Origin of the sequence: Bradyrhizobium nivariense, assembly GCF_029846695.2 — a bacterium.
Taxonomy (GTDB): domain Bacteria; phylum Pseudomonadota; class Alphaproteobacteria; order Rhizobiales; family Xanthobacteraceae; genus Bradyrhizobium.
The window spans coordinates 228,238-343,580 of record NZ_JARWCR020000002.1 but is presented as its reverse complement, the minus strand read 5'-3'; the positions used below and the strand labels follow the sequence as shown (position 1 = coordinate 343,580).

Sequence of the window (115,343 nt, the reverse complement as noted above, 5' to 3'; positions counted from 1 at the left end):
CCTGTGATCCGACGGGAACGCAAAACGGGAAGTCGTGGGCCGGCCCGGAGGAGAAGCAATTGCCTCGTTCATCGCCGCCCCAGAACAGCAGGATCTCCTCCAGTTTGACGCCACGCCAAAGCAGCGCGCCGTTGTCGCGATAGGAGGGCAGCAGTACGTCTTCATCTCGCATCGCACTGGCTATTCCGACCGATACCGCCTCCTGGCCGAGCGAAACCGCATAGGTTCCGAGGCGCCCGGTGCGCTGCAGTGCAACAGCCTTCCGATCGAACAGGCGCAGGAGCACCATCGACCGGTAAAGCGCCGCAAGCAGGTTGGCATCGGAGGCGAAGGCAGGGAGCGGGCGGTTGATGGAGCCGTCTGGCGCGAGGTAATTGCGGTGGCATACCTCGAAGCGGGCAATCACCGGGAGACCTTGGGTTGGCATTTTTTTGCTGGCCACGTTCTCGCTCCTCGAGCGATTGTGCCTCCCATGACTATGCCATTTGGTGGTGACGTCAGGACGATGCAAGACCATGGCGCGTTTGCCTTGGCGTGCGCCATTGCCGCCCTGCGGGGTTACGCGATCATGGAAGCGGCACTGCGGCGGTGGTATATCGAAGCATGGCAAATGGTCAGGTTGTCCTGGTAACAACTCAGCCGTTAGGCGGCGGTCCACCCGTTCGCTCGGTCTATTTCGTGGCGGAAAGGGATCCGGAAACCGCCGCGGCGATTATCGCTGCGATGATGGCCCCGAACGAAAAGGTGGAGGCGTGGGGACCGCTTCCGGAGGCCGCTGTGAGAGCGCTCGGATTGAAGCCTGGCGACTTTACGCGCGGGTGAACGGCAATCTAACGCCCGCTTGATTGCCGGTTCATGTCTTCCAACACGCCGCGCATCGCATCCATGTGCTTGCCGAAGCCTGCCCAATCCCCGGCTTTCAACTGCTCCATGGCGCGGTTGTAGCGGTCGAGCGCCTCCTGTGCTTGCCGTGGTGCCGGGACCCGGGGTTTCTGCGCGGGTCGAACACCAACAGATTGCTGCGTCAGTATCTTCCGCGTGGCACCGATCTGTCCCTGTACAGCCAGGCCAAGCTCAGCGCGATCGCAAGACAGCTCAATGAAAGGCCGCGAAAGACCTTGCTTTATCAGACCCCAGCTGAGAAGTTCGCAGAATGTGTTGCGGCGATCAGTTGAACCCGCCGCGCAAACCGGACATTCGGCTGGCCCCGAACGTCTCAGAGGGGCCACGAGCGGATTAACTCTAACCTGGCTGCCGTGGGAACGAATGCTCAAGCAAGAAGCGCAGCATTTCACTTGTGGCGTCCGGTCCTTGCGGATCAGGGTCAGAGCTGGCAGAGCTGCCTCCCGAGGATCAGGCAACGGATAGAACTGCGATTGCACGATTGAGTTGAGGATCACCTAGACCCATGGAGGCCGGGTCAGCTTGGACCTCGATCGAGGGTGCGACGCCAACGCCTTCCAGCCGCTCGCCGTCGACCTGCACGTCCCCGACCGCGAGCAACAGCAAGCCGCCGTCAATGAGAAATGCCGTCGCAGCGAGGACAGCTCCCTCGGTCCGGCTACCGATGACCTCGCCAAGCCGATATTTCTTGAAGCCATAGGCAAGGATCTCTTTGCCGCTGCGGGTGCCACCGTTGACAAGCATGGCGACAGGCTTGCGCCACTTCACGTTCTCGAGTTCGCTGGCGCCATTGCGATCAGTGACCTGGATCGTCGGCGCTCGCGTGTTGAACAAATCAAGATACCCGGGGATCGCGCCGCCCCAGCCATCGCGCAAGTCCCAGATCAGCGCGTCGGCGCCGTTCAAGGGACTCTGCGATAGAAGATGCTCGAGCGTCCGCTGATACACCGAGCCAGCGTAGCACCAGACATGAACATAACCGATGCTTCGGCCGTTGGCCGGTATTATATGGGCGCTGGCCTTCAAGCCGTCCAAGAACGTCTTGTTGGGCTCAATTTCGACCGGGGTAACCGATATTTGCATAAACGCGTCGGCACGACGCAGCCCCAGCACAACTTCCTTGCCGACCTTCCCACGAAATGACTGTACCGGCTGAAACGGTGCACCGTCGGCGAAGACAATCACATCGCCAGCGAGCAGGCCGGTTTGTTGGGCCGGCGTGCCTTCTATAACACCGGTAATCACGCTGTGGCCCTGCATGTCGAGACGCGAGAGGACGCCAATGCCGGGACAGGAGATTCGGCCACTCGGAAAAGCGCGCTCCAGTCCGCGCCGCCTTAACGCACCAGCAAAGATATCGGAAAGCTGGTAGTACTCTGGTTCGTACGGTGTGTAGTAGCGGGTGTGCGAAGCATGCAGCTCAGAGAGCATGCTATTAATGACGCCGGCCAGCGTCTCTTCGGAACTCGCCCGCGTGGCGTCCGGCAAGTAATGGTCCCGGACCGCCGACCAATCGAGCCCGTGTAGGTGCGGATCGTAGAACCGGTCTCGCACGGTCCGCCATACCTCCTCGAACGTGGCGATGCGTGCGGGCACGACCTGGGATGTGGCCGAATCCGCTGCTTCTTGCTGCTCGGCCGACAACACCGTTGGAGTCAGAGCTGATGCCGTGGCCATTGACGTGAGCCGCAGAAAGTGGCGGCGCGACAGTGCTGAGTTGATTACCTTCTTCATCGTGCAACCTTGCGATGGAGCTCGTCGCTGTCCCGAGCCAGAGGGGATATCTCAAACGGGCCGGAAGCGGCCATCGAACCGGATTTGAGGCTGGCGAACGCCAAGCCGCGCTTTCGTTGGTGACGAACGTAATCCACCACGCCGCTGCAGTTCGGAGCGTTACCTCAACGCGCGCTGAAGGTGAGGCCGGCGCGCTCCTTTAGACGCTTACGCAACGCCGGACCCATCATCGCGCCCGGTGTCCAGGCGCCGCCCTCGCCCTGCACGTCGCGCACGAGGCAGAGAGCGCTTTCGGCGATCATCTTGCTGGTCGAGCCATAGCCCGGATCGCGGTCGCCCGTGACTACCGCCTCGACCCGTCCGCCATCCGGCAGCTCGCCCAGGAAGAGAATGTCGTAGAAGCCCTTCTCGCGCTCTTCCCGAGGCGGGCCTGCACCGGGTTTGAGACCGCCGGTCCCGAGCAGGGAAAATATGGTGGCAAAGGTCTCCGTCGTCACGCGACCGATTTCCCCAAATCCCGGCGCCACCATCATCTCGTCGTAAACGAAGTCCCTGCCGTAAGGATGACCCAACAGGAAATTCGTGCGGTGCACGTTCTTAGTGTTGACCGGCGCCATGGGGAACGGCACCAGCCACACGTTCATGCTCGGGTCGTATTCGGGGATAAGGCCCGACGGCTGAGACGGCCCGGTGAATCCCGGCGTCAACGCGAAGGGATCGGTCAGCAGCCGGATCAGGGCCGGGTCGCGCGCTGCGGCCGCCAACGTCGCCTGGGCGCTCGCCGCGGTGCCGCCCGACATGCCGCCTTTCACCTTGCGCAGGCGGGCTTTGACCCGCCGCGCCGGGCGTCCGAATTTCTCGCGCGCCTTCTCCTGCAACGTGAGCACACCGAGATCGAACGGGATGGAATCGAAGCCGCAGGAGAAGACAATGCGCGCGCCCCTCCGTTTCGCCTCTTCGTGATGGGCGTCGATCATGCGCCGCATCCAAGCCGGCTCGCCGCACAGATCGACATAGCCAGTGCCCGTGGCCGCGCAGGCCGCCACAAGCTCGGGGCCGTAGAGCTGATAGGGCCCGACTGTCGTGATAATCACGGCCGCACGCTCGCACATCGAACGCAGGCTGGCCGGCTCGGCGGCATCCGCCTTGACCAAAGGCAAATCGTCTGATGCGCCGATGTCGGCACGCACCTTCTGGAGCTTGTCGGTCGCGCGCCCGGCGATCGCCCAGGACGGAGCATCGTCGCCGCGATAGGACGTCGCCAGATATTCGGCGATGAGACGGCCGGTGTAACCCGTCGCGCCATAGACGATGAGGTCGAAGTCCCGCTTCACGACGCTGGTCCTCCTCGAGAACCGGGAGAGCGCTACCCCTTACTCGGACCGGTCTTCCGCCGGCTGGATCGCACAAGCTTGCCTGGCGCACTCATTCGATCAAGCTCGTCGGCGCGGGCCGAGTAGCGCCTAAGAGGTGGGGATGCCAGGCCATTTTGTGCTGTCCCGGAGCCCGGCGAGGACACGAGGACGCGCAGCAAGTGCCATTCGAGGGGGCAGCCGCTTCATTGAACCGTCCCATCGCGTTTGACGGAGGATACCACAGTTCCTGTCTTTGGGGTCGCGCAACGTTCGATCGGAGGCAATATGCCATTTTGACCGCGGCGAGACGTTTTTCGGGCCGGTTGGCATGTCCCAAACGGGTCCAACACTGGACATGCCGCGCCGCATCGTCGGCCGTGTCGAGCCCCGAAGACCTTATTCCCCTTCGGAGCGCCGGGCGAAGATCCCCGCGCATACGGCACCGTCCGTTGGGCATCGCCAGCGATTGACACGGGGCTCCCGCTTCTGGTTTTCGCCCCATAGCGTGTGCTGAAGTACATGGGCAATCGCGTGGGGTTGATCCTTCGGGGCGGTCCAATCGCGTACCGCCCAATTTTCCTGTGTGCTACTTAGTTGGGTAGCAAATGGTAGCAGGAAATCAGATCATGACTGACGATCAGGTCAATCTCGTCGTTCAGCACCTTTGCGAGCAATTGCACTTGGCGCTCCGATTGAAGGGCAGCGAGGCACATCCACCAAACGCCAAGGATATTGGATTTGATCCTGCCTCTGTAAGAACTGTATTGCTGACCGGGTTGCGTTCGGCGGGTGTCACGATCCACCACGAAGCAGCCGGGGCGAGCGAAGAGCCGCCGTGGTCCTAAGCACAAAACGCGGGATGGAAGCCCCGCGCCAATGTCTCAGTTGGGTCATTTTCGACCGACTTAGCCGGTTATCTCACCGGTTGATGTCCGTTTTGCCCGGGAAGCAGACCTGAAGGAGGAGGGGCGAATGCGCCCCCGGCAGCAGTCGCAGGGCCCCCGTGATGCCGCTAGTCAAATCGCACATGTGCAGCAAATGCTGCCGCACGGGGCGGTCTCAGATACGGTCGTTGCCGGCCAGACCGTGACCCTGACGGATAACGGCACCGTGCTGGGCACGGGAACCGTGCAGGCGAACGGGTCCTTCAGCCCTCGGCTGAATCTTCGTCTCTGCATGACCCACGTCCGGCCGTATGAAACACCCAGTCTCGGTGTCCATCAAACCGGCAGCAGCTCAATCTGGTCTCGACCGCGACGAGGTCAATGTCAACGGTGGGTCGATCGCACTTGGTTATCCCATCGGCGCGACCGGCCACTCAGTTTTCATCTGGCCGCAGTTCTGTCGGTCAAGTTCTTTGAACAAATCTAACAATGTCGCGCGCGAAATCGTCAGCCGTTGAAGCGGATTAACCGAGGAGCCTCGTTCATCCGCAATTCGATAACATCCTCTGGAGTATTGCCTCGACCGAGTGCGGCGAAATCCCAAGTTCAGCAAATCCAGGCACCTCCGGCGATGAGACGGTGTCGATTTGCATCAGTTCCACCTGATTATGAGTGAGTGGTGGACCCGGGAGTATTTCGGGGGTCCATGCCAGCGCCCGCCAAACGGCAAACGGAATTGGAATCAGCCGGGGCGCGAGGCCAGCTTGATGTGCAACGGCTCTGAGAAATTTCTCGTAAGAGTAGACGCGCGGGCCGCCGAACTCGAAGAACTTCGAATGCGTCTCGGCTCGCAGCATGACTCGAGCAACCGCTTCCGCAACATCTTCCACATAGGCCGGTTGCAATCCGGTCCGGCCGCGGCCGAACATCGGATAGATTGGAAGTTGGCGAAGGAGGTTGAGGATGATGGTGAGAAACGCGTCGTCCGGTCCGAACATCACAGCCGGACGGACGAAAAGAGCATCGGCGAACGCGGCCCGAACCGCCAGTTCGCCTTCGCCGCGCTTTCGGATGTAACGGGATGGAGAGGCGGCATCTGATTCCTGAGAAGTGAACGAGCCGTTCGACCCCAGCCCGGTGCGCGTGGGCTGCTACCCGTTGAGCCGCCTCGACGTGAACGGAGTGAAAAGTCTCCTGTCCGCGCTCGAGGTAAAGGCTGACCGCATTTACAACGCCGTAAGCGCTGGCCAACGCATCCGCGACCGATCGCTCGTCGCGAATGTCAGCCTCGACCGATTGCAGTTGCGGATCGGGATCAAACAGCCTGTACCCTCGATCCGGATGCCTTGACGCGATCCGGACGGGGAATTCGCAATAGCGCAGATGCCGAACGATACGGCGGCCGAGAAAGCCGGTCCCGCCGAACACGCTGACGGTGCGACCGTTCGTTGCCACCATGACTTCACCAGTTTGGATGCGGTTGGCCGCCAGCTATTGCTTTTTTACTGGTGCGCCCGGAAGCACGGCTGCTACACCTTCCGGATTGATGTTGAAGGCCAAGAATATCAACGGCTCGTTGCCTGGGTTTCCCCATTGGTGCACGAGGGCATGCGGTTCATAGATCAGCGAACCTGGTCCCCTTGCTTCCGTCTTACCGTCGACTGTGTTCGCTCCGGTGCCGGAAATAATATAGTACAGAGCCGCTCCTGACCGATGGTGTGGCGGGTTGGAAGGCATCTGTGCCGGAAATGTGACTCGTGTGAGATTGAGATCATAACCGCCAGGCTTCAGGTCGGGGATTGGAGTTGCAGTGCGATATAGCTCTCTCACGGCGGCAGGCGCCATCTCGACAGGCCGACCCAAGTCCGCAGCGGAGACAAGGAAGAAGTAGAGAAAAGTTGATGGCTCTCCGCTGCCCGCCGTTAGCGCTGCCGTCTTTCCGCCGGCGATGAACAGCCCCTCTCCAGCGCTGAGCGTTTTGGCCTCGCCACCGAGCGAGACCTCGGTCGATCCTGACACCTGGTAGAGGATGCCGTCGGCTGCCGAGACGGCGCTCTTCTCGTCTGGCTGAAGGGTGATGCTCACCACTTTGAAATGGAGCGGTACGTCTATGACGGTCGGCAGCTTGGTGGCGGCGACCACCGCTCGCGCAATTGCCGGTCCAGCGGGGGTGGTCTGTGCGGCCCCGGAGGCGGGAAGCGCCATCGCGCCGAGCAACAATAGTCCAGTTGTCCTGAACTGCATGATTGCCTCCCAGGTTCGGCGGATAATCGGAGCACTATACGCGCTCCCAACGCCTCCTGGAATGACAGATCGCTTCGAGCTGCTATTGGACAGACACGGGGAGCAAGGGTCGAGCGAAACTGAGTTCGTGACCGTCGGGATCAACTAGGTGGAAGAAGCGCTCACCCCATTCGGAATCGCGGGGCGCGGTAGCTGGCTGGCTCCCCGCCGCAAGTGCACGGTCGTAGAGTGCATCAACATCAGCAACGTAGAAAATGACACGTCCCCACCAGGACCAGCGCCGCTCGGCAGGCTGGGCGATGAGGTTAAGATAGCTCGTCCCTGCTCGAAGGCTGGTGAATAACGACTCTTCGCCGCCATGCAGGAGCTCAAACCCCAGCGCGCGGTAGAATCGGACAGCTCGCTGCATTTCGTGGGTGCCGAGTGTGACTGCGCTGATTCCCTCGATCATGGACAAACTCTCCTTTCATTTCGCCGTGAAGCGGACTCAACCGCGACACCTCGCCACCGTTGAGTTTCAGGACGGGCCAGCTTCTGCCCGGCAAACCGCAGACGATGCAGCTACGCTATTTCGCGGCCCTTCACGACATTGCGAGGGAGCGGTTGTCTTTCCGTTGCCGACGGATCTGCTCACTCATCTTGCTTCACGAGCGGACCGGCGAAGCGACTTTGATCAGCAAGGAGTTCGACTATCATGGCGCATCGCTCAGGCCAAGAATGCCAGCACTTATGCTATTGAAATATCTATATAATTTCTAGACCCTCTGCGGGATGACGGGCCACCAATGACGATATGCATCCCTCGGCAAGATTGCGACGCGGTACAGACCCGGAGCCGGCGAGATAATTAGGCGCGGCTGCCGCAGCTCAAGGACGCGTGCGACCAGCGGGGCTGATTTCGTCAGCGACAAATTCCGGTGCCATCCGGCGAAAGGAGTTCTCATTGGATCAGAACCCCGTTGCTGCGTTGTCAACATTAGCCAATCGTGGGATAATTATTGTCAGCTAATGTCAGCGGGAGCTCGTCTCTGCTGTTGACCGGCACACAACCTCCCGCTGAACGATCAAGCAATGGGAGGGAAACATGTCATCCCGTGCATCTCGTCGCTGCGGCGTGTCGCGCCGCGACGTCATCAAGACCGCTGTGGGTGCAGCCGCGGCTGTTGGACCTTTTTTCCACGTTACGCCGGCGCGCGCAGCCAAGACACTGAAGATCCTGCAATGGAGCCACTTCGTCCCCGCCTACGACAAGTGGTTCAACTACGTCTACACTAAGGAGTGGGGTGCCAAAAATGGCACCGAGGTCATCGTCGACAACATCAACCTCGGCTTGATCCCTTCGCGCGCAGCGGCGGAAGTATCGGCGCAGAAGGGCCACGACCTGGTGATGTTTCTCGCGCCACCTTCGGTCTACGAAGACCAGGTCGTCGACATGACGGATGTCTATGCCGCGTGCGAGAAAAAGCACGGCAAGCCGATCGATCTGGCGGTCAAGAGCACCTATAATCCCAAGACCCAAAAATACTTCGCTTTCTCCGACAGCTTCGTTCCCGATCCGGTCAACTACCGCTCGGATCTGTGGGGCGACATCGGCATGAAGCCCGACACCTGGGACAACGTCCGCATCGGCGGCAAGAAGATCAAGGACAAGACTGGCATTCCGGTCGGCATCGGCCTCTCCGCCGAACTCGACACCGCAATGGCCATGCGCGCGATATGCTGACGTCCATGGTAAAATATTGCGTTTCGGAGATGGCCGAGCGCGTCACCAGCGAAGCGCTGCAGATCCTTGGCGGGGTAGGCTATACAACGCTCCATCCTCGCATCAGTTGCGTACACCAACCTCAACTGCTCTTATCGCTTTCGTCCTTGCCAATCACTGCCGATCGCCGTCACGTCCGGGAAATTACCACTCGTGCGAGTGGTGGAGTTTCACTGATCCTCCAAGAAGGCAGCCGACCGATCTGTCGCCGGCAAAGCCGAGTCGGATCCCTATTTCGGATAAGGAGTTCATGGCCCGCCCTTGCAGGACGGTGATGCGCTCACTGTCGGCTTTGACGAGGCCATTCTTGAGTAACCCAAATGCCAGCGCCGCAGCAGCGATTCCCGTCGCTGCGTCCTCCGGATAGCCCGACGACTTCGGGAACTGTCTGGCTTCGAAACGACGACCGCCCTGATGATCGACTGCATAAGGGTAGAGTCCGGTCGATCCAATGCTCTCACAACACTGCTCGGTCGTTAGCATGTTCGAGGTCAGATTGTTCAAGAGATCGGCGCTCTTCATGGGAATAAGCGTCTTCACGCGCGACGTGATGGCGTTTTGAATCGGCAGGTCGAGCAAGTCGGAGCGTGAAATTTGAAGCGCCGCCAACACCACCCCTTCTTCTTCATGTGAGAGATCGACCACCCTCCCGGCCGGCTGAGTGATCTCCACGTAGGGATCGTCGGATCGGCCCAGATCGACGAAACCGGTCACCGGTCCGCTGCGAGTGTCGATGCGCACTTGCTCGGTTCGCAGATGTCCGGCCGTTGCCAAGGCCCAAAGCGCGCCGATCGTGGCGTGTCCACACATTTCCATCTCATGGCGGGGGACCCAGAACCGGAAGATGTAGTCAGCGTCATCGCTGGCGGTCGGCAAAACGAACCCGGACTCGTGCCCGAAATGTCTGGCGATCCCCGGCATATCATCGCTCGGGAGCGCCGAAGCGTCGGTGACGATCGGACAAGGATTGCCACCAGCGCCCATGTGCGTGAAGACATGGACAAATTTGATCTCAGTCATCTCGGTAGCCAGCTTCAATTCATCGATGGGGCGACGGCATCGACGATGGCGTTCGTGTAGGAGTCCGCAATCGGCACGGTAACGGGCTTCTGCTCACCGTCCTCGAGAAACTTGTAGTCCTTCAGCATGCCACTCTCTTCGATCCTCGGATTGTCACGGAAAGACGGAAGGGTTAGCTTCCAGGCCAGATCGAACTCGGCGTTCGGAACCTGAGTGAAGAATGCTCGTACCGCTTCCCGGGCTTCGTCCGGATTGGACTTCATGTAGCGAAGACCCTTCCAAAGACCGCGGACCAGTTTCTGCGCGAGCTCGGACTTTCCCACGATCCAGTCGTTGCGGGCGATAAGAGTATAGAAGAGAATATCGGCGAACGGGGGATACTCACCCTTGGCGAAGTCGAACAGCATGGCACCGCCGAACCGCGCTATTCCGGTGGTCGATGTCGGCGCCGACAATGCGTATCCATCGATCCGTTTCTGTCCGAATGCGGCCAGCATGCTGCTTCCGCCCCCGATCGGCGTGATGGTCATATCACGGTCCGGATTCAGGCCACCGAACACGGCGATGTGCCGTACCATCAGGTCCGTAAGACTTCCGGGACCCGCCACCGCGATGGTAAGGCCCTTCAAGGCGGCCGCCTTCGTCTTCGGGTCCTTCAAATTCGCAAGATCAATCTTTTTCGCCGCGTCGGCTGAAAGCACCAGGTCCGATCCAAATTGCGTCTGAACCGCCGCGAAGGATTGAACCGGCTGCCGCTTTTCCTGAGCCCGCAGCTGAACGCTCGGGCTACCGACGTAGATATCCGATTGACCGCCCAGTACGGCCGCCAACGCCTCCGCACCGCCTTTCGAGAATGTGATCACCTCCGCGTCCAAGCCTTCCTGTTCGAAGAAGCCCTTCGTTCGCGCCACGTAGATCGGAAGGTAGATGAATCCCTCGCTGGGTTGTCCCATCACGACCTTCCGCCTGGATTGAGCGATCGCCGGAGCGCTAATGAGGCCGGCAGCTCCAAGGCCTGCAATGGCAATCGCCTGTCTTCTCGAAACTTGCATGAGTATCTCCCGATGCGAAAAAGAAAGTGGAACGAACTGCGGATCGGCTAAACGGTTACTTCGCGGTGTTCTTCGGCCTCTTTCCAGGGCATGAGTACGCGTTCCAGTGTCTTAACTGCGAGGTTCAACAGCATGGTGAGGCCGACGATCGCGATCAGGGCGGCAAACACGCCGGGAGTGTCGAACTTCGACGCGGCATTGGAGATCAGATAGCCGAGGCCTCTATTAGAGGCGATGATTTCCCCGACAATCGCTCCGATAAGCGCGTAAGGTACGGATAACCGCAGGCCGGCAAAGACCCAGGTGATCGCCGACGGAAGCACCAGCTTCGACACCAATTGCCACTCGGACGCTCCCATCAATCGAAGGACGGTGAGCTGTTCCCTGCTTACACTTCGTACGCCGGTATAGGTGTTCAGAAAGACGAGAAAGAACACCGTGACAGCAGCCAACACGATCTTCATCTCGATGCCAATGCCGAGCCAAAGCACGAACAGCGACGCCAACGCCACCTTCGGAAGGCTGTAGATCGCCGTCAGGAATGGATCGAGGATGTCGGCGAGGATTCGCGACCGTCCGAGGATCAGCCCAACGAAAACTCCCGCACTTCCGCCGATCAGAAAGCCGGCAAGCGCTTCCACCGTCGTGATCGAGGCGTGAAACAACAACTCCCCGCTCCGCAGAATGGCCCAGAAGCTCGCCGCGATGGCCGACGGCGTCGAGATGTAGAACTCGCTTCCGGACCAGACCGAGCCCAACTGCCAGGTGATGACGAGGGTGGCGAGCAACCCCAGTCGTGCAAGGATGATTGAGCGAAATGCGAGATTCTTTTCCATTGTGGCTCTCCCTAGACCGAGGCCGCCATCGCAGACGGCGAGGGCATCGCCGCCAGATCCGGCGTCAGCATCGCCCAGAGTTCGTTGGTAAAATCGTGATGATGGGGGTCGAACCTCAACCTCGCCAGGTCACGGTCCTTGTGCAGTGGATTGTCGAAGACTTTCGCGATCGTGCCGGGGCGACCTTGAAACACGGCGCACTTATCGCCCAACGCCGCTGCCTCCTCGATGTCGTGCGTCACGAACATCACGGTCAAGTTGAGTTTGCGGCAGATCCTGAGCAGTTCGGCCTGAAGTGTGAGCCTGAGCTGCGCATCGAGCGCGCCAAACGGTTCGTCGAGCAGAAGCGTTTCTCGGTCGGCCGCGAGTAGCCGCGCAAGTGCGCAGCGCTTGCGCATTCCGCCCGAAATTTGGTTGGGGTAGGATTTGGCGAAGTCTCCGAGCCCTACGAGGGAGAGCAGTTCCTCCAGGCGGGCTTCTCGATCGGGTTTCGCGAGGCCTGCGACCTCCAGCGGGATCGAAACGTTGCCTGAAACCGTCCTCCATGGCAGCAGGTGATCCTGCTGCGTCATGTAGGCGACCCGATGGTTCAACCCGCCGACCGGTGCTCCGTCGTAGGTTACGACACCCTTGCTCGGCCCGATAAGTCCTGCCGTCAGATTTAGCAGCGTGGACTTGCCGCATCCGGATGGCCCGAGCAGCATGGTGACATCGCCGCGTCTTACCGAAAGAGTTGACGTCCCGGATCGCGGTGTAGCTCTGTGAGCCTGATTGGAATGTCTTCGTGACATCGGAGAAAACGATAAAGCCGTCCGGAAGAACCTTCATCCCGCTATCGTCCCCTCTTGCCAATCGCAGGGAGGATAGGGGCGACACTGGCCTAACGCGCGACCGAGCGGGCCTTACTGCTTGTCAAATCGGGCCATGCCTGCGGGCGGCAGTAGGGGTGATGCCGGCTACGCGCCGCATCATCCTGGCGAGCGCCGAGCCGGATTCCAGTCCAACCCTCCATGCGACCTCGCCGACAGGCAGATCCGTCACGGCAAGCAGCTGGCGTGCCCGGACGATCCGTTCCTGGTCGTGGAATTCGCTAATCGTCATGCCGGTCTTGTCGCGGAACAGCCGGGTGGCATGGCGTCGGGAAAGGCCGAAAGTGGTGGCGATCAGGTCGAGGGGAAGGTCGTTGGCGGCGTTGTTTCTGATGTAGTATTTCATTTCCGAAACCAGCGCGTCACCATGGCTGCCGGGGTTCGAAGTGGCAAGCTGATCGCTGCGCTCGATCCGGCTCAGACAATTGATGAATAGTGCGGAGGTGAGATGGCTACGTGCAGACCTTGTCGCCAAGTCATCGAAACAACCGGATTGACACAGATCGAGCAGGGACCGCATCTCACGTGATGTCGCGAAAAACGTAGGAGCGTTGAGCTTGGCCCGGACGCGGCTCAGTGATCCAAGTCGCGCTTCCATTTTGGCCAATTGGTCGTCTGTCACATAAATAGCCAAGTGATCATGACCGTTACGCGCAGTTGTCTGATGAAGGAGCTTTTTGGGAACGGCAACGAAGCGGTCTTGGCTCAGCCAGACACCCGTCTTTCTTGTCTCGTCCCAGAAATCGACGGAGCCCGCTCGTGGCAGGAGGACCATCAGGCAATCATGCCAATGCCACGGCATGTGGTAATTGTCTCCGCCCCCAGCCAACGCAAGCTGGCCGTCATCGGCCGCGAGTATCCGGGCATCGGATGACGTGTCGCGAAGTGTTTGAATGGATCGCAGCATTTTTTAAGCTAACATTTGCTGGCTCAATGGCAAGCCATCGAATGCTCCGGACAAGCTGGTCTTCGGGTCGTACAGCTTGAGCTTGTACCGTGCGGATGCGCGCGAATCGTGGACGGGCTCTTCGGGCTGCCCAGCATATCGATACGCGACTTGGTTGGGTCATGGCGCGCCTGTTAGTCATTCAGCAAAAGGACACGCGTGGGGCCGCAATCGCCGTTCCGACAAGGAGAAATTCCGTCGTGATCTCAATCGTTCAAAAAGCTGCCATTTTGTCGGAACGGCTATTGAAATCATTGGGGAAATTGTCCGACTTCCAAGCTGAATACACCACGGCTGTTATCTCAAATGGCTCCCATCAGCCGGTATCGGTGGTTGCAGTCCCCGATTTGAACCCATCGCCCCGGATCGCGTCACCGGCTTCATCTCACTTTTGCTCTTCCACGACGAACCGCTTTCATACGACCTGCGGTTGGCGTCCGTTCAACAGCGCTAAGAGTGGTCTCGCCAGCGCTCGCGAGCTGTCTCATTCGAAAGATCGGATAAGATAACGTAGGTTTGGCTGGTGTGGGGAAAGGCGGTAGCGGTCTCCTGACTCGAACCCCCGACGCTGAGCCTCCGTGGAGGCTCGCCATTCCGACAAAGGTAAAATCCTGCATCCATTCAATGCAGAACAGACAGCAAGCTTGTTGGAACCAGCATTGATAATCCTCTGAAAATACACGCCTCTTAATCAGCTGCTCTGTCGGAACCGCTCGCTGGCGAGGCGACGGCGCGACGCTGGTGGCGCAGCGCATCGTTCGATGGCTTTCAGGACCAGGTGGTGAGACTAGCCATACCGACCCGCTAAGGCGGAGGGAGGTCGCAGCGGTCTTCACCGTTCTCGCTCCAGAACGCCGCAATGAAATCGCAACGAATTAGCTGAAACAAGCGTGAACAAAACGGGACGGAAGTACCCGTCACAGCAAGAAAAATCAACAGCTTAGAAGATGCTCACTGCGTTCGGGACGCAGGGGACTGTCCGCTTCAGACGGCCACGATCAGCGAATGTCGGTATCGGTGGTTGCGAATCCCCGAATTGACCCTAGTCGCCAGCTTTTCACGCCGCTCCAACTTGCGCCGCAGTTAGACTTCCTTCGACGACCCTTCCTCAAGTTAGCTCAAACTTCCCCATGATGGATTGGACCGAGAGTTCAAGTGTTTCAACCAGTTAGACGGCGGCGTGTGCACGATGTGTGCACCGGGAGATCAAGAAAAATCCATCAAACGCAAGTTTGAGCGTTTGAGCCGGCGATTGTCGAAGCGGGCCTAGGAAGCGACGTGCTTCGTCGCCGTTAATGCGGCCCATCGACCACGGCGCTGCAGCGACTGTGCCGAGCCTACATTCTTGGCTATGGATTTGAGCCTCTCGGTCGCACCGACACCACGATGAATTCTCCAGTTCAGTGTAGCCGGCGCTTTTGCGGAGCGCGCGGCCGCATGCCCGTCTACGACGGGTACAGTGTCGGTGCTCCGAGAGTCGACCTGCTCGATCTTGCCCGCCTCTCGGTGCTGCCGCAGCTTCGAGCATCTCGCCGCGCTGCAGGATATCGAGGAGCCCGCGGGCGCGTCCGAGGTCGAGATCGCCCGCGCCCGCTCGGCCACGCTCGCGTAGGTCGCCGAGCAGCAGGCGAAGCTCGCCTCCGTCGCCCAGCAGATCGACCAGAGGCGCACCGAGGCGCAATCGGTCACGCCGGCGATCGCCAAGATCGACGCGACGCTGCCGCTGCTTGAGGAGACCCTGATCATTCGCAAGAAATGCGATGGAGACGGAGTACGGAAACCGCATCGCCTGGCTCGACGCGCAGACTTGGCTGGTCGATCAGCAGAACGAGCGCATCCTTCAGGAGCGCAAGCAGGTCCAGATCGAGGCTGCGCGCCGGGTTCCCGAGCAGCTATTCGCCCAGACCAAATCCGGCTTCGAGCGTCAAGTGCTGAGCGACCTCGCCGACGCCCAGAAAAAGGTCGACGAGTTCCGGCAGGATCTCATTGAGGCGCAGCAGCCGCGCGCGTGTCGCTCGATGGAACGAAGAGCCAGGTCGAGAACAAGACGGTTAGTCTCGCGCCGGGCATGGCGGTGACGGTCGAGATCAAGACGGGCACGCGCCGGATCATCGAATACGTGCTGTCGCCGCCACTGCGCTACAGACATGAGAGCTTGCGGGAGAGGTGAGCCGTCGCTCTCGGAAGCGTTGAGCGATTGTGGAAGCGGCCACGATGCGGCGACCAAGATGAGCCGATCGTCCGTCTCGTTCCTCGTTAGTGGCACTGACTGATCTTGCAAACGTGCTCAACGCGCGTGTTGCCATGTGGGAGTTTCGCTTAATCTGATTGGCTGCCGCGCATGAATGTCCGCAGCAAATACAGACAGAGGTCCGATGCGCTTGCTCTGTCTTCGCGTCGCATCGCGAGTGGATTCGATTGATGTAGATCGCAAATCAATTATGCGCTGTCGGCACACTAACTGTTGCTGATCGCTAACAATAAGGACGCGACGACAAGCTTCGCCGCTACGATACCGGCACGGACGGCGGCCTCCGCATTGTTCTCCTCCTTTGCAGATGCTGAGGCCGCTGTGCGGCTCGTCAACCTTCCTCCGAAGGATAGTCCGCCATGAGCGCTCAGGCATTTCCGGAACGTCATCAGGATTGCCCAGCTCCGTCCGGCTGCGGACTAGACAAGCTTACTAGGCCCCACAGGGGCAGGCTCGCCGGCGCAGGAATGGGCGGTCTGGGTGCGCAGCGCAGACATAAGGGGTGTTATCGCGGCGCGCGCAGCACCACCCTGAGATTGGGGGATCCGGGGAGTATGCCCCTCGTTTCCCGGTGCTCGCGATTGGGAGGACTCGCGCAAGGGGAGCTGCCCATTAGGCTCGATGAAATTCGACCGCTCGCCGTGTAAGTGACACCCTTGCTTCAAAGCCGGCGAGAAGCCACGCCCTCGATTGGGTGTGACCAGCTTTGCGCGAGCTCTCATTTCCCCACCATGCACTGAACTTGTGGGCAGAGGCAGGTAACGGCCTTCCAAGAATGTCTTCAACTTCTGAAAATGTGAGCCGAACAGATCTCCCCCGCTCACTCTCCAACTTTCTCCGCAGCGGATCGTAGACTGACATAACTCGGCTCGTCACGTTGGTTTGTCGACGCGGCTGGTCGAGATGAAGTCGCGCGCGGCGAGCTCCAGTTCGAGATCGGTAATCCGTTCGAAAATACGAGCAGCAATTTGCTCTGACTCTTCGGCGGTCAACGACCGAATGCCTCGCAAGGTAAGCTCGTCTCTGAGAACCCTCGCCACAATGAATTTGATGGCCATCTGGATCTATAAGTCCTAAAACCATGATACAGCCGCAACCAGAGGGCGAACGCAAGTGGTCCAGCGGTTTCCTGCGAGCGCCGGCTAGCCGTCTCGGCACGGAATGGCCGAAGCTGTCGCAGGTACTCGCGAAGGCCTCTTTTGCCTTCGCATCGTCAAAGCAAAAGCGCGTGCCGACGTCTGCACGATCGATCCACCAGTCGATCTTGCCCCCTTTCGCAATGCGGGAGGCTTCGCCGCGCAGCAGGTCCAACTGTTTCCCGGCTGCGTGAACGATCAAGCAATTATCCTTTGTCATGAATGCTGTCCTCAAAATGAAATAGGCCGATCAATTTGATTCCGACGAAAAATGAAAATCATGTGGCAACGTCAACGGGAACAGATGGCAAGGTCGGCGCTTCATGCCCGGGCTGGACTTCACTCACCACTCGGAATGGCCCGCCGGTTCACGCTGACGGGCCTATGTCTCGCACGCTTTCGACGGTTTCAGGCGACCCAGCCCAGGCGGCTACCCGGGCCACGTGATCGGTCGCGGTGCACTTTCGTTTGAGAACGAGCTGACCAATATCTCCAGCTTCGATTGCTCTTCGTTCAAACGCCTTTCGACAAACTGGCGCTCAAACTCTGTCAGGCTTGTTTGCAATAAGTGGCGATAGCGTTGAATATTGTTGCGATGCGCACGCGCCAACTGGTCGTCAATCATCGTCGTCTTCCTTGGACGAATAGTAATTCATTCCTTTTTTGCTTCACGGAGTGAGGTGGCCCCGAGGCAACATTCCAAGACGTCCCTGGAACGGAGTATCTTCGCTCCCGGACGCCGGCATTCCCCTGACCGGGGCATTACATCCCGGCCATCTAATTCTGACGGACTTAGATGACAGATACAAGAAATACCCAAAGGGGACCGTGCGCGTAGCGCTGTCCTTCAAACTAATTGGCTTTCCTGTTGCAATCTGTGAACTACTTCACAAGCGCAACGGACATCGTCTGTTATTCGGCCGAAAAGCGGTCGGGCCTAGGCAGACAGTGGTGCACGGCATTGTAATGTAGCGGAGCCGCGGTGGTCTCTCATGAAGCGAGAACAAGGCTGGCCATCATGAGACCGATGGCCGCGATCTAACCTCCGAGCGCGCGAACGGTGATCGTTCGCCAAGATGCCGAGCCGTCCGATGCGGCCCGTCTGAACACGACGGTTAGAGCCATCGTGAGTGTAATCATGGTGTAGCCGACGCAGGCCGATCCTGCCGCGAATAGCAGTCGGTCGATGTCGGGTCCGAGGGCTGGGCCGTTCGCAGCGCCGCGCATTGCGGCCGATCCGAATGCAATTGCGCACAACGCGGATGTGGGAATTCGCGCTGCTGTCGCGAGCATCAAACCGATCACACCAGCATCATCGTGGCGTCCGCAAGTCCCGCCGAAGCCGCGCCGAAAATGCGTCCCGAGACAAGTCCAGCCAGCAGCCCAAGCAGAAACACCAGGATAAGCCAGCGACCCTTTGAAACTCCAAGCGAGCCAGCCAGCACGCCCCTCGCAATCCAGAGAGTGACGTCCTGAAGATCGGTAAAGGGATGCAAGGCCCCCCATATAGAAGTCGCCGAGCCGGTGGGAATTGGAGCAGCTACTCTGACCTTTCGCGATGTCTAAGAGTCCGAATTGCAAGATCGAAAAACTGCGCTAGGATCGGGCTTTCGCTGGGGCATCTCATGTTCGATACTGCCACCACCGCGCTTTTGCGCGCGGTCCTCAACGAAGTCTGTGAAAGCGTTTTGCACCGCGAGATCGGCGCGCGCACGCACGTCGCCTCGAAAATTCTGGAAGCCGCGACACGCGGAGAGGTGTCGCCCGACGGTCTCAAGCATGCCGGGCGCCAAGCTCTCTCGCAAGTGCAAACCATGTGGCGCTGACCGGTCGAGGGGGCGTGGTGGATTTTCAGGTCACGGTGTTGAAGATCCTGGTGAGCTACCCGGATGGATTTGCCGGGATGGCCGACCTCAAGCGCGATATGGCGATCCTGGCGACGAGCGGCTGCGATTGGGCCGACCGCACAAAACGGCTGGCTGCGCGCGTGCCCGACCTCGACATTTTTTCGCAACACCTCGTCGAGCGCGAAAACGGCGGCTGGAAGATTACGGCCAAGGGGCGCGGAGTCCTCGAATTCATAGAGGCCCGTCCCGGCGCCGAGCAGGCAATAGAAACGGTGCCGGCAGTGAAGATAGATACGCCGGTGCCGCCGCTGCCGCAACCCGCCGAGTGGGCGAGGCGGCGACGTCGACGCGAGGGGCGTGAACGAGCGTGGGCGAACGCTTCCTAGACTGCGTACGGCGCCTTCAAAAGGCGGCGAGATCCAGGCCGTAGCTGATGGCTGCGAGCACGGAGATCCGCAGTCCCAGACCACAGAAGATCGCGATCGTCTTGAACTCTTCGACATCGCCAGTCGAGCGGACGGCGGGGACTAGCTGATCCGCTTCCTGCCGCACGGTCCCGACATTGTTCTCACGATCAGGCGTCGTAATCAGCGACGTTTGTGATCTGAAGGCGCGGCGGACGTACCCGCCCCGACGATCTCGAATGGCCCGACGCGCAACATCGTCGGGCCATGTTATCGTGCGTGCGGGATCAACGGCCGCTCTTTAGGCGCTCCTTCACCACTTCGACCAATCGGTCATTTGCTGCGTTGTCTCGCGCGAGATAGCCTCTCTGCACGTTCACGACGGGCGCAAACAGGGTGCCGCGCTATTTTCTGCCTGTTTCCAATCCCCACGAAGTCGCGGCGCGCATGCAAACGACAACAACATCGCCGCTCTCGGCTCTCGGAAACAATATGGTTTGCGCCCAATTCAATGACACGCGACTTGACGGCAAGGACATAAGGGCGCGCCAATCTTTCTCTCGCGGAGAATGGTATGCACCGATGTTAAGCACTGCAATCTTTTGACGAATGTCGTCGTACTCGCCAAAGCGCTTGACGACGCTCTTGAGCCATTTGCTTCCATCGCCCTCGTGGCGAAAAGGCTCTCGCCCTTTCCACCGACGCATGTAGTAGTCCTGACCTTCATTCGTCTGGGCGTCCGCGAGGTCCAATTGGCTGCTCAACCCCGGTGACGCAAACAGCAACACTACCTTTGCTACCTTCATTGGTCCGCCGAACGCAGCAGGTAGGCACCTTAAATCAAGCCCACCCCCGACGATTCACGATCCGCTTTCCTGTGCTTTGGTCACCCAAGATTCGTCATCCCGATAAAGAGAAAATCCATTGAGGGTTCAATGGAGGTCTGGCGGTTTAGTTATCGGAAGGCGCGTTGAGTTCCCTAGTAATCATGCGCCCCTTAATCAGCCGCTCGATCGGAAGTCCGCGTGCTGAAGCTCCTTGTAGCTGGCACGTGCCGGCTCGTTTCCTCATGTCTTTGGAGCGGATCCATCGTACGAGGTAACCCGCTTCATTTGGAAAACGACCGCGAAGCTATTGAAACTGGATGCCCACAATGAGGAACCAACGCCCCTCTCCTTGAGGGCCCGTCAGGTATCGATGACGGGTGCCTCGACGGTCAGGCCCGCTTTAGGGGATGCGCATTCTGATGCCAAGCCCATGCCGTCCGGATGATGGTCGGCAGGTCGGAATGACGAGGGACGAAGTTCAGCACATGGCGCGCTGCCGAGGGATTGGCGACCAGGAAGGTCGGATCGCCCGGCCGTCGCAGCTTGACAACATGAGGCACCTCGCGCCCGGTCTCCTGCTTAATCGCGGATAGAATTTCGCGCACGGAGAAGCCCGAACCGGTGCCGAGATTGAAACTGCCGCCCGCATGTCCTTCGAGCAGCAGCTTGAGCGCGGCAATATGAGCTGCGGCAAGATCAGTGACGTGGATGTAGTCGCGGATCGCGGTGCCATCCGGCGTATCGTAGTCGTCGCCGAACACGGCGAAATCGCCGACATGCCCCTGTAACGCCATCATGGCGCGCGGAATGAGATGCGTCTCGTTGTCGCGCAACTCGCCGATGCCGCCGGCCGGATCGGCGCCGGCCGCGTTGAAATAGCGCAGGCAGAAGACACCGAAGCCGTAAGCCGAGCGATAGTCGGAGAGCATGCGCTCGATCATCCATTTCGATGCGCCGTAGGGGTTGATGGGCGTGCAGGGAAAGTCCTCCGGCAGTGCCTTGGAGTCGGCGTTGCCATAGACCGCGCCGGTCGAGGAGAACACAATGCGATTGCACCCGGCACCGCGCATGGCCTTGAGCAGCGACAGCGTGCCTTGCACGTTGTTGATGTAGTATTTCTGCGGGTCCGCGACCGACTCTCCGACCAGGCTGGCCGCCGCGAAATGCATCACAGCCGCAACCTTGTGCTCGGCAAAGGTGTGCGCCAGTGCTGCCTCGTCCAGCAGATCACCGGTGACGAGCGCACCCGTGGCGAAGCTGCGATGTCCGGTGGAGAGGTTGTCATAGACGATGGGCTGAAAACCCGCCGCGGCTAGCGCCCTGCAGCAATGCGAGCCGATATAGCCGGCGCCTCCGGTGACGAGGACAATCGGTTGGTCGGTCATGTCGTCACCGTTTGCTTCACTTGGGGGCCTTGAGAGATGGTTCCAGTTGATTGATCAATAAGAGGGCGAAGGTCGTGGTCAAACGGTGCGTGCTAGAGCAGGCAGGGGTGAGCGTTCGACGGCGTGCTTGACCCACTACCCACGTGATGCCGAATGGGACTGTTGCGCCGCAGATCTGCATCGACTTGGTTCGCGTCTCCTCGCTTGTCGTAGAGCTCACGGCTGAATATGTCGGCGCGCACAATATGGACGGGCGCGACGGCCAACTGGTTGCATTTCCGAAAATGGCCTTCAGCAGCGTGGCGGCGCACGCTGGCGGGCTGCTCAACTGACGCGGGCTTTAGACGCGCCGCTGCACAATCCATTCTGAGCCCACGAATCGAGGCGAGGGGAAAGGGAAAGTCGCTGGAGTGAGCCGCCGGAGATGGCCGCTGTCCAGTTCGATAACAACGGCAGAGGGTGATGAGGCAACCACAGTGCCGTATATGATCGTGGCATCCCCCAAAAGGATAGGCAAATCGATGCCCACTGGCGGAACGCCTTGCGGCCTGGTGCTGCTCGTCAACCAGACCGAGGCGCCAGTTTGAAGGGTCCAATAGAGAGTGTATGCCGCCCAACTCAATTTCCAGCGCCGCGGTTAGTTGCCGGCCGTTCGTACGAAGTTTGGACCTCCTAAATTTGATGGATGTCAAAACCGACTCGGTGACAAATTGTCGCCCGCGAGGTGCGCGTCTTCTTATCAGCCGGGACTATCACCTCATCACGAAGGGATACCTTCCGACCTATCAATTGACTTCGGTTCCCCACCGGTGAACCGCGGGGGGTACGTCTAGTCCTCGATCTCGGCCGCAATATCCATCGCTTTGAGGTTCCAGCTCCACGAGAGGATCAAAAGCAAAATGACCGGGCAGGCGGTCAAAACTATTGCTTTCAAATGCAGCTCCCGCATGGACTGAAAGAAAAATGGCGCGAACATCATCGTTATCGCAACGATCGCAGTCCCGGCACTCAGATTGCTAAAGAACCTTGCTCGGATCTTCCGAATCTCGTTGTCGGCCGCCTTCCCCATGATCCGCCTCTGCAATCCTCTTTAAGCTATCTGCGCGCTCTTACTTCCCTAAGCTGGCGGCGCCATAACATTCGCCGGGATCCGCTCACGAGCCAAATAAATGTCGTGGCCCCGCCTTTAGGCTTGGCAAAAGCCGAACATGGCATGCGCGCCACTAGCGCGCATCTCGCCTAGAGTCATCCTTATCCGAGGGCCATGGGCGCGCAAGCCGAGCCCTCGTCGAGATAGTTACAACCCACGCTTCTAAAATGAGCTTGATGCTGCCGTTGCGGGTTGATTGTCCTTCACTGCCACGGTTCAGAAGCGAAAGCTTCTTCTACCCGCCAGCGCAACGCCATCGCGAAATGAACACCTGTGGAATCGCGATCTCAATGAGCATCCAGGCTCGAAAGCACGATCGCGGTACGCATTAAAATGCGAAGATCCAGCCAGATGCTCCAATTGGTGACATACCAGACGTCGTATTCGACGCGCTTTTTCATCAAGTCGATGGTCGGTGTCTCACCACGGAAGCCGTTGACTTGGGCCCAGCCAGTTAGGCCAGGCTTCACGTGGTGGCGATAAGCGTAGTTACTGATCATCTGATTGTAGTAGTTGTCGTGCGCAAGCGCGTGCGGGCGCGGGCCAACCAGCGACATTTCTCCGCGCAAGACATTCCAGAGTTGAGGCAATTCGTCGATGCTCGTCCTGCGCAGGATACGCCCGATCCTGGTAACTCTCGCATCCCGTTTGCTTGCCTGCCTAATCTCGGGGCCATTATCCGAAACCGTCATGCTGCGAAATTTCCAGATATCGAACGGCGTGCCGTTGAAACCGCGGCGTGTTTGACGAAAAATGACGCTGCCCGACGAGTCCAGCTTGATCAGAATCGCTATTATGATCAGCATCGGGCCCATGCACAACAACCCTAGAGAGGCCAAGCTGACATCGAGGCCGCGTTTCAGGGCTCGTTCGGCGATTGAAAGAGGAGGTCGCTGGATTTCGATCGCCATCGTGCCGCTGAAGGGCACGAAAGGCCGTGACACGAGGTCCGCGATCGCAAAATCAGGCAGCAAGCGAATGGCATTTGGTACCTGGCGCAACCGTTGGCTCAGCTTTTGTAATGTTGGAAGTTCGTTCCAGTCGAAAGCGAGGAGAAATTCATCTGCTTCCGCCGCACGAGACTCTCGAACGATCTGGAGAACATCCCGGTCCCACGCCGCATCGTCGTGCTGCAACGTCAAATTCAGCACTACGTGATGCACGACCTCAAAACCGTTCCTGCGTAAATCCTTGTAACGGCTGGAGGTGAAATCGAGTGGTCTTGGGCTGAGCAACACGACCCGCCGCTTGAAGGAGTGGTCCCTGGCAAAGGATGAAGTCAAGACGAGGCGCCAGACCGCGCGGTGTGCGCCCAGACTAATGAGGCCCATTGCCGCGAACAAAATGATGGTGGCGCGGGACAGAACGGCTGTCGATTTCAACAGGAAAGCAGCGACCGCAAGAATTGTCAGTGACAAGACCCAAACAAGGAGGACCTTGCGCGATTGCCAGCTCGCATTTAGCAGATTGTGACGGTCGTAGCCGCCTTGAACGAAAGCAATCGTGACAAACAGCATGGCCACGATCAAGCCGGCGCCCACTGAAAGCTCCTGATCGGCCGGAATTCCGATGAGTTCACGATGAGCGAGGGTAGCGCAGATGTAGCTGAGCAGAACCAGCAGGAAATCGCCGGCCATGATGACGATTTGAAACGGTCTTTGCAGCGAAGGGCTGCGACCGGTGACTGTAGAAGATAGATGCTCGGAACCGTATGTGGCTGAGGACATCGAGAGCCTCTTTCGAAAAGACTAGCCGCAGCAATGCATTGTCTCATGAACTTGACGAATCTCAACCGTGAGATCCAGCGCTTCACGATGAGACAGCAGAAAGAAGGTTCGTGAGCGCAGAGATATGTCATGAGGACGCGACGTCGACGGCCATCCCCCGATCCATATTCAGCGCGGCTTAATTCGTAAGCTCACCGACATCGGGTGCTTCACACAAGGTGTTATCGAGGCGCCAGAACGCGCAGGCACGGCGATGAGGATTTTGGGGCGCGCCGCATGCTAGCGGGTAGTGTCGGAAGTGGCGACTCGGTCAACGGTGGAGGGGGGTCCGCAGTAAATTGCGAGGTGCTCCCGGAAAAGAAATAGAGGGTAGACCAGTCTGCTGACAGTTCGACCCAGTTGCTGTTGCCGGCTCCTCGATTGTTAACGCCACTATGCGGCGAATCCGGGGCTCGCCACCAGTCGGCTCCAATGTTGGCGACAACCTTCATGTTCGGATCCGACGTCTTCATGTCCATCTGCACGTACACCGCATCCACGCTTCCGGCAGCGAAGCTGCCTCGTCTCACCATCCACATCAGGTCGTTACGGCCAGGCGGAGGACCGCCGACAAGGGTGCCTCCATCGGCTTGCACCTCGACCTTCATTTGGATGGCCAAATTCTTGGGAGCCATAGCGTCAAAATGGGCTCCAACGATCTCGTTTTCATTCTGGTCTTGCACAAGGGCCCATTCCTTTGTGGCGCGGAGGCGTACATACGTCTTTCCATTTGCCACGAGGATCTTTCCGTCCGAATTGGCGGGTTGGGGCGCGCCAAATTCTGGAAAGACCGAAGCTAGTCCTGTGACGGCCGTGAAGTCCGAAGGGGGGCCACCGTCATCAGGTTTGGAGGTGCCGTTGCACCATGATGACGTTTTGGGAGCACCGGCGGGAAATGCCTCGCTGTAACCGGGAGTATTCTGCTCGATGACGTTCAACGAGAGTCCGGCCGCGGCGGCTCCGCTTGACGAAACGGCGCCCTGTGGAGTGGCGACAAAAAACGCAGCCAATCCGATTAGCAAGAGCCAAGTCTGGAGCCGCCGAAGGGTGCGGACCGCACATCCAGGTGTTGTGAGCAGCAAGTGCAGAGCGGAAAAATGATGAGCGTCAGACATAGGACCGACCCATAATCAGTTAAGCTTCTCCGACTATACCGTAGGCATCGAATACGTGGCCGACTTGACGAACGTCAATTGGCTGAACAATTTGAACTGATGTCAGTGACGACGCACGGCCGTTAATCGGAGCTGCAAGGCCGGGACGTCGTGGGTTCAGTTATTTGGCAGGGCCACGTGGCAACGTATTACAAGCCATGACGGTCAAGCGTTGCTCACTGTTCGCACGCACTGGCGCGAGCGTTCTGGCACCCAGCAACTACAGCTTATTGCTCAGGCGCGTGTCGTTACGCTCGGCTTGTCCGATATTTAGACCGTTTGTAACTGAATACCAAGACGCCGACGGCGTCGTGCGCGCCCGTTTCGAGCCAAGATTGTCGATATAGCGCCGTGCTGGAGTCTCGATAAAAAAGTACGAGAGATACGCAATTGCGAAGATGATCGCGTAGCACATCACGCAGAATGCGGACATCAAGGTGGTCGAAGCGTGAACCAGTTTGTCGGCAACCGCATTCATGACAATCAAAACGATGAGTGAATGCCACATGTAAAGTGAGTAGGTGAGTTGCCCAAGAGGAGCGAGGCGGTTCACAAATGTTGGCACGATCCGCTGGGTGTCGGCTGCGACCGCCGCGATCGCTACGACATAGACGAGCCCGAGTGCAATGAGGTGGTGAACATACGCAATCATCGAGGCCAGCAGCAGCACGAAGGACAATAGCAACAAGCGCCCGGGCGCAGGAATCACGCAGATTTTGTCTCGAAAGTGGAATAGGGAGACTCCAATCATGAAGGAGGGGAGGGCCCTGAGGGGCGGCCACACATCTACCCACGAGCGATCGACTGCGTTCTGGACCAAGTCGACGACAATAGCAGCAACAAGGGTGAGGACAGCTGCCGCGAGAAGTCCCAGCCTTGATCTAAGGCCCGCCCAGGCGAAAAGCGGGAACATCAGATACATCACCATCTCGGCGCCTATCGACCAAGACACGCTGCTAAACGAAATTCCATTGCCGCAGATCGCCATTGCGTTCAGGAGAAGTGCAGTCTCTGCGATGCAGCGAAGCTCGAAAGCCGGTTCGTGAGTCCCCGCCTTGCCGAGCGCGACAAATCCGGACCAGACAACGATAGAAATTAGTAGCGTCAACCAGTGGAGCGGCATGAGCCGTCCGACTCGTCTCTGAAGAAATGAACCATACCCGGAGAGGGTATCGACCTTTCCTTGATACACGTGCGCGATCACGAATCCGGAGATCACGAAAAACAGGTCGACGAACAAAGCGAGGCCGCTCGGCAGCGTGGGCCGGACGGCCGCTGGAAACAAGAACTCAAAAGAATGGCGAACGACGATGCCGACGGAGGCGACGAATCTTAGCAGATCCAGGTGCAGCATCTCGTTGGATGCGGCGCGAAGAGCTGGCAGTCTCCACGATTTTGCAGTCATGGCACGTTGCTCCAGCGCCTTCTTGCTCGGCCCGGCGAGCCGCCCCGATGGATTTTGACCAAAGCTCCCAAGGCCAGGGCGAGCACCAGAAGGGAGTCGTTCGACAAGGCATCGGTCGTTTTGATCGTGCCGGCGAAGGCGAGGCGCGAACCGGCCTCCATGAACTGGTGATGGCTCTGCGGGGCCTGATGAGAACCGTCATTGACGTTGGCAATCTTTCGCTGGCCCGAACCAACCGTCGGCTCAAACGACCCGCTGTCCATGAGTTTATCGCCGCCCCGCGTCGGCATCGGGGAGGGCGGGGGCGCTACCGCGGGTGGCATTTCGATCGCTGATCCCTGGAGCGGCGGGGCTGGACCTGCGCGAAACTCCTCAGCGCTCATGGAATAGAAGCCGATCGTCTTCCATTGGGTCGAGAGCTCAATCCAGTTGCTGCCGCCGATGCCTGGATTGTTACTGTGATCATCAAGATAGGGGGCCTTCGTGTGTCGCCACCAGTCTGCGCCCACCATGGCCACGAGATGCAAGTCCGGATCGGTGGTCCTCATGTCCATTTGAACATAGACGGCATCCACGGTTCCGGCTGGGTAGGTCCCTCGCGCTTTGTACCAGAAATGGTTGTTATAGCCGGCTGGAGGAGCGTCGAAGGAAATGGTCGCGCCGGCCAGAGGGATAGCTTTCATAGGAATGGCCACATTCCCGACGAAGTCCGGGACGAAATGCCCTCCGGTCAGCTGGGTCTTGGACTGGTCCTGTACCAACGCCCATTCACCCGATTGCTTGATACGAACATAGGTCTTCGCGTTTGCGACCTCGATCGCCGCATTTGGATTCGAATAGGGCGCTCCGACCTTGGGGTATACTTGCCCCCAACCCTCAACCGCGCTGAAATCTGCGGGCGGCGACCATAGCCCCCCGTCGTTCCAGCCTTGGTACCAGTTGTAGCTCGGAGGCACGCCTGCGGGAAATCCTTCGCTATTTCCAGGAGTGTTCTGTCTGATGAGATCGGACATTGAGAAGTCCATCGGCCGTTCCCTGTTTGCGCTGTGGGAGAGTTGCGCGTCACTCGGCTGGAGACCATTTCGGTGAGGTAAATCGGCCCGCATAGGAGAAGAACAGCGTCATCGACGTAAAATTATCGATCAGGTTCTCGGACAAAAAATAGATGACCAGCACGGTGTACATGGTTTTCGCCGCCCGCTCCTTCAGCGAAAACATTATGCTGAATACGAAGACGACAAAGATCACGCAGTTCAACAGTCCGTATTCTGCCAGCACGCGCAGGTAATCGTTGTGCGGCGGCAGCGGCAACACGGTCAAGACGCCGGTCTGACTTGCGCCGTAACCGAACAATATTCCGCCGAGCCCTAGCGACGAGTAGATCTGCCATATGTTCGTCCAATGGGTGATGCGGAAAAACGCGGACATGTCCGTCGTACCCGTCAAATCGATCAACTGCTTGGTTGACATTCGCGCGACGGTGCTCGGATCCAGGCTCCAGATGAGCGCTATCGCGTTCAGACCCGTTATCAGTCGATCCAGCGCGCCAAACGCGTAGGCGCCGAGGCTGGCTATTGCCAACAAGAGGAGCGCGGCGAATACCTGTGGTCTCAACGGGAAGAAAGACCAGAGACCAACGGCGACGATGGTTGCCAATGCGGGACCAACCCGGTTCATGATCGCAGCATTTGCGAACTGCGCTATCAGGACCTTGTTTCCGAACCAGGGCGATAAGGCAAAGAATAGAGCCGAAAAGTATAGCGCTGCCGTGTTCGTGTTCGGAAAATAGGAGAACACGTCAGGATATTCGATGCCGGTATAGACTTTGGTCTGGCCGACCACCTTGAAAATTAGTGGCAGAGCCGCGAGTGCGTAGATGCATCGCTTCTCGGATTGGTGCAACCGCTCCGGCGTAGTGCGGCCTGCGACGTAGAATGAATAGATGGATAGGAGCTTCAAACCATCCGATAGCTCGAAAGCGCCAAAATTCACCAGATAGCTCATACCTGTGAATGCACAGGCGAGAATCAGCAAGATCTTGTAAAAGCCGCTACTCTCTCTCCCTACCAGCACGTGGTAGGCGGACCATGAAATAAGCAGCAGGCTTATCGAGTTGCTCAGGACGTTGAACACACTCGATCCGGTAAAGTGGTAGATAAAGGTCAGGCAGTTCAGGAACACGAGGCCGAAGCAGGTCACCACGAAGAATCGGCTGTGGGCGACCATCGACGCGGAAACGCGGTGTGGTGTCTCCTCGCTTCCTAGAGCTAGATCGTTCACGACAAACTTACTCCACTTCCCTGGCCGGCAGGTTCCGGCGTGACCCCTTCAAACAGCCTCAGCCTGCTCGAACTGGGCAGGAGTCTCAGCGGTTAAAACATGTGGGTGATCGCCAAATCCGAGTTGACGGTCGTCAATACCGCTCTGCGCGCTTCGGTGGAGGCTGCGGCAAATCAGAGGAGTGGAGTTGACGGTGGAACGTGGGAGAAGAGCTTTACCCGCCGGCGCTTTCGGCCTGCTATGGCGGCGACAGTGGATCATTTACCTGTGCCTGTTGCTTACGTCCGGCGTAGCATTGCTCTATTACGCGACGGTCGGGGACCGGTACGAGGCGTATGTGCTGCTGCGCGCCGGGCAGGGGATCAAGGAACGATCCGGCAACGCGACCTCGCCTTTCGGAGAGGGTGTTGACCTTCAAAGCCGGATGGAATCACTGTCGCGCATCGCCAAGATCGACCAGGTTATTTTGGAAGCCGCGAAAAACGTTGGCTACGACAGGCTATCATCCGATTCAAATCCGACCCTCCTGGCCAGGTTTATGGCATGGGGAAAGGAAATCGATCTTCGGGACGTGTTCGCCCGCGAGCCGGCCGAGCCAAAACCGCAGTCACACGCGCAGGTGGAAGCAGAGGAAGACATAGAGCGTAACCAGTCTGGAATTCTCAGTCTGCGAGACCGCATCAATGCCAAGCAGGAGGGCAGATCCGACCTGTTGAGGATAACGTTCCGTCACAAGGATCCATCGATCGCCGCGAGCTATCTGAACGAACTCGCGAACGCACTGGTAACCGTTCAAAGTCTCGATGTTCAAATGCCGGGGGCGCAGGAGTTCTTCCAGCAGCAAACCAAGCGTCTCGAGGAAGAGGCGGAGGTCGCGGCTGCCAATCTGAAGCGATTCTCCGTTGAGGCATCGATTTATGCCGTCGATGAGCAGCGGCAACTCCTGCTCAAGCGCGCCAGTGATCTGGCCGCGCTGATCTCCACGACGCGGGGCGCAATCGAGGACAAGAAAGGGCAGAAACTTGCGATCGCGGATCAATTGGCCGTCCTGCGGCCGGTCACGCAATCCAGGACCGTGAGCCGAATGGTGAGCACGCTGGCAGGACCGGACGCTCGAAAGCCCCTCGATGCTTCGGCCAAGCCGCCAGACCAGTTTGAGGAGCAGCCTCCCATACTGCTGATCAAGGTCTACCAGGACAACATGTCGACGCTGATGAAGATAAATGCCGACCTCAACGGGCAGACAGAGCTTCTGAATCAATTGGGGGCCGAGCTCGAGAAAGTGAGTAAGGAACTTGCATCGCTCTCTGCAAAGGAAGCCGAGTACGGAAGATTGAAGCGCGTTCTCACGACCGCGTCGTCGGCTGCGGCGCAGTATGCAGCCCGCATTCAGGAAGAGCAGATAAGCACCGAGGTCGCCAAAAAGAGCCAGCTTTCCAGCCTCAGAGTGGTGCAGAAAGCGATAACCCCAACGGCGCCTGTATTTCCTCAAGTCTCGCAGCTCGTAGCCTTGGCGCTTGCCGGCGGCATTCTGCTCGGTCTTGGAGGCATCCTCGGGCCGGAACTCGCGAGAAGCACAATGCATGTCCACCCAGGTCCCGGAGAGGCCGTCGGGGATGACGATCCGGTAAGGAATCTGCTGTTGGTGCCCCGGCAAAGAACAGAAGGATTAATGGACCTTCATTCTACCGGACGGGCAGACCTCAAAGAAGAAGCGGTTGTCGGCCCCGTTGCTCGATCGACCAGAATGCCTCCGCTCTAGGGATTAACATGCAAGCGAATCGCTGCAATTTTCGCGTGGTGCGTCGGCGGTTCCTAACCGACGCCAAGTGAGTAGACCTTCAGCATGAAGATTTTCAGCATTTGTTGCGTTCGAGACGAGAACGACATTGTCGGCGAGACTCTGGAGGCCGCTCTAAGCTGGAGCGACAGGATATTCGTTTTTGACAATGGCAGTGACGATGGAACGTGGGAAACGGTACAGGCCATCGCGAGCCGTAATTCGAAGATCGAAATCGTTGGTCATGATAATCGCATCTTCACTGACGAGCTCCGCGGAGAAATATTCGAAACGCGTCGCGGTGTAGCGTCTCCGGGAGATTGGTGGTGCAGGCTGGACTCCGACGAAATCTACATTGATGATCCGGCCGGCTTCCTCGCTCAGGCGTCGCATAGCTACGGCTTCGTCCTCTCTGCTACGTTCAATTTCTACTTCACCGACGTCGATCTTCGAAATTACGAACAGAGTCCTGCGGACTGGCTGGATCGACCGGTGCAAGACAGGCTCAGGTTTTATCAGAACAACTGGAGCGAACCTCGATTTGTCCGCCACCGCAACGATCTCCGCTGGGGCGGGTTGGTCTGGCCCCATAACAGGGGCCGGACATTTCCGTCGCGGATTCGCTTGAAGCACTTTCCGTACCGCTCGCCCGCGCAGATATCGAGCCGGCTGGAAATACGTCAAAGGCAACCGGCGCTATTCAAGCACGAAGCCAACCGAACGCTTGCAACGGGCTTGCAGCCCGATTGGACAGACGAAGGCCTGGCGCCGATGCACGAGACAGCCTCCTGGCGGGATCGCGTGCGAAAGGCTGTCGAATGCGACGTTGATCGGGGAGATGGAATTTTCACCACGCGAAACGACCTGATGCCTCCGCTTCCATCGCCGGCCGTGGACCTAGTCAAAGTTGGCTTGCGGCGCAGTCACGTGGGACGGGCAATTGTGTCACCAATTCTCAGGTGGCGCCAGTTCGGTTGGCGGTGAACATTTCGTCTCCATGACACGCGCAAGCATCGACGGCTTCGTCAGTGGACTAGAAATCAGGGGAGCAGCGACATGATGGTCAAGGACCGACTGAAATCGATCGTCAGATCGGCGGGTTATGAAATTCGGCGTCATCACCCGGATTTGGTGGAGTTTCTCCACTCACGTTCTGTGAACCTTGTTCTGGACGTCGGGGCCAACGAAGGCCAGTTTGCGCAAGAACTCAGGTTGCGAGGTTACACGGGCAGGGTTGTCTCCTTCGAGCCTGTCGTCGACGTGTTTGAACGGCTCAAGGCGAACTGCGCAGCCGACGAGAAGTGGGATTGCCGAAACCTGTCTCTCGGCGAGACCATGGGCACCATCGAGATCAACGTCAGCAGGAATACGGCGATGAGCTCGATTGTCAGCCAAACGGAGGTCGGCCGCAACAGCATCTATGAGGCTGATGTGGTCCGCGTGGACAAGGTGCCGATCACGACGCTCGACTCGATGTATTCGGAGTTCGCCGACGATCGTGTGTTCCTGAAGGTCGACACGCAGGGGTTCGAGCAGAATGTATTGCGAGGTGGCAAGAGTTCGCTTCATCGTCTTCTTGGCGTCCAGCTGGAACTGCCCCTCGTCCACCTCTATGAAGGCACCTGGAAGTTTGATGAGGCGCTCCGCTTCATGCGGGAGGCCGGCTTCACGTTGAGCCAGATGCGCCCTGTGACTTACTATTCTCAGGATCCTGCGTCCCTGCTCGAGGTGGATTGCATATTCAGACGGGCTGACTACACCGACGGTGTCAGCTACCACTGACATCTGGGACATACGGTCCTTCAGCGTGTAGCTTGGGGGCGCATCTGGTCGGGGTTAGGCTCCCACCCGGCCGGAGTCGACATTCGTGAGTGAGAAACCGAACAGGAGCCGGTAGCGCCAAAACGCAATGACGAGAGACGTGAACAGGATTGCTGCGCCAGCCCCGTGGAGTCCGGCGAACGGCAGGAGTGACACCTGCGCAATCACCGAGACACATACCGATGCCACGTTTGTGACCGTCGTCATCCGATCGCGATGTGCCGTAAACAGGCTGAGGGCTCCGAAATCCGCCATGTAGCGTACGGCGAGCCCCGCAACGATCAGCCAGAAGGCCGACCACTGGGCAGCAAGAGCGGGCTGATCCAGCCACGGCAAAAGGATCTGGAAAGCAAGCCCGACCGCAGTGCTAAGCGCCGCGGTGGCGAGCGCTGTCGTCTGCATGAAGCGCCAGGCCAGCTGGCTGTGCGCGGACGAGCCTCCGGTCCGATATGCGCTGATCAGCAGAGGGCGCTGCTTTTGCTGGAGGACCAATGCGAGAAAGGTGGTTGCGGAACTCCCGACGGTCCAGAAGAGGAAGTAGATGCCGGCAACCTTCAAGCCCAGGAATAATGTGATGAGATAGCGGTCGATGTACTGGCTCGCAACAAAGCCGAGATCGCTTACCAGCATGAGGAAGGACTTTCGGATCGCTCCGGTAATCACCGAAGGTCTAAACGGACGGGAAAAGGATGCTCGCCATGGCCAGGACCAGCTCAGGAAAACGAAAAGCCCTATCGAGACGACGCTTCCCGCCAGCCAAAAACCGAACAGGCACGGAAGTGCCCTAAAGCCCGGATCCCAAATAGCGAGCGGAACATAGACGAGAATCCAGGCCGCGCCGCGAATGAAGCCGATGGCGTTTGCCGAGAGGTGGTGCTGTAGGCTTGAAAGAAGATAGAAGATGTCGTTACCGACGTGTTCGAACAGGATCACGGCAGCGATCAGGACCCATAAAGCGGAAGCTCCAAGGACGATGGTAACCAGAATGGCGATCGTCAAAAGAACCATGTAGGCCGAGATCACGAAAGACCAGTAATGGCGCATGCTGTCGATCATTTCGCCTGCGGGAGCGGTGACCGCGTCGCGCATCAGCAGATGGTTCATTCCAAGATTGACGACGATCGGAACGGCGGCAATGGCGCCGGCGGCAAGTCCATACAAACCCAGTGACGACAGATCGAGATAACGGGCAATAAACAGGGCGAGGCCGAATTTGCAGCCCATGACGCTGGCCCGCATGGCCATGACTCCAAGATCGACGAGGAGCCGGTTGAGTGAAGCGGGCACGGCTGCGGCGCTCATAGTGTAGACGGTGAATAAGGCACAGCGAACCGCCAGTATGTTCTGTACCCGACCTGCCGCGACGTCTCCGGACGCCGCCCGTTGGATCGAATGGATAGTGGCTCGCTATGTGAACTGATGACCATGAACTCGCTTCCGCAAGGAATCCTACATATGTCGAGTCCGTCCGGATTTGAGGGGCATCAATAACCGCATGGCCGAGAAGATGTGCGTGACTGCGCGATTGCCGAGCGAGGCGGCGCATGTTGAGTAGCGCGACGACGCCGTGGTGGGCGCCGTCAGGCTAGTTGCTCCGGTGTGCTGTGCCTCAGCCGACGCAGCCGGGCGGCAAGCCGTTGTGGACAAAAGGTCACAGCAACGAAGCGAAGGACGGCCTTCAGGCTGATACCGTAAAGGTCGTGGCGAAATTGCCAGGCGACGTTTAAGGTCTCCTGAATGCTGCCGCCGCTCTTGCGGTAATCGGATAGCGTGATCAGCCCGCGGCGCGCGAAGCAGCGCCTGGCCTGGATTTGGATGGTCTTGCGCATCTGCGGGTCCTGGACATGAACCTCCGCGGTCTGTGCGATCAGATCGGCTACCTTGCGCCCGTCCTGCAGAAGCTTCTCGACGCCCAATCGAGCCGTCTCGGAGTCGTCGTGATAGGTGTAGGTCGCGCAGGCCTCGTTGATCAACCCAGCTTTGCCCAGCAGCAGGAGTGGCGCCCAAGCAGCGACGTCGGCGGTGTGCGGCAGATCAAGCGGGATGCCTCCTTGTTCGCGCAGGAGTTCGGTCCGCATCACCACGCCGCACATATTTACGGTGATCTGATCGGTCAAGAAGGCCCCCAGAATCGCGGCGCCGTCCCGAATGCCCGTATCGCAGAGACGACTGGTACGCGGGGGCCTCGTCCGTCCGAGCGATGCAGCATGAAGGTTGCTTAGCGTAATCACGCTCGAAAGCTGCGGCTGTTGCTTGATGAGGGCCGCTGACCGCTCGAGCAGCCACGGCATGACCCTATCATCATCGGAAACGAAGACTATGTAATCGCCCTTGGCATTCTCGAGACACGCATTCCAGTTTGGGAGCAGGCCGATATTCGTTTCCTGGCTGATGACTCGCAATCTTGTGTCGCTAAAGCTTCCCAGAACGCGGACGGTATCGTCCGGCGAGGCGTTATTCGAGACGAGGACCTCGAAATGGGGGTAGGTCTGTGACAGCGCTGACGCAATGCATCCCTTTAGGAGCGCGGCCCGATTATATGTAGGAATCGCGATCGTCACGAACGGGTAGTCCCGGCCGGCCCGAAAGTTGTGGTTCGCGACCGTTTGCACGGAATCTAAGGATGCGCCCTTCGTGATGTTTACAGAAGGTACCATGGATCAGGATTGCCGAACGTAGCGCATCAGCAATGCTCGCGGGTGCCATGTGTCCGACAAAATCTGCGTCGGTTTCTGGTCAGAAGTGAACCTGGTGGCGTGCACGACCGTCTCCCATCCTCGATCATACAAAGTGCGCATGGACGGCGAACGGCATCATTCAGGGCACGCCCAGTGTCAACTAGTGCAGAGTGGGCTGCCCCGAGTTGACGACTATCAATTCCGCCTCGTTGCTCTCGAACTGCGGCGGCGTACCTCAGGCGTGCTCATTCCGCGTTGCCCCGGCCTGCGTTGCGTACTCGATCGGGATTTGCCTCGCGTGGGCTACAAGTCCACGTGGGCGACGTCCCAAAAGGTGCCGTTGCGCGACACCCTTTGGGCTGCCTTCGCTCAATCGCCAGCGAACTAGTGCTGCCAGGGAAGGGAAAGTGTCTGCGTGGGAGAGGCGTTGGCTTCACTGGTTAAGACCCTGCTGGTCTCGGCGCCGGAGCTGGTGACGGCGGTCGCCGCATATTGATTCATCAGCGCTATTGCATGATTTGCATCACTCAGCAGGGACGACGAAGCGGCGCTCGGCGGCTTGGCAACCAACGAAACATTGTCATAGAGCGCACCTAATCCGTCACCAGACTGGCCTGCCAGCTCGCGGAATGTCAGGCGGTCCTGTCCGCCGGTGCCGGTCACCGTGAAATCATAGCTTTGCCAGGTGCTACCGGGCGGAACCACGTCAATGACTGAGCCGTTCCACAACACCGCAATTGAGCAGGTAGAGCTTGTGAACCCCGGCCGAGAGCGCGCGTCGAAGGAAAGAGCGTACTCTTGTCCGGCGACGGTCTTTACATCCTGGTACAAGCCATCAAGAGCTCCGGCAAAGTCCAACTCGCCGTAATTGCCTCCGTTGCTGGCCTTCACGCCGTTGAGATTGTTCCAGAGCTCGATGGTGCCGCCACTGGTGGCGTGCCAGCCCTGAACGGAATCGAAGGCTCCCCACCGACCGTCCTGCAAGGGCGCCAGCGATGACGACTCGAAGGATCCGTTCACAAGGAGATTCGTACCCGCTGCCGGCGATGACGTGACTGGCTGGGACGTGGCAACGGTTAGTTCAATATTGTCATAGAGCGCACCGAGTCCGTCACTGCCTTGGCCCGCCACTTCGCGGAAAGTGAGGCGATCCTTGACACCGGTCCCTACCACCTTGAAGTCGTAGGTTTGCCAGTCGGTGCCGGGAGGGACAGTGGCAATGAGTGAGCCATTCCACAGCACCTCGATCGAGCAGGTCGAACCGGTGAAGCCAAGTCGTGAGCGCGCGTCGAAGGACAAGTTGTAGGCCTGCCCGGCAACGGTCTTGACGTCCTGGTAGAAGCCATCTCGAGCGCCGGCATAGTCGAGTTCGCCGAAATTGCCTCCGTCGCTGGCCTTGACCCTGTCGAGATTGTTCCAGAGCTCGATCGTGCCACCGGCGATCGCGGTCCAGCCGGAAACGGACTGGTAGGCTCCCCAACGGCCGCCGGCGAAGGGTGCCAAGGTCGTTGCCTCGAACGATCCATTGACCAGCAGGTTCTGGCCAGCTGCCGGCGGCGAGGTGACGGGAGGAGTCGCACTCACTATCACATTCAGGGCCGCGGATTTCGAACTGATATTGCCCGCAGCGTCCGTGGCGTTCGCGATGAACGTGTGGGTCCCGTCTGGCAATTGCGCCGTGGTGAGACTCCAGGCGCCGCTCGCATTGGCTTTCGTCGTGCCAATGACGGTCGTCCCTTCAAACACCTTTACAGTGCTGCCGGCTTCCGCCGTACCACTCAGCGTCAATTGCTTGGCGTCCGTGGTCTTGTCTCCGACTGTACCCGTATCGGGCGTAAACGCCGCGATCTTGGGTGCTGCCGGTGCCAGCGTGTCCGGCGGCACCACCGGAGGCGTTTGTGAAGATCCGAGCAGCGGCGGAGGCAGGTCTGCCTGGAATGCCGCAGTGCTCATGGAATAGTAGCCAACCGTCCTCCATTGGGTCGACAGCTCAACCCAGTTGCTGCCACCAACGCCCGGATTGTTGCTGTGGTCGGAAAGAAACGGAGCCGTCGCGTTGCGCCACCAATCGACGCCTACCATGGCCACCAGTTTCGCGTTCGCATCGGTCGTCCTCATATCCATTTGGACATAGACGCCGTCGACCGTTCCAGCCGCGTATGTCCCTCGCGATCCATACCAGAAATGATCATTGTAGCCGGCCACAGGGGCATCAAAGCTCGCGGCGCCATTTGGCAGGCGAGTCACCTGCATCGGATAGGCTGAGTTGCCGGCGAAATCGGCGACGAAATGCCCCCCTCCCAGACCAAGCTTTGACTGGTCCTGCACCAGCACCCATTGGCCGGTTTCCTTGATATGCACATAGGTTTTCGCGTTCGCGACTTCGACATCTGCGTTCGCGGAGGCGGCGGCTCCTTCCTCGGTATAAACTTGCCCCCAACCCTCGACGGCGGAAAAGCCTGGAGGCGGGGTCAGCTGACCACCAGGGTTCCAGCCCTTGTACCAGCTGTAGCTGTGCGGCACGCCGCTAGGAAACCCCTCGCTCCGACCAAGCGTGTTCTGTTCGATCAGCTCCGATAACGAAATCGCCATTTCAATGTCCCGGTCGTTTGGAGGTGTCGGTATTATGAGAGCAGCAATCAGCGTTGACCGGGCGAGCACCGCCTGCGGCCCTAAAGCATATTCGCCTCGCGCCGCTCACGCTATCCGAACGCAATTTCTGCTAAGACGCGATAGTCACAAGGAACGGCCGCACGGCCCAACTTTCAAGCGTCACTGAAATCGGCCTTGCCGAATCACATTGAGTCCTTCCCCAAAAGATGAACCAAGCCACAGCAAAGTTCAATCGACGCGCATATCGAACTCGTTGCAGCCCGCCTGAGACTTGCACGGATTTTATGCATCGGCCGCCAAATTGGGCGGTCGACGCAATGCAAAACCGACTCCATTTTCAATTTTGACGCTCGCAACAGAATTTGTCGCCAATGTGATTGAGCTGTTTCCGAATGGGGTGTTAGTGCGGCGTTCTTCGATCAAAGAGAGACGATGAGGGTGGTGTTTGTCTCTTCGAGGAGCGCAAGACGCGTGAGCGCTCATCGTGCTACAGTAAAGAGTTATAAGCTGTCTTTCGCCTTCACCCGTTGTGCAGTAAACGCGCCTTCAGCGGACTTGCGTCGAATTGTCTCGCGTCAGTTGGGCGCGTGCACGGCTTCTCGAACTCGGGCGTCCTGGGCATCGCGTTGACTCGATTCGCGCATTGTTCGGCAACTAGGCAGAGGCCAGTCGCTGATCGTTCCGCGCCGCGCATTATTGAGAAGCGTCAATTCGACCCCGGAAAATCGCGGCTAAGCACTCGGAAAGCTTGCATCGCTTCCCTGATTTCCGGGTTGCTCGAGACGGAAGGCATGACGTGATCGGTTTTCGCGCGGAGACCGGAGTGTCTCCTGTTCTGTCGGACTGGCTCGACCTCGCCCGCGGACTTGCTGCCGTCGAGGTCGTGGCATTCCATTCCTATCAGTTGATGTTCATGGAGAAGCTGCCGAGTGAGAGCCATGACCCGGCGATCAGATTGGTCTATTCCGTTCTCTGGACCCTGAGCGCACATGGCCCTGCTGCCGTTCTGGTGTTCTTTGTCTTAAGCGGCTACCTGGTGGGTGGGCCTGCGCTGGTCAGAAGTCTGCGCGGACGATTGCATGTAGTCGACTATTTCTCCGCGCGCTTGGCACGGCTCTATGTCGTACTTCTGCCTGCGCTGACCATCTCCTTCTGCGTCTATCTTTCAGCGCAGCAATACGCGGGCTGGCAGACCTATGTTTCCTCTCATCAAGACGTCTACAACAGTGCGGCAATCTTCCACGCGCCTGTCGGTGTCGCGACCGCAATCTGCAATGGCTTGTTTCTCCAGACGATAGCTTGTTCGGAATTCGCCGGAAACGCGGCCCTGTGGAGCTTGTCGAACGAGTTTTGGTATTACGTGCTGTTTTTTGCGCTGATTTCGGTCCGCAGGACACCGGCCTACGGTCTACTCATCATCGCGGTTTTCGGATTGTTCGTGGTGGCGGAGCGCGTCGACAGCCATGGCACGCATATTGGCCTTAAACTCATCTTCTTCTTCTCCATTTGGTGCCTCGGTGTGATTGCCTATGCCGTGACAGCACCGATCTGGGCGTGGTGTTGCGGCTTCCTCGTGAGTATGGGTGGCTTGTACCTTCTCACATCCAAAGGCCTTTTCCCGCAATGGGCCGCATTCAGCCTAGCCGTGGGGTTGGGCGCAGCCGCATTCATTATCGGCCTCGGCTATCTAAAGATACCACTACCCTCATTGCTGCGACGCGGCAGAGAACTCGCAAAATTCAGCTTTTCATTGTACGCGATTCACTACCCGATCCTCTTGCTGCTGAACGTCACGGTTGCAAATAGTCGTCAGGATTTCACTCTCGCATCAGTCGGGCTTGACGCGAGCTTCATCCTGACTTGCCTGCTTGCCGCAGGCATCGTCTATTTCATGTTCGAAAGTCGCACGCCTGCGATCCGAGACTGGTTAAAGGGCATTATGCTTCACGGCGTAGCGGGCCGTGGTCGTATATTCCGTCCGACAGCGATCGCTGACACCGTTAGTTCGCCGAGCGCGCTCGCAGCAGATCGTGCGATGATGATACCTAGTGCGGTGGCAAAGCCGCCCCTGCAATCATTCGGCACAGACGCTTCGCTGGAGCAGATCGCCTCCCCGCAATCGCGATATGGGGCGCCCGCGGCGAACGTTCCGATGGTGCTGCTGAATGACGGCCATGCACTGCCTCAACTCGGCTTCGGTGTCTGGCAGATCGACAATGCGCGCGCACCTGAGGTCATCGCCACCGCGATGAATGCCGGCTATCGCTTGATCGACACTGCGGCGAACTACGGAAACGAAGCCAGTGTCGGCGTGGCCTTGAGGCGGATGAATCTGCCGAGAAGCCAGTTGTATGTCACGACGAAGCTCCGTAACGAAGATCAGGGATACGATCGGACAATGCGCGGCTTCGACGCCAGCGCTGCGAGGTTGCAACTCGACGTGATCGATCTGTACTTGATTCATTGGCCATGTCCTCAACGCGCGGCCTACGTCGAAACCTGGCGTGCGCTCATTGAACTCCAGAAGCAGGGACGTGTTCGGTCGATCGGGGTGTCCAACTTCACGGCCGATCATTTGGAGCGCATCATCCATGAGACCGGCGTCACACCGGCGGTGAATCAGATCGAATTGCATCCCGCGTTTCAGCAGCAAATGCTGCGGAATATCCATGAACGCTACGGCATCGTGACCCAGGCCTGGAGCCCGCTCGGCCAGGGCAGGGCTCTTGACGATCCGAGGATCCGGGCCATCGCCGAGCGCAGCAGCCGTACCGTCGCGCAGGTCATTCTTCGCTGGCACCTCGAGACCGGCTCTATCGCGATTCCGAAATCGGCAAACGCGGCCCGCATGGCTGAAAACATCGATCTATTCGGCTTTGAGCTGACCAGCAACGACCATGCGGTAATTGCGGGGCTGGACCGGCCCGATGGACGGATCGGCCCCGATCCAGCAGCCTATGGCCAAATGCGCATCCTGCGCCGGCTGACCCGACGCTTCTTGACGACCTGATTGGCGCGCTTCCGCGGCGGTGGATGCGAAGTCGGTCTTGCGCAGCTGATGAACGCTGAACAAACGTCCACTCTACCGGCTCAGATCATCATCCCAGCTCGTGTGGACCGTTTGCCTGGGAGACGTCACGTGTGCGGGTTCCGCGGAGCGACGAACCAGAAAGCCCCAACCGAATACAAGGCGATTTCGTGCACGGTCTACGAGAGTCGAGACGAACGCGAGAATGATCTTCTTCCTCGCCATCACCTTGGATTCAAGCAGATGCCACGATGCTATCGCAAAGAGGAGCGTCGCGGCGAGGCTGAGCCCGAAATTGACGTACCACACGCGGTGATCGGGCCACAGCTGAGCCACTGTCTGCTGCACCGGAAATCCATAGAGATACACGCCGTACGAATAATCGGCGACCTTGACAATCGGTCCGGTGCTGAAATTGAGCAGTCCAAGATAGATCGTGAGGTAGGCAATGAAGATGGCGGCGAGATCCTCGCCGGCTCGGGTCGAGGCGAGCACGGAAACAACGAAACCGGCGGCGCTGGCCAGAAAGAGCCAGGGGGAATACGCGATCCTGCTTCGGTTCAGGAATAGCGCGACCCCGCACAGAAAAGCGAGGACCAGCATTCGGCCTGGGGGCGCGGCCGGCGAACCCGGCTTGCCGCCAAGCACGTCGCGCAGCGCCAATGCGATAATGATGAACAGCACGGCGAAGAGGAACAGCCGGTGGCGCTTGGTTAGGCCGATCAATGCCGCCGCGCTGATCGCCAGATAGCATTCGAGCTCGTGTGGGATGGTCCAGAGCTGGCTGTTCACCATGTTCGGTACGGGCAAGTCAGAAAAAACGCCCGGCAGGTAGAAGTGAATATCGCCGATCGTATTAAGGAAGTAGCGGAAGAAGTCCGGATCGGTGAAATACTGCGACAGTGGGAGAGTCGTAAAGATTGAACCGATCAATATCGCCGAGATCATGACTTCCGCGGTCAGAGCGGGAAATATTCGGATAATCCGCAATACGACGAATGACGGAAGATTGTTGCGCTCGAGGCTTCCTGCGACGAGGAAGCCGCTCAGCGCAAAGAAGGCCGGAATGACAAGCCAGACAAGTGGTTTGAGGGGACCGCCATAGAACCACTGCTCGGCGGCCAGACCGTAGCAAACTGCGACGGTATGCCAGAGGATTACTGCGATCGCCAATGTGATGCGTAGGACGTCGAAGCCCGCGGGCCTCCCCTTCGTCGCTTCCCATTTGTCTTCAATCGATGCCATCGCTCGGTCCTGCCGAGTGTAATGCGAGGTCGCTCTGATCCTTGATTATGAGCGGTTGGGATCGGGAAGTTGACAAGCGTCAAATCGTCGACGTGAGCGTTGTGACGTCGCGGTAGGCTTATTCGCAGCGCGTGCTGCGGGCAAACTTCTCAAGCGTTGGTGCGCGACCGGCAACGAAATGGAAGTTGGTCCCTCATCGTGCAGACGACCAAGGGCTGCGCTCTGCCACTCAGTTCAATGCGACTTAGTCGAGTTGACGGTTATCAACTTGGTCTTGCGACTGCGACCTAGGGTCCGATCTCGTCGCCCCATCCGCGATTGTTCGTCCGGATGAGTCGGGCGGTGTCCCTGAGACAGGAGATCCCGATGAAGGTTGTCATTCTCGCCGGCGGCTATGGTACGAGATTGAGCGAGCATACCTCGGTGGTTCCAAAGCCATTGGTTGAGATCGGTGGTCGTCCGATCCTGTGGCACATCATGAAGCTCTATTCTCATCACGGCCTGAATGAATTCGTCATCTGCTGTGGTTACAAGGGCACGGTGATCAAAGACTATTTCATGAGCTACCTGTCTCATCAGGGAGATTTCACGCTCGACCTCCAGTCCAATCGCATTGAAATGCATCGAAATGGCTGCGAACCCTGGAAGGTGACGCTGGTCGATACCGGCGAGAAGACGATGACCGGTGGCCGGCTTAAGCGGGTGCGCGATCATGTCGGGGATTCGACGTTTTGCATGACGTATGGCGATGGTGTCTGCGACGTCAACATACGCGAATTGATTAAGTTTCATCATCAGCAAGGCGCGCTGGCGACGGTCACTGCGGTACAGTTGCCTGGTCGCTTCGGCGCGATCAATCTCTCCTCGGACCGCCCGCGCGCGGCGCAGTTCCGCGAAAAGGACGCGGGCGACGGCCAGGTCATCAACGGAGGCTTCTTCGTCGTGGAGCCGCAGGCTCTCGATCTTGTCGACGGTGATAGCACTAGCTGGGAGAGTGAACCGCTGACGCGGTTGATCGAACAGGACCAACTCGCGGTCTATAGCCACCGTGGTTACTGGCAGAACATGGACACCCTGCGCGACAAGACTGTGCTGCAAGAGTTATGGGATGCAGGCAATCCGCCTTGGTGCGTGTGGGGCAAGGGTGGCGTCGCGGCGAGTGCGAACGCGACGACGCCGACGCCGAAGCCGGCCATTGCCCATCAAGCCACGCTCTGAGGAGATGATCACATGCGCATTCTCTTCACGGGAGCCGACGGATATATCGGTGCGGTGCTCGGTCCAAAACTTCTTGAACGCGGTCACCACGCGACCGGTATTGACACGGGTCTGTACCGTCGTGGTTGGCTATTCGATGACGGCAGGACACGGCCGATGGTGATGTCACGTGATACGCGGCAATTGTCGCGGTCCGATTTGGTAAACTTCGACGCTGTGGTTCACTTGGCGGAACTGTCCAATGATCCGCTCGGGGAGAACAATCCCGCTATAACGATGGAGATCAACCACCGTGGATCGGTGGAGTTTGCACTCAAATGCAAGGAAGCGGGCATCGAACGATTCGTCTATGCGTCGTCTTGCAGTATCTATGGTGCGGCAGGCGGCGACCTGAAATCCGAGACGTCAACCTGCGATCCTCAAACGGCCTACGCGCGATGCAAGGTACTGGTTGAACGTGATCTCGTCGCGTTGACAGATTCCCGCTTTACGCCGGTGTTTCTGCGCAACGCGACAGCGTTTGGAGCATCCCCCCGACAGCGCTTCGACCTGGTCTTGAACAATCTTTCCGGTTGGGCGTTCACGGCAGGAAAGATACGCGTCATGAGCGACGGCACGCCTTGCCGTCCTCTGGTCCATATCGAGGACATCTGCCAGGCAATCCTGTGTGCCCTCGAAGCGCCACGCGGGGCAGTCTGCGCCGAGGCATTCAATGTTGGCGACGAAACCCAGAACTATACGGTGCGCGAGATTGCAGAGATCGTGAACGAGACTTTTCTCGGTTGCGAGCTATCATTCGGTCCGAGCGGCCCAGACAACCGCAGCTATCGTGTATCTTTTGCAAAGATTAAGGCTCACATGCCAAGCTTCCGCTGCGGATGGAATGCGCAGCGCGGTGCGCGGCAATTGAGAAGCGTGTTCGAACATATTCAGTTGGACGAAGCCATGTTCAACGCGTCGCCCTTTACTCGCCTTTCCGAGCTTCGCCACTTGCAACACACGGAGCAGTTGGATTCCCATTTGCGGTGGACGCCGATTCCCGAATTCGTTCCAGGGGCGAACGCGTTATCATTGGTCGGCGGCTGAGCGCCGGTGGAGGGGCCGCAGGTGCGATCGCTCTCGGCCGTCGACGCACGTGTCGCGGCAAAAAGCGGAGCCTTACAATCTGTTGACTTTCACTTAAGCTATTATATTGTTTTTGCAGTGCCGCATTTTGGTCACGGTCCGGTTGCCAAGAGCGGCTAGGATGCAAGTCGATATTTAGACGGGGCGATTTTTGCTCGCGCTTTTGTCAGTCGAGCTGCCAACGATGTAAGCATTCCGGGTAAGAGTACGGGATTGCTCGAGGATTGAGCAGTGTCTGTTATATTAGTAGTCGATGCGCACAGTGTTTATCGTAGCGGCCTCCGGGACGTGATTGGGACCCGGTTCAAGAAATCTCGCGTTGTTGATACCTCGGGGCTCGAAGGCTTCGATCTGGAGACCAGTTTCGATCTGATTTTGATCGACCTCGGCTGCCTCACCCCGCGTTCGCTCGGTGTTCTTGCTGAAGTATTCGACATAAGGCCCGCGACGCGTATTGCCGTGATGTCGACGTCGACCACGCGTGAGGATGTGTTGAGGTGTCTTTCGGCCGGCTTCCACGGTTTCGTGCCCAAGCTGCAGTCGGATGAGGAATTGCTGTCCGCGATCGATGATTTGTTGTCGGGGCGCATCTATGTACCCCGGTGGCTGGCTGATGATGACGTTCGCCGGCCAGAAACTGCTCAGACGGTCAACTTCGATCTAGAGGCCCTGCGATTGACCCGCCGGCAGAACGAAATTCTTCCGCTCCTGGCTCAGGGAATGTCGAACAAGGAGATTGCGCGCGAACTGAGTATTGCGGAAGGGACCAGCAAGATTCATACAGCGGCTCTGCTGCGCGCGCTTGGCGCTCGCAATCGCACGGAGGCCGCGTTTATGGCCGCGAAGCTGGTCGGGCCCAGAGACCGGTTAACCACGAAAATGAAGAGCAAGAGGTTCGTGATCAACAGGAGCGATGGCTCAGGTTCCGATCAGATCTCCGGCCCCCGGTGGATTGGCCGTTCTTTCGAAGACCGGCGGAGCGATCGTCGCCTTTTCAAATGAGCGGCGTCATCATCTTGTCACGTGTCCGGGCGGGATCCGGCGCGCTGACCGCATCCAGGAGTTAGCGAACGAAGCGGTCGACGCGGCGCGCCGACGAGCCTTGGTTCGCCGCACCTCTCGGCAAGCGCCAGAGCCTCCAGGAAGGCAAGTGTATCGTCGCCGCTGAATTGCGCTGCCCCGGTCTTCAGGTTGTGTCTTCTCCGTCTTCCTCTGGGGCATTTTCAATATGCCGGCATCGCACTCGGAGTTCCACCAAAGTGAATAATCCCGGGACGCCTCTGGAAACTCAGACCGTTAAGAGTTACTGGGAGCGTGCCTTGTGCATGCTTCGCGTCTGTTGCTCCGCTGTCGCAAATCGGTGCGAACGAAGGTAGGCGCGGAAATCGGCACGACTGCCGCAGCGACGCGCATCTTGCCAATCGTTTGCACGAATTTTTCGCTTGGTTGGGTCCTGCGCGAGCAGCGAATAGTTTTCTCGCCCTGACGGACTAGATCGACCGGCTTATTCGGAACCGGCAAAAAGCTAACGCATTAGCCTGAGTATCCTTCGGATCAAGAGGGCCTACACTTCAATGCGCCGGATTGGGTGCTGAGGTGATAGACATGCTTACGGAATCGGCTTCGCTCGACGACGGAAAACTATCTACGCCAATCTTCAGATCGACCCGTAACGACGCTCCTGAGTTCCGACGGCCCTCCACATCCTTCATACCCCGTGGCCGGGCACTATTCTGGGAGGGAGAAGAAGAGGCTCACAAGATCGAAATTGTTGAGGGCGTCGTCCGGGCGGTCCGGCTACTTGAGAACGGAAACCGCCAAATCCTCGCCTTCTATTGGCCCGGCGATGTGGTCATGCCAACTCATTCAACCAACCAGCAGTATACCGCAGAGGCCGTGACAGATTGTCGCGTAGTTCGATCGAAAGTCTCTGGAGTGTGTCGGAGCGATGAGCCCTGTGGTGCACACCAGGTCTTGGCGGATACGCTCTCGTTGGTGCTGACCATGAGCCAAAAAAATTGCGTGGCGCGCATCGCGTGGCTGTTGTTGCGCATTCGGCCGCACTTGCCTGCCGATCTCAAACGCCCGGAAGCACTCCGGCTTCAGTTGCCCCGGGCCGATCTTGCCGACCACGTCGGAACATCGCTTGAAACGGTTTGCCGCACGCTCGCAGAGTTCAAAGCGAAAAAACTAATTGACCTGCCCAACCGTAAGACCATCAGGTTCATCAATCTGGAAGGTTTGGCGAGGATCTCCAACGGGCCGGCCTTCGATTGATTTGATTTGATTTGATTTGATTTCGATTTGCGAATGAGAAAGTTCATTTGATTCCTTCCACGCGGCGGCGGCAGGTTCGGACTGGGCTGAGCGTTCGCACTTTGGCCGTGACTGTTTCCCTTGTTTACGGCGGGCCACCGGTTGGAATGGCCCGCCGTCTGCTGAAGTATGTTGCCGACCTACGGAGCGTCAGGCCTTGAGCGATTCATTTGCTTTTGCGTCGCTCAACATTTGGCATGTCGGCTGCAGAACTGGATTGGCTCGCCGACGGAATACGGGTTGAACCGGTCGACCGATCAGATGGGCTTCCGGTCCGTCTTCCAGCGCCTTCCGGTACACGTCGAGTGCTCCATCGATGGCCTCGATGGTCTGGTCGATATCATCATCAGAGTGCGAATAGCTCACGACCAGTGACGGGGCTAGCAAGCCGCGGCGGATTGTCTCCTGCAAAAACAGCGCGCGAAAGATCTGTGATGGCGCTCCGTCGCCATCGAGGCAGGTATAGATCAAGTTGGACGTCCGGCCGGCGAGCTTGAAATGGTTGGCTAGTCCGCGACGGCGCGCAGAAGCTTCGACCCCGGCTTTCAGGCGGTCTCCCTGGCGGTGGAGCGTCTCGATGACTGGCCGGTCGCGATAGGTGTCCATGACGGCCAATGCCGCGGCCAACGCGTGGGTTTCGGCACCGTGCGTGGTTGACAGCAAGAAGACACGGTCTCGATCATGATCGGGGCCGCCGAGTTTCATGATGTCGCTCTTGCCAACCAGCGCGGAGATCGCAATGCCGTTGCCCAGCGCCTTGCCGAACGTCGATAGATCGGCCTCGACCTCGTGATACCTCTGAGCGGAGCATTTCGGCCACCGAAAGCCCGTGATCATCTCGTCGAAAATCAAGAGGGCGCCGTTCCGATCACAGAGTTCGCGCAACCCGGTCAGATATCCGGCGGCAGGCGGCACCTCCTTTTCGGCTTCGAGGATCAGCGCTGCGATCTGGCCCGGGTACTGAGCAAAAAGCGCTTCCGCCGAGGACAGGTCATTGTACCGGAATCCGAGCGTCAGCCGTGTCACATCGAGGGGGATGCCGGCGTCCATCGCCGTCGTGCAGATCGCCCAATCGTCGTAGGAGAAGAAGGGGTGGTCGGAGCACATGGCGACCATATCCCGGCCGGTGTAGGCTCGGGCAAGTCGGATCGCGGCAGTCGTGGCCGTCGACCCGTCTTTCGTGAACTTTGCCATTTCGGCGCCGGGGACCAGCTCGATCAGACGCTCCGCGCACTCGACCTCCAGCGTCGATGGCCGCGTAAAATTTGTTCCTTGCGACAGCTGCTCTGTGGCGGCCCTGACTACAGCGGCAAAGCCATGGCCGAGTGACACGGCGCGCAGCCCCATTCCGTATTCGATGAACTCGTTGCCGTCAGCGTCCCAGACGTGGCAGCCGAAGCCCTTCAAGATGAAGCCCGGCGCCAGCAGCGGATATTGATCATCGCCTTTCGCGTAGGTGTGTGCTCCACCAGGGATCGCTGCGCGGGCTCGAAGTCGTAGTTCGCCAGACGCCGTGAACCTGCCGAGATTTTCCCTCGTCGCCGTTCCTGACCAGCAGGAAGAATTCATCTTCATTACCGACCCCGCTGCCGCGCGTAATTTTCGAAGGACCAACTTTCTCTCGCCAATCCCCCTTGCCTGTCGACCCATTCGATATGGCCAAAATGCCGCATACTTGAGAGTTCTCAATTCGGCACCGTTCGTGGCAAAATTTTCAGCAGTCATTTCGAGTTGGTCGCTCTCTGCAACGAGATGGAAGCAGAGAGCTCCCAGACCGCAGGCCCTGCCCCTGCGCCGTTCCTCAACTGAAGACATCGCCTCCCATCCCATCGTTATTGAGCTTCGTCAGATTGATGAATGCGGCGTCAGCTAGGCTGAAGGCCGTTGTGTTTCAGGGTTGGGTGCCAAGCATGTCTGAAGCTGAGCAACTCAGAACTGCAAGATACGTATCCGAAATCAGCGTCGCGAAAACGGCGAGGCGAGGCATCGACTGGCCTGTTCTCGGTGTCGCTTTGGCGCTGGTTTGCGTCGTCGCATGGGACCTCGCTCTGCTGTGGCTTGCCTTTCAACTTTGCCGAATTGTGTTCCTTTAGAAATCAGTAACCTAACGGTCTCTCCTGCAGCATGATATTCTCAGAAACGATCCTCACCGGAGCCTACACGGTGGACGTCGACAGGCACCAGGATAACCGCGGGTACTTTGCCCGGATATTCTGCGCCGATACGTTTCTGGCGCACGGTCTCAAACCCGTCGTCGCGCAGGGGAGTATCAGCTACAACGCGAAACGCGGCACGTTGCGCGGGATGCATTTTCAATATCCGCCGGCAGCGGAGGCCAAGTATGTGCGATGCTCCAAGGGTGCGGTGGCCGACGTGATCGTCGACTTAAGGCCGGAATCGCCGACCTATTTGCGCTCTGTCACGGTCAACCTGTCTGCGGACAACGGCCGCGGCCTCTACATACCCGAGCGCTTCGCACACGGCTTCATCACGCTCACCGACGACGCCGAGCTGATCTACCTCATCAGCAACTACCACGTACCGGGCGCCGAAGGCGGGCTGTCGCATGATGATCCGGCGCTTGCAGTCGCCTGGCCGACAGACGTACGCGTGATCTCGGAACGCGACAGGGCATGGAAGCCCTACAGCGAGATCGGTGCCGAATTGAAGGCGCGGATGAGGTCCGCTGCGCGGGCAGGCACTTAGATCAAGCGGCGGCGCGACCTCGTCAACACGTAGTCTCGCCATATGCATCCCGAGAACGGCTCCAGAAACCCACGCGTGACTTGACGACCGTCAATAGCTCCACGCCGACGAGAGCTAGCGTGTCGGAAGCTATCGTCGCTTGCTCGGCAGGAGCCACAGAATGTTGGAAGAAGAAGTCACTCGCCCCCACAACGCCATGGCGCCATCTGTACGGGCAGCGGAGCCGAGTTGCTGCCGCTTCTGCAATACGCCCCTCGAACGCGTGTTCATCGATCTCGGACTGTCGCCGCTGGCCAATTCCTATCTGCGAGATGAAAAAGCCAAGCGGGACGAGCGCTTCTTTCCGTTGCGCGCGTACGTTTGCGGAGAATGCTTCCTTGTTCAACTGGAGGAATGGGAAGCGCCGGAGAACATCTTCGGGGACTACGCCTACTTTTCGTCCTATAGCGAGTCATGGCTGCAACACGCCAAGTCCTACGTCGCGCGGGCTATGGAAAGGTTCGGAATCGGTCCTCAGAGCAAGGTCGTGGAGATTGCAAGCAACGATGGATACTTGTTGCAATACTTTGTCGAGAAGGACGTTCCGGTTCTAGGAATCGAGCCAGCTCAAAACGTCGCCGCTGTGGCGCGCGCGAGGGGGATTCCGACCCGCGTGGAGTTCTTTGGCGAACGCACCGCCCGCACCCTGAGGCGTGAGGGGTTGCGCGCCAATCTGTTGATTGGAAACAACGTCCTCGCCCACGTGCCGAACCTGAACGACTTCGTCAAAGGCATGAGCATCCTCCTCGAGGATCGAGGCGTCATTACAATGGAATTCCCGCATTTGATGCGGTTGTTCGATGAATGTCAGATCGACACGATTTATCACGAGCACTTTTCCTACTTTTCCTTCATCTCCGTCGAGAAGATTTTTGCGGCGCATGGGCTGACGTTGTTTGACGTGGAGGAACTGCCTACGCATGGCGGATCGCTGCGGATCTATGCCCAGCACAGCAAAGGATGGCATCCAATCTCGCACCGGGTCGACGATCTCCGGACGCGCGAGATCAACGCCGGATACGCCGATCTTGATCACTACGATGCGTTTGAAGAACGCGCTATGCAAACCAAACGCAAGCTGCTCGCGTTTCTCGAGGAGGCGAAGCGCCAGGGCAAGCGGGTGGTCGGGTACGGGGCCCCGGCGAAGGGAAACACCCTCCTGAACTATTGCGGTATTACCACCGATCATATCGAATATACGGTTGATCGAAGTCCACACAAGCAGGGCTGTCTGTTGCCGGGCACCCATATTCCGATCTTCGAGCCTGAGCGGATCAGCGTGACAAAGCCGGATTACATACTCATCCTGCCCTGGAACTTGAAACGAGAGATCGTCAACCAGCTGTCGTTTGCCCGCAGCTGGGGAGCGCAATTCGTGGTGCCGATCCCGGAGCCTAGACTCGTAGATTGATCCGGGTTGAGTTCGTTAGCGAGGCGAGGGATGGACGACATTGCGCGGCATGTAGATCTTGCGAACCTCAGGGAAAGCGAGATGGCGGTCGATCTGTCGGCTGATGAAAGCGGGCAGGCGATTTACGACTTTATCGCAGACATGTATCCGATCTGCCGTAGCATCACGGGAGACGGGGTTCGAAGAACGATTGACTTGATCCGAAACTACATCCCGCTCACAACTTGTGAGGTACCTTCAGGCCTGCAGGTGTTCGATTGGACTGTGCCCCCGGAGTGGAACGTTCGGGACGCATACATAAAGAACAGCGCCGGCGAACGTGTGGTCGATTTTAAGAAGTCGAACCTGCATCTCCTCAGCTACAGCACGCCGGTGCGGGCGCGCATGACACTCGACGAGCTCAAGCCCCATCTTTACTCGGATCCGGAAAGACCTGATTGGACGCCCTATCGCACGAGCTATTACCAGACGACCTGGGGCTTCTGTTTGCCGCACAATCAACTGCTGGCAATGCCGGAGGACGACTATGAGGTCTGTGTCGACTCCAGGCTCGAACCGGGCCATTTGACATACGGCGATTTGAGGTTGCTTGGCCGTACTTCGGACGAGGTGTTGATCTCCTGCCATATTTGTCATCCGTCACTGTGCAATGACAATTTGTCGGGAATCGGGGTTGCTACGGCACTTGCCCAGTACCTTCGGAAGATGGACCATAGATATACCTATCGTTTCGTTTTTGCCCCGGGCACGATCGGCTCGATCACGTGGTTGGCGCTGAACGAGGCACATGTCGGGCGAGTTAAGCATGGATTCGTCGTAACCTGTGCGGGAGATCCGGGACCAGTGACTTACAAAAAAAGCCGCCGCGGCAACGCCGAGATCGACAGGGCTTGGTCCTACGTCCTCGAGCAGAGTGGCGATCCGTACGAGATCGAGGAGTTTTCTCCCTATGGCTACGACGAACGGCAGTACTGTTCGCCTGGTTTCAATCTTCCGATTGGAACCGTGATGCGAACACCCTACGGCAAGTTCGCGGAGTACCACAGCTCAGCCGACAATTTGGACCTTGTTCGTCCAGCTGCGCTGCGTGACACGCTTTCGAAAGCAATTTCGACCATCGACATCATCGAGAACAATGCTTGCTACCGGAGCGAGAAGCCGTTCTGCGAGCCAAAGCTTGGCAATTACGGCCTCTACAGCGAGCTGGGCGGTCTTGCGGCCGGAGACTACCAGATGGGTCTGCTATGGATTTTGAACATGTCCGACGGAGAAAACTCACTTCTTGATATCGCCGAACGGGCTCGACTGCCTTGGGAAACGATCAAACAGGCAGCGGCGGCGCTGAGCGGAGCAGGGCTCATAAAATCGATTGTCCCGGATCCGGCGAAGTAGCGCGATGGAGCTGGCTCGGCGTCGCACCGCGGCGGGCCAGAGAACGCGAATGCAACTCTCTGTGGCATGATGGGTTGCCATCTCCAGGTAGCGGCCAGCCGCGGCAAGCCGCTCGAGAAGCGGGTGGGCCGAACGTCAGATTGAAGAGAATGTGGGTTGGCACGACGTCATGATCCAACGGCTGTCGTTAGTGACTGGCTGGGTGGCACTAGCTTTCATCGCCTTTGCAACCCTTTCTCCGATCCGGGACCGCCCGACGATGGCAGGGCTGCAACTTGAGCACTTCGCTGCCTTTGCCGTCATGGGGATCGCCTTTGCCTTGGGCGCGCCGCGCCGCACGTTGCTCATCGCTACCATGATGATCGCCAGTGCCGTTGCTCTCGAAAGTTTGCAATTGCTGACACCGGACCGGCATGGTCGAGTACTAGATGCATTCGTAAAGGCGGCAGGGGGAGTCTGCGGCGTCGGCGTCGGCCGCGTGGGAACGCAGATCTGGTGGGCGTGGGTCGATCGGATCAAGAACACCCTGAAGTCCCAACGACCCGGTACATCGGCATAACGAACCAATTCGCGACACAGATCGAACAGGAGTTGCGGCGGTCGTGACGCCTAACGTTCCGCGGCGGGCCGACTATCTCTCGCGTAGACTCTCCTGCTTGTACCTCATGATCGGTGAGAGGACGTAGCTGATGATGCTACGTGAGCCGGATTTGACTTCAACCGTTGCAGCCATGCCTGGAGAAAGGCTGACACGTCTGTTGTCAATGTCCATGTGGTTGCGGTCGAGCGATACCCGCGCGGCGTACACAAGCTCCTGACCCTTCGGTTCGCTGCTGGTTGTCTCCGCACCCGACGACCTCGTGTTGCCGCTCTCTGGCGGTTTGTTGCGGGGAATGGCGTCCTGGGAGATGCTGACAATCGTGCCATGCAGCAGTCCGTAGCGGGTGAAATTGAAAGTGTCGATCTTGATGGCGGCTTCCTGGCCTGCTTCGATGAAGCCGATGTCCTGGTTCGATATCATGGCTTCGACCTCGAGATTACTGTCGGTCGGAACAATCAGCATAAGCTGTTGCGCCGGCGTGACGACGCCGCCGACTGTATGGACAGCGAGCTGCTGCACGACACCGCCGATGGGAGCTGTCAGACTCTGCAAACCCGCGTGTCGCTCCGCCTTGATGACGTCCTGGGTTAACCCGGCAGCCTTCTGTTCCGCTTTGGCGAGTTCCTCGAACAAGGTACGCTCATACTCGGCGATTGCCTTGTTTCGGGTCTCCATGAGAACGCCAATGGCGCCGTCCGCCTCGCCGAAACGGCTTTGCTGAACAAGTATCTCCTGGCGTTGGCCGACCAGTTCCTGGAGCTCAGTCAAGTACAACAGCTTCGAGCCCAGTTCTTTCTGATACAGCTGCTCGCGTATTTCAACACGCTGCTGAAGTGGACCGATGGTTGCCTTCAGCTTCTCAATTGACGCTTTGGAGGTTGCTCGCTCTGCTTCTTTCTGCGCGATTTGACGATCAATTGTGGCGAGCTTCGCATTCTGCTCGGTGGTCTGGCTGATAAGAAAGCGACGGTGCATCTCGGCCAGCGCAGGTGACGCGCCGGGCGGGGCTTCGAATGTTGAGGCGGGATCGGTCTTGTTTGAGAGCAAGGACTTCAAACGCGCGACGTCGAGCTGTGCGCTCATCAGATCGCCCTTCAAGTGGCTCAGTTCGGCCGCGGAAACAGTAGCATCCAGATCGATCAGTCGTTCGCCGGCTGCGACAACTTGCCCGTCGCGGACGTAGATCGCGCGGACAACGCTGGTTTCGAAGGGTTGAATGGTCTTGGTCCGGCCGCTTGGAATGATCTTGCCCGGAGCGATGGCAACAATGTCGACCGTTCCAATGCAGGCCCAGGCCAATGCGACAGCGAGCCCGGCCATAATGCTGACGACGATGGCACGTCCCACCGGAGACGGAGGCGTCTCGATGATCTCTAGTGCTGCGGGCAGAAAGGCGAGCTCGTGGCTCGGGTGCGCCTCATGGGTGGGCCCGAGCCTTGCGACCGCGCGGCCGAGCTTGCGGGCGTGATCTGCGAAGACAATGACGGCATTCCCCGAGCCGCTCTGCGCCGGCCCCGCGGGCCGCCGCTCCGCCGTTAAAGGCGCTCGGCCGGCAAAGCCGGAAAACAGGTCGGTCAGTCGAGACGTCATTGCCAGTGAACGCGCCTTCAAATCCTGCACTAGGCCCAGGCAATTTTGAGAGAGGCGCAGGAGCCAAGCGGTGATGGCGCGGCGTCGGATAATCAAAACCAGCCGCCCATCCCAGATAGCTTCGAGTTCAGATCTGGAGATGATAGCCGGCCTTTCGGCGCCGGGAGCAAGGATCACCGCTTCGTTGCCGTGCAGTTTTCCAAGCAATAGGAAGCTTTGGCTGCGAAGCGGAACAATTCCCGGCAGAGGATGCTTTGACAGCTCATCCCAATCGGTCAGTGCACAACGTGCAGAAAGGTTGACCTCTCTTGCATAAGCGAGCATTTCCGGAACGCCGATCGGAGCGTAGCCTGACCGTCGGCGAATGTGATCGAGATTGCTCTCAATACCGCGCAGGCGTAGGAGGACGTCCAGGACAAAAAGCCCGGGGTCTTCGATAGCCTGTGTCACAGTCCGCTCCATCGGCCCTCAGCGATTCCAATACGGAGTGTGAGACGGATAGGCCGGGCCGCATCGTCTCCTTGCGCGGTCGTGAGAGAGGAACGTGCTATGGAAGCTCATGGAAACCTGTCTGCAGGCGATAGAGCTTGGAATACCGCCCGCCGCGATTGATCAGTTCTTGATGGGTGCCGTCCTCGATCAGGCGGCCATCTTCAATCGTGATGATGCGGTCGGCCATTCGCAGGGCCGACAATCGATGCGCAATGATCAGTACAGTCCGGCCCTGTGAAATCTTCGCCATATTCTGTTGAACAATGTGCTCGCTCTCATAGTCGAGTGCGCTGGTGGCCTCGTCAAGAATCAGGATCCGAGGATCGGTTACAAGCGCGCGCGCAATTGCAATGCGCTGACGCTGTCCACCTGACAGACTATTCCCCCGTTCCCCTACGGTGGTGTCATAGCCCTGCGGTAGCTTCAGAATAAAGTTATGTGCACCAGCCATTGTGGCCGCCTCGATCACGCGTTCCGTCGATGTCGCGGGATCGGCGAACGCAATATTATCCCTGATCGAGCAGTTGAAAAGCATGTTGTCCTGAAGAACCACGCCAATCTGGCGACGCAACCAGGCGGGGTCCACCTGCGCAACGTCGATGCCGTCGACCAGGACTCGACCGCGCTCAGGTATGTAGAGTCGTTGCACCAGCTTGGCCAACGTGCTCTTTCCCGACCCCGAGGCGCCTACTATTCCAATGACCTGGCTCGCGGGAACATGGAAGTGCATATCCCGCAGGATCTCGGGTCCGTCAATGCGGTAGCGAAAGGTCACGTGCTCGAAAGTGATATGGCCTCGGATCGCAGCCAGTGCCATCTTGCCGGGATTGTAGACCGGCTCGGTCTCCGTATTCAGAATATCGCCAAGGCGTGCGATCGAAAGCCTGGCCTGATGAAAGTCTTGCCAAGTCTGAGCCAATCGAAGCACTGGAGCGCTTGCGCGGCCGGCGAGCAAATTGAAAGCTACAAGTTCGCCAACGGTAAGATCGCCACCTATGACAAGTCTCGCGCCGAAATAGAGGATAGCCGCGCTGACCAGTTTGCTGACAAATTGAACCAATTGACTTGCTACGTTGGCAAGACTGATGACTCGAAAACTAGCGGCGACATATCCGGCGAGTTGCTGCTCCCAACGGCGCTGCATCTGGGGCTCGACGGCCATTGCCTTGAGTGTCTCTATTCCAGTCACACTCTCCACAAGGAAGGCCTGATTTTCTGCGCCACGCTGAAACTTCTCATCAAGCCGTCGCTGAAACAGCGGCGTGGCGGCGGCGGAAATTCCGACATAGATTGGAAGCGAGAAGAGAACGATCCATGTCAGCGCCGGTGAGTAGAAGAACAGCATCGCGATGAAGATGGTCGCAAAGAACAAATCGATGATCAGCGTCAAGGCCGAACTGGTCAGGAAATTGCGGATATTCTCCAGTTCCCGCACCCTCGCAACGGAGTCGCCAACGCGCCGTGCCTGAAAATAGCCAATTGGCAGAGCCAATAGGTGACGAAACAGCCGGGCGCCCAGTTCCACGTCGATCCGATTTGTGGTGTGGGAAAACAGATAGGTGCGAAGGATGCCAAGTATCGTTTCAAACAACGCGATTGCGACAAGGCCAATAGCGAGCACGTCCAGAGTGCGCATGCTCTGGTGAACCAGGACCTTGTCGATCACGACCTGAAAGATGAGGGGCGATACAAGCGCAAAAAGCTGCAGGCAGAATGATGCAGCCAGAACTTCGGTCAGCAGCCGCCGGTACTTGTGAATCGCGCCGAGAAACCAGGTGATGTCGAAACGGCGGGCGAGATCGGAGAGAGACGCGCGGCGCGTCATCAGGATCACCGATCCGTCCCAGGCGGCCTCGATCTCCATTCGCGACATTATGACCGGCTGAGGGCGACCAGGCTCGAGAGCGATGACCTTGTCCTCACTGGCCTTTCCGAAGATCAAGAATTTGTCCTCGCGCAGGATGGCGAGTGCCGGCATGGGTAGACCGGAAAGCCTAGACCAATTCGTTCTGACGACGCGTGCCCTCAGCCCCAGATCTTTGGCGCAGCGGAGCATCTCGGCGATCCTGACAACTCCTCCGAACTGATGACGGATCCGTTCAGGATCAACTGCGACCCCGTGAAATCGGAGCATCATGACCAACGCGATCAATCCTTGATCAGGGATTGCGCCAGTTGGCTCAAGTTGCTCGTGCATTGGCACTCCGCGCCGCATCACACAGTTTGGCCGGGTAATGCCTGTGGCAGTGAATATCGACCATGATGGTATTCGCCCGACGCTGCGCGTGGCTCAGGACGCAACCCGATATCGGCCGATTAGGGAAGCAATCCGGCGAGGCAGCAGGCCATCAACCCATTTTAGGAGCCGCCCCGAAAGCGAGTTGACGGCTGTCAATATCGGGGGGAGGTGGTCGCATATCATCCCTCGGATGGTTGGAATTGTAACGAGAACATCCGCGCACCGCCTGGCCGAACGCCAGGCAACAGGAATTGGTGTTGGCGTCGGATCTCGGCTTGTTCCGACCTCTCGGTCAGGAATGCGAAATGACTGAATCTTCGTTCGAGTTCGGTGAGGAACCAGTAGCGACGTTTCCGATCGAGCGTTCGAGAGCGCGTCCTGAACAAGATGTTCAACACACCAGACGGGATCAGCTCGACGATCCGGATCGGCCCAACCTAAAAGTCCTGTTCGCGAACAAATTCTTCTTCCGCAACGGCGGCTCCGAGGTCGTCATGTTCGACGAGATGGAGCTGATGCGGAGTCGAAACGCCGATGTCATTGAATTCTCAATGAATGATGACCGAAATGCCCCATCGCGCTTTCAGCCATACTTCGTATCGCAAAAATCATATCGGGCTCCATCGCGGCGCGAAAAGCTGAAGTCTGCACTTTCCCTTATTCACTCCCCGGAAGCCGTTTCGAAGATTACTGATCTCATTCGGAACGAGAGACCGAATATCCTCCATTGCCACAACATTTACCATCAGCTCACCCCATCCATCATCTCCGCCGCGGCAAGATTGGGAGTTCCTGTCGTTCTCACGCTTCATGACTACAAGACGGTCTGTCCTGTCTACACGCAGCTCAGCAACGGACAGGTGTGCACGAGATGCGCAGACGGTGGCTTCGAGGCCCTTCTCGCGCGACGCTGCGCGAATGGGTCATTGGGCCGCAGCGCCTTACTCTGGGCGGAGGCGCGCTATCACGCGTTGGCGGGAAGCTATCATCGGGTCGGCAAATTCATTGCGCCGAGCAAATTTATGTACGAGGCCGTCGTCCGTCGGTTTGGTGCGGAGAAGGTGATTCATATTCCGAACGGAATAGACGCGTCGCGTATCGAGGTGTCTACCGACGACGAGGGCTACGTGTTGTACTCTGGGCGCTTGTCGCCTGAAAAGGGCGTTGAGACCCTTCTCCTAGCTCATGCAGCAGATCAAGGAGCCTGGCGGTTGGTGATCGCCGGCACCGGTCCGCTGCTGGAGGAGCTTCAACGGAAGTATCCGATGGCGGAGTTCAAAGGATACCTCACGGGCATAGACCTGGAACGAACGATCAAGCGAGCGGCGTTGATAGCTGTCCCCTCCGGATGGCACGAGAACAGCCCTCTCTCAATTCTTGAAGCGATGGCACACGGGAAGCCGATCGTCGCGTCGCGCATCGGCGGCATTCCCGAGCTCGTGAGAGACGGATCGACGGGTCTGTTGTTTGAGCCCGGCGACGTTTCTCAGCTGTCGGAAAGTATCAGAAAGCTTCTTGCCGATCGGCATAGTCGAGAGGCACTCGGCCGCAATGCGCGAAGGATCGTCGAGATTGAATATTCACTTCAGGCGCATGGAGCCGCGTTGTTCTCGCTGTATGAGAGCCTGATTGGAGCGGCGGGCTTACACAAGAAAGTTGGATCATAAAATGGACCTCACTGTCATTTCAACGTTCCGCTGCAATTCGAAGTGCCAGATGTGTTACATCTGGCAAAACCCGACCGAGCCGAAGGAAGAGGTGTCGCTTGACACGCTGTCAAAACTTCCTGCCGGATTTGACAACCTGAATGTGTCAGGCGGAGAACCGACGCTTCGCAAAGACCTCTCGGAAGTGATCGACCTTCTCTATCCCAAGGCAAGGGTGACGGAGATATCGTCGAACGGCCTGCACCCTGAGCGCCTGGTTCCTATCATCAAGAAGTACCCGAATATCAAGGTGCGGTTTTCGCTGGAGGGCGATGAGGAAACCAACGACAGGATTCGCGGCGAGAAGGACGGCTATAGCACCAAGATCGCCGGACTTCGTATGCTTCGTGAGGCGGGTGGCACCGACCTCGGTTTTGCGATGGTCATTCAGGATGAGAACGTCGATCAGCTCGTCAATGTCTACGAATTCGCCCGGACGGAAGGCTTCGAACTGGCGACCTCCACGCTCCACAATGCGTGGCAGTTCTACAAGAACGACAACTACTTCTATGACCGGATGGCGGTCGCGCGAAAGGTCGAAGGACTGATTTCGGCGATGCTGCGCAGTCCGAAGCCAAAGAACTGGTTTCGGGCTTACCTGAATCTCGGTCTGATCGAGAAGATCCTTGGTCACGATCGGCTGATACCCTGCAGCGCAGGCAAGGATTTCGCGTTCATCGATCCTTGGTCGGACGTATGGGCTTGCAACGTCCGGTCCGATCTTCCCATGGGCAATCTTGCGCGCCAGTCATGGGACGAGATCATGAACAGCGAGGTCGCGCAGCAGACGCGGAAGAAGGTCGCTGGCTGCGACCAGAATTGCTGGATGGTGACGACCGCGCGGACCGCCATGCGGTCCAACCTGGTCCCTCAGTTGCCGAAATCCGAACCTCTGCTCTGGGTCCTCAAGAACAAGCTGAAGGTATCGATCGGCAAGAGCATCTGCTTTGACAGCTACATCAATTATTCCGACGTGAGGCCGTCCCCGCACGTCGAACGAACGTCCTTCCTGAACAAGAACGTCAAGGCCCGGTTGGTCAAAGGGCGCGTTACCCCCGACGAACATTACCCGTTGCGAACTTTCATGAACAATTGAAAATTAGCGGAGGAAATCTCGATGAGCAGGCGTGAGATCTACATGTTCGGTTTCCGTGGTTTCCCGCAGGTCCAGGGTGGCATCGAAACGCACGCAGAGAATCTTGCGCCACGGGTGGTCGAACTCGGCCGACGAGTCACCGTGTGCATGCGATCCCCCTATGTCGAGCCCAGCGTCGCCAAAGTTTGGAAAGGCGTCCGCATATTGCGGCTGTGGACTGTGCCAAACAAGTACTTCGAAACGCTGCTGCATTCCGTGATTTGTGCGATTGTTGCTGCGGTTCGGAGGCCGGGTCTGGTGCATATTCACGGCATCGGACCCGCAATCGTAACGCCGTTGCTGCGGGCCATCGGTCTGCGGGTCGTCGTCACCCATCACGGCGAGGACTACAACCGGGAGAAATGGGGCTGGGCGGCGCGGACGGTGCTGCGGACCGGTGAAGCGATGGGGATGCGCTACGCCAACAAGCGCATCGCTGTCAGCCGTAGTATCGGCGACCTCATTGCGTCCAAATATGGCCGGCCTTGCGAAGTGATACCGAATGGGGTCGTGTTCTCGGAGATGCCGCAACAGAGCGACAAGGTCGTCGAATTGGGATTGGAGCCAGGACGATACGTACTCACGGTCGGTCGGCTGGTGCCCGAGAAACGCCAGCTCGATCTCCTGCGTGCGTTTTCGGCCGCGGCACTGCCTGGATGGAAGTTGGCGATCGTTGGCAAGATCGATCATCAGAACGAATACGCAGATCAACTGGTCAGAGAGGCGGCCGGCCGGCAAAACGTCGTCATGGCGGGCTTTCAGACCGGCGATGCGTTGCGACAACTCTATGCGCACGCCGCGCTGTTCGTGTTGCCCTCGTCACATGAGGGCCTACCCATTGTGTTGCTCGAAGCGCTTAGCTATGGATTGCCGGTGCTGGTGAGTGATATTGCTCCCAACCTCGAAGTCGTGGACGATCCCACCCGCATTTTCCATGTCGGAGATTGCGAGGAGATGCGCGCGAAGCTTTCGGCGCTGACGCTCGCGAGCTTGAATGCGGAGGAGCGCGAAGCCGTCCGCCGCGAGAGTGCTCAGCGATACGATTGGTCCGACATCGCGCACAGGACGCTGGAAGTATACGACGAACTGCTTGGCCGGAGACGGCCACAAGGCAACATCGCGCGTTCGAGCGGGGCCGGAAATAAAGTGCAACAATTGGAATTGGGCAGGCCGGTGGCTGCCCGCTACGGCCTCGCTCGCAGCGTCAACGACAATTTGACGAAACCGCTCACGGGTGTGCCGTCGGCAAAAGTCAAATTGAAATAGTCGCGGCGCCAATCGGAAGCCGAGGACGCGTACGCCGAGCCCTTCTGGGGTTGAGCTCTTCCGCGGGCGGCCGACATCGTTCGTTGGCACGGGGTCCATAGTGCTCCTTTCGGTGCGGTCTTTGCGGTCGCCCGCGCCTTAAAGGCCGGTTACCTCAGCCCGCGGCCTTGAGGCCGGACATCCTCAACACATCGACGTAAGCCTCTGCAACAGCGGGCTTTTCGCGGTCGGCTTCTGCACATCGCCCCGGCTGCCGGCGAGCGTAGGCTTGATATCGCACCGCCGGCTTGATTCTGAGCACAAATTGGGCTTCCGAAAGCGACTGAACCCTGAGAGGCTCAGGACAGGGGATTCGCGAGCCAACGAAGCATCGGGTCAGACGCTGAAACGGCTAAGCGTTGCTGGATGTTGTGAGAGTGACCAGGGTGGACAAGGCAACGGTAAGCGAGATTGACCGGCTGATCGCACCGATCGTCGAGTTGGCCGGCGAAAACCTGATGTGCCTGTCCGACCCCTCATTTGAGTTCGTACCGGATAGAACGAGAGGGGGGATCTCGGCCATTCATCAGCGCTTGAAAGCGGAGCTGAGGGCGCTTCTGCAACTGCGCACGGTGTATGGCGACATGATCGCCTGCCGGGTTGTCGCCGGTGAATATCCGTGGGCGCGAGGCGAATTGTCGCACTACCAGCATTTGAGACTTGCGTGGTCGCAGTTCGCGCGGCTGAGCGACATGTTCAATGAATCCATGAAGGAGATTGATTGCCTTCATGGCGAGACGCTGGAGCTGCTTTCTGTCGATGTCGAGCGAGCGGGTGGTTGGTCGGCTGGCGGCGGGGCCCTGCCAACCGAGGCTATCGATCGGGGTGCGCTCGTGGATCGCTGGTACGACGTTGCGCCAAAGTCGGAACTGACAATCTTTGATACCATGAGGATGGCAAGCGAATGGTCCGATGTCGCTCATCCTTTCGCGGATCACTACGGTGCAGCCCGAAGCGAGCTATTGGGGCAGATTGACGCAAAGATGCAGGCAGTCGCTTCGGGCATTGCCGGTTTTCTGTCGAATCATGGCGACGAACTCATAGACCTGATTGGACGGTACAACGACATGGTCAGGAACTTCCGAATGCTGCATGACAGAGACAAGATATGAAGGGTCCGCGCGGTGAGGACCAACGATGTCCGCGCGCGGGAGCAGGTCAGCAATTAGATGCACCGGCGAACTGAGCTTATCCCTCGGTTGGAGGAGTGCCAATTCGCAGTTGACTGACGGTCATCTTGCCAGAGACTGACACAAGCTCGTAGCTTACCCGTTGCCCCTCGAGCAACGTGGAAAGGCCGGCTTGTTCGACCGCCGACATATGAACGAATATGTCCGAGCCTCCGCCGTCGGGTCTAATGAACCCGTAACCCTTAAACTTGTTAAACCAAACTACAAATCCAGTCGGCACAGTACCTCCAGGCAATTTCTTGGTCCTTTTCGGAGCGAACGCCGTGATGAGGAGCTGAAATCGGGCGCAGATACGGGGTTGTTGAACTTGAGAACCCGGTCTCTTGCAGTTAATCCGCATCGCTCTATCTAGTTTCCTTCTCCTCTCCCTGAGCCGTTGCGCAGACAATCCAGCTTGATTGCCGACAGCATCTGTGGCCGGAAGCGCTGCACGAGTACAAAATCAGCGCTGGATGTTGCTTAAACGAGCAACGTGCCTCGCAAGCAGGCATTCCATCTGGTGGAGATCGGATCTCAAGATGAGTTTCTCGCACCTAGCGTCGGCCGGATCGTCTCGTTGTTTGCGGGTGCAAATCTTGGCTCGCCGTACCAGATGCTCCACGGCCAGCAATACGGTAGTATGTTCAACACGGTAATACGTTCACCGACACCCTCCACATGGCGTGCAGGACATGGCGTGCAGGGTATCAAAAGGTCGTGTTGGACATTGCTTATCAGACTGAGTGCCCACGACGCTCGGGAAGTGGGGAGCTGTCAAAGCTCTAACCGGCGATGTTTGCGGCGTCCAACGTATGAACGGGCAGGCGAGTTGTTCGCCGAACGGATCAGAAAGGCGGGCGGTTGGTTGGTCTCGTTGGCGGACGCCGATTTGCCTTGTATCTCAGATACTCCGCACGGCGTCTGCGGGAGATAACCTCACGCGTCCCATACCCAGCTGCGAACGAGATCGAAACTATTGCGAGAAGTAGCAGGAGATCATCGAGCACATCTTATCTCCAACCGAGTGTTTGTTAGGGGCGCCGTCAAAAGCCGATCTTCGGGCGCAAAACCGCGCTAGCATCGTGCCGACCGGCGATGGCGGCGCCGATGTGGCTTGGAATAAGAGAACGGCACATAGTGGCAGTTGGTTGAGCATACGGGTTGTTCGGAGGAGCCAGGTCCTGAGCCGACAGTGCCGATCGGAAGACCATTAGGCGCGTGACCAGTTCAACATTGCGAAGAGCTTGATCCTGCACGCTGCTCCGCTCCCATCGTCTCCGAACGCAGGGAGAGGCCCACTGACGCTACGCTGACAACCTGAATAGCGTGAGTTTTCACGCCCACATCAATGAAATTTACGCAAGCCTAGCGATGGCCAATTTGACGAAGGTCAAGTTAAAGAGAGCGACTTGCTCTCTCGGCGCGGGCGCTCCCTTCAGGAGGTTAGACAATCCGGAGCGGGAGTTTTAATCTGCTGGCGATCTTCCTTACGGCCTGTGGTGTTCTGCCGAGGTGTCTTGAGACGGCGTGCACGCTCTTGCCTTCCAGGATGAGAGACCGTAGCTGGTCGATTTCCTCATTGCTCCATGGTGGAGCAGTGGGACGCTTTGGAGTTGGCAGTGTTAGCAATGTCAATGTCGCACTCCCTCTGACGCGGTCAACCAAGTTGAAAATATCGCCGAGGCTAAGGAAGCGGCGTGAGCTGGTAAGTCGTAACGATCGGTCGCTCTTCCCCCGCATCATAGTTCTGGCTGGCTATGGCTTGGATAGTTTCGCGGTGCCTGTGATAGGTCGCGCGAACGTCTTTCTGATCGGCGCCGTCCACCGTTGCACGATCGGCCAGCGCCCCCCATTCGATTTCGCAGAGCACTGGTCTGCTGCCGTCAAACATGGCGAACAGAATGCCCGAATGTTGGTCAACTACAATTTCTCCAGAAGGATCTGGCTGAAGCGGCATGGCAATCGATCCCCATTGAGCAATGCGCTACGCGCTGCTCCGCTCCCATCGGCTCTGATCGCAGGCAGAGGGTTGACCAGCGTTATGCCGAAAGATGTGAATAGCGTTGGTTCTCCAAGGATCTCCAAGCCCACATAAGGGTAGTTTACGTGGATGGGGCGGTGGTGAATCTGACCACGGTCAAGTTGTAGAGAACGACCGACTTAGGGGACTGGACCGCCGAAATACCTCCCCGCGCGCCACCAGCCCGAGCGCATATGCCAAAGTCCAATGCTCGCGTCGTCAATCCGCCGGCGAGCCACCCATTGCGCCGACGGAAGCCAGTCGCGGCTGCGCGTCACCGAAACTAACAGTGCACGGCATCGAAGCGCGGCGTCCTCGCCACCGCAAGGCTGTGAAGTTCAGCGACCTGCCCGATCGGCAGGAGCGCAATCGGCGATTGGCAGGAAGCCGGCCGAAGTGCGACCTATTCGACCCGTCCTGCTTCGCCTCGCGGACCGCATCGCAACGCGGCTCCGGACGAAGTGCAGGCCCGGCTCGTAGTGGACAGCAAAATTTCAGATGCCGCGCGTGAGTGACTGCGGTCGGCGCGGACATGCATCGAGCGCAGCAAGCTCGGATGACCAGCCGATTTTCTGCTCAGGCAAGACAACGATGAATGATTGTTTTGTTTGAGAAAGTGGAAGGCTAGATGCCAAGGATCCCCGGGGATAGATGCTCCGACCGCTCTGACAACAGCAATGCAACGAAGCACCATGATCGTGCGACGAATACCCATTTTCAGCCGGAGAAGCCCTGAGGTGCGACCTGCAAGTCATTGATTGTTCTTAGCCCGTCGCTATCTCTTAATCAGCGGGTCTCAGGTTCGAGCCTTGGTGCGCCCACCCTCCTCAGTAGATTGGCGTTTGTGGTCGTACGTCGCACACCGTGCGACGAGTTGTGATGTTCTGGGAGCCTTCTTAGCCGGATCCGACACACAGCGATTGTCCATGACCGAGACGGACGTCGGGACCGTCCGCGTCCGGTTTGAAGCGAAGTGCCGGCGCGGTCGAATCTGCTTGGTGTTAGGTCTGATAGCCGGCTGTGAGAATTGCACTCAGAGGGCCCGACCCGTTATCGGGCTGCGCTCTGCGACCGCACGGACGTTACCCGGCGTTCGCCTTCAATCCTGCGGCTTGGATACCTGCCACCGCACAAGCTTCATCGTTGTCGGATGTATCTCCGCTGACGCCGACGGCGCCGAGCAGCGTCGTGCCGTCCATGATCAGAACGCCGCCGGGGACCGGCACCAGCGCGCCCTTTGCGATGGTGTTCACGGCGTCGACGAAAAAGGCCTGCTCCTGCGCGCGCTGGTACAAGGCACGCGAGCCCATGCCCAGTGCGAGCGCGCCATAGGCCTTGCCGTGTGCGATCTCGGCGCGCATCAGGCTGGTGCCGTCCTGCGCCGCGGCGATCTTGAGCACCCCGCGGGCGTCGAGGATGGTGACGACCAGCGGCTTCAGCTTCAGCTCGGTGGATTTCGCGAAGGCAGCGTCGAGGATCTTGCGGGCGGTGTCGAGGGTGAGGTCAGCCATGGCTGGTTTCCTTTTCAACGGGAGAAGTGGAATTGGTCTCGGCACGATCAAGGCTCATCGCCAGCACGCGCGCGACGTGAAGCGCCTCGCGCTGGGCGCCGTCGTGGATCTGGTGCCGGCAAGAGGTGCCGTCGGCAACCACCAGCGTCGCCTGATCCGCGCGTCGCACGGCGGGCAGTAGCGACAGCTCGGCCATCTCGATCGAGGCGTCGTAGGTGTCCGCGCCATAGCCGAAGGCGCCGGCCATGCCGCAGCAGCTCGACTCGATGGTCTCGACCTTCAGACCGGGGACGAGGCGCAGCACTTGCTCGACAGGCTTGAAGGCGCCGAAGGATTTTTGATGGCAATGGCCGTGCACCACGGCCTTGTCGGCGATCGAGCCGAGCGGCAGCTGCAGCCGGCCGGCCTCGGCTTCGCGCACCAGGAATTCTTCGAAGGTCAGCGCGTGGGCACCGACGGCCTTGGCGTCGTTGTCATTGCGCAGCGAGGCGAGCTCGTCGCGCAGCGTCAAGAGGCAGCTTGGCTCGAGGCCGACGATCGGCACCCCGCGCGCGGCGAAGGGTGCGAAGGCGGCGACGAGCCGGTCGAGCTCGGACCTGGCTTCGTCGACGAGGCCCGCTGACAGGAAGGTGCGGCCGCAGCACAGCGGCCGGCTGCCGCTTGCAGGTTTCGGCAGGTGCACGCGATAGCCGCCCGCCGCAAGCACGCGCAACGCGGCCTCAAGGTTTTCGCGCTCATAGATGCGGTTGAAGGTGTCGGCGAACAGCACGACCTCGCGGCCGGTTTCCGGCCCGACGCTGTCCGCTGGCGGTGCAAACACGTCGCTGCGGAAGGCGGGCATAGCGCGGCGCGCGCTGATGCCGACAAAGCGCTCGAACAGCTTTCGCAGCAGCGGGCTGCGGTTGCGCAAATTGGCGAGCGGCGCGAAGCGCGACGCGAGGCCCGCATAGCGCGGCAGATAACCGACCAGCCGGTCACGCAGCGTCAGGCCATGCGAGGCCGCGCGCGCGGCGAGCACCTCGATCTTCATCTTGGCCATGTCGACGCCAACAGGGCATTCGTGGCGGCAGGCCTTGCAGGACACGCAGAGCTTTAACGTCTCCATCATCTCGTCGGAGGAGAGTGCGCCCGCGCCAAGCTGGCCGGAGATCGCGAGCCGCAGCGTGTTGGCGCGGCCTCGCGTCACGTCCTTCTCGTTGCGCGTCGCGCGGTAGGACGGGCACATCACGCCGCCTTCGAGCTTGCGGCAGGCGCCGTTGTTGTTGCACATCTCGACCGCGCCCTGAAACCCGCCGCCGGCCCCGGGATAAGCCGACCAGTCGAGTTTTGTCTTGAGCTCAGCGACGCGATAGTCGGGTTTGAAGCGGAACAGCGAGCGGTCGTCCATCCTGGGCGCATCGACGATCTTGCCGGGATTGAGCACGCCATCGGGGTCGAAGCGCTGCTTCACCTCGCGGAAGTCGGCGACGAGGCGCTCGCCGAACATCGTCGTGTGGAATTCGGAGCGCACCAGGCCGTCGCCGTGCTCGCCGGAATGCGAGCCCTTGTATTCGCGCACCAGTTCGAAGGCTTCCTCGGCGATGGCCCGCATCGCCTTGACGTCCTTCTCCAGCTTCAAATTCAGCACGGGCCGCACATGCAGGCAGCCCTCGGAGGCATGGGCGTACATCGTGCCGCTGGTGCCGTGCTTGGCGAACACCTCACTCAAGCGCGCGGTGTAGTCGGCGAGATGCGGCAGCGGTACGGCGCAGTCCTCGACAAAGGAGACCGGCTTGCCCTCCTGCTTCATCGACATCATGACGTTGAGGCCGGCGGCGCGGAAATCGGCGATCCCGCTCTGGAGCGCGGGCTCGGTGATTTCCACCACGCCGCCCCATTTGCGCTTGTCGTTGGTCCAGCCGAAGCCGAGATCGCCCATCAGCTCTCCGAGCTGCTTCAGACGTACGAGGTTGTCCGCCTGGTCCTCCTCGGCGAATTCGACCACCAGCACCGCATCCGGATCGCCCTTGACGGCAGCAGAGATGATCGGCTGGAACATCGCGATGTCGCGGCCGAGCGCCAGCATGGTGCGATCAACCAGCTCGACCGCGATCGGCTTGAGCTTGACCAGATGCTGGGCGGCGTCCATCGCCTCGTAAAAACTGCCGAAATGGCAGATGCCGAGCGCCTTGTTGCGGATCACGGGCCACAGCTTCAGCTCGACCTTGGTGGTGAAGGCAAGCGTGCCCTCGGAGCCGACGAGAAGGTGCGCCATGTTGTTGCGCGCATTGCGCGGCACCAGCGCATCGATATTGTAGCCGCCGACACGGCGCTGCACCTTTGGGAAGCGCGCCGCGATCTCCTCGGCCTCGCGGGCGCCGAGATCGAACATGTCGCGGAACAGGGCGCGCGCGCTGTCGTTCGCATCGAGATCAGAGAGATCGCGCGACACCTCGCCGTAACGGTTCAGTGTGCCGTCCGCGAGCGCAGCCTCCATCGAGAGCGTGTTGTCGCGCATGGTGCCGTAGCGCAAGCTGCGGCCGCCGCAGGAATTGTTGCCGGCCATGCCGCCGATGGTGGCGCGCGACGCGGTGGAGACGTCGACCGGAAACCAGAGGCCGTGCTTTCGGAGCTGGCGGTTGAGGTCGTCGAGCACGATGCCGGGCTCGACCACGCAGGTGCGCCCTTCGACGTCGAGCGACAGGATCCGGTTCAAATGTTTTGAGAGATCGACAACGAGGCCGTCATTGACGGTCTGGCCGCATTGCGAGGTGCCGCCGCCGCGCGGCGTGACCTTCCGTCCGTCGTCCCGGGCGATCGCCAGCGCCCGCAAGGCCTCGTCCATGGTCTTGGGCACGACCACGCCCGCGGGCATGATCTGATAGAACGAGGCGTCGGTGGCGTAGCGGCCGCGGCTGAAACCGTCGAACAGGACGTCGCCGGTCATTTCCGCGCGCAGGCGCCGTTCGAGCGAGGAGGCGTTGGTCATCCCTGGTCCCGGACTGATCCAGCGAGGCGGGTGGCCGGGCTGGAGTATTCATTCTTGTTCCGACCGATTATATTATGAATTCAAAATGAGCAAGCCGATTGCCCTCAGGGCGAGGTCGGAGCGTCCTCTTGGGCCTCGGTCAGGTGCTCGATCGCGGCCGTCCGCTTGTTGCGCAGGTGCTGGAACAGGATGTCGCTGAGCTCGCTCGCGGCACGGCGGCGCAGCGCATCGAGGATGGCCTCGTGCTCGCGCATCGCTTCCGCCCAGCGCTGCCGCTTGCGGGCGAAATTGGCGGAGTAGCGGACGCGCCGGATCCGCCCCGCAAAGTTGGCGTAGGCGGTCTTCAGCGTCTCGTTGCGCGCGGCCGCGACGATGCTCTCGTGGATGCGTTGGTTGATCTGGAAATAGCCGTGCATGTCGCGATGCAGATAGTGGCCGTACATCTCGTAATGCAGCTGCTCGATCGCGGTGATTTCCGCATCCGTAATGGCTTCGCAGGCAAGCCGCCCGGCCAGGCTTTCCAGCCCCGCCATCACGTCGAACAACTCCTCGAGGTCGCGCTGGCTGAGCTGGCGGACCCGCGCGCCGCGGTTGGGCAGGAGCTCGATCAGCCCCTCGGCGGCGAGCACCTTTAAGGCTTCGCGCAGCGGTGTGCGGGAGATGCCGAACATCTCGCAGAGCTGCCGCTCGGGAACGCGGGCGCCATCGGGAATGTTGCCCTCGACCACGTAGTCGCGCAGCCGCAGCAGGATCTCGCCATGAAGCGAGGCCTCCTGGCGGTCACTGCCATTGCCGGCGGGCGGGGCAATCGGAACCCCGGTGTCGGGAATCGTGGATTTCATTTGCAGCACAGTAGTTTGCCTGTTTGGTCGCGTCGATCTCCACAATCGAATACCAAAAATCGGTTGAAAGTACAAAAAATGAATGCAAAATAGGCCGTGGAGCCGGCCAGAATCCGCCGATAGGGAGGTTTTCATGCATCAGGGACGCCATTTCCTTCAGATTCCGGGCCCCAGCCCGGTCCCCGAGCGCGTCCTGCGCGCCATGGACATGCCTGTCATCGACCACCGGAGCGCGGAATTCGGCGAGCTCGGTCGGGCTGTGCTCGAGGGCAGCCAGAAAATCTTCCAGACCGCCGGCCCGGTGGTGATCTTCCCCTCGTCGGGGACTGGCGCCTGGGAGGCCGCGATCGTCAACACGCTGTCGCCGGGCGACAAGGTGCTGATGGTCGAGACCGGCCATTTCGCCACCCTGTGGCGTCAGATGGCGGGGCGGTTCGGCATCGAGGTCGATTTCGTTCCTGGCGACTGGCGCCGCGGCGCCGATCCGGCCGTGATCGAGGCAAGACTGACTGATGACACAGCGCGCGCGATCAAGGCCGTGATGGTCGTGCACAACGAGACCTCGACCGGGGCGACCAGCCGCATCGCCGAGATCCGCGCTGCGATCGACCGCACCGGCCATCCGGCGCTGCTGATGGTCGACACCATCTCCTCGCTCGGCTCGGTCGACTACCGCCACGACGAGTGGAAGGTCGACGTCAGCGTGAGCTGCTCGCAGAAGGGGTTCATGCTGCCGCCCGGCCTTGGCTTCAACGCGATCTCCGAGAAGGCGCGCACTGCTGCGAAGACCAACAGGATGCCGCGCTCCTATTTCGACTGGGAGGAGATGCTCAAGCCCAACGCAAACGGCTTCTTCCCCTACACGCCGGCGACCAATCTGCTCTACGGTCTGCGCGAGGCGATCGCGATGCTGCTCGAAGAGGGGCTCGACAACGTCTTCGCGCGGCATCAGCGGCTGGCGGCTGCGACCCGTGCCGCCGTCAATCATTGGGGCCTCGAGATCCTCTGTCAGGAGCCTGCCGAGTTCTCGCCCGTGCTCACGGCAGTGCTGATGCCGCCCGGCCATGACGCCGACCAGTTCCGCAAGATCGCGCTCGACAATTACAACATGTCGCTCGGCTCGGGCCTGTCGAAGGTCGCCGGAAAAGTCTTCCGCATCGGCCATCTCGGCGAATGCAACGCGCTGACGCTGCTCGGTGCGCTCACCGGCGTGGAGATGGGCCTATCGGTCGCGGGCGTACCGCACCGCTCCGGCGGCGTCGATGCGGCGATGAAGCTGCTGGAGCAGCGCCCGCAGGGCAATGCGTCGCCGCATCTGAAAGTGGTCGGCACTTAAACCGCGCGGGACACGCGGACGGCAACCACAAAAGATAATCACGGAGGGGTGGAGATGAAAATTCGGTTCAAGGCCACGCATGTCGTGCTGGCGATGCTCTGTGCGATGTATTTCATCACCTATGTCGACCGGGTGAACATCGGCACTGCGGCGAGCGAGATCCAGAAGGAGCTGGGTCTGTCGAACACCCAGCTTGGCCTCGTGTTCTCCGCCTTCGCCTATCCCTATCTGCTGTTCCAGGTGATCGGGGGCTGGGTTGGCGATCGTTTCGGGCCGCGCAAGACGCTGTTCTGGTGCGGCATGATCTGGGCGGTGGCCACCATCTCGACCGGCTTCGTGCATGGCCTTGCCGCGCTGTTCGTCGCGCGTTTCGCGCTCGGCTTCGGTGAGGGCGCGACCTTTCCGACCGCGACGCGTGCCATGCAATACTGGACGCCGGCGAACCGCCGCGGATTTGCGCAAGGGCTGACCCATTCCTTCGCCCGGCTCGGCAATGCCGTGACGCCGCCGGTGGTGGCGCTGCTGATCCTCTGGCTGACCTGGCGCGGCGCGTTCGTCGTGCTCGGCTTCGTCAGCCTGATCTGGGGCGTCATCTGGGTCTGGTATTTCCGCAACGAGCCGAAGGAGCACGCCTCCATTACCGAGGCCGAGCTCGCCGCACTGCCGCCGCGCCCGACCGGCGAGCGGCCGCAGGTGCCATGGGGCCCGCTATTGGGGCGGATGTGGCCGGTGACGCTGACCTATTTCTGCTACGGCTGGTGCCTGTGGCTCTATCTCAACTGGCTGCCGCTGTTCTTCAAGAACAACTACAATCTCGACATCAAGAATTCGGCGCTGTTCGCTTCCGGCGTGTTCTTTGCCGGCGTGATCGGCGACAGCGTCGGCGGCGTGCTCTCGGATAAGATCCTCGACCGCACCGGCAATGTCCGCCTGGCGCGGCTGAGCGTCACCGTTACGGGATTTGCGGGGGCGCTGCTCTCGCTGTTTCCGATCCTGTTCGTCCACGACATCACGATCGTCGCGTTGTGCCTGTCGGCCGGCTTCTTCTGCGCCGAGCTGGTGATCGGCCCGATGTGGTCGATCCCGATGGACATCGCCCCGAAACATTCCGGCACCGCCTCGGGACTCATGAACACCGGCTCGGCCTTTGCCGCCATCGTATCCCCGCTGGTCGCGGGCTTCGTGATCGACGCGACCGGCAATTGGTACCTGCCGTTCCTGATGTCGATGGGGCTGTTGCTGCTCGGCGGCTTTTCCGCCTTCCTGATGCATCCGGAGCGTCCGTTCACGGAGGCCGAGGGGGCCTGCCGTCCGGCAAGGTGGTGGCTGCGGAGTAGGGCGGCCGCCAGCCGGTTATGCATGGGAGGCGCCTTTAGGAGAGGGGACAAGCCGGTCAAATGGTGCTATTCGGCGGCCATCAAAATCAAGGCAAGACCGGGAAGGACGCCGATGACCGTGCATACTGGAAGGCATTTCCTACAGATTCCAGGACCGACCAACGTGCCCGACCGGGTGCTGCGGGCGATGGACATGCCGACGCTGGACCATCGCGGTCCGGAGTTCGCCGAGCTCGGTTTCGCCGTGCTCGCGGGAATGCAGCGGGTGTTCCGCACCAAGCAGCCCGTGATCATCTTCCCCTCGTCCGGCACCGGCGCCTGGGAAGCTGCGATGGTCAACGTGCTCGCGCCCGGCGACAAGGTGCTGATGTGCGAGACCGGCCAGTTCGCCGTGCTGTGGCGCGGCATCGCCGACAAGTTCAAGCTCGACGTCGACTTCATCCCGAGCGACTGGCGCCATGGCGCCGACCTCGGCGAGATCGAGCAGCGCCTTGTCGCCGACAAGCAGCACGCGATCAAGGCGGTCTGCGTCGTGCACAACGAGACTTCGACCGGCTGCGTGACGCCGCCGCTGGAGGTGCGCAAGCTGCTCGACCGCGTCAAGCATCCGGCGCTGCTGATGGTCGACACCATCTCCGGCCTCGGCTCGATGGAGTATGAGCACGATTCCTGGGGCATCGACGTCTCTGTCGCCGGCTCGCAGAAGGGCCTGATGCTGCCGCCGGGCCTCGGCTTCAACGCCGTCTCGGAGAAGGCGCTCGCCGTGGCGAAGGCCAACCCCGGCATGCGTTCCTATTGGGACTGGCAGGAGGTCATCGGCTTCAACAAGCTCGGCACCTTCCCCTATACGCCCGCGACCAATTTGCTCTATGGCCTGCGCGAAGCGGTCAAGATGCTGGAAGAAGAAGGGCTCGAGAACGCCTGGACCCGCCACAAGCGCCACAGCGCGGCGACGCGTGCCGCGGTCAAGGTCTGGGGTCTGGAGACGCAGTGCGCCGACCCTGCCGCGCATTCGCCGGCGCTGACCGGCGTGCGCGTGCCGGACGGACATGACGCCGATGCCTTCCGCAAGGTGGTGCTTGAAAACTTCGACATGTCGCTCGGCACCGGCCTGAACAAGGTCAAGGGCAAGGTGTTCCGCATCGGCCATATCGGCCATTTCAACGATCTGATGCTGATGGGCACGCTCGCCGGCGTCGAGATGGGCCTCGATCTTGCAAAGATTCCGCACCGGAGCGGCGGCGTATTGGCGGCCATGGACGTCCTGAAGGGACGCGACGTGGTGCCGATGGCCAAGGCTCAGGTCGCCTGAACTAACTTAGAGAAAAGAGAGCGCGCGATGAACGCACCGACGACTGCCAATGAAGACCTGCTCTACTCCGTCACGGACGGCATCGCGCGGATCACCTTCAACCGCCCGCAGGCGCGCAACGCACTGACCTTCGCCATGTACGAGCGCATGGCGGAGATCTGCCTGGAGATCAATGCCGACCGTTCGATCAAGGCGCTGATCCTGACCGGCGCCGGCGACAAGGCGTTCGCCTCCGGCACCGACATTTCTCAATTTCGTGCGTTCAAAACCGCGCAGGATGCGCTCGACTACGAGGCGAGGATCGACCGCGTGCTCGGCACGCTCGAGCAGTGCCGCGTGCCCGTGATCGCGGCGATCGCCGGGGCTTGCACCGGCGGCGGCGCCGGAATTGCGGCCTGCTGCGACCTCCGCATCGGGACTGAAGCGACGCGCATCGGCTTTCCGATCGCGCGCACGCTCGGCAACTGCCTGTCGATGTCCAATATCAGCCGCGTCGTCTCGCTGGTCGGCCCCGCCCGCACCAAGGATCTGATCTTCAAGGCGCGCCTCGTCGAGGCGCCGGAAGCGCTGGCGCTCGGCCTGCTCAACGAAATCGTGCCCGACGTCGAGACGCTGCAGCGCCGCGCCGACGAGACCGCCAAGCTCGTGGCAAGCCACGCCCCGCTCACGCTGGAAGCGACCAAGGAGGCGGTGCGCCGCATCCGCCGCACGCTGTCGCGCGAAGAGGGCGAGGATCTGATCCTCAAGGCCTATATGAGCGAAGATTTCCGCGAGGGAATGGACGCCTTCCTCAACAAGCGCACGCCGAACTGGAAGGGCAAGTAGCGCGGGAACCTTGCTTTTTTGCGCCGCTCCAGATGCGGCGCGAAAGTCGGAAGCGATTGCTGACGTCAATCGTCAGCCGTTCGGCGCGTCCACCATTGTCACAGATCTTTCAAACGGTTCCGCCTCCCGGAACTGCAATTGCGTGCGTGCGCGCCTGCGCGTTCACGTTGACGGCACGACAAGCTCGGGCTTAAGATCGTGGAGGTTGCATGATGCCGTATCGCATTTTTCGGGCCGGCAGGCCGGCCAGCAGGTGATTTTGAGTCCCGTCGAATTGAGTGACGTGAGTTGTGTGCGTTCTGACCGACCGTGCTGCCAACCTGATGTCATTGAACTGAAATTGAACTGAAAAAGTAGTGAACTAGGTTTCAACGACGCGAGCCGCGCCAGAATTTCCATTGCTGCTGACCATCCCGACGCCAGGCGCGGCCTTGCGAACACGCCAAAGCTCTTAAGCCCATAGCCATAATCCAAGACCCCTTAAGCCAGACTCCTAAGTCAAGACCGTTTGAGTCTCGTCTGATTTCTCAGACCGATTAGTCACGTCGCCGCACCCTCTGCGGCGGCGCCTTCATGGTAACGCAGGCAGGGATTTTTCATGACCAATCACACGCCGGTTTTCACCTCGTCATCCGCGACGGGCAGCTTCACCGAATTTGCCAATCTGGACGATTCAACCACGCTGCACACGCTGTCCGGGACGATGAGCTTCAAGGACAGCGACAAGACCGACACCCATACGACGGCCGCGACGCTGCATTCCGCGGTGCTGTCCAGCGGAACGATCATCCCGGCGGCCTCGCTTGCGCATTTTCAGACTGCGATGCAATCGCAGATTCTGAGCGATTCAAACGGTAACGGCCAGCTCAAATGGAGTTTCAGCGACCAGGACCAGGATTTCGATTTCTTGTCCAAGAACCAGACGCTGGTCCTGACTTACGACGTCAAGGTCTCCGACAATCACGGCGGCTTCGCCATCCAGACCGTCAAGATCACCGTGACAGGCACCGACGACAAGCCGGTGATCAACATGACGACGGCCGCGACCGTCACCGAGCAGACCAACCAGACGCTGTCGCTTTCACCCGACACGGTTCACGTCGCGCTCAACTTCACCGACGACGATCTCACCAACACCGGGCATACCGCGACCGTGATCGGCGTATCCGCCTCCGGCGCCACCGCAGGCCTCTTGCCCGGTTCGCTCGGCGACGCCGAGTTGATGGCGTTCTACCACGTCGACAACGTCCTCAAGACTTCCGGCTCCTCGACCGGCACCATCAACACCACCTTCTCGGCGCCCGATCTCGCCTTCGACTATCTCGCGGCGGGCCAGCATCTCGACATCACCTACACGGTGCAGCTCGACGACCACGCCGGCGGAATCTCGACGCAGACGGTCACGGTGACCGTGGTCGGCAGCAACGACAAGCCGATCTTCCTGTCGTGCCCGGAATCGGCCGCGCTCGTCGAGGATCACAATGTCGATCCGACCGGCAATCTCACCGCGCATGACAGCCTGTTCTTCACCGACATCGATCTCGCCGACACGCATTCCGTCTCGACGACCGTTACGGCGACCCGTTCGGGCGGCGGTTCGATACCCCTGACGAATGCGCAATTGCTGGCCGCGTTCGCCACCGGGCTTCATGATTCGACAGGTCATCTGATCGGTGAGGTCGACTGGAATTTCGCGCTGGCCAATTCCTCGACCAATTTCCTCAACGGCGGCGAGACGCTCAAGCTCGTCTATCACGTTGCGGTCGACGACGGTCACGGCGGCTCCACCACGCAGGACGTCACCATCACGGTCCTCGGGGTCAATCATCCCGTCGTGATCACCAGCGGTCCGGAATCATCCACCGTGGCCGAGCAGGACGCCACCACGGGCTCTTCTGTGCCCGATACGACGCCGACGATACCGGCGGGCACGCTCGCCTTCACCGACCAGGACACCAGCGACACGCATGCCGTGACGGTGACGCTCGGCTCGACTTCGGGGCCGACGCCGCCGGCCGCGACGCAGGCCGATCTCGCCGCCGCGCTGACGACGACGCTGCACGATTCCACGGGCAGCGGCACCGGCAGCATCGACTGGAATTTCGCGCTTGCCGACAAGGATCTCGACTATCTCGCGTTCAACGAGACGCTGACGGTGAACTACAACATCAAAATTGCCGACGGCTCGACCAGCTCGACGCAGACCGTATCCGTCGTCATCACCGGCGCCAACGACGCGCCGGTCATCACCAGCGGGCCGGGATCCGCTTCGCTGTCCGAGCAGGCGGGCGTGACCGGATCGCAATCGCCGGACACCACGAGCCCGGTGCCGACGGGAACGCTCGCTTTCAACGACGCCGATCTGTCGGATGCGCATTCGGTCAGCGTGGTGATGGATTCGGCGGTGTGGTCGGCCAATACTTTTGCCGTCCCCGGGCAGACGCTGGTCGATCTCCAGTCGGCGCTCTCCACGGTGCTGCATGATTCCACGGGGACCGGAATCGGCAACGTTGACTGGACCTTCAGTATCGCCGATGCCGATCTCGACTTCCTCAGCGTCGGCGAGACGCTGACGGTGCAATATGACGTCAACGTCTGGGACGGCTTCACCAATTCGACCCAGACCGTCACCGTCACGATCGATGGCGCGGCCGATCCGCTGGTCCTGGCACCACTCACCATTGCGGCGTCCGATACGGCAGGCCCGGATGCAGGCACGGGAATCGCAACCGGCGCCATCTTCGACATCACCCAGCCGGTCGATTTGAGCACGCCGCGGACCATCACCGAGGTCAACGGCAGCACCGCCAATGTCGGCCATTCGGTGGCCGGCGCGCATGGAACGCTGGTGCTCAACGCCGACGGCTCCTATGGCTATGTCGCGGATTCGTCGGTCGACGCGCTGCACGCCGGCGACAACGTCACCGACCAGTTTACCTTCACGGTCGATGACGGCCAGGGCCATCAGGCCTCGACCACGCTGTCCTTCGACATCACCGGCGCCAACGACAATCCGCTGGTCACGGCGGCGAATGTCAGCGGATCGGTCACCGAGGACGCCGGCCCGCCGGTGATCCTCAATGGCGATTTCGAGACCGGCAATTTCGCCAATTGGACGGTGAGCGGCAGCCACATCCACGTCGCCCAGCTCGAGTTCGGCGGCAGCTTCGGCCACTATTCGGTCGAGCTCCTGCCGACGAGCGGCCCGGAATCGTTGTCGCAGAACGTCACGACGGCGCCCGGCCAGCATTATTTCGTCAGCTTCGACGTCGTCGGCGATCCCGAGGGCGTCAACACGCCGTTCTCGGTCTCGTGGGACGGCGCGACGATCCTGTCGCTCGGTCACGTGCCGGCCGGCGTCAATCATTATTCGTTCGATCTCCTCGGCGACGCCTCGCTGTCGTCGACGCAGCTGCTGTTCTCCTATGAGGACGATGCCACCGGCATGATCCTGGATTCCGTCAACGTCAGTCCGGCGACGGGACCCGCGACCGAATCCACGGCGGGGGCGCTGTCGTTCTCCGACGCCGAGACGGCGGATACGCACAGTGCGAGCTTCCTGCCGAACGGCAGCGGTTATGTCGGCACGTTCTCGCTCGATCCGGTCAGCGAGGCCGGGGGTACCGGATCCGTGGCCTGGCACTACACGGTGAACAATGCCGACATCCAGTTCCTGGCGCAGGGGCAGACGCTGACGCAGGATTATTTCGTGACGATTGCCGACAACAATGGCGGGTCGACCACGCAGGACGTCACCGTCACCATCAACGGCACCAACGACGCGCCGACCGCGGTGAGCGAGAGCGTGATCACCGATGTCGGCACCAGTGCATCGGTGCAGATCCCCAATTGGGCGCTCGCCTTGAACGACACCGACCCCGACACCATCGACCATCTTTCGCTCGGCAATATCACGGCGAGCTCCGGCGGCAGTGCCGTCAAGTTCGGGGATGCCTTCTTCAGCGATGACGCGACGCTCGGCGGTTCGTTCAGCTACACGACCTTCGACGGGACGACGACCTCGTCCAACACCGCAACCGCCACGGTTATCAACAACGCGGCCAACGCAACCGCGCTGACCGGCACCGGCGCCGACGACATCCTGATTGCCACCAACGGGACCGAGACGATGAGCGGCGGCGGCGGCAGCGATGTCCTGATCGCCACGATTAGCGGCAATGCCATGAGCGGCGGCGGTGGCAACGACACCTTCGCCTTCCTGCAGCAGCCGACCGGCCTGAGCGTGGTCGGCGATTTCAACAACACCACCGAGCACGACCATATTGCCGTCTCCGCGAGCGGTTTCGGTGGCGGGTTGGCGGCAGGGATGGACGTGACGTTCGAGACCTCCGGCGACAATGCGTTCTCGGGCTTCTCCCAATTCCATTTCGATACGGGAAACCAGACGCTCTACTACAGCGCCGACGGGACCCAAGGCGCGGCGGTCGCCGTGGTCAGCGTCCAGAGCGGCGTGCTGCTCAACCAGCACGACATACTGGTGGTGTAAACCGCAGCCGACGGGCTCGAAAGCCGAGGCGCGGGCCCCGAAAGGGGCCCGCTTTTTTGCGTCCTGCCAATCTCAGTCCAAAGTCATAAGGGGGATGACATCGGATGGCTTGAACTCGGCCGCATTCGCCAGCACAATGGGCGCTGAATTCACTTCTGAATTTCCAATCCGAACAAGAACATAGGCTATAACTTGGGGAGGACGCGCGTGGGACATGGAATGAAGGCCGCGGTCGTGCTGGCGGCTACGCTTTGCAGCGCGCCGGCCTTTGCCGGCTGGGAACCGACCAAGCCGGTCGAGATCGTGGTGGCGGCGGGCGCGGGCGGCGCCTCCGACCAGATGGCCCGGATGATGCAGGCTGCGATCCAGAAGAACAATCTGATGAAGCAGCCGATCGTGGTCTCGCTCAAGGGCGGCGCGTCGGGTGCGGAAGCGCTGATGTACATGAAGTCCAGCGAGGGCGATCCCAACAAGGTGCTGATCGCCTATTCGCTGATCTACATGCTGCCGCTGTCGGCGAAGATTCCGTTCAACTGGCGTGAGCTGACCCCGGTTTCGGTGATCGCGCTCGACCAGTTCGTGCTGTGGGACAACAGCGCGGGTCCCAAGACGGTGAAGGAATTCGTCGCCGCCGCGAAGGCTGCGAGCGCGCCGTTCAAGATGGGCGGCACCGGCTCCAAGCGCGAGGACCACGTTCTGACCGTGTTCCTCGAGCAGAAGACCGGTGCGAAGTTCTCCTATCTGCCCTACAAGTCCGGCGGCGAGGCCGCGACCCAGCTCGTCGGCAACCACACCGAATCCAACGTCAACAATCCATCCGAAAATCTCGAAGTCTGGCGCGCGGGCCAGGTGCGTCCGCTCTGCGTGTTCGACAAGGAGCGAATCTCCTACACCAGCAAGGTGACGGACACGCAGTCCTGGGCCGACATCCCGACCTGCAAGGAGGAGGGCGTCGACGTGCAGTATCTGATGCTGCGCGCGACGTTCCTGCCCGGCAAGGTCACGGCCGAGCAGCAGGCGTTCTTTGTCGAGCTGTTCCACAAGGTGACACAGACCGCGGAATACAAGGACTACATGGAAAAGCAGGCGTTGAAGCCGATCTTCCTCACCGGCAAGGACATGGTGCAATTCCTCGAGGAGGACGATGCAGTCAACAAGTCGCTGATGACGGAAGCGGGTTTCGTCGCGAAGTAATCACATCCTCCACGTCATGCCCCGCGAAGGCGGGGCATCCAGTATTGCACAGAGCTCGACGAAAGACGGCTCTGCACGGCGTACTGGATCATCCGCTCGCGTACGCAATTGCGCGTTAGGCGGACGGTGACAGCGCAACCTGACCTGGCAACTCATGTCCCAAATCGATCTTGAAATCGTCGTCGACGATCCGACCGCGCCCGAAGACGACTCGCCTTCCGTCGTCTCCTCCGGCACGATCGAGATATTCGTCTGCCTCCTGTTGCTCGCGCTGGCCGCCACGCTCGGCTACGACAATTGGCGCACCGGCGCCTCCTGGGATTCGACCGGGCCGGAGCCCGGCTATTTCCCGTTCTATCTCTCCGCCATTCTCGGCGGCGGCAGCCTCTACGGCCTGATCGCGGCGCTGGTCGCGCACCGCGCGGCACCCGAAACCTTCGTCACGCGCGCGCAAACCCGCCGCGTGATGGCGGTGTTCGTGCCGACGCTGCTGTTCTGCCTGGCGACGCAGTTTCTCGGCCTCTACGTCGCGAGCTTCCTGCTGATCGCAGGATTCATGCGCCTCGTCGGCAAGATCGCGCTGTGGAAGTCGCTGCTCACCGCTGTTGTGTTCACGGCGATCATGTTCGTCACCTTCGACGTCGCCTTCGACGTCATCATGCCGAAAGGGCCGCTCGAAGCGGCCTTCGGTTACTAGGCGGACCCGCGATGGAAGCTTTCGGCCTCTTGCTTCACGGCTTCGCCGTCCTGCTGACGTGGAAGACGCTCGCGCTGATGATGGTCGGGCTGGTGCTCGGCATCTTCGTCGGCGTGCTGCCCGGGCTCGGCGGCCCCAACGGCGTTGCGATCCTGCTGCCGCTCACCTTCACGATGGATCCGACCTCGGCGATCGTGATGCTGTCCTGCATCTACTGGGGCGCGCTGTTCGGCGGCGCGATCACCTCGATCCTGTTCAACATTCCGGGCGAAGCCTGGTCGGTCGCGACCACTTTCGACGGCTATCCGATGGCCCAGCAGGGCAGGGCGGCGGAGGCGCTGACCGCGGCGTTCACGTCCTCCTTCATCGGCTCGCTGGTCGCGGTGCTCCTGATCACCTTCCTCGCCCCGATGATCTCGTCCTTTGCGTTGAAGTTCGGCCCGCCGGAATTCTTTGCGGTTTATCTGCTGACGTTCTGCTCCTTCGTCGGCCTGGGCCGCGAGGCCAAGCACAAGACTGTCATCTCGATGTCGCTGGGGCTCCTGCTTGCGGGCGTCGGCATGGATACCGTGTCGGGGCAGTTGCGCATGACCTTCGGCTCGGCCGAACTCTTGCGCGGCATCAACTTCCTCGTCGCCGTCATCGGCCTGTTCGGCATCAGCGAGATCCTGCTGACGATGGAGGAGCGGCTGGCGCTACGCGGACATGCGGCAAGCATTTCGCTGCGCGTCGTGCTGAGCGTGTGGAAGGACCTGCCGAAATACTGGGTGACGCTGCTGCGCTCCTCCTTCATCGGCTGCTGGCTCGGCATCACACCGGGCGGCGCGATCGCGGCGTCCTTCATGGGCTACAATCTCGCCAAGCGTTTTTCCAAGGATCCGGAGAGTTTTGGCAAGGGCCGGATCGAAGGCGTGTTCGCGCCGGAAACGGCGGCACATGCCTCCGGCACCGCGGCGCTGCTGCCGATGCTGGCGCTCGGCATTCCCGGCTCCGGCACCGCTGCGATCCTGCTCGGCGGCTTGATGGTGTGGGGGCTCAATCCGGGGCCGCTGCTGTTCGTCGAGCACAAGGACTTCGTCTGGGGCCTGATCGCGTCGATGTATCTCGGCAATGTCGTCGGCCTCGTGCTGGTGCTGACGACGGTGCCGATCTTCGCCTCGATCCTGCGCGTGCCGTTCGCCGCGGTGGCGCCGATGATCGTGGTGTCCTGCGCGATCGGCGCCTACGCGATCCAGAACGCCATGTTCGACATCTGGCTGATGCTCGGCTTCGGCGTCGTCGGCTACGTCTTCAAGAAGATCGGCATTCCCTTGGCGCCGTTCACCCTCGCGCTTGTCCTCGGCAACCGCGCCGAGGATGCCTTCCGCCTGTCGATGATCGGCTCCGGCGGTGACCTCAAGGTGTTCTGGTCGAACGGCCTGGTCGGCTCGATCACGACGCTGGCGATCACGCTGCTGTTTTGGCCTGTGATCGACGGCTTGCTTGCTCGTGTCGGATTGACGCAGGCGGGCAAGCCGGTGCCGCGCTAGGCGTAATCGCCCCTGGGATTGAAATACATAGGGGTGATGTCGTCCTTTCGAGAACGCCCGGATGGTGCGCGCACGCCTTCCGCGCGCGACCGTGCGCTTGCATCCCGCAAACGACTGATCTTCGTTCGCACGACGCGGAGCGATGCGCTCTTCCCTGGTGTCGCGGCACCTGAGCGACTGCTTCGCGAACAGCTTCTGCGAGTCGAAAGCCCGGCGGTCACGCCGGGCTTTTGCGTTCTTGGCGTGAGAACAGTCAGGCCCCGTGACGCTTTCTCGCTCTTGTCAGCAAAGTTAATCGGGATCACTATGCAAGCATAGATAGAAGTTTATTGATCTATTTTTTTGGAGGACGTCATGGCTATTGAACACTATCGAGCCCGGAAAGGCGCCGAGATTTCACACGCGGTCGCGGCCGCAGCCGCCGGAGGCTACACCATCGAAGTTCAGTTTCTGGGCGGACTGACAGATAAACAAAAGGCCGCTTTCAAGCTTGCGGCAAATCGTTGGACGCACGCCATCGTCGGAGATTTGCCTGACGTCACGGTCGGTGGCGAAAGGATCAACAATCTTCGTATCACGGCGCAAGGCACTGACATCGACGGTCCCGGCAATGTTCTCGGCCAGGCGGGGCCGAACCGCTTGCGGCCAAAGAATGCGGGGGCCGCTGCGTTCCTGCCGGCGACAGGCGACATGCAATTCGACACGGCCGATCTCGCTGCCATGGAGGCCGACGGCACCCTGAACGACGTCATCACACACGAGATGGGGCATGTGATCGGTATCGGCACGATCTGGACGAACAAGAAATTGTTGAAAGGCGCCCACACCAACAATCCGACATTCAACGGTGCCAACGCCATGCGCGAATACGGCAAGCTTCGCGGTTCCGCGACGCCGCTGCCTGTGCCCGTCGAAAACACCGGTGGTGAAGGGACGGTGGACTCGCATTGGCGCGACACTGTGTTCGGCGCAGAGTTGATGACCGGTTTCGTCAATGAAGGCGGCAATCCGATGAGCCGGTTGACGATCGCCAGCTTGCAGGATCTCGGCTATCAGGTGAATATGGAGGTTGCCCAAGCGTATCACCTGCCTGATCATCTCCATATGGCCGAGGCGGGACTTGCTGCCGCGCATGCCGAAAAGGCAAGAGGCATCGTGCTCCGGCGGATTCCAATCACGTTGCCCGAGGAAAGCCTCGGCGCTTAGGCCAAGGCTTTGCGGCCAAGGCTTTGCCGAGCAAGGCTCCTGGCGAAGTTCAGGGGGGATCATGGAGGGCATGAAGCGACCGGAAGCGATTGTGCTTCCAGATTCGTCACTGATCCCGTCGGACTGCCTGATCTCGCCGCCGCCCAACCAGTTCACCCACGAGGTGGCGAGATCGCAGCCATTCTATGCCTCGCGTGACCTGCCGAGCGGACCACCGGCCGGACAATTCGAGGCGGGAGCCAAGGTCGTTCTGCTCTATCATGATGGCGGAGAGCTTTGTCGGGTTGTCGACGCGGCCGGCCACTATGTCGACACGCGCTTCGACGGGTTGCGCAAGATCTAGACGACTGCGCAAGCAGTTGATGCCAGGCCGATCGTGATGTCCACGACGACGCGGATTCGAAAGGCCGGCCGCCGAGACGCGGCCGTTCTTTCACACCACCTTGGCGTCCCGGAGCTTGGCGATCTCGTCGGCGCCGAAGCCGAACTCCTTCAGCACCTCGTCGGTCTGCTCGCCGAACTCCGGTGGCCGCGCCACCATCCTGCTCGGTGTGCGCGACAGCGTCACGGGCTGGCCGACCAGGCGGATGTCGCGATCCTCGTCGTTCGGCACCTCCTGCGCGATGCCGAGATGCTTGACCTGCGCGTCCTCGAACATCTGGTCGATGGCGTAGATCGGCCCGCAGGGCACGCCGGCCTCGTTGAGTTCACTGACCCAGGTCTCGGTCGACTTCGTCAAGGTACGCTTCTCGATCTCGGCGTTGAGCGCGTCGCGGTTCTTGGAGCGCGCCGGCGCAGTCGTATAATCAGGATGGCTGTAGAGTTCCGGCGCGCCGATCGCCTGCGCGCAGCGCTCCCAGATCCGGCCGCCTGTCGTGGCGATGTTGATGTAGCCGTCCGAGGTCCTGAACACGCCGGTCGGGATGCTGGTCGGGTGGTTGTTGCCGGCCTGCTTTGCCACTTCCTTCTCCATCAGCCAGCGTGCGGCCTGGAAGTCGAGCATGAAGATCTGGGCCTGGAGCAGCGAGGTCTGCACCCACTGGCCCTTGCCCGAAACCTCGCGCTCCAGCAGTGCGGTGAGGATGCCCATGGCACAGAACAGGCCCGCCGTGAGGTCGGCGACGGGAATGCCGACCCGCATCGGGCCCTCGCCCGGCGCGCCGGTGATCGACATCAGCCCGCCCATGCCTTGCGCGATCTGATCGAAGCCCGGCCGCTTGTGATAGGGCCCGTCCTGGCCGAAGCCGGAGATGCTGCCATAGACGATGCGCGGATTGATCTTGGCAAGGCTCTCATAGTCGATACCGAGCTTCTTCTTCACGTCGGGCCGGAAATTCTCCACCACCACGTCGGCCTTGGCGGCGAGGCGCTTGAACACGGCAAGCCCGCGCTCGTCCTTCAGGTTCAGCGTCATCGCCCGCTTGTTGCGATGCAAATTCTGGAAATCGGACCCCCTTCGCGGCCCGCCCGGCTGCTCGCCGCCGGAATCCTCGGTCAGCGCGTCGATCTTGATCACGGTGGCGCCCCAGTCCGCGAGCTGCCGCACGCAGGTGGGCCCGGACCGGACGCGGGTCAGATCGAGCACGGTGAAGCGCGACAGGGCTTCGGAGGCATGCGGGATGGGCATTTTCGGACAAACTCCGGGCCAGTGTGGGTGGGCATCTTCTGATCGGGCAAATCCAGCAGAAGTTCAATGGCATGGCTGTTATACAGCCGTAATTATCATTATCCGGTGTTGCAACATCGGATGTATCGCCCTCCATTGGCTCGCGCTTGATTCGCATGCGGTGCAAGGGGGGAATTCGAAACGAAAGATTAACGCTCGGCCGCAAACCTTGAGGTTGTAAGCAAGTGTGGCATTTGCTTGATTCGCAGCGGTCGAATTGCTGGACGTTCGACAAAAACATTGATTGAAGCGGATTTCGTTCTGGGATCAAGGATTGACGGATGGTGGACCCCGAGTCGGACGACCTGATCTATACCGTTGTGGGTAACGAGATTCAGGGTAGCTATGTTCCGGCGGACTCGGGCGCCACGGTCAGTAACGCGTCCACGCCGGGCGCCGTGATCTCGGCCACCTCGGGCGGCATCCAGATCAATCTGATCCTCGATGCCGCGGCACAGGCCGCGCCGACAAGCTTCAAGAACGGCCTGCAGCAGGCTGCCGCGATCCTGGCTGCCAACATCACCGACCAGATTACCGTCAACATCAACATCGACTACAGCGGCACCGGCCGCGGCGCGGCGGCCGGTCCCGACCTCGGCTATTCCGAAAGCTATTCGTGGGTTCGATCGACCCTGATCAGCAATGCGAGCGCGGGCGACACCACGTTCAGCAGCCTGCCCAACGCCACCACCATCCAGGGCCAGTCCCAGGTTGTCGTTTGGAACGCGCAGTTGAAGCTGTGGGGCGTGCTGGCTGCCAACGACGCGACCACCGACGACGCCAGTGCCTATTTTAACACTGACATCAGTCCGAGCCTTCTGGTTGGCGTCGCCCTTCACGAGTTGACGCATGCCTGGGGGCGCATACCCTACGGCCCCCCTTACAGTTCGTCGCCCGATATCTTCGATTTATTCCGCTTCACGAGCCCCGGCGTGCGGCTCATCAACGGCGCATCGACGGCTCCGGCCGCCTATTTCTCGCTGGATGGCGGCTACACCAAGCTCGCAGATTACGGCCAGAATTCCGATCCGAGCGATTTCCTCAACAGCGGCGTGCAAGGGCCGAACGATCCCTTCAACGAATATTACAACGGCAGCACCATTCAGGGCCTGACGTCGATCGACCTGAAGCAGCTCGACGCGCTCGGATTTCATCTTGCGATCAACAACCCGGTCGCGATCGAGCAAGCCGGCGCCACGAGTCTGGTCCGGGTCGGCACCAGCTACTTTCTCGATAGCATCAGCACGGGGACGGGGCCCATGCTGAAGAATGCGGGCGCGGCGGTGGTCGCGGGCAGTTATGGGGCCTGGTCGCCCGTTGCGGCCGAGCAGGTCTCGGGCGGCGGCTACGATGTTGCGTGGAAGAATTCTTCGACCGCGTATTTTTCGATCTGGAGTACGGACAGCAACGGCAACTTTCAGTCAACTCTCACGTCCGAACTGCCCGGGAGCAGCGCGACCATCGAGTCGATTGAGACCACCTTCCTCCAGGATCTCAACGGCGATGGTGTGATCGGTATTCCCTCGCTCACGATCGAGGCGGCCGGTTCGACCAGCTTGGTCCAGGTTGGATCGAATTACTACCTGGACAGTATCAGCACCGGCACCGGTCCCATCCTGAAGAATGCGGGCGCGGCCGTGGTCGCGGGCAATTATGGGGCGTGGTCGCCCGTTGCGGCCGAGCAGGTGGCGGGCGGCGGCTACGATGTGGCCTGGAAGAATGCATCCACCGGATATTTTTCGGTCTGGAGCACCGACAGCGGCGGCAATTATCTATCCGCGTTGACGCCCGAAGTGCCGGGAACCGACGCCAGCCTGAGGGCGCTGGAGACGTTCTTCCACCAGGATCTCAATGGCGACGGTACGATCGGCATCGCGAGCGTGACGATCGAGTCCGCCGGATCGACCAGCCTGGTGCTGTCCGGCAATAACTATTATCTGGACAGCATCAGCACCGGCACCGGACCCATTCTGAAGAATGCGGGCGCGGCCGTGGTCGCGGGCAATTACGGCGCCTGGTCGCCCGTTGCGGCCGAGCAGGTCTCAGGCGGCGGCTATGATGTTGCCTGGAAGAATGCATCCACCGGATATTTTTCGGTCTGGAGCACCGACAGCAACGGCAATTATCTATCCGCGCTGACGCCCGAGGTTCCCGGGACCCATGCGAGCCTTGAGTCTCTTGAGACGGTGTTCTACCAGGATCTTAATGGAGACGGTACGATCGGCATCCCGAGCGTGACGATCGAGTCAGCCGGATCGACCAGCCTGGTCCAGATCGTATCGAATTATTACCTGAACAGCATCAGCACGGGCACCGGACCCGTCCTGAAGAATGGCGGCGCGGCGGTCGTCGCGGGCAACTACGGCGCCTGGTCACCGGTTGCCGCCGAGCAGGTTTCGGGCGGCGGCTACGACGTCGCCTGGAAGAACTCATCGACCGGCTATTTCTCGGTCTGGAGCACCGACAGCAACGGTAATTTCCTGTCGATGCTTACACCCGAAGTGGCGGGAAGCGATTCCCGCCTGAAGGCGCTCGAGCCGGTGTTCCACCAGGACCTCAATGGTGACGGCGCCGTGGGCGCAGCGCCGCCAGCGACTGCGGAGCTCGCGACCGCCGGTAGCAGCTTCGTTTTCAATTTCAGCCAGGGTGCAACCACACTGTCCAATTCTTCTGAGCTGCCGGATTCTATGCCGCTGCCAGCCAATCTACAGGCCGCCTCAGAGCAGGGGACTCTCGCCGCGCCGGTGGAGAGCCACGCCCCGGTTGTGATCGACGCTCTGGCTGACTTTCTTCACAACCTGCACAGCGCCGGTTTCATGCTCGGCTGACGATTAAAATTATAGAGTCAACCGAAAAATTCAAATTGACAATGAGTTTCAACCAATGAAGAAATAAACGTCAGATTGAACCTTTGCGCGATCCTGAGCGACCATTGAGAGACCTGTGGCGAGTGACACGACTCACGACTGTCAAGTCGCAAAACTAGGGCGAGCATAACTCGAAGACGCTGCTCTCGGGATTGAGGAATATCAAATGACTCTCTTCCGCATGCTAGTTTGCTTCATTCTGCTCTTCTTCGCTATTCCTCTTGTTTTTGTGATATTGTCTCCAGAGGCCTCCATTTTTTCTTTCGGCAGTCGGCCCTCCCTTCAATTGAATCCATCGGGTAACAACTCGCGATAATTGACGCTGGGATGCAGGTGCCGTGGAGTAACTTAGTGAAGCACGAGACGCCAAAGGAGGCGGAGGACACTCGTCTCCACTGAGTCGCCGTTGCGTAAAATGCCAAGAATAGTCTTTTGACTACCAGTCGCCTTGCGTATTCGAAAATTGAAACCGTAAAGCCTATTGCGACCGCCAGAAACGGCGGGGAATTCCAGCAAAACCTAACATTGGTTCCGTAGGCCACAGTTCCGTGGTCACGGGATAATCGTGCATGGCAACAGCTGACTATGTTAGCTAATTTTGGAGGATGAAATGCGCCGAATTGCCCTCTTGGCCCTTGCAGTTGGATTGTTAATACCCTTGATTACAGCGCAGCCTGCTCAAGCCCAGGCCACCAGAACCTGGGTTTCTGGTGTGGGCGACGACGCCAATCCGTGCAGTCGCACCGCGCCCTGTAAGACCTTTGCCGGTGCGATCTCCAAGACGGCGGCTGGCGGTGAGATCAATTGTCTCGACCCTGCTGGCTTTGGCACTCTGACGATCACCAAGGCGATCTCGATCTATTGCGAAGGTGTCATTGGTGGCGTGCTGGCGGCCGGCACTAACGGAATCAATGTGAACGCGGCAGCGACCGATCACGTGGTCTTGCGAGGCCTTGATATCGAGGGCGTCGGCACAGGGCTCAAAGGCGTTAATATCACACAGGCTGCATCCGTAGTGATCGAACACTGTTTCATCAGAGACTTCAACTCCGGGAGCGCGCAGGGAGTTTCGTTCGTGCCTACGAATTTCAACTCGATGCTGCTGATCCGCGATAGCGTCATCTCACATAATGGCACGGCTGCCACCGGGGGTGGCGTCTTCGTGGACTCCTCGGCAGGAAGCGCCAGGGGGTTGATCACCAACACGGCCATTCACAATAACTTTGTCGGTCTCACCGTCCAAAACCAATCCAATATTCAGGTCAATGGAAGCAATATTTCCGAGAACCTCGGCACGGGCATTGCTCAGAGCGGGGCGGCGGGCGTGCGTGTTGGCCGCTCGATGATCGTCAATAATCTAGGATCTGCCACCACGGGCACTGTCCTGTCGTACCTGGACAACCAGATCAACGGGAATAATCCCGACACCACGCCAGGAACCGCGGGCGGCTATCACTAGCGCTCGATCGTTACAATGAACTCCGGGCGCGTGCGCCCGGAGTTTTTTCATGCCCGAACTCGCGCGGAATCGATTTTGCGCTGCCCGCCTGGATGACACCGGACAGATCGCAGAAGTTCGATTTCGGGCTCTGAAATGGGCGCCGAGGCGGGCATTAGGTTAGGCAACAAGGCATTGAAGTTCCAGCGTGCAGTCTGCTAGATGGCGCCAACTCTTTTCTTTTAGGTCAGTCAAAGGCGCCGAAACTCCCGGGGCCGAGGCGCTACTAACCGGGTGTGGATATGTCGGCTCCACTGGGCAATGAAACTGACGTCACGTCGCCGTCGCTAAAAACCCTGCTCACGTATTGGCTCGTGCCAAGCGTCTTGGTTGTGCTGTGGCATTATGGTGAGTTCCCCGCGCGGGTAGTGCATGCGGTCACCGGTCTGCCTTGGAGGCCGATGAAGGTAATCCTCTCGGCCCCCGTAGCTCTCTTCCCGTTCTTGGCATTATTCTACTTTCGAAAGTACTTCGCCAAGCCGACGAGCATAGGTCTACTCGTCTGTTGCGGTCTGGCTTTATCGGTGGCTTCGATCGAGGCGAACTATCTCCGGGCGAGCATGCAATACAGCTTAGATAACGAAATCGCATATGTTACGAAATTGAACTTGGTAGAAGGTGTCATTCGACCACTCGTTTCACGAATCGTTCAGGGTTACGTGTGGGTTCTCGGCGACGACAACTCTGGGCGCTCGACCTACATCACTCATCTTTCTCTCAACTATATGTTCGATTCCGCATCGTTCATCGCAGCCTTTGCGCTAGCCACTGTCCTCGTTCGCCCAGCCGCGTTGCCGATACAAATTCTTTTTGTTCTCTTTGTTGCATTTTACGCCCAAACCGCCATCGTTCCGGGCCGCATGGGGTCTGTCTTTCTGGCAGGCGGATTTTTTTGGCAGCTGTTTCTACTAGGTTCGAAAAGATACGCTCTGATGCTTCTAAGCGGGCTTGTGATGAGTTTTATGCGGACGGACCTCGTGTTCGCTACTGCTTTTGCTATCCCGGGAATTGCTTGGTTTGAGCGACGTTGGCCGAATGCTGTGGAGTGGCTAACGTTTGCCGGACTAATCGTTATTTCGCTGGCCGTTCCGAAAATCCTTATCGCGCTTTATCCGGTCCAGCCAGATTTCTCCTCCTTCCTCCTCACACACGGAGATTACTTTACCAAGCCTTTGGGTAATCTTTCCGCCTCTAGATTAGCCGTTGGTGTCGCAGCCCCGATATTCGTTTTACTCGTACTCACTTGGACTCCTGGTGTATCCCGAACAACCGCAATAGTGCTTCCGCCAGCGGTGGTCTATTTGGCTATGGTTTTTGTGATAGCTGACTTCACTGAACCAAATAAGCTCGTCCCGATACTCGGCGCATTGGCGCTGGTTTGCTGCGAAAGACTCGCCGTCCGTTTCCAGCCAAAAACCTGCGAACCAAAGCTGGAATCTTAAGTGACGCTGACTGCACGAGGAAACTCCTGAGTTATGTTTAGCCTAGATCCAGCAAAAAACGACACATCAGTCACTTTGGATTTCCTGAGGGCCGTTGCAGCACAAATGGTTTGCATTGGTCATGCTATCAACTTTGGGGGGTTTGGAACGACATACATTCCCACCGATGGCGTGTTGTTGTTTTTCGTTCTGTCTGGTTTTCTGATTGCATATACGCTCGACACTAAGTCGGCATCGCCGGATTATGGCATTGTCGAATTCAGCATTGAACGGTTTGCAAGAATCTACACGGCGTATCTACCGGCCATTCTGCTCATCGGGCTCGTCACCATTTTTCTTCGATGGTACGGCATCGAAATTAAAGCTGACCCAACCAATCTGAAGACGTTCATCGGCAATCTCTTCATGCAGCAGAACGTGCCGTGTTGTCTGAGTGTGCCAACGTTCGGGACGGCTGGGCAGCTTACTTCGGTTGCCCTCGAATTTCACATCTACTTTTTTGTTGGTGCTATGTACTTTCTACTACGGGGTAGAAATGTGCTGCTTTGCTGCTTGGTTGCCGCGCTATTTGCTTTTATGCCGCTCACCTATTTTTCAAATGGGCCTGCACCTGATCGGGCGCTATTCGTGCTTTGGCTCTTGGCGTTTGCCTCCTACTTCGTGGTGAAAGCTGTGAGCGAGCATAGTTCAAATGTCCCTTTCTGGTGCTTGGCCTTGATGGTCACCCTCGTCACTTGGTTGATCCAACGTACTCCGGGCGATGACGCCAACTTGGGGCAATATCCCATGTTAGTCCTCTCCTTCGTTAGCTTGGTGCAGATATCTCAGGCCATCCGAATCGTGCCTCAGTGGTTTGCCTCTTTCGTCAGAATGGCCGCAGACTTTTCTTTCTCGCTTTTTCTGATTCACCTCACGACAGAGCGTGTAATATTCAGCTTTTGGGCGGATGTGACTATTGGGCGAGTACTGTTCGCAGTCGTTATCGCGAACAGCTTCGCATTTGTTTTCGCGCTTCTTTTTGAGCGGCACTATCATCGAGTCGCGAGTGTCATAAAGGCCGCTCTCGGTCGACCAGCGCGCAACTTGCGTGGCGAGGCGATTAAGAACGCACCGATTGTGGCCTCCTAAGGGGTTACGGATTACCCTAAAGGCCGGGCCGCGACCTGACGAGTCAAGTTCTCGCTTAAGCAACCGACCTGAGATGCTGGACAACCAGATCAACGGCAACGCCCCCGACACGACGCCGGGCACCGCCGGCGGATATCACTAGGCCTGGTCCAATCGACGAGCTCCGGGCGCGATGCGCCCGGAGCTTTTTTGTGCCCGTCACCCGCTATGGATTTCGGGATACCCACCGACTAATCTGGCAGCACATGCAAGGAGAGCCGGTGGGATGGAGACCCTCGACAGCCAGGATCCGGGGTATTGCCGCGCGGTGCCGCAGGGATCGATGCGCGGCTTTTCGCGACGGGCGGGATGGGGGTGCACCGTCATTCTCGTGCTGCTCGTGACGCTGACGCCCGCAATCCCGGCACATGCCCAGTCGTTCCGCCAGGGCGTCTCTGCCGTCCAGCGCCAGGACTATGTGACGGCTTCGCGCATCTTCATCCCGCTCGCCGAGCGGGGCAATGCGGCTGCGCAGTCCTATCTCGGCTTCCTGTTCGAGACCGGCCGCGGCGTGCCGCAGAACTACACGGAAGCCGCGATGTGGTACCGGCGGGCGGCTGAGCAGGGCGACAGCCGCGCCCAATATTCCCTGGGCCTGCTCTATGACCGCGGCTTCGGCGTACCTCGGGACATCGTGGAGGCCTCGAAATGGCTGAACCTGTCGACGGCCGCAGCGCCGCGGCCGGCGCGCGAGGCGCGGGCCCGGATCCGCGATGCCGTCACCACCAAGATGACGCGCGGAGAGGTCGCCCAGGCCCGCCTGCGTGCGCTGGAATGGGCGCCGAGCCGCGAGCACTGATCCCCGGCACCTGACGAATGGCACGCTATCGGCCGCGCTCGGTACGAGGGCGGTGGCGCTATCGCCAGGATGACATCATGCCGGTGTTTTGCCCGACGAGTCAAAGGGCTTTGTAAAATCCGAAAGCGTTTGTTTGCCGGCACTCAAGTCATTGATATCGTTGACCCCGTCTACTGTGCATGGGGTTGTTTTCGCGTTTTTTTTGCAGAGTGCGCCTCGGGATGACGCTTGACCGGATCATCCTAGCCCGGCCAGCCGCCGAGCCAGTGGGTGTACCAGCTCTCGCCCAACCAGCCGATCCAGATCGCCGGCGCCAGGAATAGCCCGAACGGCAGGAATGCCGTGGCGCGGAGCCGCTCTCTTCGCAGCGCAGCACTGGCGACATAGGCGCCGATCGCGAGCAGCGCCGCAAGTTCGATCACCGCGGCCACGGTCGCGAGATCGAGCCAGGCGCCGCAGACCGCGGCGAGCTTGACGTCGCCGAGCCCGAGCCCGTCGCGGCCGCGCCAGCGCCGGTAGAGCAGCATCAGCAGCAGCAGCGGGAGTGCGACAGCCCCGGCGCGGACAACCGCCCAGAGCAGCGCCTCGGCGCCCGTCTCCAGCGCGAAGGCGCCGGCGCGCAGCAAAGCGAGCGCGAAGGCCGCGCCCGTCAGCTCGTTCGGAATGAGATAATGGCGGGCATCGTTCGTCGCGACTGCGAGCATCAGGGCGGCGAGGAACGCACCGTACAGGCCCTCCGCCCCCGGCGCGGCAACGAGGCTTGCGAACACGCCCAGCAGCAGCGCGAGGCTGAGCGCGAGCGGAGGGCCCGCCCCGTCATCCGCGGCCTGATCCGTCACGCCGTCAGCGCGCCGCCTTGGGCGGGCTCACGGTGACCACGGGATTGCTGGTGCCGACCAGGCGGCTGTTCATCTTGCTGCGCATTTCCTCGGCGATGACATGCGCATCGACGCCGTCCTTGATGACGGTCGGGCGAATGAACAGGATCAGCTCGGTACGGGCGCGCGCGGTGGTCTGATGCGAGAAGGCATCGCCCACGCCGGGAATGGAATCCAGGATCGGCAGGCCCTGGCGCTGCCTGTTCTCGGTCTCGCTGATCAGGCCGGCGAGCAGCACGGTCTGCCCGCTGGTCACCGCGATCGAGCTCTTCACCCGGCGCTGCGAAATCGTCGGCGTCAGCGAGTTGGCGCTGCCGGCGGCCACGCTCGAGATTTCCTGCTCGATGTCGAGCACGACATTGCCGTTGGCGTTGGCGCGCGGCAGCACGCGCAGGATGATGCCGGTGTTCTTGTAGTCGATGGTGTTGACCACGGTGTTGTTGGCAGTCAGCACGGTCGCGGTGCCGGTCGAGAACGGCACCTGGTCGCCGACCTGAAGGGTCGCCGCCTGGTTGTCCAGCACCACGAGCGACGGGTTCGACAGCACCTTGACGTTGGTGACGCCGTGCAGCGCATCGAGCACGACACGCGGCGAGTTTTCGGCGCCGATCAGGAAGTTGAAGCCCGGCAGCGCGCGGCCGAGCAGGGCCCCGGCCGCGGCGTTGACGGCGTTGCTCGTCCCCTCGATGTTGCTGCCGATGGTGCTCGAATTGCTGATGCCCGAGATGGTGTTGGAGATCGAGCCCTGCTTGCTGGCAAGGAAGAACTGCACGCCGTAGTTCAACTGGTCGTTCAGCGTCACCTCGGCGATCGTCGCTTCGATCGCGATCTGGCGCTGCGGCCGGTCGATCTGCCGGATCGTCTGCTCGACGACACGTTGCGAATCCGCGTTGGCATAGACCAGCACCGCGTTGTTGGTGACGTCGGCGGTGATCCGCACGTTCTGGAGGATCGCATTGGTGGCGGGCTTCGCGCCCGAGCCGAGCAGCGTACCGGAGCCGTTGTCCTGGCCGGGGACGCCGGCCGCCGCGGGGGCGGGACGCGCGCCCAGCGACGAGCCGGGAGCACCGGTGACCGGGGTCGCGGCGCCCGCGGCCGCGGTCGGAAGTGCGCTGAGCGAGGCGATCGGGTTGGTCCCGGACGAGGACGTCGCGATGCCCGAGCCGGGCGAGATCTGGCTCGCGGAATTGTCGAGCGAGGAGCTGCCGGTGGCGCTCTGGCTGAACAGGATCTCGTTCAGCAGCGCCACCACCGCTTTGGAATTGCCATAGCGCAGCGGATAGGATTTCAGGTTCAGGCCATCCGTGTCGGAGCGGTCGAGCCGCGCGATCCACACCTGCGCGCGCTTGAGGTATTCCGGCTTCTGGCTGACGACCAGGATCGAGTTGAGGCGGCCGATGGGCTGGAATTTCACCACGCTCTGGCTCAGGCCGCCTTCGCCCGAATCCATGATCTTTTCCATCTCGGAGATCAGCGGCTCGGGCGTGGAGTTGCGCACCGGGAAGATGCCGACCGATTGCCCGCGCATCCAGTCGGCGTCGAAGGAGAGGATGGTGTCGACCGCGGTCGCCCGGTCGGTACCGCTGCCGCTGACCATCAGCGTGTTGCGGGCACTGTCGGGACGCATGGTCGAGGCCTTCACGCCGAAGGCATCGAGCAGCTTGAAGATGTTCTGGGCCGAGACATAGCGCAGCGGCACCACCGTGATGCCCTGGCCGGCTGCGGCATTGGCGGAGCGATCGATGCCGCCGGGACCGGCTTCCGGCGCCGGCAGTAGGCGGTAGCCGGTGCGGTCGCGTACCAGCGCCACGCCGGACATGCGCAGCGCGTTCTCCAGCACGTAGATCGCGTCTGCCTTGGGGACCGGGCGCACCGAGGCAAGCGTGACTGTCCCCTGCACGCGGGGGTCGATCGTGTAGCCGACGTTGAGTACGTCACCAAGGATGACCTTTGCGACGGTGGCGACCGGTGCGTTCTCGAAATTGAGGTCGTAGCCGCTGCCGCCGCCGTCATCGCGTTCGGCAATCGCGCCGCCTTGCGGCGTTGCACCATCGCTGAGGTAGATCGCGGGCCTCGACGCCTTCGCCTGCGCAATACCGCTTGCCCCCGCATCCGCAGGTTGTCGCGGCTGAAGATCGAGGGAGCGGACCTTGTCGGCGATGTCCTGCGCGCGCGGATCGTTGGGATCCGCCTCGATCGACTGGTCGGCAGTGACGATGCAGGCCGTGAGCAGGAAGGTGGACGACAACAGAACGAGCGTTCCAGTCAACGCTGAGCGAAGGCGCAAAAGCGGCTGGACCACTTCAAACAAAATACGCCTACCAACTCTGAGTGTGACAGAAATATGCATCCGATCCCCCTTGGTTCGGACGCGCAATAATTTGCGCCACGATTATGTTTTTGCTAAGTAATAAGTCAAGGGCAAAGGGCCTTCCTTAACCCGCCGAAGTTGTTGCATTCAGGTAACAAGGTCAACGCTGTGAATGCAATGCGCGACCGCTCCGCAGATAGCTTCCGGCAGCACCTCCTGGAAAAATACTCACTGCCGCCGCGGGCGCATGCCCATGCCCAATCTCATGCCGACAAATCAGCCAATCCGGCGATCACGCGCCCTTTGCGCGAATTGTGGGAGGCCACCGATCTTTCCGCAGCCGAGTTCGCCGATGAAGTGTCCGATCATTTCGGCCTGCCGCGGCTGAGCCTTCCGCAGCTGCTCGCGGCCACGCCTCGCCTCGACGGCTTTTCGCGCCGCTTTCTGCGCGAATCCACCATCTTCCCCTTCAGTGCCTCGAATGATTTTTTTCGGCTGGCTGTTGCCGACCCCTCCGACACGGCGGCCATTCGCGCCGCCGAGATCGTGTTCGGAACGTCGGTCGACGTCGTCGTGGCGTCATATGAAGACATTACGACGGTCCTCGATCAACGGGCCGAGGCCGACGATGCAAATGCCGATCGAAGCGGCAGGATCGTTGCGCAGCAGTCCGACGACGACATCGAGAGCCTGCGCGATCTCGCCAGCGGCGCGCCGGTGGTGCGCGCGCTCAACGATCTCCTGGAGCGCGCGGTGGACTTGCGTGCCAGCGACATTCACGTCGAGCCGTTCCGTGCCGGGCTCGTGGTGCGCATGCGCGTCGACGGTTTGCTACGCGCGCTGCCGTCGCCGCACGGCATCCCGCCGCAGGCGCTGATCTCGCGCATCAAGATTCTCGCCAGCCTTAACATCGCCGAGCGGCGTCTGCCGCAGGACGGCGCGGCGCGCGTGCGGGTCGGGCGAAGCGAGCTCGACGTCCGCGTCGCGACCATGCCGACGCAGCATGGCGAGAGCGCCGTCATCCGCCTGTTGCCGCGCGACCGCGGCCTGCTGGAGATGAGCAAGCTCGGGCTCGCCGCGCGCGACGAGAGCGCGATGACGCGGCTGCTCGCGATGCCGCACGGCATGATCGTGGTCACCGGCCCGACCGGCAGCGGCAAGACCACGACGCTTGCGACGATGCTGTCGATCCTCAACGAGCCGACGCGCAAAATTCTTACCATCGAGGATCCCGTCGAGTACGAAATCGCCGGCATCAACCAGTCCCAGGTCAAGCCGTCGATCGGGCTGACGTTTGCCTCGGCGATGCGCGCCTTCGTGCGCCAGGACCCCGACGTGATCATGGTTGGCGAGGTCCGCGACGCCGAGACCGCGCATATCGCGATCCACGCGGCGCTGACCGGCCATCTCGTGCTGACGACGTTGCACACCGAGACGGCCGCGGCGGCCGTGCCGCGCCTAATCGATCTCGGCATCGAGGGATTCCTGCTGAAGTCCACGCTGCGCGCCGTGGTGGCGCAGCGCCTGGTGCGCGTGCTCTGCGATCGTTGCAAGGTGCCGCACGCGCTGACCGAGGCCGATCTTGCCAGGGATCCGCGCTTTGCGGTGATCGGTTTCAAGTGCGGCGAGGTCGTGCACGAGGCCGGCGGCTGCGAACGCTGCGGCGGCACCGGCTATCGCGGCCGCAACGGCGTGTTCGAGATCCTCGAAATGTCCGACGAGGTGCGCACGCTGATCGGCCCGCAGACCGACTCCCACTCGATCGATGCCGCCGCGATGCGCGGCGGCATGACGACGATGCTGGAGGACGCGGTCGCCAAATGCCGGGTCGGGATGACGACGGTGCCCGAGGTCTTCCGCGTCACGACAGTGCGTTAGAAATCATGCCGAATTATCGTTACCGCGCGCTCAATGCCAACGGCGAACTGGTCTCCGGCGCCATCGCCGCGCCCGCGCCCGGCGACGTCGCGCAGCGGATCGAGCGGCTTGGCCTGGTGCTGGTCGACAACGTCACGCCGGAGGAGGGCGGTGCGACCGGCAGTGTGTTCAGCCTGTTCAACAGGCCGAAGCCGGAAGACGTCACCATCCTCACCCGCGATCTCGCGCTGTTGTTGCGCGCCGGCGCCCGCATCAACGACGGATTGGAGCTGCTCGCGGCCGATCCCGATCTCGGCCGGCTGCGCCCGGTCGTTGCCGACATCCGTTCGCGCGTCGTCTCGGGCGAGAGCTTTGCCGAGGCGCTGGCGCGGCACGAAGGGCTGTTTCCGCCGATGTATATCGCGCTGGTGCGGGTCGGTGAGGCCTCCGGCTCGCTGGACCAGGTTCTGGAAGTGCTGGCCGGCGAACGCGCGCGCAGCGAGGCCTTGCGGCGCCGGCTGTCGGATGCGATCCGCTACCCGCTGTTCGTGCTCGGCGCGGCCGGCTGCGTGCTGCTGTTCTTCCTCACCTTCGTGCTGCCGCAGTTCGCCAGCGTGTTGCAGGATTTCGGCGCCAAGGTCGATCCGATCGTCGGAATCTTCCTCAACATCTCGACGTTCCTGCGCGGCAATTCCGATGCGGTGCTGGCCGGGCTTGCGGCCACCATCGCAGCTGCGTGGCTCCTGCTGCGGCAGGAGCGTGTCCGCCGCGGCCTCACCAATGCGATCACGCGGCTGCCGGCGATCCGCAACGTGATGCGCGCCTACCGCACCGCGCTGTTCTGCCGCAATCTCGGCCTGCTGCTCGGCAGCGGCGTCAATCTCACCACCACGCTGCGCATCCTGATCGACATGATGGCGACGACCGGCCCGTCCGCGGTCTGGAGCGATGCCGCCGACCGCGTTCGGCATGGTTCAAAACTCTCCGACGCGTTGGCCGAGACGGAGGCGCTGCCGGCGATGGCGGTGCGCATGCTTCGGCTCGGCGACGAGACCGGACAATTGCCGATGCTGTCCGGACGCGTCGCGGAGTTCTACGAGGTCAAGTTGCAGCGCACGCTGGACCGCGCCGTCGGGATCGCGGGACCGGCGGCGATCATCGCGATCTCGCTGGTGGTCGGCGGCCTGATCACGTCGGTAATGACGGCGCTGATGTCGGTGAGCCAGATTGTCGGTTAGGCCAGGGATTGTTGGGCCAGGTATTGTTAGGCCGAGTATTGTTAGGTAACGGGAGAGGCTTGAAGTGACCAAACATCCATCGTTGAGGCGCGGCCGGCGGCGCGCAGGCCGTGGGGAGGCGGGCTTCACCCTCGTCGAGATGCTGGTCGTCATCACCATCATCGGAATGATCATGGCGCTGGTCGGCCCGCGAGTCCTGAACTATCTCAGCGAGTCCAAGGCGAAGGCGGCGAAGATCCAGATCGAGAGTTTTTCCAGCGCGCTCGATCTCTATTATCTCGATCTCGGGCGCTATCCGACATCCAATGAAGGTCTCGCGGCGCTGACCCGCAATACCAGCCAGGCCGGCTGGAACGGGCCTTATTTGCGCGGCGGCGTGGTGCCGAGCGATCCCTGGGGGCACATCTATGTCTATCGCTCGCCGGGCGCGAGCACACCCTACGAGATCGTCTCGCTCGGATCGGATGGTCAGGAAGGCGGCAGTGGAACGGCAGCCGACATTGTCAGCGGCGCGCGCTGAGGACATCTGCGATGCGCGCGGCTTCGCGCTGATCGAGATCCTGTGCGTGCTCGCGATCATCGGCCTGCTCGCGGCGATCATCCTGCCGGCGGTTCCGCGCACGACGACGCGGGCGAAGTTGGAAAGCTACGCGGTCGAGATCGCCGCGCTGCTGAAGGCCGATCGCAACGCGGCACTGCGCCGGGAGGTCAGGGTGGCAACCCAGGTGGATGCGGAGGCGCGCGCGATCCGTTCCGGCGTCACCGGTCGGACCATCCGCCTGCCGGGCGACGTGGTCGTGCAGGCGATGCTGGCCTCGCGCTGTGCCGACCGCGCCACGGGGCGGTCGATCGATTTCTTTCCGTCGGGCATGTCGTGCGGCGGGGTGATCGCGCTGGCACGCCCGGGCATGGGCTATGAGGTGCGCGTCAACTGGTTGACCGGAGGCGTCGAGATTGTCCCGCAGAAGCTGCTCTGACGCCGCCGGCTTCACCCTGATCGAGGCGCTGGTCGCGCTCGCGATCATCGCGGTCGTGCTCGGGACGATCGGCTCGGTCATCGCCACCACGGTGAAAGGCACGCGGGCGATCGATCAGCATCTGGCTCTCGCCGGCACTGCCGAGACCCTGCTTGCGGACCTGCCGGCGCGCTCCTTGCTGAAACCCGGCCGGCAGAGCGGCGAACTGGCCGGCAGCCGCTGGCGCGTCGACGTCGCGCCGATGAACGTGGCGGGCGGCGATCCCGCCACCGACCGCTTCGTGCCGTTGGCCGTCAATCTGCGCCTCCAGCGCGCCGACGGCAGCGCGATTCAGATCACCACGGTGAAGCTGGTGCCGAGGGCTTCGCAGTGAAGGGCCTGGCAATGAAGCGCCTGCGCCGCGCGCTGGCAGACGAAGCAGGCTTCACCCTGCTCGAAGTGTTGCTCGCAACGCTGCTGATGACCGTCATCCTGGGGACACTGGCGACCGTGACGGCGCAATGGCTGCCGAACTGGAATCGCGGCATGGCGCGCGTGCAGCGGGCGGAGCGTCTCGCAACCGGCCTCGACCGCATCGTCGCCGACCTGTCGGTCGCCGAGCAGATGACGGTCAACAGCGATGCCAGGGCGCCGCTGTTCGACGGCGCCGAATTGTCGGTGACCTTCCTGCGCACGGCGCTCGGCCCGAGCGCGCGTCCGGGGCTCGAATTCATCCGCCTGATCGAGAAGGCCGACGCTCAGGGGCTTGCGCTGGTGCGCGAGCGCGCGCCGTTCCAGCCGATGCCGACCGACGGGCAGATCCGCTTCGTCGACCAGGTCGTGCTGATCCGCGCGCCGTTCCGCGTGAGCTTCGCCTATGCCGGGCCGGATGGTCAGTGGCTGCCGACCTGGCGCGGCCAGGCGCAGCTGCCGGATCGCATTCGCATCACGGTACGCAACAGTGCCACCGGCCAGGTCCTCTCGGTCTCAGGCGCGGTGACCCCGCACATCACGGCCCCGGCCGAATGTGCGCGGGCGAAGAATCCGACGACCTGCGTGACGGCGCGCACGCGGCCGCAACAGGCGGAGAAAGAGGAGAAGCAGCTGTGAGCCGAGCGAGGCAAGACCGTGCGAGGCTTTGTGACGGCCGCGGCTTCATCGTCGTTGTAGTGCTCTGGATGCTGGCGGCGCTGGCTGCGCTCGCGCTGATCTACCTGACTTATGTCACCAACACTGCGGTCACGGTCGCCGTCAACGCCGACCGGTTGCAGGCGGATGCGCTGGTGAACGCCGGGCTCGAACTCGCGGCCTACCGGCTGACGGCGCAGAACGAGGCCACGCGTGCGACCAGCGGCACCTTCAATGCCCGCGTCGGCGCCGGACGTGTCAGCGTCACCTTCCGGTCGGAGGCCGCGCGCATCGATCTCAACATGGCGCCGAAGCCGATGCTCGCAGGGCTGATGATGGCGCTCGGCGTCCCAGCGGCGGACGCGCCGGTTTATGCCGACCGGATCCTCGCCTGGCGCTCGTCGACGGAGCCCGGCCAGGACAATCCGGAGGATTCCTACTACCGCACGCTCGGCGCGTCCTATCTGCCGCGCCACGCACCGTTTCCGCACAGCGACGAGCTCTGGCTGGTGCACGGCATTCCGGGCGCCGTCGTGGAACGCGCGCTGCCCTTCGTCACCGTGTTCAGCAACATGCGGACCGTGAACGTGCTCGACGCCGCGCCGCAGGTGGTGGCGGCCCTGCCGGGCATGGCGCCCGAGATGCTGCAACAGGTGCTGCGCGACCGCGCCGATCCCAACGTCGATCCGAAATCCCTGATCGGGCTCGCCGGCGCCACCAACGCGACGGTCGAGGGCTCGAAGGCGTACCGCCTGACGGTCGCGGTCGAGGCGCCGTCGCATCGGCGGAGCTCGGCCGAGATCGTCATCCTGCTTCTCGAAAGCGGCGATGAGCCGTATCGTGTATTGTCGTGGCACAACGCCTACGACGGCTCCGCCGGAAAGTCTCTGTGAGATGAGTTCGCTCAATTCCCTTCGCGCCATTATCGATGCATGGACCGGCACCGTGGCCGGCACGGTCGTTGCCGGCCTGGAGCGGATGGTATCGCCGCGCGTGGTGCGGCTGGTCGAGACCGAGAGCGGTGTGTTCGCGCTGGATGCGGCGAAGTCGGAGAACGTCCCGAAGGAAATCGCGTTCGAGGACGGCAAGTTCATTGGTGCCGATCTCGCGCAGATCGTCCGCGGCAGCCGCATCGAGATCGTGCTGCGGCCGACGCGTTTCCTGTTCCGTCCATTGGAGCTGCCGGCGCGCGCGGCCGATTTCCTGGACGGCATCGTGCGGGCGCAGATCGACCGGCTGACGCCCTGGAGCGCGAGCGAAGCCGTATTCGGTTGCAGCGTTCCGGTGGCGCATGGCAGCGAGAGCATCTCCACGGAGATCGCGGCGGCACCGCGCAGGTTGGCGATGAGCTATGTCGAGGCGGTGTCGCCCTTCCATCCGACCGCGATCGCGATCGCGACGGAGACGCCCGAGGGCGGGCGCATCAAGGTGTTCGAGCAAAGATCGCGCGGCGCGATCGACCCCGTGCGGCTGAGCCGGACGTTGCAAGCGGTGCTGGCTCTCGCTGCGGTCGCCGCGGTGATCGGATCGGTCGCAGCAAGCTACCTGGCCGACAGCCTCAGCGCGCAGGAGAGCGAGCTCGAACGGCAGATCACCCAGCGTCGCGCCGCGCTTCGCGGCAGCGACGGCGGCGAGCGCTCGCCGCTCGCGCTGCTCGAGCGCCGAAAGTACGAGACGCCGGCGAGCGTGATCGTGCTGGAATCGCTGAGCCGGCTGTTGCCGGACCACACCTATGTCACCGAGCTGCATCTGGCCGGCAACAAGGTCCAGATCGGCGGCATCACCCGCGATGCGCCCTCGCTGATCCCGTTGATCGAGCAGTCCCAGCATTTCACCCGCGCGACCTTCTACGCCCCGACGACACGTAGCCCGTCCGATCCCGGCGAACGCTTCCACATCGAGGCGCAGATCGAACCGAGGAACGCGCCATGAACAAGATCGTGAGCAGCGCCAAGGTCGCAAGCGGAAATGCGGTTGGGCGGGCGCTCGCCGGCTCGCCCCTGATCGCGGTCACGCTCTATCTCGCGATCGCAGGCGGGCTGTTGCTGATGGCGGGGCTGTCGATCGCCGAAATCATCGCCCATCGCCAGGCGCTGGCGCAGACCTCCGACCTGCTCGACCAGCTGCGCGGCCGCAAGAGCGGCGCCAAGAACGCCGCAGCTCTATCGGCCGAGCATCCCGGCACGCCGTTCCTGGAAGGGCCGACGGTAACGGTCGCGGGCGCCAATCTGTTGCAGCGGGTTGCCGCCGCGGTCGCCGATGTCGGCGGCTCGGTCCAGTCCTCGCAGGTCGACGTCTCCGGCGCGCAGACCAAGGACGGTTTCGTCGGGCTCGTCGTCAGCTGCGAGCTGGAGCAGCCCGCGCTCCAGAAGCTGCTCTACGACCTCGAAGCCGGCATGCCGTTTCTGTTCATCGATCAGCTCGACGTCCAGGTGCCGCAGACCACGGCGCTGAGTGATGCCGGCGCCGGCCGCGTCAGGGTGATTTTGGGAGTCTCCGGCCAATGGCAGGCGGGGAAGTAGGCGGCCTCGTCAACCCGCCACGTCGACTCACCAAGCGTACTTGAACACGCCCTTGCCGGAATAGCTGGTGACGTTGCCGGAGAACTCGCCGTCGAAGGTGCCGGCGATCGAGAAGCCGCTCAGCCATTTCATCTCGGCGCTGGCGCTGACGAGCGCGGAGTCGGCATCGACCCGGGCGCCGTTCACGACGAAGCTGGTGCCCGGCAGGGTCTGGAACAGCGCGGTGACGGCGCGGCTCGGATTGTAGTCGTGCGCCCAGGCGGCGCGGCCGCGCAGCGTCAATACGCCGTTCTGCATCGCGTACGACTTGTCGGTGCGCAGGCCGAGCTCGGAACGGGTGTCGGTCAGCGATTGCGAGGCGTAATTCAGCGCGAACAGGCCGCCGCCATTGAGGCTGACTTCGGAGTAGTTGGGCAGATTGAAGTTCGTCACCTGCGCCGCCGCATAGGGCGTGAGGCCGATCATCGGCGTCGCGAAGCGGTAGCCGCCCTCGAAGCGGGCCGAGAAGGTGTCGGCCTTGAAGCGGCCCTGCAGCTGGTCGAAGCCGGCGGGCGCCACGGTGCGGTTGGTGGTGACGTCATGCCAGCCATAGGCAAGCGCGGCCGAGACATAGGCCGGTCCGAAATTGTGCCGGCCATAGACGCCGGCCTGGAACAGGTCGGCTGAGCCCGAGCCCATCGCATTGGCGAGCGAGTAGCTCAGTCCACCGCCGCCGAGCGCGAAGCCGACCAGCGTGTCCACCGAGATCCTGTAGTCGGCGCCGGCCGCGCCGCCCCAGACCCGCGCGGTCAGGTCCTGCGAGCCGACCGGCGCATTGCCGCCGACTTGTGCCGAGCCGCCATAGCCGGCAGTCCAGAGGCTCCAGCGGCTGGCCGGCTGCGAGGAGAGCAGCGGCGCCTTGGTCGCCATTGCATAGGCCTCGCGCTCGCGCGCGTTGGCCGGACGCATGGATGCATAGGCGGCCGCGTCGTCGCTCTCGGCGAATTGCGCGACGCTGCCCGCCTTGGCGAAACCGCCCGAGCGGCCGATGACGGTCGGGTCGAGCATCAAATTGAGGAACTGCCCGTCGGCGTTGATCGCGGACTGGATCACGCCGGTACCGAGCTCGCCCGAGGCGGTCGTCAGCCCCGCCGGCGTCAGTGCGGCGAAGGCTGCCGGAATGCCGCCGGTCGAGTTGAAGAAATTGGTCAGCGTGTTGGCGACGTTCTGCTGGTTGACATTGAGGCCGCCCGCCTGCGCGAAGTTGACGTTGACGTTGAGGAACACGTTGTTGGTGTCGTAGCTCAGCGTCGCGTTGAGCGTCGGCATGTTGGAGACGACAGTCGAATTGAAGCTGGTGCCGCCGAGGGTGCCGGTCGCGGACAGGATCTTGTACTGCTTCTGGACTGTACCCGAGGTGAAGTTCGCACTCACCGTTGCGTTGCCGAGCGTGGCTGCGCCAAGGACGTTGGTAAGGCTGGCATTGGTGGAGGAGACCTGCACCAGATAAGTCGAGGCCGCGGTGAAGCTGAGGGGGCCGTTCACGGTCAGCGGTCCGAACGGGCTCACGGCGCTGCCCGGCGCCAGCGTACCGCCGTTGACCGCGACATTGCCGACCGTGCCGGAGCCTGCGAGCGTGCCGCCGGCATTGACGGTGCTCGCGCTCAGGATCGAGCCGTCCACCACCAGCGTGCCGCCGTTCACGGTGGTGGCGCCGCTATAGGTGTTGGCACCGGACAGCGTCTGCGTGCCGCCAGCCACCGTCAGGCCGCCGCCAGCGCCGCCGTCGTCGATGACACCGGCGAAGGTCCCGTTTCCGTTGGTGATCGTCAGGGTGCTGGCGCCGAGATTGACCGCGCCCGAGCCCGACAGCGACTTGATCGAGGTACCGGCGCTCAGGGCCGAGATGTCGAAGATTCCGTTGGCGATGACATTGCTCGAGGTCGCGATGCTGCCATCGCTGCCGCCGAAATTGATGAGATCGAGCTCGCCGCCGCTCGCGATGGTCGTAGTGCCGGTATAGGTGTTGGTACCGTAGAACTGCTGCACGGCCCCGTTTGCGATCGCCAGGTTGCCGCCGGCGCCGCCGCCGATGCCGCCGTCCTGGATCACGCCGCCGAAGAAGCTGCCGTTGGTGATCGTCAGTGTCTTCGATCCCAGTGCGACGATGCCTTCGCCAAATAATGAGGAGAGTCCGGCAACCGATGTGCCGGCAGCGGTCTGGGAGATGTCGAATATGCCATTGGCACCGAAGAACACGATGACGGCCGAATTCGCGATCGATCCGTTGCCCTTCATCGCCAGCGTCGCACCCGCATCGATCTGCGTCGCGTTAGTGTAGGTGTTCACGCCGGACAGCGTCTGCGTTCCACCGAAAACATCTAGGCCGCCGCTGCCCTGGATCGAGCCGGCGAACTCGGTCGAACCATTGGTGATGGCCAGCCCGTTGCTGCCCATCTGCACGACACCGCTGGAATTGCCGGCGAGCGTTGTGATGGCAATGGAGGAGAAAGAAGATGCCGAAATGTCCAAGGTCGCATTCACCGTGACGACACTGGACGAGGCGATGCTGACGAAGCCGGACAGCGCCAGTGTCCCGGCTGAAATCGTGGTGGCGCCCGTGTAGGTGTTGACGCCGGTCAGCGTCAGCGTGCCGGTGCCGACCTTGGTCAGCCCGCCGCCGGTGCCGGAGATCACGCCGTCGACCTGGGTCGAGGTGTTGAGGCTGCCGGTGGTGAGGGTGTTGGCGCCGAGCACGAAGTTGCCGGCGCCTTCGATCGAGCCTGCTGACATCCCGCCGCTGGTCAGGCCGGAAATATCGACCGTGCCCCCGGCGTTGTTAATGAAACGCGCGCTGCCGCCCGTGCTGGAGCCGTCGAACGTCACCGTTCCGTCGTTGGTGATGGTCGAAGTGGCGGCGGTCGTGGTGTTGTGGAAGTTCAGCGTCGCCGATGCGAGGTTGTTGATCGTGGCACTGCCCGCCGAGGCGCTGGTGAAGAAATCGATCTGGCCGTTGGCGTTGTTGGTGATCTGGGCGCTGCCGGCAGAGCTGGAATCCTCGAACGTGACGAAGTTGTTGTTGACGAGGGTTGCCGTTCCAGCGGTGCTGTTCTGGAGGAAGTTGACGGTGCCGCCGGCATCGTTCGTGATGGTCACCGCCCCGGCGCCGCCGCTCGCGGTGCTGCTGTTCTGGAACACCAGATTGTTGCCGGAGGTGACTTCGAAGTTCTGCGTATGGCCCGTGTCATTGTTGATGATGCCCGTTCCGTTGACGATGAACGGGTTGCCGACCGTGACCGAGTAGGCCTGCGAGGTGGTGGCGAACTGGATCGTGCCGATGACGACGACCCCGTTGTTGTTGTCGACGGCCGTGCTTCCGGTGTTGGTGAACGTCGCGGTTCCGTCCGGCACGAACGGGTTGGATGACCAGTTCGTACCATCCGTCCAGTCGCTGCTGCCGCCAACCCAGTCGCCGTTCAGGGCGTGCGCGGCGGCGACGCCGAGCGCAGTGGTCGCCAGCAGGGTCGCCAGGGAGTGGCGTACGACGGATCGCAGCCCGTATCCGATCCGCCCAGCAGCCTTTGTCGGTCCAGCCATCCGGTCTTCTCAAATCAGCAAAGAAATCATCGCAAGCGTGCAATTGCGGCACGTGGCAAGCCCCGCGCCATGTCATGATCTCATGGCGTTGCAGCGTGCCGCAATGAACGGATATCCATCTGCGCCGGGTTCCGGCCTGTTCCGACTTGCATTTTCGGCGATCGTGGCCATCGGGCAACATATTCATGCATTGCAACACGTGCCGAACAGAATGGGCGTGCCGTCGGGTTCGGCAGGACGCTGTGGGTTGATGACGCTCCCGATAGGAACTAGTTTGGTAGGGTACCTCGCCGTTTGTTCGCGCGGCCGGTGGTGGCAGGGGAATGTCGATGGTCGGGTGGTTGAGGCCGACAGGAGTGGCCGTACTGTGCGTGGTTCTGGGCACTGCCGGAACCAGGGCCGCCACCTCGTCGCGGATGGATGTCCTGTCCGACGATGCTGCGGGCAGCCCCGCCGAGATTGTCGACGTTGGAACGATGCGGCCGATCGCGCGGCCCGCGCAGCAGGCTCCCACCAGGCCCGTTCCTCGCGGCAATCCGCTGTGGTCGGTGCCGCTCTCGGCCCTGACCGCGACCCAGGAGCGCCCGATCTTCTCGGCCATGCGCCGGCCGCCGCCCCGCGCGGTCGCGGCATCGCCGGTCGAAGAGATTTCCGCACCGCCGCCCAAGGCGGTCGAGGCGCTGCCGCCGCTATTTTTGGTCGGAGCCGTGGTGGGTGAGGGCGACGCCATCGCGATTCTCGTCAACCGCACCGATCAGAAGGTCGTGCGTCTGCGGCAGGGCGAATCGCTCGGCGGCTGGTCGCTGACCTCGGTGCAGCCACGCGAGGTGACGCTCAAGCAGGGCGAGCGCAGCGAGGTGCTGGCGCTCCAGCGGCCGGACGCAGCCGCTCCCGCGGGCCCGCCTGCGGATGCCAGTGGCAAGCCGACGATGCCGGGCCCGGCCGATCCGGCGTTCTCGCCTTTCGCGCCGCGCTCGACGCCGAAGAACGGCGAGTCGGATGGACTCTGAGCGTGCCTTCCCGAGATCGCGCCGCAGGCGTCCGTGATCTGTCCTGGCAAGCCTCGGGTTGAGCCCTGAAACAACGGTTGAACGGGTCCGGCCCAGCCGGGCCGGCTGCGGTCCCTGCCGGCTATCGACATTCCGTGAACTGACTGCTAGCCCGAATTCGCGATGCCTAGGGGGACCCCTGATCGGCGCGGGGCAAAGGCTTGGTGAGGTGATGGCCGGGTGGCTGGCATGACGTTGAGAAAAACACCGCCCGATCTGCTGGGGAATTCGGCGTGGAATGCGATGGCCTTCCTGGTGGCCGTGGTGCTGAACCTGGCCGTCCTGCCTTTCGTGATCACTCACCTCGGCCTCGCTGCATTCGGCGTCGCGGGTCTTGTCACCGCATGCATTGCGCCAGCACTGGTGTTCAGCAACGCGCTTGGACTGTCGACGTCGCGCGAGCTTGCACAGCGACTGGAGCCAGCCGACCGCGACGATGCGCGACGCCTGTTCGCGACCGCGGTCATGCTCGCGGTCGGCGCGGGCGGGCCAATCGCCATTTTCCTTCTGGTTGCCGGGGCTCCGCTTGCGCGTCTCGGATTTCATCTGGCCGGTCCCGCCGCCGACGATCTCGCACTGGCCTTCGCGCTGGCCGGTATCGGCTGGCTGTGCCAGTGTGTATCGGCGGTCTTCATTTCGTTGTTCACCGCGCGGCAAGACTATCGCCGGATCGCCTCGATCGGCATCGTCAGCACCGTGATCTCGACTCTTTCGATGCTCCTCCTGATCCCCGCCGCGCCACACGCATCGACGTTCCTGGGTTGCCAGGCGCTGGGGTTGGCGATCGGCCTGCTGCTGGCCCTGGCTTGGTGTCGCGGCCAAATGCGTCAGTGGCTGGCACCTCCAGCATTGCATCGCGAGGCGCTCCGCAGGCTGGTTCGGCTGGGCGGATGGCAAGTTGCCGCACAGGGCGGCGCGCTGCTTGCGGGGCAGGCCGATCGATATTTGCTTGGCGCGCTGCTGCAACCGCAGTTTGTCGGCTTCTACGGCGTTGCGCAGCGCCTGCAGGAGGCGACCTACATCGGTATCCTGAAGGTCGGCGAGATCCTGTTTCCCTTCTTCAGCACGCTGCAAGGGGAGAGCGAGGATCGCAAGGTCGATCTGCTGTTCCGATCGTCGTGGATTCTCAACGTCCTGGCCGCAAGTGCCCTGGGCGGATTGATCCCCGTGGCTGGCCCGCTGCTGCATGTTTGGACCGGCGCCGAGGTCGCAGCCGAGGCTGCACGGGTTCTCGTCGTACTGTCGATTGCCGGGATCCTCGGATCGAGCGCGAACGTCTTCGGCTTTTACTTGCTGGCGCACGGGCGGTCGCGCTCCAACGCGCTCGTCGCCCTGATCACCGGTGTCGTCACACTCGTTACCAGCGCGATCGCATTGCCACGCTTCGGATGGCAGGCCGCAGGCTGGAGCGCATGCGCCGGAATGATCGCGCAGATGGCGACCATTGTCTTCCTGTTGCACCGTAGTTTTGACCTCGCCGGCATGTGGTCGCGCATCGTGCATTGCGTGCTGATGCCGCTTGGCATCGGGATCGCGACGGCGCTGGCGGTGCGATACGGTCTCGACCGCGCGCCATTCCAGCCCGCGCCGTCCTGGTGGTCGGTGGGAGCTGTCTCGTCGCTGACGGCCGCGGTCATCCTCGTGATCGCGGTTGCCGCGTCGCAATTGGGTCCGTATCGAAGGGCCTGCTGGCAAGATATTCGTTCGATCGTCGGTCGCTTCTTGCCCGTCAAGGCTGTCTAGGACATGTGCGGAATCGCAGGCATCGTAAATCTGGGTGGCAATGCGGTCGAACCGGCCGACATCTCGCGGCTGACGGGCCTGATCGCGCATCGCGGTCCGTTCGGCGAGGGGACCTGGTTCAGCGCAAACCGAAGCCTCGCATTCGGCCACCGCCGCCTGGCGATCATCGATCCCGGCGAGGGCGGCTATCAGCCCATGCTGTCTGCGGACGGCCGCCACGTGATCGTGTTCAACGGAGAGATCTACAACTTCCTCGAGCTTCGCCGCGAGCTCGAGGCGCAGGGCGCGGTGTTCCGCAGCCAATCCGATACCGAAGTGATCCTGGCCGCCTGGCAGGCCTGGCGGGAAGACATGCTGCCCCGCTTCAACGGCATGTGGGCCTTGGCGATCTTCGACACCAGCACCCGCGAGCTGTTTCTTGCGCGCGACCGCTTCGGCATCAAGCCGCTGCTCTATGCCGCGTCGCCGGAACGATTCATCTTCGCCTCCGAGCAGCGGGCGCTGGTGCGGAGCGGACTGATCGATACTTCCGTTGACGTGGAGGTTGCGCGCCGGCTGCTGCTCGATGCCTTCGGGATCGAAGGAAGCGAGCGGACCCTGTTTCGGCAGGTCCGCCGCCTGCAGGGCGGCCACTGCATGTGGCTTCGCCAGGGCAAGGTCAGTGTCAAACGCTGGTGGCGGACCGTGGATCATCTACCGCCCGTGCCGGCCACCGAAGCCGAACGCGTCGCGCGCTTTCGCGAGCTGTTCCAGGATGCCGTGGCCCTGCGCATGCGCAGCGATGTGCCGATCGGAACATGCCTGTCCGGAGGCTTCGATTCGTCGGCAGTGATTTGCGCCATGGCGGCGCACGAGAAGGAAGGCATGGGGCCGCGTGACAGCACGGCATGGCGTCACGCCTTTGTCGCGGCGTTCCCCGGCGCCTCGAACGACGAGAGGCCGATGGCCGAGGAGGCCGCCGCCTGGGCCAATGTCGCGCCTACTTTTCTTGAAATCGGACAGACCGATGCGCTGACGGATATCGATCAGATTCTCGACGACCTCGATGACGTCTACATCGCGTTGCCCAGCGCCATATGGCTGCTCTATCGGCAATTGACGCGAAACAGCGTGACGGTGTCACTCGACGGCCACGGGGCGGACGAGTTGATGGGCGCCTATTTGCAGGAAGGACAAGCACGCGCATTCCGAATACGGAACGCGGCTGAAGACCTCGCTTCGCGTTCGAAACTGGCGCGGCGCGGCGTGGATGTCCTGCGTGCGTTGGCCCTCAAGCGGAAGGGCGTGTATTTTCTGCGCGGCGGCCTGCGCGATCTTCCCGCCCAGCTCCCGCTGACGGCGGAGGACGATGTGCTGCCGCGTGAATGGGGTGGCTTGAACAAGCGCCTCTATCGGATGTTTCACAGCACGGTGCTGCCCACCATCCTGCGCAACTTCGACCGCCTTTCGATGGCGCACGGCGTCGAAGTCCGCATGCCCTTCATGGATTGGCGGCTGGTGACCTACACGATGGCGCTTCCCGAAAGCAGCAAGTCGTCAGACGGCTATACCAAGGCTGTTGCCCGGCGGGCGATGGCCAACCTGATGCCGGAGTCCATTCGCACCGCGCGCCGCAAGGTCGGCTTCAATTCACCGATGCCGGAATGGTTGAACGGACCGCTGGCCGGCTGGACGGCCGACCTGCTGGACAGGAACGTGCCGGCGTTTGCGGAACTGGTGGATGAAGCGGGTCTGCGCGCGGCGGTCAGCCGTTTGACGGCGTCGAAGTCCTGGGATTGGGAGTCGGTCGGGCGGATCTGGCCGTATCTGAACATGAAATGGATGTTGGCGAGGTACGTATAAGCAATGCGTCTGTTCCAAAATAGCTGTTTCTATCCATCCTACCTGCCGCGATTGAACCAGCTCGCGGCAAAGGCCGTTAGCTTCGAAGAGCGACGCCGGGTGTTTCTAAACGATCGCTTCGGTGCATCGCATTTTCTGAAACCGGTGCTCGATGGGTCGCCGGAGGCCTTCTTCACCAATGGGGATGACGAGGTCCTGCAGCGCCGCTGGGCGCGCGAGCAGGGCATGCCGGGGGAGCCGACGCTCGAGGCCATCCTGCTCGCGCAGATCGAGCACCACGCCACCGAGGTGTTCTACAATCTCGATCCCGTACGCTACCCGAGCGCATTCGTTGCCAAGCTGCCGGGTTGCGTCAAGAAGGCGCTGTGCTGGCGTGCCGCGCCGTCGGGAAATGCCGATTTCACGGCCTATGGCGCCGTGCTTGCAAACTTTCCTTCGATGCTCGATATGTGGCGCCGCAAGGGATGCCGGGCCGAGCTATTCTACCCTGCGCATGATCCGGTTATGGATGAATATGGCCACGGAGAACGTCCGATCGACGTCGTCTTCGTCGGTGGTTATTCACGACATCATCGTGAGCGTGCAAAGACGCTAGAGCGAGTCGCGCGCCTAGCCGACAGTCATAATGTTGTGCTTTGTCTTGACGCGTCGCGTCTGACCAAGCTCGCCGAGAGCGCAATCGGACGATTGCTGCCCTTGCGACACCACAGGCGTCCTGATGCGATCGCAGCTATTGCCCGGCCGCCGGTATTCGGGAGAGCGCTTTACGAGCTGATTGGTTCGTCTAAGATCGCGCTCAATGGCTCGATCGATATGGCGGGCGAAGATCGCGGCAACATGCGCTGCTTCGAGTCGATGGGGTGCGGTGCATTGCTCGTATCCGACGCCGGAAGATATATTGACGGCATGCAGGCTGGGATCACGATCGAGACTTACGATTCCCCTGAGCACGCTGCTGAAATGATCTCACGGAGTCTGCAGGACTGGCCGAGATCGGCCGAGGTCGCAGCGCTAGGTCGGGCACGCATCCGCGACATTTACCACAAAGACATGCAGTGGGAACTGTTCGGCGAGGTCGTAGGGCGCCTTTGACCGCGCAGTCGCTCTGTTGGAGGTGTCAATTGAGAATCCGAGCACTTTGGATTTTGGTACATGAGAGGATGCGCTGATGTCCAGCCTTTCCACGCTCATGCGGTGGTGCGCACACGCCATCGATGGCATCAATTTAGACTATATTGCCCAGCGCCTGATCGGGAGGGCGACCTGCCGCTTGGATCGAGGTTCATTCTTGGCCCGTAGCGCGCGGATCAGGAATGCGCTCGGCAATAGCGAGAAGATTATAGTTGGCAGCCATTCTCACGTCAGGGGTGAACTGATGGTTCTCGGTCACGGCGGTCAAATTAACATCGGAGAATGGTGCTATGTCGGGGTTGGCACGCGTATCTGGTCAGGCGCGTCGATCGACATCGGGAATCGTGTTTTGATCTCGCATTCCGTCAACATATTCGACAATCTCTCGCATCCCATCCGTGCTTCCGAGCGGCACGAACAGGTGAAGCAGATTTTCTGTACCGGTCACCCAAGGCAGCTTTCTCTCGACGACCGGCCGATCAAGATTTGCGATGATGCGTGGATCGGTGCTTGCGCCATGATTATGCGCGGCGTGACCATTGGTGAGGGTGGGATTGTCGCCGCTGGTGCTGTGGTCACCAAGGATGTTCCGGCATATTCCATCGTAGCAGGCAATCCTGCGACCATCGTCAGGGAATTGTCGCCGGACGAGCGATGAGGGAGCGTATGGCAATATCGATAGGATTGTGCTTGCGAGCCAAGCGAGCGTCTCGTTGGCAGGAGTCAAGGTAGCATCATGTCCACGTGGGTTACCGGTGCGAACGGATTCATCGGACGTCATCTCGTTCGCGAGCTGGCGGGCGTCGGCCATACGGTCCATGGCGTCGGTCACGGTGCGCTCGATCCGGCAGATGCGCGCGCTCTCGGTTTGCAGACATGGATCAATGGTGAAGTCGACGCTGCCAATCTGAATGCGCTTGCCGCCTCGCACGGCCTGCCGTCGCAAGTCTTCCATTTGGCTGGCGGATCGTCGGTCGGGCTGTCGATCGCGCGCCCGTTCGAGGATTTTTCGCGGACCGTGACGAGCACGGCCCGTCTGCTCGAATGGCTCCGAAGTTTTGCGCCCGAGAGCCAGCTGGTGGTTGCGTCGAGCGCGGCGGTCTACGGCGCAGACCATGCCGGTCCGATTGCCGAAAGCGCGGCGCTGGCGCCGATGTCGCCCTATGGCCATCATAAGCTGATGATGGAGCAGCTGTGCCGGAGCTATGCCCAGAGCTTCGGCCTTCGCTGCACCGTCGTGCGATTGTTCTCGGTCTATGGTCCGGACCTTCGCAAGCAACTTCTCTGGGACATCTGCTCGCGGCTGAAGAGCGAGGAACGGTCTCTCAATCTCGGAGGGACTGGGGCCGAGATAAGGGACTGGACCGACGTTCGCGACGTCGTCCGCTTGCTGGTGCGGGTTGCGGAGGACGTGCGCGGGGATGATTTTCGCCTGATCAATGGCGGCTCGGGGCGCGGGACGAGCGTGGCCGACATCGCCGACGGCCTGATCCGGAATTGGGGAAGCAATACTGTTGTGCGTTACTCCGGCGTGGCACGGCCGGGCGACCCAATGAGCCTGCTGGCGGAG

The 115,343-nt window shown here is 60.7% G+C and carries 91 protein-coding genes and 9 pseudogenes (2 of these 100 only partly in view); 60 read left to right on the top strand and 40 right to left on the bottom strand.

Annotated features, from left to right (window positions below; translation table 11 throughout):
* Nucleotides 1–427: the 5' end (the start) of a pyruvate dehydrogenase (acetyl-transferring) E1 component subunit alpha gene (pdhA, locus tag QCM77_RS03445; RefSeq protein ID WP_462804289.1), read on the bottom strand. The gene continues 662 nt to the left of window position 1, outside the view; the window shows 427 of its 1,089 coding nt (coding positions 1–427); it begins with the start codon at nt 425–427; the stop codon falls past the left edge of the window.
* A 541-nt stretch (nt 428–968) separates the two neighbouring features.
* On the opposite strand from pdhA, the pseudogene QCM77_RS03440 reads away from it, so the two are divergent.
* Nucleotides 969–1,175, top strand: a pseudogene (locus tag QCM77_RS03440) (transposase); the annotation flags it as partial.
* 178 nt (nt 1,176–1,353) lie between these two features.
* Here the strand turns inward: QCM77_RS03440 and QCM77_RS03435 are convergent.
* A complete protein-coding gene (locus QCM77_RS03435; RefSeq protein ID WP_279682045.1) occupies nt 1,354–2,637 on the bottom strand; it encodes a S41 family peptidase in 1,284 nt (427 codons plus the stop codon).
* Between the two features lie 164 nt (nt 2,638–2,801).
* Nucleotides 2,802–3,971 carry a saccharopine dehydrogenase family protein gene (locus QCM77_RS03430; RefSeq protein ID WP_279682044.1) on the bottom strand — a complete coding sequence of 390 codons (1,170 nt, stop codon included), beginning with the start codon at nt 3,969–3,971 and terminating at the stop codon, nt 2,802–2,804.
* Nucleotides 3,972–4,618: 647 nt separating this feature from the next.
* On the opposite strand from QCM77_RS03430, the gene QCM77_RS03425 reads away from it, so the two are divergent.
* A complete protein-coding gene (locus tag QCM77_RS03425) occupies nt 4,619–4,837 on the top strand; it encodes a hypothetical protein (protein WP_057855775.1) in 219 nt (72 codons plus the stop codon).
* Nucleotides 4,838–5,205: 368 nt separating this feature from the next.
* Nucleotides 5,206–5,307: pseudogene (locus QCM77_RS03420) on the top strand (hypothetical protein); the annotation flags it as partial.
* 111 nt (nt 5,308–5,418) lie between these two features.
* Here the strand turns inward: QCM77_RS03420 and QCM77_RS03415 are convergent.
* The 4 genes and pseudogenes from QCM77_RS03415 to QCM77_RS03400 form a co-directional block, all read right to left on the bottom strand.
* Entirely contained in the window at nt 5,419–5,874 is a 456-nt protein-coding gene (locus QCM77_RS03415; RefSeq protein ID WP_347882347.1) for a Rossmann-fold NAD(P)-binding domain-containing protein, read from the bottom strand.
* A 151-nt stretch (nt 5,875–6,025) separates the two neighbouring features.
* Nucleotides 6,026–6,334, bottom strand: a pseudogene (locus tag QCM77_RS03410) (NAD(P)H-binding protein); the annotation flags it as partial.
* A 33-nt stretch (nt 6,335–6,367) separates the two neighbouring features.
* Nucleotides 6,368–7,120: a cupin domain-containing protein gene (locus QCM77_RS03405; protein ID WP_279682042.1), complete on the bottom strand. Its 753-nt coding sequence runs from the start codon at nt 7,118–7,120 to the stop codon at nt 6,368–6,370.
* 82 nt (nt 7,121–7,202) lie between these two features.
* On the bottom strand, nt 7,203–7,571 hold the full coding sequence (locus QCM77_RS03400) for a VOC family protein (protein ID WP_279682040.1): 369 nt from the start codon (nt 7,569–7,571) through the stop codon (nt 7,203–7,205).
* Nucleotides 7,572–7,645: 74 nt separating this feature from the next.
* On the opposite strand from QCM77_RS03400, the pseudogene QCM77_RS03395 reads away from it, so the two are divergent.
* From QCM77_RS03395 to QCM77_RS03385, 3 genes and pseudogenes are all read left to right on the top strand, one after another.
* Nucleotides 7,646–7,776 (top strand): annotated as a pseudogene (locus QCM77_RS03395) (slipin family protein); the annotation flags it as partial.
* Between the two features lie 428 nt (nt 7,777–8,204).
* On the top strand, nt 8,205–8,843 hold the full coding sequence (locus QCM77_RS03390; protein WP_279682039.1) for a twin-arginine translocation signal domain-containing protein: 639 nt from the start codon (nt 8,205–8,207) through the stop codon (nt 8,841–8,843).
* Nucleotides 8,837–8,881 (top strand): annotated as a pseudogene (locus QCM77_RS03385) (hypothetical protein); the annotation flags it as partial. The gene QCM77_RS03390 and the pseudogene QCM77_RS03385, both read left to right, overlap by 7 nt.
* Before the next feature lie 145 nt (nt 8,882–9,026).
* On the opposite strand, the gene QCM77_RS03380 reads toward QCM77_RS03385, so the two are convergent.
* The 5 genes from QCM77_RS03380 to QCM77_RS03360 all read right to left on the bottom strand — a co-directional run bounded on the left by QCM77_RS03380 (nt 9,027) and on the right by QCM77_RS03360 (nt 13,566).
* On the bottom strand, nt 9,027–9,902 hold the full coding sequence (locus QCM77_RS03380; RefSeq protein WP_279682038.1) for a PhzF family protein: 876 nt from the start codon (nt 9,900–9,902) through the stop codon (nt 9,027–9,029).
* A 14-nt stretch (nt 9,903–9,916) separates the two neighbouring features.
* Complete coding sequence (locus tag QCM77_RS03375) at nt 9,917–10,954, bottom strand: ABC transporter substrate-binding protein (RefSeq protein ID WP_279682037.1); 1,038 nt, start codon at nt 10,952–10,954, stop codon at nt 9,917–9,919.
* 47 nt (nt 10,955–11,001) lie between these two features.
* Nucleotides 11,002–11,790, bottom strand: a complete 789-nt coding sequence (locus QCM77_RS03370) for an ABC transporter permease (RefSeq protein WP_279682035.1) — start codon at nt 11,788–11,790, stop codon at nt 11,002–11,004.
* A gap of 11 nt (nt 11,791–11,801) precedes the next feature.
* On the bottom strand, nt 11,802–12,494 hold the full coding sequence (locus tag QCM77_RS03365; protein ID WP_279682033.1) for an ABC transporter ATP-binding protein: 693 nt from the start codon (nt 12,492–12,494) through the stop codon (nt 11,802–11,804).
* 208 nt (nt 12,495–12,702) lie between these two features.
* A complete protein-coding gene (locus QCM77_RS03360; RefSeq protein ID WP_279682030.1) occupies nt 12,703–13,566 on the bottom strand; it encodes a helix-turn-helix domain-containing protein in 864 nt (287 codons plus the stop codon).
* A 1,498-nt stretch (nt 13,567–15,064) separates the two neighbouring features.
* Between QCM77_RS03360 and QCM77_RS03355 the strand changes: the two genes are divergently transcribed.
* The 3 genes and pseudogenes from QCM77_RS03355 to QCM77_RS03345 all read left to right on the top strand — a co-directional run.
* Nucleotides 15,065–15,217 (top strand): hypothetical protein, encoded by a 153-nt coding sequence (locus tag QCM77_RS03355; RefSeq protein WP_279662975.1) that lies wholly within the window; start codon nt 15,065–15,067, stop codon nt 15,215–15,217.
* 148 nt (nt 15,218–15,365) lie between these two features.
* Complete coding sequence (locus QCM77_RS03350; protein WP_279662976.1) at nt 15,366–15,683, top strand: hypothetical protein; 318 nt, start codon at nt 15,366–15,368, stop codon at nt 15,681–15,683.
* Nucleotides 15,605–15,775, top strand: a pseudogene (locus QCM77_RS03345) (HlyD family type I secretion periplasmic adaptor subunit); the annotation flags it as partial. The gene QCM77_RS03350 and the pseudogene QCM77_RS03345, both read left to right, overlap by 79 nt.
* Nucleotides 15,776–16,468: 693 nt before the next feature.
* Here the strand turns inward: QCM77_RS03345 and QCM77_RS03340 are convergent.
* Together QCM77_RS03340 and QCM77_RS03335 are read right to left on the bottom strand one after the other, a co-directional pair.
* Nucleotides 16,469–16,717, bottom strand: coding sequence for a DUF7662 domain-containing protein (locus tag QCM77_RS03340; protein WP_462804287.1), 249 nt, complete (start codon nt 16,715–16,717; stop codon nt 16,469–16,471).
* A gap of 11 nt (nt 16,718–16,728) precedes the next feature.
* Nucleotides 16,729–16,914, bottom strand: a complete 186-nt coding sequence (locus tag QCM77_RS03335; protein WP_279662977.1) for a hypothetical protein — start codon at nt 16,912–16,914, stop codon at nt 16,729–16,731.
* A gap of 103 nt (nt 16,915–17,017) precedes the next feature.
* Here QCM77_RS03335 and QCM77_RS03330 point away from each other — a divergent pair, with 103 nt between their 5' ends.
* Nucleotides 17,018–17,251 carry a hypothetical protein gene (locus tag QCM77_RS03330; protein WP_279682028.1) on the top strand — a complete coding sequence of 78 codons (234 nt, stop codon included), beginning with the start codon at nt 17,018–17,020 and terminating at the stop codon, nt 17,249–17,251.
* A 171-nt stretch (nt 17,252–17,422) separates the two neighbouring features.
* Here the strand turns inward: QCM77_RS03330 and QCM77_RS03325 are convergent, their stop codons facing one another.
* Entirely contained in the window at nt 17,423–17,617 is a 195-nt protein-coding gene (locus QCM77_RS03325; RefSeq protein ID WP_279662979.1) for a hypothetical protein, read from the bottom strand.
* A gap of 1,000 nt (nt 17,618–18,617) precedes the next feature.
* On the opposite strand from QCM77_RS03325, the gene QCM77_RS03320 reads away from it, so the two are divergent.
* Nucleotides 18,618–18,818 carry a hypothetical protein gene (locus QCM77_RS03320; RefSeq protein ID WP_279682026.1) on the top strand — a complete coding sequence of 67 codons (201 nt, stop codon included), beginning with the start codon at nt 18,618–18,620 and terminating at the stop codon, nt 18,816–18,818.
* A gap of 17 nt (nt 18,819–18,835) precedes the next feature.
* Nucleotides 18,836–19,225 carry a hypothetical protein gene (locus QCM77_RS03315; protein ID WP_279682024.1) on the top strand — a complete coding sequence of 130 codons (390 nt, stop codon included), beginning with the start codon at nt 18,836–18,838 and terminating at the stop codon, nt 19,223–19,225.
* Between the two features lie 16 nt (nt 19,226–19,241).
* Here the strand turns inward: QCM77_RS03315 and QCM77_RS03310 are convergent, their stop codons facing one another.
* The 9 genes from QCM77_RS03310 to QCM77_RS03270 form a co-directional block, all read right to left on the bottom strand.
* Nucleotides 19,242–19,391 (bottom strand): hypothetical protein, encoded by a 150-nt coding sequence (locus tag QCM77_RS03310; protein WP_279682023.1) that lies wholly within the window; start codon nt 19,389–19,391, stop codon nt 19,242–19,244.
* A gap of 256 nt (nt 19,392–19,647) precedes the next feature.
* Nucleotides 19,648–20,049 carry a hypothetical protein gene (locus QCM77_RS03305; protein WP_279682021.1) on the bottom strand — a complete coding sequence of 134 codons (402 nt, stop codon included), beginning with the start codon at nt 20,047–20,049 and terminating at the stop codon, nt 19,648–19,650.
* A gap of 410 nt (nt 20,050–20,459) precedes the next feature.
* Nucleotides 20,460–21,455: a UDP-glucose 4-epimerase GalE gene (gene galE / locus QCM77_RS03300; RefSeq protein WP_279682020.1), complete on the bottom strand. Its 996-nt coding sequence runs from the start codon at nt 21,453–21,455 to the stop codon at nt 20,460–20,462.
* Between the two features lie 829 nt (nt 21,456–22,284).
* A complete protein-coding gene (locus QCM77_RS03295; protein WP_279682019.1) occupies nt 22,285–22,524 on the bottom strand; it encodes a hypothetical protein in 240 nt (79 codons plus the stop codon).
* A gap of 368 nt (nt 22,525–22,892) precedes the next feature.
* Nucleotides 22,893–24,332 (bottom strand): undecaprenyl-phosphate glucose phosphotransferase, encoded by a 1,440-nt coding sequence (locus QCM77_RS03290; RefSeq protein ID WP_279682017.1) that lies wholly within the window; start codon nt 24,330–24,332, stop codon nt 22,893–22,895.
* A gap of 221 nt (nt 24,333–24,553) precedes the next feature.
* Complete coding sequence (locus QCM77_RS03285; RefSeq protein WP_279682016.1) at nt 24,554–25,309, bottom strand: hypothetical protein; 756 nt, start codon at nt 25,307–25,309, stop codon at nt 24,554–24,556.
* A gap of 436 nt (nt 25,310–25,745) precedes the next feature.
* Nucleotides 25,746–26,930, bottom strand: coding sequence for an acyltransferase family protein (locus QCM77_RS03280; protein ID WP_279682014.1), 1,185 nt, complete (start codon nt 26,928–26,930; stop codon nt 25,746–25,748).
* Nucleotides 26,927–27,943, bottom strand: coding sequence for a hypothetical protein (locus QCM77_RS03275; RefSeq protein ID WP_279682012.1), 1,017 nt, complete (start codon nt 27,941–27,943; stop codon nt 26,927–26,929). Before QCM77_RS03275 ends, QCM77_RS03280 begins: the two co-directional genes overlap by 4 nt.
* A 49-nt stretch (nt 27,944–27,992) precedes the next feature.
* Nucleotides 27,993–29,210, bottom strand: a complete 1,218-nt coding sequence (locus tag QCM77_RS03270) for an O-antigen ligase family protein (protein ID WP_279682010.1) — start codon at nt 29,208–29,210, stop codon at nt 27,993–27,995.
* A gap of 187 nt (nt 29,211–29,397) precedes the next feature.
* On the opposite strand from QCM77_RS03270, the gene QCM77_RS03265 reads away from it, so the two are divergent.
* From QCM77_RS03265 to QCM77_RS03255, 3 genes are all read left to right on the top strand, one after another.
* The gene (locus tag QCM77_RS03265) at nt 29,398–30,972 is read left to right on the top strand and encodes a GumC domain-containing protein (protein ID WP_279682008.1); all 1,575 of its coding nucleotides are present in this window, start codon (nt 29,398–29,400) and stop codon (nt 30,970–30,972) included.
* A gap of 84 nt (nt 30,973–31,056) precedes the next feature.
* Nucleotides 31,057–31,974: a glycosyltransferase family 2 protein gene (locus QCM77_RS03260; protein ID WP_279682007.1), complete on the top strand. Its 918-nt coding sequence runs from the start codon at nt 31,057–31,059 to the stop codon at nt 31,972–31,974.
* A 72-nt stretch (nt 31,975–32,046) separates the two neighbouring features.
* Nucleotides 32,047–32,772, top strand: coding sequence for an FkbM family methyltransferase (locus QCM77_RS03255; RefSeq protein WP_279682005.1), 726 nt, complete (start codon nt 32,047–32,049; stop codon nt 32,770–32,772).
* Nucleotides 32,773–32,826: 54 nt separating this feature from the next.
* Here the strand turns inward: QCM77_RS03255 and QCM77_RS03250 are convergent, their stop codons facing one another.
* The 3 genes from QCM77_RS03250 to QCM77_RS03240 all read right to left on the bottom strand — a co-directional run bounded on the left by QCM77_RS03250 (nt 32,827) and on the right by QCM77_RS03240 (nt 38,081).
* On the bottom strand, nt 32,827–34,050 hold the full coding sequence (locus QCM77_RS03250; RefSeq protein WP_279682004.1) for a lipopolysaccharide biosynthesis protein: 1,224 nt from the start codon (nt 34,048–34,050) through the stop codon (nt 32,827–32,829).
* Nucleotides 34,051–34,391: 341 nt separating this feature from the next.
* Nucleotides 34,392–35,372, bottom strand: a complete 981-nt coding sequence (locus QCM77_RS03245) for a glycosyltransferase family 2 protein (RefSeq protein ID WP_279682002.1) — start codon at nt 35,370–35,372, stop codon at nt 34,392–34,394.
* Between the two features lie 501 nt (nt 35,373–35,873).
* Nucleotides 35,874–38,081: an Ig-like domain-containing protein gene (locus QCM77_RS03240; RefSeq protein WP_279682000.1), complete on the bottom strand. Its 2,208-nt coding sequence runs from the start codon at nt 38,079–38,081 to the stop codon at nt 35,874–35,876.
* Nucleotides 38,082–38,898: 817 nt separating this feature from the next.
* Between QCM77_RS03240 and QCM77_RS03235 the strand changes: the two are divergent.
* Both QCM77_RS03235 and QCM77_RS03230 read left to right on the top strand, forming a co-directional pair.
* Nucleotides 38,899–39,960 (top strand): annotated as a pseudogene (locus QCM77_RS03235) (acyltransferase family protein); the annotation flags it as partial.
* A gap of 294 nt (nt 39,961–40,254) precedes the next feature.
* The gene (locus QCM77_RS03230; RefSeq protein WP_279682075.1) at nt 40,255–41,112 is read left to right on the top strand and encodes an aldo/keto reductase; all 858 of its coding nucleotides are present in this window, start codon (nt 40,255–40,257) and stop codon (nt 41,110–41,112) included.
* A gap of 72 nt (nt 41,113–41,184) precedes the next feature.
* Here QCM77_RS03230 and QCM77_RS03225 read toward each other — a convergent pair whose 3' ends face one another.
* On the bottom strand, nt 41,185–42,375 hold the full coding sequence (locus QCM77_RS03225) for an acyltransferase family protein (RefSeq protein WP_279681999.1): 1,191 nt from the start codon (nt 42,373–42,375) through the stop codon (nt 41,185–41,187).
* A 366-nt stretch (nt 42,376–42,741) separates the two neighbouring features.
* On the opposite strand from QCM77_RS03225, the gene rfbF reads away from it, so the two are divergent.
* The 5 genes and pseudogenes from rfbF (at nt 42,742) to QCM77_RS03200 (ending at nt 46,995) form a co-directional block, all read left to right on the top strand.
* Complete coding sequence (rfbF, locus tag QCM77_RS03220; protein WP_279681998.1) at nt 42,742–43,593, top strand: glucose-1-phosphate cytidylyltransferase; 852 nt, start codon at nt 42,742–42,744, stop codon at nt 43,591–43,593.
* A gap of 12 nt (nt 43,594–43,605) precedes the next feature.
* On the top strand, nt 43,606–44,679 hold the full coding sequence (locus tag QCM77_RS03215; protein WP_279681997.1) for an NAD-dependent epimerase/dehydratase family protein: 1,074 nt from the start codon (nt 43,606–43,608) through the stop codon (nt 44,677–44,679).
* A 270-nt stretch (nt 44,680–44,949) separates the two neighbouring features.
* On the top strand, nt 44,950–45,720 hold the full coding sequence (locus QCM77_RS03210; protein WP_279681995.1) for a LuxR C-terminal-related transcriptional regulator: 771 nt from the start codon (nt 44,950–44,952) through the stop codon (nt 45,718–45,720).
* Between the two features lie 603 nt (nt 45,721–46,323).
* Nucleotides 46,324–46,626 (top strand): annotated as a pseudogene (locus QCM77_RS03205) (cyclic nucleotide-binding domain-containing protein); the annotation flags it as partial.
* 87 nt (nt 46,627–46,713) lie between these two features.
* Nucleotides 46,714–46,995: a Crp/Fnr family transcriptional regulator gene (locus QCM77_RS03200; RefSeq protein WP_279682073.1), complete on the top strand. Its 282-nt coding sequence runs from the start codon at nt 46,714–46,716 to the stop codon at nt 46,993–46,995.
* 189 nt (nt 46,996–47,184) lie between these two features.
* Here QCM77_RS03200 and QCM77_RS03195 read toward each other — a convergent pair whose 3' ends face one another.
* The gene (locus QCM77_RS03195; protein ID WP_462804288.1) at nt 47,185–48,603 is read right to left on the bottom strand and encodes a glutamate-1-semialdehyde 2,1-aminomutase; all 1,419 of its coding nucleotides are present in this window, start codon (nt 48,601–48,603) and stop codon (nt 47,185–47,187) included.
* Nucleotides 48,604–49,158: 555 nt separating this feature from the next.
* On the opposite strand from QCM77_RS03195, the gene QCM77_RS03190 reads away from it, so the two are divergent.
* The 4 genes from QCM77_RS03190 to QCM77_RS03175 all read left to right on the top strand — a co-directional run bounded on the left by QCM77_RS03190 (nt 49,159) and on the right by QCM77_RS03175 (nt 53,141).
* Complete coding sequence (locus QCM77_RS03190; RefSeq protein ID WP_279681991.1) at nt 49,159–49,740, top strand: dTDP-4-dehydrorhamnose 3,5-epimerase family protein; 582 nt, start codon at nt 49,159–49,161, stop codon at nt 49,738–49,740.
* A gap of 196 nt (nt 49,741–49,936) precedes the next feature.
* A complete protein-coding gene (locus tag QCM77_RS03185; protein WP_279663132.1) occupies nt 49,937–51,190 on the top strand; it encodes a methyltransferase domain-containing protein in 1,254 nt (417 codons plus the stop codon).
* Nucleotides 51,191–51,220: 30 nt separating this feature from the next.
* Nucleotides 51,221–52,582, top strand: coding sequence for a DUF4910 domain-containing protein (locus QCM77_RS03180; RefSeq protein WP_279681989.1), 1,362 nt, complete (start codon nt 51,221–51,223; stop codon nt 52,580–52,582).
* A gap of 169 nt (nt 52,583–52,751) precedes the next feature.
* A complete protein-coding gene (locus QCM77_RS03175; RefSeq protein WP_279681987.1) occupies nt 52,752–53,141 on the top strand; it encodes a VanZ family protein in 390 nt (129 codons plus the stop codon).
* Nucleotides 53,142–53,213: 72 nt separating this feature from the next.
* Here the strand turns inward: QCM77_RS03175 and QCM77_RS03170 are convergent, their stop codons facing one another.
* Complete coding sequence (locus tag QCM77_RS03170; protein ID WP_279681985.1) at nt 53,214–55,223, bottom strand: HlyD family type I secretion periplasmic adaptor subunit; 2,010 nt, start codon at nt 55,221–55,223, stop codon at nt 53,214–53,216.
* 97 nt (nt 55,224–55,320) lie between these two features.
* Nucleotides 55,321–57,462, bottom strand: coding sequence for a type I secretion system permease/ATPase (locus QCM77_RS03165; RefSeq protein WP_279681984.1), 2,142 nt, complete (start codon nt 57,460–57,462; stop codon nt 55,321–55,323).
* Between the two features lie 347 nt (nt 57,463–57,809).
* Between QCM77_RS03165 and QCM77_RS03160 the strand changes: the two genes are divergently transcribed.
* The 4 genes from QCM77_RS03160 to QCM77_RS03145 all read left to right on the top strand — a co-directional run bounded on the left by QCM77_RS03160 (nt 57,810) and on the right by QCM77_RS03145 (nt 62,762).
* Nucleotides 57,810–59,171: a glycosyltransferase family 4 protein gene (locus tag QCM77_RS03160; protein ID WP_279662985.1), complete on the top strand. Its 1,362-nt coding sequence runs from the start codon at nt 57,810–57,812 to the stop codon at nt 59,169–59,171.
* 1 nt (nt 59,172) lies between these two features.
* On the top strand, nt 59,173–60,306 hold the full coding sequence (locus QCM77_RS03155; protein WP_279662986.1) for a radical SAM protein: 1,134 nt from the start codon (nt 59,173–59,175) through the stop codon (nt 60,304–60,306).
* 21 nt (nt 60,307–60,327) lie between these two features.
* Nucleotides 60,328–61,611 (top strand): glycosyltransferase family 4 protein, encoded by a 1,284-nt coding sequence (locus QCM77_RS03150; RefSeq protein WP_279681982.1) that lies wholly within the window; start codon nt 60,328–60,330, stop codon nt 61,609–61,611.
* Between the two features lie 425 nt (nt 61,612–62,036).
* On the top strand, nt 62,037–62,762 hold the full coding sequence (locus QCM77_RS03145) for a hypothetical protein (protein WP_279662988.1): 726 nt from the start codon (nt 62,037–62,039) through the stop codon (nt 62,760–62,762).
* Between the two features lie 76 nt (nt 62,763–62,838).
* Here the strand turns inward: QCM77_RS03145 and QCM77_RS03140 are convergent, their stop codons facing one another.
* From QCM77_RS03140 to QCM77_RS03120, 5 genes are all read right to left on the bottom strand, one after another.
* A complete protein-coding gene (locus QCM77_RS03140) occupies nt 62,839–63,180 on the bottom strand; it encodes a cold shock domain-containing protein (RefSeq protein ID WP_347882346.1) in 342 nt (113 codons plus the stop codon).
* 1,323 nt (nt 63,181–64,503) lie between these two features.
* Nucleotides 64,504–64,776: a DUF1488 family protein gene (locus tag QCM77_RS03135; RefSeq protein WP_279662990.1), complete on the bottom strand. Its 273-nt coding sequence runs from the start codon at nt 64,774–64,776 to the stop codon at nt 64,504–64,506.
* A gap of 1,145 nt (nt 64,777–65,921) precedes the next feature.
* Complete coding sequence (locus tag QCM77_RS03130) at nt 65,922–66,350, bottom strand: GlcG/HbpS family heme-binding protein (protein ID WP_279681980.1); 429 nt, start codon at nt 66,348–66,350, stop codon at nt 65,922–65,924.
* Nucleotides 66,343–69,318 (bottom strand): FAD-binding and (Fe-S)-binding domain-containing protein, encoded by a 2,976-nt coding sequence (locus QCM77_RS03125; protein WP_279681978.1) that lies wholly within the window; start codon nt 69,316–69,318, stop codon nt 66,343–66,345. Before QCM77_RS03125 ends, QCM77_RS03130 begins: the two co-directional genes overlap by 8 nt.
* A 104-nt stretch (nt 69,319–69,422) precedes the next feature.
* Nucleotides 69,423–70,160 carry a GntR family transcriptional regulator gene (locus tag QCM77_RS03120; protein ID WP_279681976.1) on the bottom strand — a complete coding sequence of 246 codons (738 nt, stop codon included), beginning with the start codon at nt 70,158–70,160 and terminating at the stop codon, nt 69,423–69,425.
* Between the two features lie 133 nt (nt 70,161–70,293).
* Here QCM77_RS03120 and QCM77_RS03115 point away from each other — a divergent pair, with 133 nt between their 5' ends.
* The 10 genes and pseudogenes from QCM77_RS03115 to QCM77_RS03070 all read left to right on the top strand — a co-directional run bounded on the left by QCM77_RS03115 (nt 70,294) and on the right by QCM77_RS03070 (nt 84,446).
* Complete coding sequence (locus QCM77_RS03115) at nt 70,294–71,496, top strand: pyridoxal-phosphate-dependent aminotransferase family protein (RefSeq protein ID WP_462804286.1); 1,203 nt, start codon at nt 70,294–70,296, stop codon at nt 71,494–71,496.
* 54 nt (nt 71,497–71,550) lie between these two features.
* Nucleotides 71,551–72,833 (top strand): annotated as a pseudogene (locus QCM77_RS03110) (MFS transporter).
* Nucleotides 72,834–72,945: 112 nt separating this feature from the next.
* The gene (locus QCM77_RS03105) at nt 72,946–74,145 is read left to right on the top strand and encodes a pyridoxal-phosphate-dependent aminotransferase family protein (RefSeq protein ID WP_279681974.1); all 1,200 of its coding nucleotides are present in this window, start codon (nt 72,946–72,948) and stop codon (nt 74,143–74,145) included.
* A 27-nt stretch (nt 74,146–74,172) separates the two neighbouring features.
* The gene (locus QCM77_RS03100) at nt 74,173–74,970 is read left to right on the top strand and encodes an enoyl-CoA hydratase/isomerase family protein (protein WP_279662997.1); all 798 of its coding nucleotides are present in this window, start codon (nt 74,173–74,175) and stop codon (nt 74,968–74,970) included.
* A 598-nt stretch (nt 74,971–75,568) separates the two neighbouring features.
* Nucleotides 75,569–79,477: a VCBS domain-containing protein gene (locus QCM77_RS03095; protein ID WP_279681973.1), complete on the top strand. Its 3,909-nt coding sequence runs from the start codon at nt 75,569–75,571 to the stop codon at nt 79,475–79,477.
* Between the two features lie 219 nt (nt 79,478–79,696).
* Nucleotides 79,697–80,671: a Bug family tripartite tricarboxylate transporter substrate binding protein gene (locus tag QCM77_RS03090; RefSeq protein ID WP_279681971.1), complete on the top strand. Its 975-nt coding sequence runs from the start codon at nt 79,697–79,699 to the stop codon at nt 80,669–80,671.
* A gap of 154 nt (nt 80,672–80,825) precedes the next feature.
* Nucleotides 80,826–81,368 (top strand): tripartite tricarboxylate transporter TctB family protein, encoded by a 543-nt coding sequence (locus QCM77_RS03085; protein WP_279681969.1) that lies wholly within the window; start codon nt 80,826–80,828, stop codon nt 81,366–81,368.
* Nucleotides 81,369–81,379: 11 nt separating this feature from the next.
* Nucleotides 81,380–82,897, top strand: coding sequence for a tripartite tricarboxylate transporter permease (locus QCM77_RS03080; protein ID WP_279681967.1), 1,518 nt, complete (start codon nt 81,380–81,382; stop codon nt 82,895–82,897).
* A 342-nt stretch (nt 82,898–83,239) separates the two neighbouring features.
* Nucleotides 83,240–84,103: a leishmanolysin-related zinc metalloendopeptidase gene (locus QCM77_RS03075; protein ID WP_279681966.1), complete on the top strand. Its 864-nt coding sequence runs from the start codon at nt 83,240–83,242 to the stop codon at nt 84,101–84,103.
* A gap of 70 nt (nt 84,104–84,173) precedes the next feature.
* The gene (locus QCM77_RS03070; RefSeq protein ID WP_279681964.1) at nt 84,174–84,446 is read left to right on the top strand and encodes a hypothetical protein; all 273 of its coding nucleotides are present in this window, start codon (nt 84,174–84,176) and stop codon (nt 84,444–84,446) included.
* A 90-nt stretch (nt 84,447–84,536) separates the two neighbouring features.
* Here the strand turns inward: QCM77_RS03070 and QCM77_RS03065 are convergent, their stop codons facing one another.
* Nucleotides 84,537–85,730: a CaiB/BaiF CoA transferase family protein gene (locus QCM77_RS03065; RefSeq protein WP_279681962.1), complete on the bottom strand. Its 1,194-nt coding sequence runs from the start codon at nt 85,728–85,730 to the stop codon at nt 84,537–84,539.
* A 320-nt stretch (nt 85,731–86,050) separates the two neighbouring features.
* Between QCM77_RS03065 and QCM77_RS03060 the strand changes: the two genes are divergently transcribed.
* From QCM77_RS03060 to QCM77_RS03040, 5 genes are all read left to right on the top strand, one after another.
* Nucleotides 86,051–88,597: an NF038122 family metalloprotease gene (locus QCM77_RS03060; protein WP_279681960.1), complete on the top strand. Its 2,547-nt coding sequence runs from the start codon at nt 86,051–86,053 to the stop codon at nt 88,595–88,597.
* A 649-nt stretch (nt 88,598–89,246) separates the two neighbouring features.
* A complete protein-coding gene (locus tag QCM77_RS03055) occupies nt 89,247–90,095 on the top strand; it encodes a right-handed parallel beta-helix repeat-containing protein (RefSeq protein ID WP_279681958.1) in 849 nt (282 codons plus the stop codon).
* A gap of 281 nt (nt 90,096–90,376) precedes the next feature.
* Nucleotides 90,377–91,576: a hypothetical protein gene (locus QCM77_RS03050; RefSeq protein WP_279681956.1), complete on the top strand. Its 1,200-nt coding sequence runs from the start codon at nt 90,377–90,379 to the stop codon at nt 91,574–91,576.
* Nucleotides 91,577–91,609: 33 nt separating this feature from the next.
* Nucleotides 91,610–92,704 carry an acyltransferase family protein gene (locus QCM77_RS03045; RefSeq protein WP_279681954.1) on the top strand — a complete coding sequence of 365 codons (1,095 nt, stop codon included), beginning with the start codon at nt 91,610–91,612 and terminating at the stop codon, nt 92,702–92,704.
* A gap of 265 nt (nt 92,705–92,969) precedes the next feature.
* Nucleotides 92,970–93,542: a tetratricopeptide repeat protein gene (locus QCM77_RS03040; protein ID WP_279681952.1), complete on the top strand. Its 573-nt coding sequence runs from the start codon at nt 92,970–92,972 to the stop codon at nt 93,540–93,542.
* Nucleotides 93,543–93,784: 242 nt separating this feature from the next.
* Here the strand turns inward: QCM77_RS03040 and QCM77_RS03035 are convergent, their stop codons facing one another.
* Both QCM77_RS03035 and gspD read right to left on the bottom strand, forming a co-directional pair.
* Nucleotides 93,785–94,381, bottom strand: coding sequence for a prepilin peptidase (locus QCM77_RS03035; RefSeq protein ID WP_279681950.1), 597 nt, complete (start codon nt 94,379–94,381; stop codon nt 93,785–93,787).
* A gap of 4 nt (nt 94,382–94,385) precedes the next feature.
* A complete protein-coding gene (gene gspD / locus QCM77_RS03030) occupies nt 94,386–96,770 on the bottom strand; it encodes a type II secretion system secretin GspD (protein ID WP_462804285.1) in 2,385 nt (794 codons plus the stop codon).
* A gap of 138 nt (nt 96,771–96,908) precedes the next feature.
* On the opposite strand from gspD, the gene QCM77_RS03025 reads away from it, so the two are divergent.
* From QCM77_RS03025 to gspM, 9 genes are all read left to right on the top strand, one after another.
* On the top strand, nt 96,909–98,609 hold the full coding sequence (locus tag QCM77_RS03025) for a GspE/PulE family protein (RefSeq protein ID WP_462804284.1): 1,701 nt from the start codon (nt 96,909–96,911) through the stop codon (nt 98,607–98,609).
* A 5-nt stretch (nt 98,610–98,614) separates the two neighbouring features.
* Entirely contained in the window at nt 98,615–99,826 is a 1,212-nt protein-coding gene (locus QCM77_RS03020; protein WP_279681944.1) for a type II secretion system F family protein, read from the top strand.
* A 64-nt stretch (nt 99,827–99,890) separates the two neighbouring features.
* Nucleotides 99,891–100,346: a type II secretion system major pseudopilin GspG gene (gene gspG / locus QCM77_RS03015; protein ID WP_279663014.1), complete on the top strand. Its 456-nt coding sequence runs from the start codon at nt 99,891–99,893 to the stop codon at nt 100,344–100,346.
* Nucleotides 100,309–100,803: a prepilin-type N-terminal cleavage/methylation domain-containing protein gene (locus QCM77_RS03010; protein ID WP_279681942.1), complete on the top strand. Its 495-nt coding sequence runs from the start codon at nt 100,309–100,311 to the stop codon at nt 100,801–100,803. The genes gspG and QCM77_RS03010 overlap by 38 nt, the downstream gene beginning before the upstream one ends.
* The gene (locus tag QCM77_RS03005) at nt 100,781–101,176 is read left to right on the top strand and encodes a PulJ/GspJ family protein (protein ID WP_279681940.1); all 396 of its coding nucleotides are present in this window, start codon (nt 100,781–100,783) and stop codon (nt 101,174–101,176) included. The genes QCM77_RS03010 and QCM77_RS03005 overlap by 23 nt, the downstream gene beginning before the upstream one ends.
* 11 nt (nt 101,177–101,187) lie before the next feature.
* Nucleotides 101,188–101,892: a general secretion pathway protein GspJ gene (locus tag QCM77_RS03000; protein WP_279681938.1), complete on the top strand. Its 705-nt coding sequence runs from the start codon at nt 101,188–101,190 to the stop codon at nt 101,890–101,892.
* Entirely contained in the window at nt 101,889–102,803 is a 915-nt protein-coding gene (locus QCM77_RS02995) for a type II secretion system minor pseudopilin (RefSeq protein WP_279681936.1), read from the top strand. The genes QCM77_RS03000 and QCM77_RS02995 overlap by 4 nt, the downstream gene beginning before the upstream one ends.
* Nucleotide 102,804: 1 nt before the next feature.
* On the top strand, nt 102,805–103,842 hold the full coding sequence (locus QCM77_RS02990; protein ID WP_279681934.1) for a PilN domain-containing protein: 1,038 nt from the start codon (nt 102,805–102,807) through the stop codon (nt 103,840–103,842).
* Complete coding sequence (gspM, locus tag QCM77_RS02985; protein ID WP_462804283.1) at nt 103,839–104,432, top strand: type II secretion system protein GspM; 594 nt, start codon at nt 103,839–103,841, stop codon at nt 104,430–104,432. The genes QCM77_RS02990 and gspM overlap by 4 nt, the downstream gene beginning before the upstream one ends.
* Nucleotides 104,433–104,459: 27 nt before the next feature.
* Here the strand turns inward: gspM and QCM77_RS02980 are convergent, their stop codons facing one another.
* Nucleotides 104,460–108,008 carry an autotransporter outer membrane beta-barrel domain-containing protein gene (locus QCM77_RS02980; protein WP_279681932.1) on the bottom strand — a complete coding sequence of 1,183 codons (3,549 nt, stop codon included), beginning with the start codon at nt 108,006–108,008 and terminating at the stop codon, nt 104,460–104,462.
* Nucleotides 108,009–108,379: 371 nt separating this feature from the next.
* Here QCM77_RS02980 and QCM77_RS02975 point away from each other — a divergent pair, with 371 nt between their 5' ends.
* The 6 genes from QCM77_RS02975 to QCM77_RS02950 all read left to right on the top strand — a co-directional run.
* Nucleotides 108,380–109,018 (top strand): hypothetical protein, encoded by a 639-nt coding sequence (locus QCM77_RS02975; protein WP_279681931.1) that lies wholly within the window; start codon nt 108,380–108,382, stop codon nt 109,016–109,018.
* Between the two features lie 228 nt (nt 109,019–109,246).
* The gene (locus tag QCM77_RS02970; protein WP_279681929.1) at nt 109,247–110,800 is read left to right on the top strand and encodes a lipopolysaccharide biosynthesis protein; all 1,554 of its coding nucleotides are present in this window, start codon (nt 109,247–109,249) and stop codon (nt 110,798–110,800) included.
* Between the two features lie 3 nt (nt 110,801–110,803).
* The gene (gene asnB / locus QCM77_RS02965) at nt 110,804–112,642 is read left to right on the top strand and encodes an asparagine synthase (glutamine-hydrolyzing) (protein WP_279681927.1); all 1,839 of its coding nucleotides are present in this window, start codon (nt 110,804–110,806) and stop codon (nt 112,640–112,642) included.
* A 3-nt stretch (nt 112,643–112,645) separates the two neighbouring features.
* A complete protein-coding gene (locus QCM77_RS02960; protein WP_279681925.1) occupies nt 112,646–113,734 on the top strand; it encodes a glycosyltransferase family protein in 1,089 nt (362 codons plus the stop codon).
* Between the two features lie 76 nt (nt 113,735–113,810).
* Nucleotides 113,811–114,431, top strand: a complete 621-nt coding sequence (locus QCM77_RS02955) for an acyltransferase (RefSeq protein WP_279681923.1) — start codon at nt 113,811–113,813, stop codon at nt 114,429–114,431.
* Nucleotides 114,432–114,509: 78 nt separating this feature from the next.
* On the top strand, nt 114,510–115,343 hold the 5' portion of the coding sequence (locus QCM77_RS02950; RefSeq protein WP_279681921.1) for an NAD-dependent epimerase/dehydratase family protein. 99 nt of this gene lie beyond the right edge of the window; the window shows 834 of its 933 coding nt (coding positions 1–834); its start codon is at nt 114,510–114,512; the stop codon falls past the right edge of the window.

Coding starts and splice junctions, on each gene's coding strand:
- QCM77_RS03435 (WP_279682045.1), bottom strand. CDS start 2,637: ATGAAGAAGGTAATCAACTCAGCACTGTCGCGCCGCCACTTTCTGCGG.
- QCM77_RS03425 (WP_057855775.1), top strand. CDS start 4,619: ATGACTGACGATCAGGTCAATCTCGTCGTTCAGCACCTTTGCGAGCAA.
- QCM77_RS03415 (WP_347882347.1), bottom strand. CDS start 5,874: ATGTTCGGACCGGACGACGCGTTTCTCACCATCATCCTCAACCTCCTT.
- QCM77_RS03405 (WP_279682042.1), bottom strand. CDS start 7,120: ATGCAGTTCAGGACAACTGGACTATTGTTGCTCGGCGCGATGGCGCTT.
- QCM77_RS03400 (WP_279682040.1), bottom strand. CDS start 7,571: ATGATCGAGGGAATCAGCGCAGTCACACTCGGCACCCACGAAATGCAG.
- QCM77_RS03390 (WP_279682039.1), top strand. CDS start 8,205: ATGTCATCCCGTGCATCTCGTCGCTGCGGCGTGTCGCGCCGCGACGTC.
- QCM77_RS03380 (WP_279682038.1), bottom strand. CDS start 9,902: ATGACTGAGATCAAATTTGTCCATGTCTTCACGCACATGGGCGCTGGT.
- QCM77_RS03375 (WP_279682037.1), bottom strand. CDS start 10,954: ATGCAAGTTTCGAGAAGACAGGCGATTGCCATTGCAGGCCTTGGAGCT.
- QCM77_RS03370 (WP_279682035.1), bottom strand. CDS start 11,790: ATGGAAAAGAATCTCGCATTTCGCTCAATCATCCTTGCACGACTGGGG.
- QCM77_RS03365 (WP_279682033.1), bottom strand. CDS start 12,494: ATGCTGCTCGGGCCATCCGGATGCGGCAAGTCCACGCTGCTAAATCTG.
- QCM77_RS03360 (WP_279682030.1), bottom strand. CDS start 13,566: ATGCTGCGATCCATTCAAACACTTCGCGACACGTCATCCGATGCCCGG.
- QCM77_RS03350 (WP_279662976.1), top strand. CDS start 15,366: ATGGAGACGGAGTACGGAAACCGCATCGCCTGGCTCGACGCGCAGACT.
- QCM77_RS03340 (WP_462804287.1), bottom strand. CDS start 16,717: ATGTCAGTCTACGATCCGCTGCGGAGAAAGTTGGAGAGTGAGCGGGGG.
- QCM77_RS03335 (WP_279662977.1), bottom strand. CDS start 16,914: ATGGCCATCAAATTCATTGTGGCGAGGGTTCTCAGAGACGAGCTTACC.
- QCM77_RS03330 (WP_279682028.1), top strand. CDS start 17,018: ATGGCCGAAGCTGTCGCAGGTACTCGCGAAGGCCTCTTTTGCCTTCGC.
- QCM77_RS03325 (WP_279662979.1), bottom strand. CDS start 17,617: ATGATTGACGACCAGTTGGCGCGTGCGCATCGCAACAATATTCAACGC.
- QCM77_RS03320 (WP_279682026.1), top strand. CDS start 18,618: ATGTTCGATACTGCCACCACCGCGCTTTTGCGCGCGGTCCTCAACGAA.
- QCM77_RS03305 (WP_279682021.1), bottom strand. CDS start 20,049: ATGAAGGTAGCAAAGGTAGTGTTGCTGTTTGCGTCACCGGGGTTGAGC.
- galE (WP_279682020.1), bottom strand. CDS start 21,455: ATGACCGACCAACCGATTGTCCTCGTCACCGGAGGCGCCGGCTATATC.
- QCM77_RS03295 (WP_279682019.1), bottom strand. CDS start 22,524: ATGGGGAAGGCGGCCGACAACGAGATTCGGAAGATCCGAGCAAGGTTC.
- QCM77_RS03290 (WP_279682017.1), bottom strand. CDS start 24,332: ATGTCCTCAGCCACATACGGTTCCGAGCATCTATCTTCTACAGTCACC.
- QCM77_RS03280 (WP_279682014.1), bottom strand. CDS start 26,930: ATGACTGCAAAATCGTGGAGACTGCCAGCTCTTCGCGCCGCATCCAAC.
- QCM77_RS03275 (WP_279682012.1), bottom strand. CDS start 27,943: ATGTCCGATCTCATCAGACAGAACACTCCTGGAAATAGCGAAGGATTT.
- QCM77_RS03260 (WP_279682007.1), top strand. CDS start 31,057: ATGAAGATTTTCAGCATTTGTTGCGTTCGAGACGAGAACGACATTGTC.
- QCM77_RS03255 (WP_279682005.1), top strand. CDS start 32,047: ATGATGGTCAAGGACCGACTGAAATCGATCGTCAGATCGGCGGGTTAT.
- QCM77_RS03250 (WP_279682004.1), bottom strand. CDS start 34,050: ATGCGGGCCAGCGTCATGGGCTGCAAATTCGGCCTCGCCCTGTTTATT.
- QCM77_RS03240 (WP_279682000.1), bottom strand. CDS start 38,081: ATGGCGATTTCGTTATCGGAGCTGATCGAACAGAACACGCTTGGTCGG.
- QCM77_RS03230 (WP_279682075.1), top strand. CDS start 40,255: ATGGTGCTGCTGAATGACGGCCATGCACTGCCTCAACTCGGCTTCGGT.
- QCM77_RS03225 (WP_279681999.1), bottom strand. CDS start 42,375: ATGGCATCGATTGAAGACAAATGGGAAGCGACGAAGGGGAGGCCCGCG.
- rfbF (WP_279681998.1), top strand. CDS start 42,742: ATGAAGGTTGTCATTCTCGCCGGCGGCTATGGTACGAGATTGAGCGAG.
- QCM77_RS03215 (WP_279681997.1), top strand. CDS start 43,606: ATGCGCATTCTCTTCACGGGAGCCGACGGATATATCGGTGCGGTGCTC.
- QCM77_RS03195 (WP_462804288.1), bottom strand. CDS start 48,603: ATGAATTCTTCCTGCTGGTCAGGAACGGCGACGAGGGAAAATCTCGGC.
- QCM77_RS03190 (WP_279681991.1), top strand. CDS start 49,159: ATGATATTCTCAGAAACGATCCTCACCGGAGCCTACACGGTGGACGTC.
- QCM77_RS03185 (WP_279663132.1), top strand. CDS start 49,937: ATGGCGCCATCTGTACGGGCAGCGGAGCCGAGTTGCTGCCGCTTCTGC.
- QCM77_RS03180 (WP_279681989.1), top strand. CDS start 51,221: ATGGACGACATTGCGCGGCATGTAGATCTTGCGAACCTCAGGGAAAGC.
- QCM77_RS03175 (WP_279681987.1), top strand. CDS start 52,752: ATGATCCAACGGCTGTCGTTAGTGACTGGCTGGGTGGCACTAGCTTTC.
- QCM77_RS03165 (WP_279681984.1), bottom strand. CDS start 57,462: ATGCACGAGCAACTTGAGCCAACTGGCGCAATCCCTGATCAAGGATTG.
- QCM77_RS03160 (WP_279662985.1), top strand. CDS start 57,810: ATGACTGAATCTTCGTTCGAGTTCGGTGAGGAACCAGTAGCGACGTTT.
- QCM77_RS03155 (WP_279662986.1), top strand. CDS start 59,173: ATGGACCTCACTGTCATTTCAACGTTCCGCTGCAATTCGAAGTGCCAG.
- QCM77_RS03150 (WP_279681982.1), top strand. CDS start 60,328: ATGAGCAGGCGTGAGATCTACATGTTCGGTTTCCGTGGTTTCCCGCAG.
- QCM77_RS03140 (WP_347882346.1), bottom strand. CDS start 63,180: ATGCGGATTAACTGCAAGAGACCGGGTTCTCAAGTTCAACAACCCCGT.
- QCM77_RS03135 (WP_279662990.1), bottom strand. CDS start 64,776: ATGCCGCTTCAGCCAGATCCTTCTGGAGAAATTGTAGTTGACCAACAT.
- QCM77_RS03130 (WP_279681980.1), bottom strand. CDS start 66,350: ATGGCTGACCTCACCCTCGACACCGCCCGCAAGATCCTCGACGCTGCC.
- QCM77_RS03125 (WP_279681978.1), bottom strand. CDS start 69,318: ATGACCAACGCCTCCTCGCTCGAACGGCGCCTGCGCGCGGAAATGACC.
- QCM77_RS03120 (WP_279681976.1), bottom strand. CDS start 70,160: ATGAAATCCACGATTCCCGACACCGGGGTTCCGATTGCCCCGCCCGCC.
- QCM77_RS03115 (WP_462804286.1), top strand. CDS start 70,294: ATGCATCAGGGACGCCATTTCCTTCAGATTCCGGGCCCCAGCCCGGTC.
- QCM77_RS03105 (WP_279681974.1), top strand. CDS start 72,946: ATGACCGTGCATACTGGAAGGCATTTCCTACAGATTCCAGGACCGACC.
- QCM77_RS03100 (WP_279662997.1), top strand. CDS start 74,173: ATGAACGCACCGACGACTGCCAATGAAGACCTGCTCTACTCCGTCACG.
- QCM77_RS03095 (WP_279681973.1), top strand. CDS start 75,569: ATGACCAATCACACGCCGGTTTTCACCTCGTCATCCGCGACGGGCAGC.
- QCM77_RS03090 (WP_279681971.1), top strand. CDS start 79,697: ATGAAGGCCGCGGTCGTGCTGGCGGCTACGCTTTGCAGCGCGCCGGCC.
- QCM77_RS03085 (WP_279681969.1), top strand. CDS start 80,826: ATGTCCCAAATCGATCTTGAAATCGTCGTCGACGATCCGACCGCGCCC.
- QCM77_RS03080 (WP_279681967.1), top strand. CDS start 81,380: ATGGAAGCTTTCGGCCTCTTGCTTCACGGCTTCGCCGTCCTGCTGACG.
- QCM77_RS03070 (WP_279681964.1), top strand. CDS start 84,174: ATGAAGCGACCGGAAGCGATTGTGCTTCCAGATTCGTCACTGATCCCG.
- QCM77_RS03065 (WP_279681962.1), bottom strand. CDS start 85,730: ATGCCCATCCCGCATGCCTCCGAAGCCCTGTCGCGCTTCACCGTGCTC.
- QCM77_RS03060 (WP_279681960.1), top strand. CDS start 86,051: ATGGTGGACCCCGAGTCGGACGACCTGATCTATACCGTTGTGGGTAAC.
- QCM77_RS03055 (WP_279681958.1), top strand. CDS start 89,247: ATGCGCCGAATTGCCCTCTTGGCCCTTGCAGTTGGATTGTTAATACCC.
- QCM77_RS03050 (WP_279681956.1), top strand. CDS start 90,377: ATGTCGGCTCCACTGGGCAATGAAACTGACGTCACGTCGCCGTCGCTA.
- QCM77_RS03045 (WP_279681954.1), top strand. CDS start 91,610: ATGTTTAGCCTAGATCCAGCAAAAAACGACACATCAGTCACTTTGGAT.
- QCM77_RS03040 (WP_279681952.1), top strand. CDS start 92,970: ATGGAGACCCTCGACAGCCAGGATCCGGGGTATTGCCGCGCGGTGCCG.
- gspD (WP_462804285.1), bottom strand. CDS start 96,770: ATGCATATTTCTGTCACACTCAGAGTTGGTAGGCGTATTTTGTTTGAA.
- QCM77_RS03025 (WP_462804284.1), top strand. CDS start 96,909: ATGCGCGACCGCTCCGCAGATAGCTTCCGGCAGCACCTCCTGGAAAAA.
- QCM77_RS03020 (WP_279681944.1), top strand. CDS start 98,615: ATGCCGAATTATCGTTACCGCGCGCTCAATGCCAACGGCGAACTGGTC.
- QCM77_RS03000 (WP_279681938.1), top strand. CDS start 101,188: ATGAAGCGCCTGCGCCGCGCGCTGGCAGACGAAGCAGGCTTCACCCTG.
- QCM77_RS02990 (WP_279681934.1), top strand. CDS start 102,805: ATGAGTTCGCTCAATTCCCTTCGCGCCATTATCGATGCATGGACCGGC.
- gspM (WP_462804283.1), top strand. CDS start 103,839: ATGAACAAGATCGTGAGCAGCGCCAAGGTCGCAAGCGGAAATGCGGTT.
- QCM77_RS02980 (WP_279681932.1), bottom strand. CDS start 108,008: ATGGCTGGACCGACAAAGGCTGCTGGGCGGATCGGATACGGGCTGCGA.
- QCM77_RS02970 (WP_279681929.1), top strand. CDS start 109,247: ATGACGTTGAGAAAAACACCGCCCGATCTGCTGGGGAATTCGGCGTGG.
- asnB (WP_279681927.1), top strand. CDS start 110,804: ATGTGCGGAATCGCAGGCATCGTAAATCTGGGTGGCAATGCGGTCGAA.
- QCM77_RS02960 (WP_279681925.1), top strand. CDS start 112,646: ATGCGTCTGTTCCAAAATAGCTGTTTCTATCCATCCTACCTGCCGCGA.
- QCM77_RS02955 (WP_279681923.1), top strand. CDS start 113,811: ATGTCCAGCCTTTCCACGCTCATGCGGTGGTGCGCACACGCCATCGAT.